The organism is Halorientalis brevis, from assembly GCF_042678165.1.
GTDB classification, from domain to species: Archaea; Halobacteriota; Halobacteria; order Halobacteriales; family Haloarculaceae; genus Halorientalis; species Halorientalis brevis.
This window is the reverse complement of record NZ_JBHUDJ010000001.1, coordinates 488,506-582,151: the sequence shown is the minus strand read 5'-3', so window position 1 is coordinate 582,151 and position 93,646 is coordinate 488,506. Positions and strand designations below refer to the sequence as shown.

The window sequence follows — 93,646 nt, the reverse complement described above, 5'->3', positions numbered from 1 at the left end:
CCCCCGTTAAAAAAGGTACTATTTGACGAGCAGTTCCGTCTTCTCGGCGACGGCGTCGGCCTCCTCGAAGTCGCCGCCACCGAGCAGGCCGCGGGCGGCGCGCTTGCCCCACTCGACTGCCGGCTGGTTGAACGTCTCGATGTCGTACAGCTCGCCGGCGAGGATGCAGGCTGCCTCCATGCCGTAGAGGAGTTCGCCCACGCTCTCGGCGTCGAGTCGGTCGAGTTCGATCCGGACGTTCGGCCGGCCGGCGGCCGCGAGGCTCGCCTCCGTCGCCTCGAACTCGGCGTCCAGGAGTTCGCCCAGCGACGACCCGCCCAGATAGGCGAGTCCGTCGATGTCCGTCTCGGGGATCTCCCGGTCGGCGCGCTCGCGAGCGCGCACCAGCGTGACCATCTTGTCTCGGGGGCCCGCGCGGTAGAGCTGGAGCTGGGAGTGCTGGTCCGTCGCACCGAGCGCCCGCGCGGGCGTCTGACCGAGCCCGTCTTTCCCCAGGCTCTCGGCCCACAGTTGGGCGAACCACTCGGCGAAGTACTCCAGGCGCTCCTCGTAGGGCATCATCGCGGTGATCGACGCGCCGCGCTGATCCAGCGCGTAGCTCACGGCCCCGTACGCGTAGGCGGGCGACTCGAACAGCGATCCCGCGAGCGAGTCGGCGCCGGCGCGACCGCCCTCGATGAGTCCCTCGATATCGTGGCCCTGGATGGCAGCGGGGACGAGCCCGACGGCCGAGAGCGCCGAGAAGCGACCGGGGACGCCCTCGGGAACGTCCAGCGCGGGCATGTCGTGGCGGTCGGCCAGTTCGCGCAGCGGGCCCTCCTCGCCGGTCGTGACGACGGTCCGCTCGGTCCAGTCGACGCCCGCCGCTTCCATCGCCTCGCGGACGACCAGAAAGTTCGACAGCGTCTCGGCGGTCGTCCCGGAGCGCGAGACGACGTTGACGGCTGTCCGGTCGAGCGGCACTTCGGCCAGGATCTCGCGAACCCGTGCGGGATCGACGTTGTCCAGCACGTACAGCGGGGCTGCGTCTGCGTTCTCGCCGTCGGCAGAGAGGCCGCCGAGCGCCTGCGAGACAGTCGCTGCGCCCAGGGCGCTGCCGCCGATGCCGACGGTGAGGATGGCCTCGGCGTCCGTGAGCGGTTCGACGGCGTCCTCGATGGCCGCGGCGTCGGTTCGCTCGGGGAGGTTCAGCGAGGCGTAGCCGAACTCGTCGTCGGCCCGGCCCCGTTCGATGCGCTCGTGGGCGCGGGCGACGGTTTCGTCGAGCTGATCGAGCGCGTCCCGGGAGACGCCGGGGGAAGCGACGCTCGCCAGTGCGTTACCGATGTCGACTCTCATACCCGACCCTGGTCACCGCCTGGAGAAAACACTTCCTCGTTGGATCGGCACCCCGGCTCCCGCGAACGGCAATCGCGTTCCTTAACGGGGCTGGGGTGCTACGGGGAGCCAATGACGGAGGCGGCGAGCGGCGAGACACCGAACGAGGAACGCACAGCCGACGAGGACGCCTACAACGGCGTGTTGGGCGCGTTCCCGTACGCGATCCGGGCCAGCGAGTCGCTGCTGTTCAAGACGTACGGCGTCATCGGTGGCCTGCTCGCGGGCCTCATCGCGTTCCTGTTTACGCTCTCGCTCGTCGGTATCGTCGCCAACACGACCGGGACCGCGGGCGGCGTGTTCTCCTTTTCCCGCGCGTTCGTCATCTTCGTGGGGTTCGTCGTCGTGTTCCCGCTGATCGCACCGGTGCTGTCGGTCGCGCGCCGACACCGCCGGACCGGGTCGACGCCACGCTACGACGCCGCGCTCGGGCTTGCGGGGTACGTGTTCGTTCTCTCGCTGTATCTGGCGTTGCTTCTCTCGATCCCGCCGGAACAGCAGGAGCCGACGTCGAACGCGGTCGTCCAGTTGTTCTACGACCTGCCGGGGATCTACGGACTGGTGCCGCCGACGCTCGCCGGGCTCGTCCTGTATCTCGTGCACCGGCGCCTGACGTGAGGGCGGATCGGTGACGAAACCGGGAAAAAGCACCAGTCCCTACCGGGTGGCAATGAAAGACGGGACGTTTCTCGTGACGCACGTCGACGAGGAGTCCGCCGTGGTCCAGGACGTGGCCGACGGGCAGGTCCACACGCTCGCTGAGTGCGACGACTTCGCCGTCGGTGAGGTCCTGGACGCGACGCTCGAACCGGAACCGCCGATGGAGGTCACCTGGCGGATCGCGGAGGAGAGCCGTCGACGGACGATCCCGGTCGAACACAGCGAGGAACCGCCGACCCAACAGGCGCGCGACCTGGCGGCCGACCAGCAGGTCGGCGATCTCACGACCCGGGAGCGGGCTGGCGAGGGCGAAGTCCACGTGCTCACCGTACCAGCCGACCAGACGGCCGACGCGGCCGAGGAAATCGTCGAGGACGAGGAGACGCGCGCTCGGGCGGCGCGGCTCGACGTCGCGCACGTCGAGGTGCGGGCCGCAGACGGCGTCGTCAGCGTGCGATACCTGCCCTGAGACGCTGTCTCTCCAGGTCGGCGCTTCCCCCTGTTCGTGTACTTAAATATAACCGGAAGCTACCGGCTGTATTCTTAATGAGATAGGGGCGTAAGCGACTGTTACGTCCGCGGGGGCGTAGGGGGAAGTAGCAAGTCGCGTGTTTGTTTCACCGTACATCCTGGCGCTCGCCGTCTCGGTGGCAGTTGCGCTCGGGTTCGCCGTCGTGACGTGGCGACGACGGCCCGAACCGGGCACGACAGCGCTGACTGTCCTTCTCGTCGTGGTCGCGCTCTGGATCGGTTGGTACGCCATCGCGCTCTCGCTCCACGACCGGCTGTTTCGGCTCCAGATCCATCGGTGGGTGTTGGTGCTGTCGGTCGGCACGCCCGTCGCGTGGTTCGTCTTCGCGCTGCAGTACACGGGCCACGGCGACGAGGTCACGCGCGGCACCGTTGGCGCGTTGTCGGTCCTTCCGGCAGTCACTGCCACGCTCGCCGTCACGAACCCGTGGCATCACCTGGTCTGGACGGACACTGATGTCGTCACCGCTGGCGGGTTGCTGCTCGTCGAACAGTCCTACGGGATGGCGTTCTGGGTCCATCTCCTCTACGCGTACACGCTGGTGCTCGCCGGCGTCGTCCTGTTGCTCAGGCTCGTGTTCACGGCTGACCACCTGTTTGCCGATCAGGCGCTCGCCCTGCTCGTCGGGGCGCTCGTCCCGCTGGTGGCGAACCTCGTCTCGATCGCCGGGCAGGCCCCCGTCCCGGGTCTGGATCTGACGCCGTTCGCTTTCACGGTCAGCGGCGTGACGTTCGGCTACGCGCTGTACAAGTCGGAGCTGCTGGATCGCATCCCGGCGACGCGTCGCATCGGCCGCACCGCCGTCGTCCGGAACATGCGTGACGGGGTGGTCGTGCTCGACGACGGCGACGTCGTCATCGACGTCAACCCCATCGCCGAGGAACAGTTCGACTGCGAGGCGGCCGACGTCATCGGTCAGCCGGTTCAGGAGATCCTCCGGGACCCGACGTTCGAGGTCCCCGAGAGCGGGACCACCGTCGTCTGGTCGGCACCGGGGCCGCTGGAGTACGAGATCAAAAGCTCGGTGCTGCGCGACCAGCACGACCGCACCGTCGGCCGCGTCCTAGTGGTTCGGGACATCACCGACCGGACGAACCGCCGCCAGCAACTCCAGGTGTTGAACCGCGTGTTGCGGCACAACTTCCGGAACGACATGAACGTCATCGACGTCTGTGCCACGCAGCTGAGCGATCAGCTACACGGGGAAAACGCCGAACTGGCGGATCGCATTCGGATGGTCGCCCGGGACCTGGCCGAGACGGGGACGAAAGCCCGCGAAGTCGAGCGCATCATGTCGCGACGCCACAACGACCCGCAACCGATCGACCTGTCGCCGCTGGTCAAACGCCAGGTCGACACCATTCGCCACGAGTACCCCGAGATCGACGTCGAGACGGCGGTCCCCGACTCGCTCGAGATCCGCTCGACGGGGATTCTGGAATCGGTACTTCACAACGTCCTGGAGAACGCCGCCGTCCACAACGACCATCCGGACCCCTGGATCGAGGTGGCCGTCGAGGAGTTCCCGACCGCCCAGGAGATCGAGATCACGGTCGCCGACAACGGGCCGGGCATCCCGGACCAGGAACGCGAGGTGCTGATCAAAGGGACGGAGACGCCGCTGGAACACGGGAGCGGACTGGGGCTCTGGCTGGTCAACTGGGGCGTGTCGATGCTCGGCGGCGAAATCGAGTTCACCGACCGGGCGGGGGAGGCGGATGCCGGTGACGGGTCCTCGGACCCCGACGACGGGCCGCGCGGCAGCGTCGTCACCATCACGATCCCGCGTCGCCAGCCTGTGGCCCCGACGGGGGCTGCTGACCAGTCGCCGGTCGACGCGAACTAGTTACTGGGTCGGGCCGCCGGCGCTCTGAACGCGCCAGCCGCCCTGGACGTCGCAGGCTTCTCGAACCTCGTACTCGATGCTCGTTTCGTTCGTCACGCGCGAGCCTCCCTCGACTCGTTCGATCTGGAGCGGGACGTCCAGGCTGTTGCCACAGCAGCCGACGCCGACGAACTCCGGCCAGGTGTCGCCGGATTCGGCGGTGTCGTGGGTTTTCCGGAGATACGCTTTGAAATGAGGCGTCGCTACCTGGTCTCTGCCCCACGCCGAGAGGTCGGCGGGGTAGGAGACGGTGACCCGACGAGCGACTGTTTCCGTCTCCTCGCCTGCCTCGTGGGTGTCTCGTTCGGATACCATACGTCCCCTACGGATTCGAGGGAGAAAGCCCTTGGTCGCGGGTGTGACGTGCCCGGGGAACTGCCGTCTCGTGCACTGACCTCGCGGAAATCCCGCGACGGCTGCCGGGTGACGTCGCTGCCAGACAGTGCGGCTCAGTTGTCTGATCCCGTCGGACTGGTATCGAGGCGAGAGTCAGCTACGTCTCGGACGGTCGCGCGCGAGTGACACCGAGATAAGAAGGCTTATTCGGGGCTGTTGCAATCCACGGCGTATGGTGGAGTTCGAGGTACCGGCAGCCGGGCGCAGGGGGTGGTCCGGATGAGCGTGAGAGACCTGCCGGACCGCTTACCCGAGATCGACTACACGAAGTACACGAACCGCCAGCTGGCGGCGATTCCGCTCGCCGTGCTGGGCGTGTCGTTGTTGATCCTCGTCGGTTGGTCGCTGTTCGTCACTGGCCAACCAGCGAGTCCCGGCTCTCCGGTTGATTTGGGAATCGCGTTCACCGGAGGCACAGAGGTACAGATCGTCGCGACCGACTCGCCGTCGGCAATCGAGAGCAATCTCGGTTTCCAGGTCGATTCGGTCCAGCCGGTTCGCGGGAGCGACCGGTACATCGTGACGACCCAGTCGACCAACACCGAGCAGATCCAGAGCGCGATCAGTTCGGCCGGGTACGAACAGATCTCGATGAGTGAGACGGCCGCGAGCTTCGGGGCCGACTCCGTCCAGTTGGCGTTGATGGGCATCGCCGTCGCGTTCGTCGGGATGAGTCTCGTCATTTTCATCCTGTTCCGGACGTTCGTCCCGTCGATCGCCGTCGTGATCTCGGCGTTCTCCGACATCGTGATTCCGATCGCGCTGATGAACGTCTTCGGCATCAAGCTCTCGCTGGGGACCGTCGCCGCGCTCCTGATGCTCATCGGTTACAGCGTGGACTCGGACGTGCTGCTCAACAACCACATTCTCCGTCGGCGCGGGGGCTTCTATGAGTCGACCTACCGCGCGATGCGAACGGGTGTGACGATGACGCTGACTTCGATTTCGGCGATGGCCGTGATGACCATCGCGGCGTACCTGATGGGCATCCCGCTGTTGCCCGAAATCGGGATCGTCCTGGTCTTCGGCCTCTCGGCTGACCTGATGAACACGTACATGCTCAATCTCAGCCTGCTTCGCTGGTACAAGTACGAGGGGGTCAAGCAATGAACCTGCGCGAGAACTGGCGCGTCGTCCTGCTGGTCGTGTTCGTCGTCGCCAGCGGGGTCGCGTTGCTCGCACCGGCCGTCAGCGGCGGTGACGGCGCCACTGGATTGCAGTACGGCTTGGAACTGTCCGGCGGGACGAGTATCCGCGCGCCGCTGGTCGGGATGACTGCCGAGAACGTCAACATCAGTCAGACCGTCGAGAACGAGAACCAGAAGCGCGCGGCGCTCGCGAATGCGCTGAACGTTTCGGAGAGCGACGTGACCTTCAGGGCGCGCGAACGCGCGGTGGAGGTGTACTCCGACAACGTCACCGAACAGGCGTTCGTCACTGCGCTCAACGACAACGGGTTCGACGTGGCCGACGACGACGTCCGTTCGGGCGTCACGCAACAGACTCGTGAAGACGCGGTCGCGATCCTCGACGAGAAGGTAAACCAGGCCGGACTGACCGGCGGCGGTGCGCGGTTGACCACGTCCGGAACCGGGCAACACTTCGTCGTCGTCGAAGTGCCCAACGCGAACCGGACCGAGGTGTTGAACCTCATCGCGGACCGCGGGCAAGTCGAGATGGTGGCGCACTTCCCGGCCGACAACGGGAGCCACCGCCAGGTGACGCTGCTGACCAACGAGGACTTCGTCAACATCGGGTCGGCACAGCCCCCGAACCAGGCACAGCCTAATCCGTACGTCTCCGTCGCGCTGACCGACGAGGCCGCGCGGAACTACTCCAACGCGATGCAGCGGTTCGGCTTCACGAGTCAGGACGGCATCGCGAACTGTCCGACACGGACTGCGCTCCAGGACCCGCAGAACGCCTCCGGCTACTGTCTGTACACCGTTCAGGACGGCAGAGCCGTCTACGCGGCGCAGATGAGCCGTGGGCTCGCGGGGTCCATGGAATCCGGCGACTTCGTGAAGGACCCGTCGTTCGTCATCACCGCGACGAACATGACCGAGGCACAGCAGCTCTCGGTCAACCTCAAGGCCGGTGCGCTGCCGACGGAACTGGCCATCGACGATGGGACGACCTACTACCTGCAGCCGAGCCTCGCCCAGGAGTTCAAGGTGTTCTCGGTGATCGCGGGCCTGGTCGCCTGGCTCGCGGTGAGCTTCGTCGTCTTCCTCCGCTACGGCAGTCCGCGGGTCGCGGTGCCGATGCTGGGGACGGCGGCCGCCGAGGTGTTCCTGCTGCTCGGCTTCGCGTCGACGGTCGGCCTGGCGCTCGATCTCTCGCACATCGCCGGGTTCATCGCCGTCATCGGGACGGGGGTGGACGACCTCATCATCATCGCCGACGAGATCTTACAGGAGGGTGACGTCGCCACCGGCAGGGTGTTCCAGAACCGCTTCAAGAAGGCGTTCTGGGTCATCGGCGCCGCCGCGGCGACGACCATCATCGCCATGAGCCCGCTGACGGTGCTGTCGCTGGGTGACCTGACCGGGTTCGCCATCGTCACCATCGTCGGCGTCCTCATCGGCGTGCTGGTCACGCGGCCGGCCTACGGTGACATCCTCCGGAACCTCATGCTCGACGAGTACGAGGAGTAACCGACGACGCTGCAGTCGTCCGATTCCGAACGGGTTTCTCGCGATTCGTCCGCTGCGTTCGCAGGTGTTTTCAAAACGAGAAAACGCTCCCTGCCTTTTGTGTAGCTGGGTGTCGTACGTTCAGGCGCGGCCAGACGCCCCCAGCGATCCTGGCCCCACCCCCCCACACCACGTGGCGTTTCCCCCCAAACGCCACATTTCCCCACTTCCAGGCACTTTTCCTGCTGCTCAGAACTCGTCGAGACCCGTCTGTGCGGCGGCCGCGAGCACGTCCTGGCTGGTTTGCCAGGACGCCCGGGCACAGGACGGGAGCTCACCGTGGTCGCTGACGTACGCACGGAGGAACTCGCGGGTGGCCGGATCGCTCGGGTAGCCGCTCCCCACGTCGTCGTAGCTGTCGTGCCGGGCGGCCAGGTTTTCGACGTGCGCGTCGCGAGCGACCTTCGCGATGATGCTCGCTGCGCCGACGAGGGCGTACGTTTCGTCGGCTCCGTGTTCGGCGACGACGTCCAGGTCGGCAGCGACGTGGTCCCCGACTCGTCGGCCGAACCGGGCGGCGTCGGTGTCGCCGGCGTCGACGGCACCACGGTCGCCGTCTCGCGCGACCGCGTCGAGGGCGTCGGCCTGGGCGGCGACGGTGAGCGTGTTCATGTCGGTCTCGGGATCGTCGATGCGGTCCGGCGGAATCTCGGCGAGGCCGACGGTCACGCGGTCGTCCGCGCGGAGCGCGCTCGCGAACTCCTCGCGACGAGCGACCGAGAGGTTCTTCGAGTCGTCGATGCCCGCGGGGAGCACCGCCGGGTCGGCACGCACCGCCGCGGCGAACATCGACCCGAGGACGGGTCCCTTGCCGGCTTCGTCGACGCCGAATTGCATGCTGTCGGCTGGTCGGCCAGCGACGGGAATAAAGACGGTGGGTTCGCGACTGTCTCGGCCGGGTCAGTCGTCCAGTTCCGGCTGCTCGATTTCGGGTTCGTCGATCTCGACCTCCCCGATCGGTGGCGCTTCGATGTCGACTTCCGGTGGCTCGTCCGCGCCCTCAGCCTCGTCGGTTTCGGCTTCGGCTTCGGCGGCTTCCCACTCGGCCTCCCAGTCGATGACTCCGTCTCCAAGATGGTGGCACATGGTATCTCTCCTCACTATCTGTGAGGTCGTTCAGGTCCCTAAACGTTGTTGCGGGAAAGAAATACGGCGCTACGATTCGGCTTCGTGCTGGAAGAACTCGGGGAGCGCGAACGGCTCCTCCTCGCCTTCGACGTCGAGGACGTCCAGTGCGGTGACGACGGCTCCGACGCCCAGCAGGCCGGACAGGCTGGGATCGGTGCGCCCCTCGTCGCCCGAGACGAGTTCCTTCACGTAGAGGCCGCCCTCCCCGTGAACTTCGAGGGTGGCGTGCGTGTCGTCTTCCAGCTCGCCGTCGATACCGTACACCTCGCGGGTCCGCGTGATGTCCGCGCGGCGATGGGACACCCGCTGGGGCGTGTCCTGATGGATTGTCGCGCCGTCGAGTTCCGCGAGGGCGGCGTCCAGTTCGTCGGCGGTGACGGCCTCGTCGAACTCGACGGCCATCCGGTAGGTCTTCGAGGCGTCGTGTTCCTTGACGCGCTCGACCATGTCGTGGGTCGCCAGCCGCAACCCCTCGACTTCGACTTTCCCCTCGGCGAACTCGTTGATCTCGTCCTCCAGCTCCTCGGGATCGACGTCACGGGTCCGGGGCTCCTTGACCTCGATGACGAACGGGCGGCCGCCGCCGAGCATCAGCGCGTCGACGTCCTCGCGGCCGGCGCCGTGGAAGACGGCCTCTTCGCCGTCCATGGCATCCAGGACGACCGGTGCCGACAGTTGCTCGACGCTCTCGTCGTAGCGAAAGCCCGACCCGCCGCAGCCCTCACAGGTCGCGCCGCGCTTGAGGCCGGTCCCGCCGCAGTCGTTGCAGGGCCACTTCGTCTGGGGGATGTCCCGTTCGAGTTTGCGGTAGCGGCCGTAGACGAACGCGGAGTTGACCTGGACGTCGAGTTCGTCGGTGGCCAGGTCGAGCAACACCAGCACGTCCGGGCGCTCGAAGTCGACCTCGGTGTCGGTGAGGCGACCGAGACGCTTGCCGACTTCGCGGTTGAACTCGCTTTTGAGGAGTTCGCCGGCGTCGGGTTCGAGGCCGACGTCCTCCCGCAGCAACTCGTCGTTCTCTTCGAGCAGCGGAGGCACTTTCGTCCCGGTCTGGTAGGTGGCGAAGTCGTAGTCCCTGACGGCGTGGGCGGCGCGGTCTGCCCACTCGTCGTAGCGCTGGCATTCGCCTTCACACACCCAGCACTCGCCGTCCGGTTCGAGGTCGTCGATCGGCTCGTCGTCGTCGAGGGCGACCGCCACCCGGAGCGAGTGGCCTCGCTCGACGTTAGTCAGTCCGAAACTCCGGTCGGCGACGAGCCGACCGAGACACGCGTCACAGAGTGGCCCGGTGTCGATCGCGCGCCGGGCCGTCTCGAGGACAGTCATTACCCCTCTCAAGGCGGGGCGGCCGTAATTCCCTTGCCCTTCGCTTCGGCGACTACGGACGCGCGGGCTCGTCCCCGTCGTCGCTCTCGGACCCGAGGAGCGCCCTGAAGTTGTACGGCTTCTGGCCGCTACACCACTCGAAGACGTGCTCGATAGCGGGGAGACTCGCCCGGACGCCGTCGTGGTCGGCCGTGATGGCGACGTTCTCCGCGCCCTCCAGCGCGGGGCTGTCCAGGCAGTTCCAGAACAGCGGGTCGTCGGTCCCCCGGAGGGTGTAGTAATCCACGTCGCCGGGCGTCTCCTCGGCGTTGAGGTCGGCGAGGGGATGCTCGGACAGGCGGTGGTAGTCCTTCCGGAGGAAGCGACTCATCTTGTACGTGCCCGTGGTGAGGCCGGCCCGGACTGCCATCGAGTTCAACACCGTGCCGTGGTTCGCACCGGCGAGGCCGACGAACGTGTCGACCCAGTCGTACCGGTCCTCGCGGTGGAGCCAGTAGCGGGTGCCCGTGACGCCGAGACTGTGCGATACGACGGCGACGGACGACGCGCCGGTGTACTCTCGAACCCGGGCGACGAACGCGTCCAGTTGGTCTGCCATCTCGTCGTGGGAGGGACTCCCGCTGCCGAACGTGATCGCCCAGAGGTCGTCGCCGCCGTACGATCGGTTCCGGAAGAACTCGGCGTGGACGTCCCAGTCACAGGCGTCGCGCTGGTTCCCGTGCACGAACACGACCGGGGTCTGCTCTGTGCCTGGGTCGGTTCCGTGATGCTCGTGCCCGCCCCACCCGCCGTAGCCCTCCGTCGCCCAAGGGAGCCGCGCGTCGCTCGTTCGGTCGTGCGCGCAGTCGCGACGACAGCCGTCGCGCCGCCGACAGCGCCGCAGTTCCATGAGGTTCGACGTGAGTTTCCCCAGCAGGCCCGGCGATCCTGCTGGCCCCCTATCAGTAGACATACGTGTCTTGTGTGAACGTGTGTCATATATACTTATGTGTTTACAACGATCGCAAAGCAGCGAAAATAACGACCTATGTCAGTCGAGAGGGTGGTTGGAGTTACCGAAAATTTGCTGAGCAACTGATTTGGTTAACGACGACTGCTAATCATCGGAGTGTTGCACCTGTCTTACTGGCGCGGACTCGGGTGGCGCGTCAGGTGCGAACGTTTTTACGCCGTTTCACGTTTAGTGTCGACTGATGGAGTCGTCAGAGGAGTCCGCAGCGATCGACGTCGGCGAGATCTCTCCCGACGCCTGGCGATTGCTGCGTACGGCCGCTGGCTACGAACAGCGGACCGTCGAGAAGGAAGTCGACGATCTGATGCAGGCCCACATCTCGATGCTAGAAAACGGGAGTCGCGGCCTGTCCGCTTCGCGCCGGCACGCGCTCTTCGAGTTGTACAGCGCCGAACTTTCCGCCGATCAGATCGAAGCGCTCGTGACGCACTTCTGAGGTCACTCGTTGCGCGGTGTGGTAACGCATCTATCAGAGAAAGCAAATGATAAATAGAGGGGTTCTTTGAGATACGTGTATCAATGATACAGCTGCAGACGGACTCGGAAAAGGGTAAATTAGCCGTTTTCGCGATGGCGTTGCTCGGTGCTGGACTGATCGCATTCGCCGCTGATCCGGCGAACCTATCGACGAAAGGACAATACGCGATCGCGACGATGTTCTTCGCTGCGGTACTGTGGGTGACAGGTGCGATCCCGCTGGCCGTGACTGCGCTGTCGATCCCGGTGCTACTGACTGCCTTCGGCGTGTACGACAACATGGACGCGGCGTTGACGGGCTTTGCCGACCACCTCATCTTCCTGTTCATCGCGGGGTTCATGATCGCGAACGCGCTCCAGAAGTACAACATCGACCGCCGGATCGCGCTGTGGATCATGACCAAGATGGGGTCGTCCCCGCGGCGGCTCATCCTCGCCGTGATGCTCGCGACGGCGTTCCTCTCGATGTGGGTCTCGAACACCGCGACGACCGCGATGATGACGCCCATCGCGCTGGGCGTCCTCGCGCAGGTCATCGGGCGCGACGAGTTACAGGAAGCGGAAGACAGCGAGGAGGCGTTCTCGAACATGCAGATCTCGATGCTGCTCGGGACCGCCTACGGGGCGAGCGTCGGTGGCGTCGGGACGCTCATCGGGACGCCGCCCAACGCGGTGCTCGCGACCCAACTCAACGCGATCCTCGGTTACGAGATCGGCTTCGTCGACTGGCTCGCGATCGGCCTGCCGGTCGTCGCCGTCACGCTCCCGCTGGTCTGGTACCTGCTCACCTTCCGCCTCTACCCGCCGGAGATCGACGACGTCAGCGACGCACGTCAGGAAGCGCGCAAGTACCTCGAGGAGGAGGGCTCGCTCTCCCCGCGCGGCCGCCGCGTCGCCTACATCTTCGCGACGACCGCCGGGCTGTGGGTGCTGGGCGGGCTCGACCTGCTCGTCGAACGGCTCGGTATCCTCCCCACCACGTGGTTCAACACGCTCTTTGGCACCTCCGAAGGGATGACGGTGCTGGGCGTCACCGGCCACCAGGGACTGCTCTACTACGTCATGGTCGGGATGTACGCCATCCCCGCGCTCGTGCTGGCCGACACCGTCGACTGGGAGGACATCGTCGACATCGACTGGGGCACCATCCTGCTGTTCGGTGGTGGGATCGCGCTGGCCGACGCGCTCGCGGCGACCGGCGCGACGAAGTGGCTCGCCGAGACCATCTTCGGCTCGCTGACCGGCGCGCCCATCATCCTCGTCGTCGGCGCGGTCGTGCTCGTGGTCGTCCTCCTCACCGAGATGACCTCGAACACGGCGACGTCGACCATCATCGTCCCCATCCTGATCGGGATCGGCGGCATCTTCGCCACCACGCTCGGCCTCTCTGAAGTCTCCGCGGCCGTCTTCCTGGCAGTCAGCGGCGCGATCGCCGCCAGCTTCGCGTTCGCGCTCCCGGTCGCGACGCCGCCGAACGCCATCGTCTTCGGCAGCGGCCACCTCAAGCAGCGCCACATGATGCGCGCCGGGATGGTCCTGAACGTCCTGATGACGCTCGTGCTCACCGGCCTCATCTGGCTGATGTTCAAGTTCGTCTGGCCGGTGATCCTCTTCTAGTCGCTGACCGCTACTGACGCTGATTTCTTTCTCCGCTGCACGCGCCATTTAAAAATGCGAGTTATTGAGGCACTACCCCTAACTCCGCTTCTGGTGAAGGGTTCTCACATCGCATGCAACGCGACTACTTCGACAAAGCACGGGTGGCCGTGGGGGACTCGATCGCGGAGAAACACGCCGACGTCGCGGCGGACGTCATCGACGAGGACGAATACGGGCACCTGATCGGCGGGGACTGGGTCGATTCGACGAGCGGCGAGACGATGGAATCGGTCGATGCGACGACCGGCGAGACGCTCGCTCGGTTCCAGGACGGGACCGCCGAGGACGTCGACGAGGCCGTCGACGCCGCCTGGGACGCCTTCGAGAAGTGGGATCAGGTGTCGCCGCAGATGCGCTCGGAGAAGCTGTTCGAGATCGCCGACCGCCTCGACGAGCGACGCGCCGAGATCGCGCGCCTCGACAGCCTCGAAGTCGGCAAGGCCAACCAGCACTCGGCGTTCGTCGACCTGGAGATCGCCATCGAGCAGTTCCGCTACTTCGGCAGTCTCTGTCGCACCGCCGACGAGGGCCGTCGGCCGCCGGCCAGCGACGACCGGTTGACCTACACGCAGAAAGAGCCCTACGGCGTCGTCGGCCTCATCAGCGCGTGGAACTTCCCGGCGATGTTCGTCGGCTGGAAGGTCGCCCCCGCTCTCGCAGCGGGCAACACCGTCGTCTACAAGCCTTCCTCGCGCGCGACGCTGTCGACCCTGGAGATGGCGCGCACCATCCAGAACGTGCTGCCCAACGGCGCGATGAACGTCGTCACCGGTTCGGGCAGCGAGGTCGGGAACGCCATCTCCCAGCACGAGGGCGTCAAGAAAGTGGGACTGACGGGCTCGACGCGGGCCGGCCAGTTCACCATGGAGAACGCCGCCACGCAGATCAAGCCCGTCTCGCTCGAACTCGGCGGGAAGTCCCCGAACATCGTCTTCCCCGACGCCGACGTCGAGAAGGCCGTCCAGGGCACCATCATCGCCTCCTGGTTCAACGTCGGTCAGCAGTGTACGATGGGCTCGCGCCTGTTCCTCCACGAGGACGTCAAAGCGGAGTTCATGGAGAAATTCATCGAGGCGACGGACGACCTCACCATCGGCGATCCCCTGTCCCCGCTGACGGACGTCGGCCCGCTCGTCGACCACGACCACCTCGAAGAGGTCCAGTCGTACGTCGACACCGCGGTCGAGGAAGGGGCGACGCTGGCCTACGGCGGCGAACAGCCCGACGACGAGGAGCTGCAGGGTGCCCCCTATCTGAAGCCGACGATCCTCACCGACGTGGAGAACGACGACACCGTCGCCTGCGAGGAAGTGTTCGGCCCCGTCCTGTCTGTCATCGAGTGGTCGGACTACGACGAGATGATGGCCCAGGCCAACGACACGATCTACGGACTCGCGTCGGGCGTCTGGACGACCGACCTGGACAACGCCAAGAAATCCGCCGACGACCTCGAAGCCGGCACTGTCTGGATCAACACCTGGAACGACATGTTCGAGCCGAGCCCCTACGGCGGCTACAAGCAGTCCGGGATGGGGCGGGAACTCTCCGAGGAGACGCTCGAGGACTACCAGCAGACGAAGTCGGTGACGATGAACTTCGGCGGCCTGCCGAAGATGGGGTGAGGTCGGTAGCGGTCTTTGTAGAGGTGTGCGTTGACATCATGTGCTCGGTGGTCTTCACAGTGTACCGGCACCCAACTCCGCTGAGCGATTCTGTTCGAGCCGAACGCTTATACTGGTCATCCTGCAACTAGAACTGAGATGGCCAGTTCGACGCGGAACGGGGAGCCACACGAAGAGGAGATCCGACTGTGGCGCGAGGACGACTGGTGGGTCGCGAAGGACGTCGAAACGGGTGTTACGAGCCAAGGTGAATCCCGAGCGGCCGCGCTCGATAACCTCGACGAGGCCGTGGCCCTTCACGAGGGCGAGATCGGGCGTGAACCCACTGACGAAGAACTGCGCGAGCTAGGCATCGACCCCGAGGACAATACGACTGACGACGGAGCGCCGCCAGACGTCCTCAACTAGTCGATGGGCCGTCGACCGTTCTCTGGCATGGAGGTCGTGAAGGTGCTGGTCAACGTCGGTGGGTTCGAGTGGCGACGCACGGCCGGTGACCACGCGCAACTGTACTACGAACACCCGACGAACGAAGACGATCGTCGGCAGGTGACGGTTCCGCTGCACGACGAACTCCGAGTGGGGACCCTCCGGAACATCGCCGAGAGCGCAGGTGCACGGGACTTCGAGGACTTTTGTAACTGGATCGACCGGAACTCGTAGCTGGCCAGTGGTGAATCCCTGAATACTGGATCGAACTTGAACGACCGAGATCTCATCCTGGAACGATCTCTTTCAGAATTCGCGATTCGATCTTGCGGAGGTGTTCGCCGACGGTGACCGGGGCGAGATCCAGTTCGGCGGCGACGTCCTCGTAGGTCGCGTTCCGCGGCACGTCGTAGTAGCCGGCGTCGATCGCAGTGACGAGAATCTCGCGCTGGCGGTCGGTCAGCCTCGAGAACAGCTGTCGGTCGTCGGGGTGGTACTCGCCCATCGTCTCCAGTTCCACGTCGATGCTGTCGGGAATGAGGTCGATCGATCGGGTGATGGTCGCCTGTTCACCGATCGACCTGACGCGGATCCCGCCGTCTTTCAGGCACTCGATGGGCGTGTCGACGACGAGGCTGTACTCCTGTGGGAGTCGGAACAGGGTGTCGACCGTCTCGTTGGGCTGGAAGTGGATGTACGCGATGAGGTCCTGGCCGTCGCCCGAGATGCTGTGCGTGAGCACGTCGGCGTGGTTCCCCATGATCTCCCGCGCTCGGTCGAGGTCGCCCTGCAACTGGTAGAGGAAGACGATGGTCCCGTCGTCGAGCTGGTTGATGTGGTGGATGGCGACTCGCTCGACCTCGGCGGCGTCGAGGAGCGCCCTGTCGGCCGGATGAAACCCCTCCCGCCCTGGCCGCAGCGCCAACTCTGCGCAGCGCATGTCAATCAAGACGGACTACCCCCTCTTGTCTTTCGGGGTTCGTTCAATTTTCCGCTATCTCGCCCGAAAACCGGGATTTTCACCGTCGAATACGCGGTGTGGGAGTGCGGGATAAAGGCCCCAACATACGTTTGCAGCACGGATAGGGCCGTTTCCGGCGTTGGTCGTGGTGTACGATGACACAGGTAGAGGACGCCAGCCGCGACATGCGGCTCGATCCGGACTCGTTCGCACAGGGCTACTTCGAGAACGCCGTGTACCGTCACTGGGACCCCTACGAGATCGAGGGGCTCGCCGAAGACAAGGAGAAGTTCCTCGAATACGAACCGACCGAGGCGGAGTTCGAGGAGTTCCGGACGGCCGTCTCGCGGTTCGGGGCGGGTGAGGAGGCGGTGACGGAGGACCTGATGCCGCTGGCCCTGGTCTTTGAGGACATCAACGATCAGATGTTCCTCTCCAGTCAGATCTACGAGGAAGCAAAGCACACCCAGTTTTTCGACCGGTACTGGCGCCAGGTCGTCGACCCCGTCGCCGAGGAACTGGGGTACGAGCAGACCAACCCGACGGCTCAGCACTACTTCAACGACGACTACGTCGCGCTGTTCGACAAGACCGAGGCCGCGATGGAACGGCTCCTGACCGAGGACACGCCCGAGAACCGCGTGACCGCCTACTGCCACTACCACCTGACGGTCGAATCCGTGCTGGCGCAGACCGGCTACTACGGCTTCCAGTCGGCGTTCTCCGACGGGGGATCCGACGAGGTGGCGCTGCGCGAGTGGCCCGACCTCGACGGCATCGTCAACGGGATCACCAAGATCCGCAGCGACGAGGGTCGCCACGTCGGCTTCGGGATGCACAAGGTTCGCAACGCGGTCCAGCGCGGCGAGGTCGACGAGCAGGTCGTCCAGGACACGCTGCAGGACCTGATGCCCCACGTCGCCGGGACGGTCAGCGACTTCGGCGACGCGATCGACCCGACGCCGCTGGTCACGTACGCGCGCGACAAACTGACGCGCCGTATCGACATCATCACCGACGCCGACGCCGAGGTCCCGCCGGTCCACGAACTCGTCGACATGGACGAGCGCGAGGCCGGCGCGACCGCCGACTGACGACCTGCGTTCGCTAACCGAATCGCCTTTCTCTCTCCGGTGTGCTCGCCCGGTATGGACGAGTGGTTGGTCGCCGTGCTCGTCGGCGTCGTGCAGGGTGCCCTGGAGTGGTTGCCGGTCTCCAGCGAGGGGACCATCGCGCTGACGCTGACGATCGTCGCGGACGCGACGCCGGACGCGGCCGTCAGCTACGCGCTCTTTCTCCACGCCGGCACCGCGATGGCCGCGACGGTCTTCTACCGGGACGAGATCGTCGACGTGCTCCGAACGCTCCCGGGACTGCGACCCCGGTCGGCGTTCGAGCGGCCGACGGCTGACCTGGCGTTTCTGGGCGTCGGGACCGCGGTCTCCGGCGTCGTGGCGATCTCCGCGTACAAACTCCTCGAACACCTGGTGTCGGACCTGACCGGCGGTGCGTTCGTCGCGCTCATCGGCGGGCTGTTGATCGTGACTGGCCTCGTCCAGCGCGTGGCCGAGTCTCGCGGTGGTGGCCTCGTCCAGCGCGTGGCCGAGTCTCGCGGTGGTGGCCCCGACAAAGAGCGACCGACGCTGTTCGACGCGGTGCTCGTCGGCGGGCTCCAGGGGCTGGCGATCCTTCCCGGCGTCTCTCGGTCGGGAACGACGGTCAGCGCGCTGCTCCTGCGGGGCTACGAGGGCGTCGACTCCCTGCGACTCTCCTTCCTGCTCTCGATTCCGGCGGCGCTCGGTGCCGGCGTGTTGGCTGTCCTCGACACGGGCGTTGCGGGCATCTCGCCTGGGGCTGCGGTCGTCGCGCTCGCCGTCAGCGGCGTCGTCGGGTATCTGACCGTCGGCGCGCTGGTCGCGCTCGCTCGTCGCGTCGCGTTCTGGGGCATCTGCATCGGGTTCGGCTCGCTGGCAGTCGTCGGGGGCGCGCTCCTGGTGTTGTAGGTCCGAACGCCGTTTCCCGAACCGTTGCGTCGACGACGGCGTCAGTGACGCCAGCGGGCGTCGGCTGCGACGTTCGTATCGAAACTGAAAACGTTCCGGCAACATTTATCTTATCGAACTGGTAGATGGAGACGACTAACGTCGCGAGAGTGCTCCCGTCGTCCCGCGCGACCCTGCTCACATGAACGAACTGCCTACTGTCCGTCGGGGTGTTCGCCAGTACGTATGAGCGACGGTGAACAGAAACTGCTGGACACGCAGGGGGATTATCTGTACGCCGTCAAGGACGGACAGGTCAACGACGGGGCGTCGTGGCGGTCCTGCCGGCTCGTGTTGACGAACAAGCGGCTCGTCCTGGCAACGAGCGGAAACAAACAGACGGTGCCGATTGCCAAAGTCGAGATCGAAGAGGACCCACCGGACATCGACGCCACCGAGTACATGGCCGACATCACGGCGGTGTCGGTCGGTGGGAACGTCATCTTCCTCTCGGTTCCCGACGGCACGCTGGACGTCGAGGTCTGTCGGGCGATCCTCCACGACGAAGTCATCCTGGTGAAACACCCGGCGGTGAAAGGCGGCGTCGTTCAGGAGGCCGACTGGGAGAAAGCGCAGTTCCGGTACGTCGACGACACGATCAAGATGGCGCTCTCGGACGGCCGCCTCTCAATCGACGTGGACAACGTCGGCAACATCGACACGACCGAGAAGACGGTCCGCGACAAGTCTCGCCTGGTCGTCTCCGTCGAACACACCGAAGACGATCTGAGCGTCGAAACCTACCTCACTGGAACGAACGCGCATACGAACGCGCTGGACTCGCTGTTTTCGACGGCAGTCGAGAAGAACGAAGCCAGCGTCGAGCAACTTGACGAACAGGAGAGTCAGGTACTCATGGCGCTGTACTCTGGCGTGTCGCCGTTCGAGATGTCCGAGTTCGTCGGCATCCCCGTCGACGAGGTCGAGGACGCCTATCAACACCTCCTGGAGATCGGTGCCGTCGACGAGGTCCGCGTGCGGACGGAGGTCGAACTAAATGCACGTGGCAGAAATATGGCGAGCGACGCAATGAGTGACCAGTAGTAGGTCACTAACCGGACAGACGTATAGTTAAACGCCGGCTACTATCGGAAGATACGGAAATCTGACTGCCACAGTCGGAACCTTGAAACGGCGCGACGGTGACCATTTCGTATGAGCGTCAGCACTGCGGTCGTCCTTGCGGCAGGTGAGGGGACTCGGTTGCGCCCGCTGACGCGCAACCGCCCGAAACCGATGCTGCCCGCTGCCAACCGCCCAATCTTGGAGCACGTCTTCGACGCCCTGGTCGACGCCGGCATGGAACGGCTGGTGTGTGTCGTCGGCTACAAACACGACCGGGTACAGGACCACTTCGGCCCGACGTACCGGTCGGTTCCCGTCCAGTACGTGCGCCAGCACAAACAGCTCGGCAGTGGTCACGCCCTCTTGCAGGCCCGGTCGGCCGTCGACGGCCCGCCGCTCGTCGTGAACGGTGACCGACTCATCGAGACGAGCATGATCGAAACCGTCGTCGACGCTTTCGAACGCAACGAGCCGTCGGCCGCCCTGGCTGTTCTCGAACATCCCGAAGCACGCCAGTACGGCGCGATCTCGCTGCAGAACGAGGAGATCACCGAACTCATCGAGAAACCGACGAGCGACGAGTACCGGCTCATCAACGCCGGCATCTACGCCTTCGGTACCGGTATCTTCGACGAGATTGCCGATACCCCCCGCACGCAGGGCGAACTCGGGTTGACCGACACCATCGCCAGGCTCATGGATCGCGACAGGGTTCGCGGCGTCCGCTGTGAGGGGATGTGGGTCGACGCGACGTATCCCTGGGACCTCCTGAAGATGGCGCGCGAGGTCCTCGCCCGCGGACGGATCGACGCCGCAGCCGAATCCCACGGCGTCTGGGTCCACGAGGACGCGCTGGTTCACGACGACGCGACGCTCCGTGCGCCAGTCGTCGTCGGCCCGGATTCGGAGATCGGACCCGGGGCCGTCGTCGGGCCCGACACCGCGCTCGGCCGGAACGTCACGATCGGTGCGAACGCGACCGTCGAACGCTCGGTCCTGGACGTCGACACGCGGGTCGACGCCGGGTCGACGCTGTTCGATACCGTCACCGGTCAGGACGTCCACGTCGGCGCCGGGACCGTCGCCCCGGGCGGCGAGGCCGACGTTCGCGTCGGCAACACGGTGTTCGAGGACCAGCGACTCGGTGCGGTGCTGGCCGACCGCGTGACCGCCGACGGCAACGCGAGCATCGATCCCGGAACGCTCGTGGGTCCCTCGGCGCACCTGCACACCGGCGTCCACGTCCACGGTCGCATCGCCGAAGCCGCGGAGGTGATGCGCTGATGTGCGGCATCATCGGCTGTGCCGGCCGGCAGGGCGAGACGCTCGACGTCCTCGTCCACGGCCTGTCGAAACTGGAGTACCGCGGCTACGACTCGGCGGGCGTCGCACTCGCAACCGACGACATCGACGTCTGCAAGACCGCCGGCGAGATCGACGACCTGCGCGATGCCCTCTCGGAGCGCGAACTCTCCGGCACTGTGGGCATCGGCCACACGCGCTGGAGCACCCACGGCCCGCCGACCGACGAGAACGCCCACCCGCACCGGGACTGTCTCGGCGAGGTCGCGGTGGTTCACAACGGCATCATCGAGAACTACCAGTCGCTCCGCGACCAGCTTTCGACGGCCGGCCACGAGTTCCGCAGCGACACCGACACGGAGGTCGTTCCGCACCTGATCGAGGACGAACTCGCCGACGGTGCCGCCCCCGAGGAGGCAGTCCGGGAGGCGATCGCCCACCTGGAAGGGAGCTACGCCGTCGCAGCCGTCATCGCCGGCGAGGACACTATCTTCGCCGCGCGCAACGACTCGCCGCTCGTCCTCGGTATCGACGACGATGCCTACTATCTCGCGAGCGACGTGCCCGCGTTCCGGGATCACACGGATCGGGTGATCTACATGGACGACGGCGAGTTCGCGGCGATCGACGCCGACGGCTGGACCGTGACGACGCTCGCCGGCGAACCGGTCGACAAGGACGTCGACACGGTCGACTGGGACCCCGAGGAGACCGGCAAGAGCGGTTACGACCACTTCATGCTCAAGGAGATCCACGAACAGCCCCGCGCGCTCCGGCAGTGCCTCCGCGGGCGCGTGGGCGAACTCACCGGCGAGGTCGACCTGGGCGATCTCGGGGATCTGACGCCGCGGGCGGTCCAGTTCGTCGCCTGCGGAACCAGCTATCACGCGGCGCTGTACGCCACGCAGTTGTTCCAGCAGGCCGGCATCCCGGCCCAGGCGTTCCTCGCGAGCGAGTACACCACGAGCACGCCGCCGATCGGCGACGCGCTCGTCGTCGGCGTCACTCAGAGCGGTGAGACTGCGGACACCCTTTCGGCGCTCCGAGAAGCCCGTCGTCGCGGTGCGCGGACGCTCGCGGTGACCAACACCGTCGGTTCGACTGCAGCGCGGGAGTGCGATCACGCGCTGTACATCCGGGCCGGCCCGGAGATCGGCGTCGCCGCGACGAAGACGTTCGCCAGCCAGCTCGCGGCGTTGAATCTTCTCACGTTAGGTATCACGTCGGTCGACGACGACCGCGAGGTCATCAGCGGGCTGCGCGATCTACCCAGCGCCGTTCAGGAGATCCTCGACGACTCGGTCGCCAGAGAGGTCGCCGAAACCTACCGGGACGCCGAGTCGTACTTCTTCATCGGCCGTGGCCTCAACTACCCCGTCGCGCTGGAGGGCGCCCTGAAGATGAAGGAGATCACCTACAAGCACGCCGAGGGCTTCGCGGCGGGCGAACTCAAACACGGGCCGCTGGCGCTGGTCACCGAGAACACGCCGGTGTTTGCTACCGTGACTGGTGACGACGAGATGGCTCGCAAGACCATCGGGAACGTCAAGGAAGTCGAAGCGCGGGACGCCCCGGTCGTCGCGGTGACCGACGGGGAGTCAGACGTGGAGCGCTACGCCGACCACGTGCTGGAAGTGCCCGACACGCACCCGCGCGTGGCGGCCGTCGTCGCGAACGTCCAGCTCCAGCTCGTCGCCTACCACACCGCGAACATGCTCGGGCGGTCGATCGACAAGCCGCGCAACCTGGCGAAAAGCGTCACAGTGGAATGATCTAATACATCATATAAATCTGGGATTTTTCTCACTGAGGTATCAATTGTCGATCCACGGCGATCACTTGCGGGTTCGCACGCTCCTCGTTGAGACAGTGGGATCCTGGCAACTCCGACTACGTGTGGCCGTTCCACTCAATATAAATTATAAGTAGTAGAGTGAACTGAAACGCCCTATGCAGAATGGTAGTTCGACAGTCGAGGACGGAGAAGAACAGCGGCTCTACCTCTGTTCAGTTTGCTGAGTGAAACCGAGATCAAACGACTGACAAGTATGGAAATCCTTCCTCCCTGATCAGCGTTAACTGGACTGGATTTTCACTTTGATCTAGGTAGTCAGCGGTCCTCGATATCTCCGACTTTCTCGGTCCCCTCGTCGGGTGGCTCCGGTGGCTCGAAGAGCGCGAGAAGCAGTGAGCCGACGCGACCGTCGCGGAGTTCGTCCCACGTCGCGTCGACCCGCGTCGCGAGCGTGGCGACCGCCAGCACCAGGAGGCGGCTGCCGAGGCCCGCGTCACTGAGACCGCCGAGGGCTACGGCTGCCAGTGTGTTGACGAAGACGGCGACGAACGCGATGGTTCCGAGGACCCGGAGCGGTGCGGATCGAACGGTCTCCGCACCTGCCTGGGCCGCTCGCGAGAGGCCCAGACGTTCGTCGGCCGTCGCGACGGCCCCCACGACTCGATCCAGCACGGCGAGAATTGGGCTGATCGTCCAGGTCTCGCGGAGGTCGATGACGACGACGTCCGGATCGGGCTCTTTCGTGAGCCACCGATAGAGCCACGAGTCGCGACCCCACCGATCCAGTGTCCGTCCCACGGCACCGGCGCGACTGGTCGCTATCGCGCGGGCGAGCAGTCGTTCGCCGTCCCCGAGAAACTGTCGAATCCGTGACTCGTTCGCTGCCGCATCGAGGCGCTCGGCGACCGCGGTGCTGGTTCTCGCGACGACGGAGGTCGACCGCGCGCGCTCCCAGTCTGTCATCGTCGAGTTCGTTTGTCACTCAGACGGTGATCGTATAGCCATTTCGACTGCGTGAACCGCTTCTGGGTCGATCTGGACTGATCAGCATCAGCTGTCGATGACACAACGTTTATCACAGTTCGGTTACTCACATTCTGAGTAACTATGACGATCATCGTCACTGGTGGTGACGGCTACATCGGGTGGCCCGCCGCCTTGCGAATCGCGACTCGAACCGACGACCGCGTCCTGGCCGTCGACAACTTCGCCCGTCGTGACTGGGTCGAAGAGGTCGGCTCGGTGAGTGCAGTGCCGGTCGGGTGGATGGACGAACGCATCGAAGCCGCAGAAGAGGTCCACGGCGTGACGAACCTCTCGTTCGTGCAGGGCGACCTGGCCGAGAAGTCCTTCGTCGAGGAACTGCTGACGGTCCACGAGCCGGACGTCATCGTGCACGCGGCCGCCCAGCCCTCGGCGCCGTACTCCCAGATCAACGGGGAACGGGCCAACTACACCCAGCACAACAACATGCAGGCCACGCGGAACCTCCTGTGGGGCCTCGAAGAGCACGACCTCAACGACACCCACTTCATCGAGACGACGACGACCGGCGTCTACGGTGCACCGGAGTTCCCGATCCCCGAGGGCGGTGCGGTCATGGAGAACCAGGGCGAGCGCGACGACGTGCCCTTCCCCGCGATGGCCGGGAGCTGGTACCACCTGACCAAGAGCCACGACGCGGCCAACATGCGTCTGGCCCACTCGCAGTTCGACATCCCGATCTCGGACGTCCGGACCGCGATCACGTACGGGACCGAGACCGAGGAAACACGCGGGGACGACCGGCTCAAGACCCGGTTCGACTTCGACTACTACTTCGGCACCGTCGGACACCGCTTCGCCGCCCAGGCCGTCGCGGGCTACCCCGTCACGGTGTACGGCAAGGGCGAACAGCGCAAGCCGTTCATCAGTCTGGAGGACGCCGTCGAAGGCCTCGCAGAGCTGGCGCTGGCCGATCCCGACGATCGGCCCGACGACCTGACGGTGTACAACCAGGTCACGCGCGCCATTTCCATCGTCGAGATCGCAGAGACAATCGCCGACGTAGGCGACGAGTTCGAACTCGACGTCGACGTCGAACACTTCGAGAACCCGCGCGACGAGGACGAGACTCACAAGATGGAGATCGAGAACGACCGGTACATGGACCTCATCGGCGAGCAGGCCCAGGACTTCGAGGGCGGCGTCCGTGACATCTTCGGGACGCTGACCCAGTACGACGACACCATCGAAGCCCACGAGGACCGGTTCCTGCCCGGCGTCCTGGAGGAGTAGGCGATGGACGTGCTCGTCACCGGCGGCTGCGGCTACATCGGGAGCGCGCTGATCCCGATGCTACGTAGCGACGACGCCGTCGATCGTATCGTCGTCCTCGACAGCTTAGAGAGTGGGTCGCCCCGCGCGCTGCTGGGGACGCTCTCCCCGGTCGACAGCGACGGCGAGGGCGACGACGCCCAGGCGCTGGACTTCCGACGCGGCGACGTTCGGGAGTACGGCGACGTCGAGAACGCCATGCGCGGGGTGGACACGGTGATCCACCTCGCGGCGATCACGGGCGCGGCGAGCACGCACGACCGACGCGACGAAACGTTCGCCGTCAACTACGACGGCACGGAGAACGTACTGAAGGCCGCGGGGAAACTCGGCGTCGGGAACGTCGTCTCGGCGTCGTCGTGTAACATCTACGGCCGGGCGCTCTCGACCGACATCGACGAGTCGGTCGACCCCGATCCGATCAATCCCTACGCGGAGGCGAAGTACCAGGCCGAGTCCCTGCTCGCGGACTACTGCGCCGACCACGAGATGCAGGGGACGGCGCTGCGGATGGCGACGAACTACGGCTACTCGCCGGGCGTTCGGTTCAATCTCGTGGTCAACTACTTCGTGTTCCGCGCGCTGACCGGGCGATCGCTGACGGTGTACGGTGACGGGTCGAACTGGCGGCCGTTCGTCCACGTCGAGGACGCCGCGCGCGCCTACAAGCACGCGGCGCTTCGGCCGGACGACTGGAACCACCGCGTGTACAACGTTGGGACCAACGCGGGCAACTTCCAGATCGCCGACATCGCCGATCTGGTTCAGGAGGAAGTCGGCCCGGTCGACATCACCTACCTGGAAGACGAACACCCCGGCCCGTCGTATCACGTCAACTTCGACCGACTGGGCGAAACCGGGTTCGAGACGACGTGGACGCTCCGCGAGGGCGTCCGTGATTTGGCAGAGCGGTTCATGGAGGCAAACAATGAGTGAACGAGACAACGAACTCTGCGTCGCCGTCACCGGCGCCGCGGGCTACATCGGCAGTCGCGTCGTTCGGGTCCTGCAAGACGAGCATCCGGACTGGGAGATCACTGCGCTGGACAACTTCTACCTCGGTCAGGTTCGACAGATCGGCGACGTCGAGGTCGACCACGTCGACATTCGGAACCGGGATCGACTGGAGAACGCGCTGTCGGGCGCGGATGTCGTGATGCACCTGGCGGCGATCTCCGGCGTGGACGACTGCGACGAGCAGCCGGATCTGGCCTACGAGGTCAACGTCCAGGGGACGAACAACGTGGCGTGGTTCTGCCGCAAGGCCGGTGCTGGGCTGATCTTCCCCTTCTCGATGGCCGTGCTGGGCGATCCCCAGGAGTTCCCGATCACGGTGGATCATCCCCGCGATCCGATGAACTGGTACGGACGCACGAAGTTGCTCAGCGAGCGCGCGATCGAGGACTTCGCCGAGGGTGCGTTCCCCGCGCACCTGTACATGATCTCGAATTTGTATGGTGAGCACGAGATCGACGGGACGACGGTGTCGAAGGGGACGGTGACGAACTTCTTCGTCAACCGAGCGCTGGCCGGGGAGACGCTGACGGTGTACGAGCCGGGCACGCAGTCCCGGAACTTCGTCCACGTGAAGGACGTCGCTCGGGCGTACGTTCGGAGCGCCGAGCGAATGGTCGAACAGTTGGATGCTGGGGAGACTGGGGTCGAGAGGTACGAGATCGCGAGTGACGAAGATCCGAGCGTGATGACGTTGGCCGAGTGGGTGGCTGAGATTGCAGCAGAAGAGCGAGATATTGAGGCCGATGTCGAACTGATCGAGAATCCGCGTGGGAACGAAACGCTCGTGGATACGTTCGAGGTCGCGACGGATAGCGCTCGAGAAGAGCTCAACTGGGAGCCACGAGAATCAGTGCGGCAGTCGATTCGTGCACTGCTCTCGGGGAGATAAATTGAACTGCGTCGTTGACGGCATCTGCCTCAACTTCCACGCTGTCCACGATCGGTAGAATTGACAGCGGGCTTGACGACACTCCAGAAACAGGAATCCGCTTCTGTAGGCGAACTAGACTGGGGCAGATCGACTCGCTTGGGGCATCGATCTTTGGCTTTCTCTCGTCACGGGTTTCCGGGAGTGTCGGATGATATCCGGATAAACGGTGAAGCGAAATCGGATGTTGTTAAATCTGCAGATGGGAAAACAAAGATTTCCACTCCCAGATTTGAAATCGAATAAATAAGCATCGGGTTCTCGACTATCACCAAACCAACGAGTATAAAATCCGAGAGAGGATCGTTTCTCTAATGAGTGACTCAGAGAATATCGGCCGGCGAGAGCAACTCCGAGCGCTGATCCGGGTCGCTAGATACCGGCCGCGTCTCACTGCGGCGATCATTCTCGGCGGCGTTTTTGCTGCCCTTCTCGAAGGTGTCGGTCTCGGCTTTATTTTGCCGATCGTCGAGATAGTCCAGTCGCCCGGCGATCCGGCACAGCAGGCCGACGGTATTATGCTAGCGTTCGTTACTATGTACGAGTTTCTGGAGATTCCCTTTACGCTGGGGTCCGTCGTCGTCGGTGTGAGTTCCGTCCTCGCCGTGCGGTGGACGCTGACGTTCTTCGTGCGGTGGATGCGGAGTGCACTGTCGATCGATTATATCCGTTATTTGCAGCGGGAATCGTTCGACCATGCACTGAACGCCCGGATCGAGTACTTCGATCAGGAAGGATCAGATGACATTCTGAACGCAATTGTTACGCAGGCGGAGTACGCAGGAAAAACGATCAGGCTTGTCATCGACTTTCTTGAACAGGGGTTCCTGACGCTAATGTACCTCGTAGTCGCGTTAGTCATCGCACCGTTTCTCACACTTTTTGCGTTGGTGTTTCTCGGTGGCTTTGCCGTGCTGTTCCGGTACGTCGTCGAGCCTGGGTACGAACTCGGTGACCAGGTTGCTGACTCGAACGAGCGCGTCCAGCAGGCTGCCCAGGCCGGGACACAGGGGATCCGAGACACGAAGCTGTTCGGGCTGAAAAACGAACTCTTCGAGGACTTTCTCGACGCGGTGAATCAGTACGCCAGTTCGAGTATCAGGCTGCGGCGCAACGAGCAGGCGATTCAGAACTTCTACAATCTCTTGACCGCTATCTCGGTGTTCGTCCTGATCTACCTCGCGCTCACCTTCGCGAACCTCTCGCTCGGTGCGCTCGGTGTGTTCCTGTTCGCGATGTTCCGCCTCGGGCCGAAAGCGAGTGCGTTGAACTCGAAACTATACAAGATCGAGAACAACCTCCCGCATCTCGTGCGGACCCAGGAGTTCATCGACGAACTCGAACGGAATACCGAGCCGACTAGCGATTCGGAGCCGGTTCCCGACGAGATTCAGACTGTCGAGTTCGACGACGTGCGCTTCTCCTACGAGGGACAGGACGACGAGGCGCTCTCAGGTGTGTCTTTCGAGTTCGAGAAAGGGGAGTTCATCGGATTCGTGGGGCAGTCCGGGGCCGGCAAATCGACGATCGTCTCGATGCTGTCTCGGATGTACGAACCGGACTCCGGAGAGATCCGGGCGAACGGTCGATCGATCCACGAAATGGACATCGACGAGTGGCGATCCCGGATCGCAGTGGTACGACAGGATCCGTTTATCTTCAACGACACGCTCCGGTACAACCTGACGATTGGGAATCGAGACATCTCTGAGGACGAACTCGATCGGGTGATTCGGATCGCTAAAGTCGACGAGTTCTTCGACGATCTGCCTGACGGATACGAGACGCAGCTCGGGGACGACGGCGTTCGGCTGTCGGGTGGACAGCGACAGCGAGTCGCGCTAGCACGGGCGCTGCTGAAAGATGCCGACGTGCTGGTACTCGACGAGGCGACGAGTGATCTCGACTCGAATCTAGAGAAGCAGGTGCAACAGTCAATCGAGAGCATGGAGCGTGATTACGCGATGGTCGGGATCGCACACCGGCTCTCGACTGTAAAGAACGCCGACCGGATTTACTCGGTGGACGCCGGAAGGATCGTCGAGACCGGTGATCACGAGACGTTGATCGAGAACGACGGGCAGTACGCCGAACTGTATGCGATTCAGTCGCGAAACGGTTAGTCCACGGTGAAGACAGATCGGTCCGGGCTATACCAATATAACGAGTGATTTAACACCACTCCTATAATTTCTCGGAGTGAGCACAGTCGCATGAAAATTAATGGGACACCGGTGGGAACCGAGGAGACACCATATTTTATCGCTGAAGCTGGCGTCAATCATAATGGCGATCTCGATCTGGCCAAGCGTCTGATCGATATTGCAGCGGACGCCGGTGCCGATGCAGTGAAATTCCAGACGTTCAGTGCAGACCGTCTCGTTACCCAGGATGCCCGGAAGGCCAAGTATCAGGGAGAGACGACTGACGAAGATGGACAGTACGAGATGTTACGCCAGTACGAGTTGGATCGGAAGGCACACGAACAATTGATAGAATACAGCACAGGGAAGGGCATCACGTTTCTCTCGACACCGTTCGATCCCGAGAGCGCGGATATGTTAGCTGATCTCGGAGTACCCGCGATCAAAGTTGGCTCAGGCGAATTGGATAATCATCCGCTCCTCGAACACATTGCTGATCTCGACTTACCCATGATCGTTAGCACAGGCATGGGAACGATGGAAGAAGTTAACGACGCCCATGGGGCGATCACAGCGGCAAATCCTGATGTTGATCTGATCTTTCTTCACTGCACGTCATCATACCCAGCAGCAATCGAAGACATCCATCTCCGCGCAATGCAAACGATGGCTGACGAACTAACGGTACCAGTCGGCTACTCGGATCACACGACGTTACCCGAAACACCGGCACTGGCTGTCGCTGCTGGTGCGTGTGTCATAGAAAAACACTTCACGATCGACTCAACTCTTCCGGGGCCTGATCATGAGGCATCGCTCGAACCGGACGAATTAGCTCGCTGTATCGAGTTAGTTGAAACTGCAGCAAGGGCCCTCGGAGACGGCGAGAAACATCCTGTAGATGCTGAGCTGGAAAATCGGGCTATCTCGCGAAAGAGCTTATACGCAGCGACTGATATCGAGTCAGGAACTGTGCTCTCTGAATCAGATATCAAGATCGTTCGACCAGCAGAAGGACTGTCACCGCGTGAATTGCAGACGGTACTAGGAAAACAGGTCATAAATCCTCGGGCTGAAGGCGACCCAATTAGACAAAATGATCTAGAATAATATTTTTGTAGAGCACCCCTGGCCTATCGTTCAGTTGCTGGTGGCTGGAACCCCTTTGTAGAAGGCCCCATCAGGAACGTCATCGCGAACCAAACTATGTGAGCCAACGAGTGCGTCACGGCCGATTTCGACACCAGGGAGAACCGTTGTATGTGAACCGATTCTTGCCCCTTCTCGGATGTGTATCGTCCCAGATTCACCATCGATTGTCGATTTACTGTGGATATCGCAATGGGGACCGATCTGGACACCGGTTTCGATTGTCACTCCGGCGTGAGCATTGATCACCGTGAACGCCCCGATATCGACATACTCCTCCAATTGTAGCCCACTTGGGTTGTTCACTAACCAGTTATACTCGGTGAGTTCGCCGTCAACGATCTCTGGTTGCTCCCATTCCTCAAATCTCTCTCGTGGATCGTTACCCATGCGGTCTCTACTAACGTGGAAACCCATCTATGTTATTGTATACCGCCGTACTACCTTTGAAGCAGTCACTGCTCGAAATCGAGACGTTTCCGGAGCAACTGTTCATTTATTTCCACCTCAGCTAGACGCTTGGAGATTTCCGTCCCAGCCCCGCCATAATCGTACGGGTTGGCAGACGTGGCAGCCTGTTCTTGGAAGGAGTCGTCAGTAAGGCATTTCGAGATAGCAGTACGGATTTTGTCTCGATCGTGCGGAACTGATAGTGTGTTCGCTGCCCGTTCGCGACCTTTCTGCCGGGGACCGACGTCAACGACGGGCAGATCGAATGAGGGGGCTTCGATAACCCCGCTTGACGAGTTTCCGACCATCACGTCAGCAGCAGCCATGAGGCCAAGATATTCGCGACGTGGGAGACTCTGAAATGTCCGGGTCTGTTCGTCTAGTGATCGTGACTCAATCTCCTGGATTATCCGATCACCACCAGCGTCTGCATTAGGATAGATCAGTACCGTCTGTGCGTCGAAGGACTTGACAGCGTCAAGTGTTGCTGCCATCTGTTCACCGGCGTTATTGGGTTGTGTCGTCACTGGATGTTGCACGACGATCAGGAGTGGCTGGTCCGGATCGAGATCGTGTTTCTCGAGCACTGACCCGGGAGTGTTGTACTCACCAGCCAGGATATCATCGAGTCCAGGCGCCCCTGAAACCGTGATTCGCCACTCCTCTTCGCCCATCTTTCGGATTCGATCGGCACTCAACTCGGAAGCCGGAAAGTGGATATGAGCAAACTTCGTAATCGCATGGCGAATGCTGTCGTCGATTGTTGCGCCATGCATGGAATCGCCACCGTGAATGTGTGCGACAGGTATGCCCATGTGGGCCGCTGCGAGTGCACCTGCCAACGCCTCGTCTCGATCTCCTAGCAACAATACGATGTCTGGATCGAGACTTTCGAACGCCTCAGTCAGACCCATCATCCCGACGCCTAGTGACTTCGCCATCGCAGTCCCGGAGTCACCGTCGAGTTGCATCAATACTTCCCTGTCAACTGAGAATCCGTCGTTCCGAATTTCCTCGACTGTCATTCCGTGTCGTGGAGAGAGGTGCATCCCCGTCGCGACCACCGAAAGCGAGAGACGATCGTCATTTCTGATGGCTTCCATCGAAGACTTCAGGAGGCCATATTCGGCTCTAGTCCCCGTGAGGACGACGATATCCCGAGTGTTAGCGACCATATCTTTTTTCATGTGAGTCCATCGTTACAATCGTGTCGTGACTCCTTCCTCATTTGATCGTCCAGCCACCATCCACCACTATGTTGTGTCCTGTCACGTACGACGCGGCGGCGCTCAGTAAGTATACTACCGCTCCAGAGACATCTTCGGGTTCTGCCATGCGACCGAGCGGAACGTTCCGTTCGTAGTTCTCGACGAACTGTTCTGGTTGTTCATCGAACACGCCGCCCGGACTGACGCTGTTAACTCGGATTCCGTCGCTGCCCAGGTATGAAGCTAAGTACCGGGTAAAGTTCAGAACACCTGCCTTGAGCACGCTGTACTCGACTGGGCTCGTCATATGTGTTCCCTCGTAGACGGTAAAGTCAGGCGCCTGCATTCCGTAGATGGAACTGAAATTCACAATAGAACCTTCACAGCCGTGCTCGAGCATCTTCAGGACGGCGGCTTTCGTCACCGCGTAGTAACCGCCAAGGTGCATAGAGACGTTCTTGATCAACTCTTCTTTGTCTACGGACTCGAAAGACTGTCCGTAGTCGTCAGTCCGAGGATAAGCCAGATTTACCAACCCATCGAGACGACCGTGCTCCGAGATTACGTACTCATAGACCGCGTCAACCGACGTGGGATTGGTGATGTCTAGTGAGACGAACTCACCGCGATCCAATTTCTCCGCGACTTTGCGTCCTCGCTCTTCGTCAAACTCTGCGACGACGACGGCGGCGCCGTGATGATCAATCGCTTGGCAGACCTCGGTGCCGATCAGTCCCCCACCACCGGTAACGAGAACGACGTCTCCCGTCAGGTCGAAGAGATTGTCCGTCATACCTCGGGCTCCCGGCGCTCAAACATGAACTCCACGAACTTGAGATCGAGTTCCGTGTCGATATCGACCGACCGTTCCGGGGGCATGACCGAAACCCGCGTATACTCGCCTTGTATGGTATCAGTCTCCATCAGGAAGTCCCGTTCGTACACGTAGACCGCCGCGTTCATCTCGTACACGGTGGGAACGTCTTGTCGACGGACAATGTCGGGGCCGATCTCTTTTGAGAGTGATGCATAGCCGTCTTCGTCAAGTTCGACCATGTTGAAGTACGGGTTTTTGTCAGCCTCACAGACGGTGTATGCGTTGGTCGTGTGGTCGTCATTCTGAACCGCCGTGAAGCAGTCCTCGATGTCCGAGGGTCGTCGGAGCGGTGTCGTCGCGTCCACATCGACGACATAGTCATACTGCTCTTTTTTGATGGCTTCCATCTGTTTGACGGCGTGATGGATTGCGGGCAGCTTTCCTGCGGTATCAGAAGCGAGTTCGGCTGGCCGGCGGAAGGGAACTCGTCCCCCGTACTCTTCGGCGACTGATGCGATCTCGTCGTCGTCGGTCGAGACCACGATGTCTGCGCTCCGATTCCATCTCCGTGCATCGGAGATGGCGTGGCCAACGAGGGGTTTCCCGCCGACTTCTCGTACGTTTTTTCCGGGGATGCCCTTCGATCCTCCACGGGCACAGATCGTACAGAGGATCTCACTCATCGTGTCCTCTTTTTATGTCGAGCGCTACTTGTAATACCTCTTTTCCCTCTCTCAGATCGTTCTCGCAGGCTGCCCGTGTGTCGATGTGTTCGAGGAAGTACGCCAGTTGTTTCCGGAACCGCTCGTCACGGTCGTAGTCGAACGTCTCAGTTTCGGTCGAGGACGGATACTTGACAGTCAGTATTCGATCTTCGAGGTCTGCGACAAGTGTTCCGTTCTCGCAGACGACTTCGAGCGTTCTCCGTGGCTGTCTCCGGCAGTAGTCGAGGTGTATACTTCCAAGGACGTCATCCGACGTTCTCACGATCGCTTCGGCGATAGCTTCTGACTCAATGTCCAGTGTGTCCGTGTATCCGAGATCAGAGGCGATACACCGCAACGGACCGAACAACCAGTGTAAGTAGTCTATCTCGTGAATCAGATCGAGGACGACACCGCCGCCACGATCGGGATCCGCACTGTAGGAGTCGCGGTAGTCCCTACCCGGACGCCAGTCGGGGAGGTACGATCCTGCAGTCGTACGAAACGAGATGACGGTACCCAGTTCTCCATCGTCGAGCCGATCTCGTGTAGCGTTCAACACAGGATCGAACCGCAACTGACAACCGACGTAGGTGACGAGGTTTCTCTCGTCAGCTATAGCGATCAGTTCGTCGATCCTATCCAGATCGTGAGAGAGTGGTTTCTCTACGAAGAGGTCACAATCTGCTTTCGCACACGAAAGAGCAGTCTCGACGTGTTTCGCTGTCGGATTAGTTATAAATGCGATATCGGGATCCGTGTCAAGTGCATCCTCTAACCGTGTGTACTCTCGAATCCCCAAATCGTTCCCCGACGTCGAGGTTCCACTCCGATACGCGATCAACTCGATATCCTTAGATGACTCTTTGAGCAACCTTGCGTGGCGCTGACCGATCGATCCGAGTCCGGTGAGTAATACCCGCATTTATAAGAGGGTGTGAGGGGACATGTGGTCATCGATTTTCTCGATGATTTCTTCTTTCGAGAGTGATGTCTCGTCAGCCGACGTGTAGGCGTTCTTGACGGGATCGGCATTGGTGTGCGCGATGTCCTGGTACGCCGAGACGTCAATCTGCGGCAATATCACGTACATACTATCGAGTTCGCGAGCCTGTCGCCGTTCGTCCTCAGAAATGAGTTTCTCGTGAATTCGTTCTCCCGGGCGGGCACCTACTATGTCGATCTCGATGTCGTCGGGATTGTAGCCTGCGGCAGGTGCGTACTTTTCGACCATCGCTTCGGCCAGGGTTCCGACTCGAAACGCCGGCATCTTCAGAACGAATATTTCGCCGCTCGTCATCCGTTCGTAGGCTTTGATAACGAGGCCGGCCGCTTCTGCGATCGGCATAATGAACCGTGTCATCTCGGGATCTGTTACGGTGACTGGACCGCCGTCTTCGATCTGGTCAAGGAACAGTGGGATCACGGATCCACTCGAACCGAGAACGTTCCCGAATCTGACACACCCGAAGCAGATGTCTTTGTCCCCTTTGTAGTTGTTCGCAGCGATTATGAGTCGCTCTGACAGGAGTTTGGTTGCACCCATCACTGATGTCGGATTCGAGGCTTTGTCCGTGCTAATCCCGACGACCGCCTCTACTTCCTCCTCGATCGCAGCACGAATGAGGTTCTGCGTCCCCTGGACGTTCGTTTGCACCGCTTCGAACGGATTGTACTCGTTGATCTCGACGTGCTTGACCGCTGCCGCATGGAACACGACATCGATTCCCTCGATCGCTAGCCTGAGTCGCTCACGATCGCGGATATCGCCAAGCAAAAATCGAAGTCGTGACTCGTCCTGATAGTTCGTCTGGAGGTCGAAGAGGGACGCTTCGTCGTTGTCGAACACTCGAACGACTTCGGGATCAGCATTCAGCACCTGTGAAACGAGTTCGGAGCCGACCGATCCACAACCGCCCGTGATGAGTACGTTCTTACCTACTAGAGAGTCCATATCTTGAGAAGAACGACGGTTGGGAAGTGTTTTTCTTTCGGCATTGATCGAACGTGGGGACGAAAAACACCTCTGCCAGCTACCGTGCTTGTCGAACTCCATCTTTGACCGCAGCAACAATTTGATCGGTCTTTCTGGGAGTGAGATCCGGATAGATGGGCAGCGACAGGATCGTGTCTGCTACATCCTGCGTCGTCGGGGTGTTCGGCGACGGGCCATCCATCGTCTCTGTATAGTAGTGAGTCTCGTGGACCGGCGTGTCCCAGTAGATTTTCGAGGAGACTCCGTGTTCGTCCAGCGTGTCAATCACGATCTGGCGATCAATCCCGGAATCGAACTCGACAGTGTACAGCTGATAGACGTGTGTACCACCGTCGATTGGGCGTGGAACCTGGACCCCGTCGATTTCGGCTAGCTGCTCGTTCATATACTTGGCTGCAGCTTGTCGGCTGCCGATCAACTCGTCGACTTTGTCCATCTGTGCGCAGCCGATTGCGGCGGTGAGGTCGGACATTCGGAGGTTCGTCCCCAGTGCGACGTACTCTCCCGAGCCGACACTCTCGAAGTAGTCTCCAGGGGCGCGTCCGTGTGATCGATAGAGACGGGCATTGGAGGCAATCTCGTCGTCGTCGGTGATTATTGCCCCTCCTTCTCCAGTGACTACGATCTTGTTCTGACAAAACGAGAGTATTCCCGCGTCGCCGAAGGTCCCGACACTCTTGCCTTCGTACGTAGATCCGAACGCTTCGGCGGCGTCTTCGACGACCGTGAGATCGTGTTGTGCAGCGATATCCTGGATCTGGTCGATCCGGCAAGGTGCGCCGTATAGGTGGACGGGAATGATGGCCGCCGTATCCTCGGTGATATTCTCACGAACGGAGTCTGGACTCAGTCCGTACGTGTCTCGGTCGATGTCGGCGAAAACCGGCTCGGCACCGACGAGTCGAACCGCGTTCGCCGTCGCGATGAAAGTCATCGACGGGACAATAACCTCGTCGCCGGGTCCGATATCACTGGCCTCCAGCGCCGTCACGAGGCCGGACGTGCCGGAGTTGACGACGATTGCGTGTTCGACGTCGAGGTACTCCTCTAGCCGAGATTCGAATTTGTCAACGAAAGGCCCTTTTGCCCAGTACCCCCCCCTTCCAATCGACTCGACGGCATTCAGGATCTCTTGCTCGTCCCAGGCGATTTCGAATAACGGAATCTGATCAGACATATTGTCATGGCTACTTTGAGCACAAGTGTATAGGTTACGTTGCTGGATGTAATGGAAGTCCCTAGGGATACCTTGACAAGGACAGATATCCTTGACATCAGAATGGTCAATACAGCAGGATATCTCTCGCGGTATCTTTCCAGATTTTATTTGTATCCAAGCTGGTCCGGCCGTTCTTTCACATTATCTTCGACAGCAACTGTTTCCAGATCTGTACTGCCTATCCCATGTTCAATGACGAACTCGGCTCTGGTGAATCGCATGACGGCGTCGCCGTTTACCGTCAGAACTAGGAAGGTGAAGCGGGAAACCGCCGATGGTTCATGTCTGCGATTTTTTGCTTCACTAGCAAAGCGATCCAATTAGCTAAAAATGCTGTTGGAGGCTAAGGCGAAGTCGCCGCCCCGAAGGGGGTGGCGGCTTCGCCGAGTATGCGGTACTGTTGCTGCGCTGTCTGCGGATTTACCTGGAGAAATCGTACCGGGAGACACTCGACCTGTTAAGTGAGATGCCACATATACTCAGGGAGATCGGCCTCGAGGTGGCCAATCTCCCGCATCACTCGACGCTAGTGAAGTGGTTTGACAGGATCAAGACAGCACTCTGGCGAGTGCTGCTGCGCCTGTCGGCGCAGCTCACGACCCGAGTGGTCACGCTGCCATCGACGCGACATTTTTCGACCGCGAGAACGCGAGCAAACACTACTGCCGCCGGACGAATTACCGCGTTCAAACGCTCAAAACAACTGCACTCGCGGATACAGAAAGTCGCGCGATTCTATACGTTCACTGTACGACCGAGAAAACGCACGACACACAGCTTGGCTGGCAGGTCGCCCGCCGCAACGCGGGCGACCTCGCCAGCCTCGCTGCCGACAAAGGCTACGACTGGATGGAGTTACGTGAAAAACTCCGCGAAGAAGGCGTGAGACCGCTGATCAAACCCCGCGTGTTCCGGCAACGAGCGCTGTGTGAAACCGTCTTCTCGACGATCAAGCGCACGCTCGGCGACGCCGTGCGCGCGAACCTGGTACGGTGAGTTTCGAGAACTCGTTCTGATGTGTGCGGTTTACAACATCAAGCAGGCAGTGAACCAGTGAAATCACGCACCATCTGGCGATTCACCACGGCCAAATTGGATATTAGGTATGGCAATTTTTCATTCACCCCAACGAAATATGTTTAATATAGTTGTCCATTTTACTGGTATACTCAATGAATTCTCGCATTCCCGCAATTCTCGACCGGGTGTCGCCAGAAGACGTGGTCCTTGATGTGGGTTGTGTTCAACACTCTGTGGAGAATGAAAATAACGAAAACTGGTTACACAAACGTCTAAGCGACATCTGTCGGGAGGTAGTTGGAATTGACGTTCTTGAGGAGGACATTCGAATTCTTCAGGAACGCGGATACACTGTAAAACATCAGAATGCAGAACAATTCGGTCTGGATAGAGATTTTGACGTGATTGTTGCCGGCGAATTGATCGAACATCTCGCGAACCCCGGAAAGTTCTTAGATTGTGCTCGGGCACATCTCAAACCGGACGGCCGTCTTCTGTTAACGACACCAAACCCATGGGCGGTGTCTCGGTTCTAGCATGCACTACGGGGTGACGTCCCGGTTAATCCAGAACATACCTGCTGGTTCGATCGGAAAACGATAGTCGAGTTACTCTCTCGAGCGGGGTTTGCAGTCTCGGAATTCACGTACATCGAACCATTCTGGGAAAAATATTCGGCTTCAAAAACAGGAAGGTGATTAGCCCGACGCGCTTCCTTTGGTCGCTTGGGTTTGAGACACTAGGGGCGCAGAACTTCTGGATTGTCGCTCAGGTTGAGTCGCGGTGATCACATGGTAACTAATTGTTGGCGCTATACCAACTGTAAAGCGCTTCCATTGTGGCAGATCGGATAGTCGTGATGACCAACATCTTGGAAACACTGTCACTAGTTGGATCAATCCAACATATTGATGCGAACCCACCATTTATTAATACTAATGCTGAACATAGGTAAAGAGATGAACATTTTCCTCTGTGAATCTAGTCTACATGTTGCAGAAGCAACTTGTATAGCTGCGGAAGATTTCGAGGATTCTCATAATATCCTGGTAGTACTCAATGCATCTCGCGTGTCTGATCTGAACGCGGTTGCCCTTAACGAGGCGTTCGACCGGCATTTTGTCGGGAACTACAAACTCAATATTAATCACAGACCCTTCCCTCTTGTTCCCGATTCGATCCAATCTAGCCTGAACAGGGTGCTGTCGTACGTATCACTTCTATTGATGAGTACTGTCCTAGCTTGCCTAAGTATATTCATATCCAAGATGAATTTATTTTTTGCTACACGGTCGCCGGTATTAAACAACGGACTGGTCTGGATACGGAACCACACTAGGGTGAGACTGTATCATTTCGAGGAGGGAATAAGCCTGTACATGAAGGAGGGACTGAAGGACAGGAGCAACCTAAGCGAATTTTTCTTCCCGTTGACGCTGGAAACCATACTCTCGAGTGGGGCCGTTGATGGTGTCTACTGTATGCGGCCAGACAATCTCAATAGTGTCTATCCGGACGCTGAAACCCGAAAGATCAAATTCTATGCTCACGTAGAATTATTAACTGCGGTCTTTGAGCCGGACATCAATTCTGATCAGATTTCGGCTGATCGTCCATTGTTCGTCCTCGTGACGCAACCACTGGTCGCAAACAATTATCTCTCCGATCATGTCTATCAAGAGAAGACCGCAGCCCTCGTGAAATCTCTCCGTGAAACGTATAATGTACTGGTGAAACCACATCCCGGTGAGGGCACAGAGCAATACGAGGACCTGTCTGACCGAGATGTGACGGTACTGACCGAGGCCAACTATCCGGTGGAACTCCTTGTTTGGCACCTGATCGGACATGAGGAAGTAGAGTGCGTGTCGGTTGGTTCGACAGGTCTCTCGACCGCTCTTTCAAACCTCGCTACGATACCCGTTGAAAAATACTCGTTCATCGAGTACTACGGATTGGACGCGATGGACGAGAAGATGCGACGGTACTTTGCGGGGTGTTCGGTCAACTACGTCAGCGATCCGGTAGTCACGTTCCGAACCAACCGGCGGTTCGATCCGGATAACGGACCGTATTCCTTATGATAGTGCAAATTTAGTGCGGGGTCTTCATATATCTCGGCCGCAGACAGATACATTACGAAACCACAACATGTCTCTCACGATCCGTTTCGTTTCAACCCACCTTGGCCACGTTCGAGGCGGCGCCGAGATCAACGATCTGACACTCGGTGAGGAGTTCTCGAAATTGGGCCATGAAGTCTCTTACGCCACGATCGGAAACGACAGCGACGATATTCCCCAAGAAACCTGGACTCTCGGTGTCGATTGTCCGTACGCATACGATCTCAGCTATTCTCTTCCGGAACCAGTGGGGAAGATCACACGTCACCTCAATGAGGAGCTATTCATTCACCGGCTCCGGCGCAGGGAACCTGAATTTCTCGCGGAGGCCGACGTCGTGTATGCGACCGGTCGTCCGGTTCTCAGCCGACTGCGCTCGCTCACGGACGCACCCTTTGTCTACGCAGTGCGCGGCCGCGTGAACCCGGTGTACGACCGATATTTGAAACGAGCGGACGGACTGGTCTTCTGGGGTGGGTGTGAGGAGGAGTATGCGGACGAATCACTTCTCTCGATTCCGAACCAGACTATCAATCCCGGTGTGGATCCTAACGTGTTTCGGCCGCGGGATCTCGGCATGTCTGATCGACCGGGGTACGCCAGTGGCGACAGAACAGTCGTGGTCTTCAGCGGACGCCTCGAACCGGTCAAGCAGGTAGACAGCATCATCGAGACCGTGAGTCAGCTGGAATCGAGATTCGATCTGACGCTGGTGATCCTCGGCGACGGCTCACAGCGGGCTGAACTCGAAAGGCTCGCGGACCTGATCCTTGAGACGACACCAGTTCACTTCCAAGGTCGTGTGGATCACGAGTTGATTCCGCGACACCTGAACGCTAGCGACGTCTTCGTCCTCGCCTCTGCGATGGAGAATCACCCGATCGCACTGAAAGAAGCCCTCGCCTGCGGCACCTATTCTGTCGCACCCGCTATCGGACGTGTCCCGCAGATTGTACCAGACGGGGCAGGCTACGTATACGAGGACAATACCACGGATGGACTTATGGCCGCATTACAAGAGGTTCTCTCAAATGGCCTGCACCGCCGTCAGTCACGACAAGATCGATCGGTTCGGTTCTCAACATGGAACGATGTGGCGGCCAAAGTCCTTGACTTGTTCCGGAGCCTCCGGTAATTCAGAAGCAACTCGGGCGGGCACTCTCCTATTTGTACCCGAGGTCCTCTAACCGCTGGTCAATGCTGTCCGGTGACTCTAATTGGGCCTCGCTATCCGATGCTCGTACAGTCTTCGAGAGGTTCTTGCTGGCGTCCCAGAGTTCACGTTCGGCTTTAAGCCTGGAGCTCCCGATCTCGTGAATGTAGTCCTGACACACGTCGCGCAGTTCCCGATAGACTGTCTCCGCGTCATCTATTTGGTTATACGATTCTTCGGGATCGGCGACAATATCAAAAAGTAATTCCTTTTCTGGGGGAGTCCCGAGCGAATCCTGTTGCCGCATGTATTTCCACTGTTTGTGGATGACGGCGGCGGAGACGCCCTCGTTGTTCTCGAAGCCGAGAAACACCTCTTCCTCGCTCGTTCGATCCCTAATGTCCATTCCGTCCCAACTGGCCGGAACGTCTGCATCGGCAAGACGGGCTATCGTCGCGGGAACGTCTATCAGACTAACGGTGGCGTTACTCTCGGCTGCTTCGAAGTCCGGCGCGTCGACGATTAGTGGTACGTGCGCCATCGACTGGTACACGGACTCCTTGTGAAACCGGTTATGGAGTCCCAGTTCCTCCCCGTGATCAGCGGTTAAAACCACCATTGGTTCATTTTCGACTTCACGGAGGAGCCGTCCAACGTGGTCGTCAGCATTCCGGACGTTCGAGTCGTACGCGTCGACTAGCTTCTTTGACGGGGGCGACCCTGGATCAACAGACGGCATTCGGACATGATCTCTGTCCGATGGAACATCAAGTGATTGCCGATGTTCAGGGAAATATCCGTATGGGTGGTGCGCGTCCATCAGGTGGACCCAGGCGAAATATGGATCGTCCCGCTCGTTGGCCTCGGCAATCCACTTGAGGGCGTGACTCACCACTGCCTCATCGTTCGAGTTCACGTTCGCGCCTCTACTCTCAACGAGTTTAATCAGTGAATCGTAGCCCCACTTGAGGACGTCATAGACGTGTCCTTTTGGGATCGATTTCCCGATCCTCTGTCGAACGATGTGGTTCAGATCATGGAGAGTAGTGCTGCTCTTCCCGTTCATCCACTGCGTGTAGTCGGCGAACTCATCGAATCCTCTGTGATAGTTAAAGTACCTCGAGACGAACGGATTGTCCGAGAACCCACCGGTCTGGTATCCCCGCTCGCTGAGTAGTTCAGCAACGGTCTTACCGGCGTGCCTCGGTAGTCCTGCTCCCTCTATTCGGAGAGGATGGACGCCGCCGTGGATCGACTTGAACCCGAACCGGGTGCCCGGTCCGTTGCTGAATGCGTGGGTGTACTTCGTCCCACCGCGGATCAGTTTGTCAACGTTCGGTGTCGTCGCCCGGTAGTATCCATACCCACTGACGTGGTCCGCCCGGAGGCAGTCGACTGTAATTAATAGGATCGAATCAGTCATAGAGAGTACTGTCTGCCACTCTTACTCTGTCAGCGTGAATAATTTTTTTTGGTTTGGTGTCATCCCTGGCTTCTCCTGAGACCTCAACTGACCGAAGTAGGACTAGTCGAATTTCGGGAATATGAATAGAAGGAAGACTAGTATGCCGAGATAGGGGGCGATGAAGTGGGAGTCGAACGTGATCCTGAACCCGAGCAGGAAGACAAGGAACGTAAGACTCGCATCTGTCCTGGCGTATTTGTATAAAAGGTAGAGGACACCGGCAGACAGTCCAATGAATCCGGCGACACCGTACACCATCAGCGCCCGCAGGAATGAGTTGTGGAACAGCATTCCTGTTTCCCGCCGCGGCCAGCCCGGGGGCCCCCCGATCAACCAACTCTTCGCGCTCAACTGACGTATGCCGGTGGACCAAGTCCGCCATCGGGGTGTTTCCAGACCTCGATTCAGCAACCGTTCAATTGACAATATATGGACGTTACTGGCAAGTATGAGACCGCTCAGTGTGGCGATGAGGGCGATAGTGCCGGCGACAGAGAGCATCGTGAAGCTGGCGCCCGTGTGGCTCAGGAAGTGGACTAAATAGATCGTCAGCAGTCCGATTCCGATCGCAACACCGGTTCTACCGCCGACCATCAAGATGGCGATGATGGTCGTTCCGCCGCTCGTTACGGCGAGCAATTCGCTCTCGATTCCGTCGCTCACCCGATACAGATGGCCCATGCTCGCGAAGAAGAACAGGATCGTAACCATGACGTTCCTGCTTCCGACCTCAATAAGGTCGTTGCTCGGAATCTCCAGCACCGTTACGCCGACGATAGCATACATAGATAGTGCGAGGGTGATCAGATCCCACAGCTGGTGTGAAAACCGGGCCCTGAGTAGGCCGAGTGCGAGAAGAAAGTTTATTAGTGTCACGTAACCCGTGTAGAAAACTAGGTCGTAGACCACGAGATGGGCCGAGTAGATTAAAGAAAGCACCACTAGTATAATGGCGACGAACGCCTCTAGATCACTGACGTATCGTATGAACAGAGGGATAGCCAGCGGCAACAGTAATGCGAGATAGTAGAGCACGCGGTGATCGTACATCCAGTATCCCAGCGACACTGGCACGTAGAGTAGCAATATCCACTGGAGGAATCGATGTCGCACTGACCCAGACTCAGTAAGTGCATCAACTGTTCGTTTTTGGTTCTGAGAGATCATTAGAAGTATAGAACCTTTCCTATTAGTCAATGCTGTACGGCGTCATCAGCTGAAGTATCCGAGCTTACTGAGGTGTTCCTTCGTATCATTGGTGATCTGTGCCGAATCGTCCATTTGCTCACCGTCGGCCGGCGAATGCCGTGGCAGTTCTGACTCGAGCACTTCTCGAAGGTCCTCCATCTTTCGTGGTGTGTCCTTCCATAGCCGCCTGTTGCTCGCATAGAAGGCTCGTTTTGAGTGAATACCTTCTTTCTCCATTCCGTGGTCCGAGACGAGGACTAGTGTATCGTCCTCGGAGAGCGTTTGCCGGACGCGGCGGACGAAGTCGTCGTAGAGTCCGTACCACCGCTGTAGCTTCGGTGGCGTGTCCGCCCACACATGCTGCACGAGATCGAGACTGAAGAAGTGGCACATAACGAAGTCGTGCCGTCGCGACGCGATAGCGTTCAGAAATCGGATTAGTCGGTTGGCGTCAGCGCTGAGAGCTTTCTGTTCAAACAATGAGATATCACCCGCCGGTTCGTATCCTGACCTTCCTTCCGAACGAGCCGACTTCGGTGCGATCATGCCTTTTAGATCGCGGTTCATGTCGTCCTCGCTGATTCCGGGAACGGAGATCAGATGCGGTGCGGCCGCGGAGTCGAGGAGGGAACCCGCTTCCGCGAGTCTGTTTTCACCGACATGTTCTTTCTCGTAGCCAAATTGTGCCAGCAGGCTCTTTAGGTAGCGCTTGGCCTTGCTTGAGGCGATATTCGAGACCTCGCGTTCTATTCTCCGTACGAGCGGATTAGACAGGACCTTTGTGTTCCAGTGTTTGGTGGACTGACTGTTGTCCTCGTAATATGACGGAAAGAGATCCCGCGGGTTTTGTCCGGCGAGCATCGAAGGCCACAGCAGCTGCGTGTTCAGCTCATCTCGATTGAGGCCGTCCGGGGTTTCCATCCGACCACCCTCGCCTTCTTCACTTATCGTATCGATGGAGGGAGTTGTATATCGCTGTAGGGTATCAGCGTCAAGACTGTCCAATCCCATCACGATCAACATAACTTACGAAATCAACTATCATCGAATAACACTTTTGATCGGCAGATTCCATTCCTTGATGAGTCCACTCCAAGTATTATAATTCATTTCCTATAATCGAATGATCACAGGACAGAATAAAAGACATCTAGTAATTCATCAACCGTTCGTTTCCAAGAGTACTTATCTGCTCGATTTTTTCCCTTTTCAATATATTCTTCCCTGATCTCCTCGTTACATAGGAAGTGTTCGATCGCATCAGCAATTTCTTTGGGATCTTCGGGATCTTCAAGAAAATACGCTGCATCGCCAACGACTTCTGGAATCGCGTACTTATCGCTCGTTATTACGGGGAGTCCCGCCTCCATTGCTTCTAAATTAGTTATTCCAAAGGTTTCATGAAGTGAGGTGTTAACGTAGAGCTTCGCTCCTTTGTACAGCGCTTTTAGCTCTTCCGCTTCTAGGTACCCTGTGAAGGTGATGCCGTCTCCCAATAATTCACGGCCAAGGTCACTAACATCGGACCCCAACCAATCACCCGCAATGACAAGATGAGGTGCATCTATACCCCGCTCTTGTAATTGATAGACTCCTCTAATAAGTGAAGAGACATTCTTTATTTTGTTAGTGGACGCGACGTCAAGAATATACCCTTCCTTTAGATTGAAAGAGTTGAGTATCTCTTCAATTTCTTTGTCGTTTATTTTGTCAAACGTCATTCCATGTGCAAGCGGTACCGTAGTAAACTTTTCATCCGAGATATCAAGCGACCTTCTTTTGCTTTGGCGAAGACTCCCGGACGGAATTACGTATTGATCTACCCTATTTGCAAGACCAGTTTTGCGATAGAAGGCCGCATAAGCGTACTTTTTCATCCGGGATTGCCATGAGACATAAGATGGGCAGGTAAACGGTAAGTCTCCGTATAACCTGACTACCTTCTTTGTATCAGTCAAAAAAAATCCCGGTCGGAGCCACGGAAATTGAGGATAGTAAATCAGATCGAGATCTAACTTCGCTACCTCTCGCAGAAACAGAATCGGTGCCCTCGGTACAATTGCTTCATCCACGTTATTATACAGATCAAGATCAGATTGGTCCGTATGGATATATACGAACTCAAGGTCGTCAATGGTACGTCGCTTTAGTTCTCGACAGATCCTCATGTTAGTCATGTTTCCTGCCATTCCGTGGTCTAATGGATTGGTCACAATCCCAACTCTCTTCGACATTTTCGGCTTACATAGTTATCAAGAGCATATATAAGCATTGTCTCTTCCAGAAAGAGCGGTTTTTTAGTGCTTCGTAGGATCGCTACACGGAGCTTGATTTCGGTGTTTTCACTCGGCCACTCAGCACGCAGAAACCGGCGACGGCGGTTAATTAACCGGGTATCTGACTGCTCAACGAAGGTTGTAAACGGCACCTTTGAGAGCCATCTCACGGCATTCCAGGTGCCAGCTCCGCGCACGCACGGCGGAGCCGAGCGTGCGCTTGATCGAGGAAAAGACGGTTTCAGCCATCCAGCGGCGATTGTACCAGAGACAGCTCATCCGGGCGTTGTGCGCGAGATCCAGCGACGAGTAGATACGGTGTTTGATCAGCGGACGAATCCCATCCTCACGAAGTTCGTCATGGAACAGTTTCCATCATAGCCGCGGTCAGCAGCCAGTAACCGCAGGTCCTCGGCGTTGCGCCGAGCGACCTGCGGGCCTATCTTGCCATCGTATTTTTTCGTTGTGGTACAGTGGACATCGAAGACGTGCAGCGTTTTCACGTCCATGAGGGCGGTGACTTTCAGCGAGCGAACGTTGTAGTGTGCTCGCTGGGCGTAATGGCGTGACGGTTGGTCGCGGTCGAAACCAGTTGCATCGATTGCGGTGGCTAGAGCGTTTCTCGGCTAATATGCCGAGAAACGCGCGGTAGGTCTCCATCGTGATGTTCTCGAACCAATCACGGAAAATCGTGTAGTGAGGAAGACGCGTAAGTCCGATTTCCTCGAGAATCCCGGACATTTCGCTCGAGTTATCGATTGTTTGGCGGTAGGATTTCCCAAGTTCGATTCGCAGTGCTTGGAGCGCGACCATCGCCCACTCGGCAGGTTCGTCTGGAATCTCGACAACTCTTTTAGCTTTCGACACCGAATCACGGGTGAAGAGAGAAAGTTTAGACATCAAAGCAATCTGTCTCTTCGCTTTTTACGAAGATAACGAGATTGTCGCAACGCCGTCTAGCGATCCTACAGAGCAGTTTTTAGTTGAATGTGAACAGTGAGGTGTGATTTCATAGCAAAAACCGCCAACCTCAGCGGTAGGAGAGAGTGGTTAATCTGGATCTTGTGGAGTCTGCACCCGAGTCGGCGCCGGCACTAGGTACTCAATCGTACGTTGCAGGACCATCTCTGTCGAATATTTTTGGACATTTGACAAATAGGTGTCAAACGTTCTCAATATGGTCCTGTAAGCTGATTTCTAGCCAAAATCTGGGAAAATTCCGAATCCGATTGTATTCGGCGAAACAGTGATCGCCGAGTTTCTGGTCAATGGAATCAAATATCCCAAACTGTACTACCACGAGCCTGGCTTCAATTCAAGGTGTAGCCACACGGAAATAAGTGTGCTGTCGTATGGTTTTTCAAGAGCTTAAACGATGAGCTTTGTTACTTTTTCGAAAATATAAAAAATTTGACTTGAATTGGCTGCGGAGTTTCGTTCGCTAGCGAAACACTCAACAATTAATTAACCTTCCAAAACAGCTGTCTACTTGTCAAACAATACTATGTCCCGATTATGCTCTTATATTTTTCTAACACAGTTTTGTTGAGATAATAGTAACTCCTGTTTTTGGCGATGTACTCCCGTCCAGCAGAGCCCATCTCTCGTCTAGCGTTTGAATCGTTTAGAAAGGCCAAGATAGTGTCGGCAAACGCTTCGGGGGTGTAATCGACAGCTTTCCCTGCTCCGTTCGACTCGACCATATCGACCTGTTCCGGCGTCCGTGTCGTCACTGCTGGTGTTCCCAGGTTTAGGTATTCGAGCACCTTCGTTGGGGAGTTCGTTCGAAATACCTTGTTCGGTGGGAGGGGGGACAGCCCCAGTGCTGCGCCCACGATTGCACGGTGTAAGTCTGTCTCATTCACCCATCCAGTGAACACGGTCGCGTCGCCAACTGCATGCGCCTCAGCTTGTGATCGTAACCGCTCCCGTTGTCGTTCGTCCCGGCCGCCGACAAGGGCGAGTTTCACTTCGGGTTTTGACTCGCGAACGATCGACAGCACCCTGAACAGAAACTCGAGATTACGGAGCGGATTCATGCTCCCCATGTATATTAGGTACTCGTCCACGGGGAGGCCGTAGCGCAAGCAGAACGGTTCAGGGTCTATTTCGTCCGCCAAGAGAGTGGTGTCTGCCCCCATGGGGACCGAATACAGCGGTGTTTCGATTCCTCGCACTTCCCGGTGATACTGCGACATTGCGTTGCTAATCGTGAATACCGCATCAACATCCGCGAGTAGTCTGTCCCGAATTGTTCTCCCAAACAACCCCTTTCCATAGTCGATTAGTCCGTATCCATCCACCCCTTCCCTGTAACCCAGAATAAGCGTCTCAGCTTTGAGATGGGAGTGTCTGAAGACCAACGGAATATCGTGGGTACTCGCCAGCTGTTGGGCAGGGGGCATCGCCGCAAGGTCGTTACGGACCTGTACGACGTCAAACCCCCCTTCAGCGTCCCATATTGACTCCAGCCACTTCGTCCCAGCCGCGGAACCGACGCCCAGAACATTGCGGTACCTGTAGACGTGGTCAGGGGCCACGTATACCGGACTCCCATGCCACGTCTCTTGGGAATTGGCGTCGTTCCCCGAGGGGCGCATAATCCAGGTCACGCGGTGTCCAGCATCCTGCCACCGCTTCGCGTAGACCTCACGCATGAACGGCTCATCACACGGGAACTCCCAGTCGGTCAGTATCAAGAGGTCCATAGTCGCTGACAGTCTGAGGCTACTTTCAATTTGTTCTGTTCGCTTATGAATCCCTATCTTTTGTCGGGAAGGCTTCGTTATACGGTTGTCGTAACGACACCAGAAAAATCAAGCCGTCCGTTTTAGTAGCGGTGAATACTTTATGGATCAGCCTGGACAACTATCTGATGTGAGGAATGTCGTGCTCATTGTGATGGACACTGCTCGGGAGAACGCCTCGCAGCAACTTGACTGTATCCTAGAGGACGCGACGCGATTCAATCGGGCATTTAGCGCGAGTCCATGGACGCTGCCATCACACGCTTCCATCTTTACTGGTCTCTATCCCTCTAAACACGGCGCACACGCGGATCACAAACAACTAGAACCAGACGTTTCGGTACTTGCCGAGGTATTCCGTGACGCGGGATACGAAACAGTTGCCGTGTCGAACAACACATGGATCAGCGAAGAATTCGGCTTCAACCAGTGCTTCGAGACGTTCTACAAGACGTGGCAGTACGTCCAATCTGATACGGATCTCGGGCGCATCGCCCGCCAAGAAGAAGGACTCGACAAGATCACCAGAGCCGCGAAAGCGCTCTTCGAAGGCAATCCCGTCTCGAATCTCGCGAACGCGATCTACGGTCAGTTCTTCAGGAAGACCGACGACGACGGCGCCGCCCGCACGAACGAGTGGATCAACGACTGGCTCGACACCAGAGACGATTCGCGGCCGTTCTTCTTGTTCGTCAACTACCTCGAACCCCATCTCGAATACCGACCCTCGAAAGAACACGCCATAGACCATCTTCCGGGCGGAGTCACGTACGAGGAGGCGATGGAGGTTTCACAGGACGCGTGGGAGTACATCGCCGGAACGAACGAGATGGCCGACGAGGACTTCGAAATCCTCCGGGCGCTCTACCGAGCCGAGATTTCCTACCTTTCCGAGCGAATACAGGAAGTCGTCGCCATACTCAAAGCTGCAGGTGAGTGGGAAGAGACCTTGTTCGTCGTCACGAGCGACCACGGCGAGAACATCGGCGAGCACGGGCTGATGGACCACCAGTACGCGCTCTACGATACGCTCCTTCACGTCCCGCTGTTCGTCCACGGCGGCCCCTTCGAGGACAAGTCCGTCGACGACCTCGTCCAGCTCATCGACCTCCCTCCCACGATCCTCGACGTTCTCGATATCGATGCCCCGGCTGCTCGCGAACAGTTCCAGGGCATCTCTTTCCACCCCGACGCTCCAGAGACCCGTGAGTACGCTATCGCGGAGTATCTGGCTCCACAGCCTTCGATGGACGCACTGAAAAAGCGTGTTGGCGAACTTCCGGACAGCGTTCGACAGTACGACCGGTCGCTCAGGGCGATCCGCACGGCGAAGTACAAGTACATTCGAGGCTCTGACGGGTCACGGGAACTCTACGACATCCGGAACGACCCGGGTGAAACGCAAGACATTGCGGACACGCACGGTGACGTCGGCGACGAACTCGACGCGCAGTTAGACGAGTGGCTCGATTCGTTCGAACACGCCGACTACTCCGACGACGTCTCGATGGACGAACAGACGAAAGCCCGACTCGAAGACCTCGGCTATCTACAGTAGACTTTCGAGCGCTCGGGTCGTGTGCTCGACGGTCTCTTGCCAGCGATACTCCTCGACGACAGTCTCCCGTCCGGCTTGTCCGAGGGATTCTCCCTTAGCCAGAACGTTCTGCAGTGCGTCGGCGTACCCGTTTACGTCTCCGACTGGGGCGGTCTGTCCACCTTTCCGGACGATCGATGCAGTGTGCTCCAGGTGGCTCGAAACGACCGGCACACCGGATGCAAACCCCTCCAGAACGGTCCGTGGCAACCCTTCTGCCCGACTCGGCAGAATGAGAACGTCGCCAGCTCGGTAGATCTCCGGCATCTCGTCGTACGGGACCTGCCCGAGGAAATCGACTGCCGGGCCAGCCAGTCCCTCGAGCTCGGCACGCATCGGGCCGTCTCCGACCATATACAACTGCACGTCCTGATCGTCTACGAGTTTCGAGACCGCCTGTATCGCGTCTTGCGGTCGCTTGCCCTCGACTAACCGTCCGACGAACAGCACCACCGCCCCGTCATGATCGATCCGATTACTCGCTGGTCCTTCAGGCGTGAATCGGTCCGTGTCCACGCCGTTCGCCACGACGTCGATCCGTGAATCCACGCCGAAATCCCGAACTCGATTTCGGTCTTCATCGGTGTAACAAAACACCACGTCAGCCTGATTGAACGTCCATTGGCCGAGCGTTCGCAGATACAAGTCGAAGACCCATTCGGGGGCATTCTGGGAATACAGCCCGTGGTTCGTGATTGCCAACGGGACGTCTCCCAACCGCCGCTGCAGCGCTGCCAGGTTCGTCGAGAAGTAGAGATGCGAGTGTGCGTGGATGACGTCAAATTCGTCGGCGTTGCGAAGATGCTTGGCGAGGCCAAGGGATATCTCGTTTCCGAGCGGTTCGACCGTTGCAGGGTACCGGACGGCTGTATACCCGTCGCGTTCTTCTGTGGCCGGCCGGTCGTCGCCTTGGTTGACCGTCAGCACAGTCACGTCGTGTCCCATCGCTGCCTGGTCGCGACTCATCGCGTGGACGTGATATGCCCCGCCTCCAGTCACGTCAGGATATGCTTTTTGGGCGACCCGAAGGATCCTCATCTATTGTTCCTCATCGGCTCCGGTAGCTGTCTTGGTAACATCACTTAAAACAATCCAAATTTGTCTGATGACGATCTTCAGGTCGAACCAGAACGATTGGCGTCGAATGTACTCCATGTCATAGCGAAGTTTCTCTTCTGGATTATAGCCCGTGGCCTCGTTAATCTGAGCGAGACCGGTGAGCCCTGGCTTCACGAACCATCGACTTCGCCATTTATCAGTTCCCGACTCCATATCACTATCAAGCTCGGGCCGCTCGGGTCGCGGTCCGACAACACTCATATCTCCGATCAGGATCGACCACAACTGGGGAATCTCATCGAGATGCGTCTGTCGAAGCAATCGGCCTGTGCGGGTTACCCGGGGATCGTAGTCCCCATCATCTTCTTCCGATAATTTGGCACCAGTTTCGGCCTCCGCTTCCGGTATCATGCTACGGAATTTGTAGACGGTGAACGTATCCCCGAATTCGGCTGTTCGCTGTTGACTGTACAGTACCGGTCCTGGACTGTCGATCTTGACTGCAACCGAAATAGCGACGACAGCAGGAGAGAGCACAAACAGCCCAATTGCTGCGAACGTGATATCGAACGCGCGTTTAGCGACGTAATCCTGCCAGTCCCACGGTTCGAGATCGACCTCAACGAGGTCACTACCAGCGAAACCCGTCGTAAGGACGTTGTCCGCATGGCCTCGATGGGCTACCGCAGTGACGCCGTGGTCATAACAGGCGTCGAGTGCGCCGAAAAACTCGGCTCGGTCGGCATTACTAAACGCTAACAATGCTGTGTCGATATTATGTTTGATAAATACTTCGTCGAGTCGTGATAGACCACCGAGACAACTCAGTTGGTCCAGCTCTGTCTCGATCGCCCCTCCGTCCGATATCTCTGGAGCGCCCATTGACATTCTTCTTGACACTTCGTAGGAGGGCGGCGGTGAAACATAACCGAGAATTGGCAGGTCTGTGCTCTCGAGAATCGCTTCCATAGCAGTGGGATCGTCACCGACGATGATCGCTCGCGATCTTGTCGTTGGTCGCTGCCTGATGGCCGCAGTCCAAGCGGGGAGCCACAGCAGTAACATCACCGTCGCGATTATCAGCGTCGACCGGGGCAGTCGATAGCTGTAGTTGAAGTATCCGAGCGCAGCGAGCCCGACCATCGAGAGAAAAACGCGCTTCTGGGTGAGAAGCAGTGTGTCGAGGATTCGACGCGGCTGTGGCTTGAACACCGGCCACATAGCCCCGAGCATCACCAGGACAGTCGTCGTGATCGCGAATCCCAGATCACCGTTGGCGAGGACTACTGGGGCTGGCCGACCGAAATACGGGACCTGACTGAAGGCCCGCTGGACGAACTGGAGATTGGCGAACCAGACTGCGAAGGCGGTAAACCCCGCACAGCCAGTGACACTAAATATTCGATACCGCAGCCCTGTCGCCATTACCCGAAACAAACCATCCTCCGAATATAATTCCTGCGACAGTTATCATTCATTATATTTTCCCCACCACGGTCATGCCGGCGGATGGACGTCGGAAGTGCAGTGACCATCACGACGACAAGACGAGCGATTCGTACCAGTCGCGGTTGTCCTGGTACCATTCGATGAACTGTTCGACGCCTTCCCGTATGGTGTACGTCGGGGCGTAGTCGAGCAAGTCGCTCGCTTTCTCGATGTCTGCGTGCGTGTGGTCGGCGTCCGCGTCGTGTCGGTCGTCGAATTCGAGTTCTAGCTCCGGTGCGAGCTGAGCCAGCACTTCCTCGGCCAGGGTTCGGATCTCGATGTTGTCCGTACTTCCGACGTTCATCACCTCGCCGTCGGCCGCGTCGGTCGTCAACAGCGTCTGGTTCGCAGCGACGATGTCGTCGATGTACGTGAAATCCCGCGTCTGAGTGCCGTCGCCGTAGACTACGGGCGAATTCCCGTTCACACATCGCGAGACGAAATTCGAGATTGCCATGTTCGGGCGCATCCGCGGGCCGTAGACCGTGAAGTATCGCAACGCGACTGCCGGGAGATCGTACACCTCGTTGTAGGCCATGGCGTAGCGTTCGGCGGCGAGTTTTGAAGCGCCGTAGGGGCTGACCGGCGTGGTGGGATGGTCTTCGTCGTACGGAAGGTACTGTGGCTTCCCGTACACTGAGGAAGAACTGGCGAGAACCACCCGATCGACGTCGGTTGACCGGGCTGCGTCGAGAACGTTCAGCGTTCCGTCGACGTTTACGTCGTCGTACTTTCGGGGATTCTCGACGCTCTGACGAACGCCAGCTTGTGCAGCCTGGTGGTACACGACGTCGGTCTCAGCAACGAGTTCAGAAACGAGTTCAGCGTCACGGATATCTCCCTTGACGAGCTGATACGTACCGTCGTCCTCGCTCGCGACATTTCGACACTGCTCGACTGTATGCTCTTTAATTCGAACGTCGTAGAACGGGTCGAAATTGTCGATCACGGTGACGTCGTGGCCCTCGACAGTGAACCGTTCGGCAAGATGTCCGCCGATAAATCCGGCTCCGCCCGTCACGAGGATTCGCATTGTCGAGTGGACTGATAGTGACGACAAAAACGTGTCGGGATTAGGTAAACTCTTAGTCTGAGCAGTGTAGAGTCGTCAATGTGGAAGTACCATCGTTCACACAGATGACCGGTCGCCACAGTGTGTGGAAACCGATTCACCGTTGGTCTCGATGGGCTGCCCGGGTCGTATTCGGTGATCGGCTCGGTACCGTTCTCTTCCTCGCGTCACTCACGTTTCTCGCCCTCTACTGGCGAGTCGGCGTGTTCATTACTGACACGTACGCGATCGGGAACGCGCTCGCAGCCGTCTCCAGCGGGCACCTGGACGTTCGCTCTCTCCAGTACTCGCTCACGTTCGGGTCACAACCTGGACTGTACGTCTCAGACGGTGCGGTGTACGGCCGGAACTATGCACACGTCTTTCTCGCGTTGCCAGTCCTCTGGCTCCTCGAAGCCGTTTCGTGGCTGTTCGACCTGCGCCTCGCACTCGCCGCCGGATTCAGTCTGCTCGTTTATTTACTGGCCGATCGACTCGGTCACCTCGTTGACTGTCATCAGTCGCTGACCGTCGGCGGAGCTGTGGCTGCATTGATCGTGTTTCTGCTGAACGTCGTGAACGCGACACCACTGGACAGCACCTGGCGTCCGTTCATGGCGCTCCAGATCACCTCGATGCTCGCAGCCGGGTTCGTCGCCGTCGGACTCTATCGACTCTTGGCTCACGTTCACGGACGGCGGAGTGGCGCAGTGATCGGACTGTTCGTCGTGGTGGCCTCGCCACTCGGGTTCTGGGCGTCCATTCCGAAGCGACACGTCCTGTCGTCGCTGGCCGTCGTCACCTTACTGGCGACCTTCTACGTCGCTCGGGCGACTGACTCGAACTGGCGGGCGCTCGGCGCTCGCTCACTGTCGTACACGACTGTCGGATTGCTCACCTGGCTACACGGCGGTGAGGCGTTGATCCTGTTCGCTGCACTCGTTCCGCTGGACTTCTTGACGGCACCGTCCAACCGTCCACGCGACCTCGCTGTCGTCGGTCTCGTGTTCCTACTGGCATTGACGCCGTTCCTATTGACGAATCTCGCGATCGCTGGCAACCCACTGGAACCACCGCGGACCCTCTCTAGTTACTCCGGACAGATTGATCCGGGGGCAAACGCCCAAAATGGGGCTACTGGCGGATCTGGTAGCGAAGGCACAGGAGAGACTGCGACACAGACCGGTACGGCCACGGGAACGACGACGCCGGCTGCTGGCTCCGCTTCGACGACCACAGGGTCGTCTAGCGCCGATAGTGCGCCGCCCAATCTCGACCGTTCGAGTGCCATACCGACGATTCCGGTCGGACTCGTCGGTGCACTCATCGCAGTGATCAGCGGGCTCGGGACTGCAGTCGTCGATCGGGCCCTATGGGCACTCGAGAAAATCTGGTCGCTTTTCGGTGGTGGGATCGAGATCGTGATCGACGAACCAGAACGACTCTATCACACGTTTATCAGGAGCGGACGAATCCCGACGTACGTCAAATACGGAGTGAACGAACAGGAGGCGATCGAACTCGCGCTCCTTGAAGCCGTCCCGCTGGCGGGCGCACTCGTCGGTGCCATCGGGGTTGCTGGACGCAAAGCCTTGGCAAATCCGTCGGTGGACGCACTGCTGTCTGATCTCCAGCGCCCCGAGCGTCAGACTGATCTCCTCGCGATCACTGTCGGGTGCTTGTTTGTTCTGGTGTACATTACCAGGCTCCCGTTGTATGCACAGATTACCGTTCGGTACCTTCTCCCAATTGTTCCGCTGGGACTGTACGGCGTCGGTCGCCTCGGGGCCGTCCACCGTGTCGCACGCGCCAACTGGCGATACCTAGCTGGATCGTATCTCGGTCTCACTCTCGTCGGAGCGGTCGTCTTCTTCGGTGCACATGGCTGGCTCGACCTCGCCTTGGGCGAGGCGATGCAGTTGTACGCGCTCGTCGGATTAGCGAGTGCGACACTGATCGCCGTCTGGTCGCTGGTGGAGGGGGTTGGATTTCGGTTGGGCGTTCGTTTCGGTGCCGTCGTGCTGGCGCTGCCGGCTGCGCTTACCACGCTCTTCCTGCTGTTCACTGGCTTCGTCTACTTCCAGTACGCCGAATATGCACTCCCGCTTGCGAGAGCGATAGGAGAACTGATTCCCGTCGTTGTCTAAACGGTTTTCTGTTTCAAATCGTCGTCGCGTCCGCGTTTTCCCCGGCGTCGCTGGTTTCACTCTCACCACGGGCGGCTTTCAGTCGCCGCTCTGCTTCCTCGCGATCCTCGGGATAGCCGACGTCGATACGCCAGCCGTCCATCCGGATGGCGTCAATCGTCCTGCCACTCTGAATCAACAGGTCGATCGCCTCGCTGATCTCGTACTCACCGCGATCGGAGGGCTGCACGAGATGGCAGGCGTGCAAAATCGCTGGCGTGAACGTGTAGAAGCCGGTCATCACCAGGTTCGACGGCGGGTCGTCGGGCTTTTCGACCACTTCGACGATTTCTCCGTACTTGTTCGTATCACAGACGCCGTAGCGGGAGGCCTCCTCTTCGGGAACTTCCTCTACCAAGAACGCCGCATCTGCACGACTCTCGTACTGGCGGTTGACTACGTCTTCGAGGTTCGCCTGGAAGACGTTGTCCCCGAGCATTAGCATGAAGTCGTCGTCGATGTGTTCCTCGACGGTCAACAACGCGTGCGCGAGTCCGTTCTGTTCACGCTGGTGGGCGTAAGTGATGGGCGTGTCCTGAAACTCGTCGCCGTAGTGACTGATGATCGTCTCTTTCATGTAGCCGACGACGACCAGCAGTTCGTCGGCCCCCAACTCGACCAGTTGCTCGAAACAGTGAGTCAGGATGGGTTTCCCGTCGACTTCGACCATCCCTTTCGGTTTGTCCTCAGTTAGCGGTCGCAGGCGCGTCCCTTCGCCCGCGGCCAGCACCACGGCTTGCATGCGTACCATCTCACTGACCCGTCAACAAAACGTTTGTCCATGATTTCGGACAAACCGAATCCTGAAGGCCCCGGCTAGCAACGTCTGGAACGATGAATCTAAGCGTCGTCGGCAGCGGCTACGTCGGCACGACGATCGCCGCCTGTTTCGCCGACCTCGGTCACGACGTCACGACGATCGACATCGACGAGGACATCGTCGCCGCCATCAATGACGGGGATGCCCCGATTCACGAACCGGGCCTGGACCCGATGGTGTCGCTGTACGGCGGCGACCGGCTCCGGGCGACGACGGACTACGACGCCATCCGCGACACCGACGTCACCTTCCTGGCGCTCCCGACGCCGGCCAACGACGACGGGAGCATCGACCTCGGTGCAATGAAAGCCGGCGCTGAATCCATCGGCGAAACACTCGCCGAGAAAGACGGCTACCACCTCGTCGTGGTCAAGAGCACCGTCGTCCCCGGAACGACCGAGGACGAACTGGAACCGCTCATCGAGGAGGCGTCGGGCAAGACCGCCGGCGAGGAGTTCGGCGTCGCCGTCAACCCAGAGTTCCAGCGGGAGGGCTCGGCCGTCGACGACTTCATGGAACCGGACAAGATCGTCTTGGGCACGGACGGCGACGCCCGAGCCCTCGACTTACTCGCCGAAGTGTACGAACCGCTGGTCGCCGACTGGGACGTGCCGGTCGTCGAAACCGGCCGTCGCGAAGGCGAGATGATCAAGTATGCCAACAATTCGTTCCTCGCGGCGAAGATCAGCCTCGTCAACGACCTCGGGAACATCTGCAAGGAGTACGACATCGACGCCTACGAGGTCGCCGAGGCGATCGGGATGGACGACCGCATCGGCGAACAATTCCTTCGGAGTGGGGTGGGATGGGGAGGTAGCTGTTTCCCGAAAGACACCGCGGCGATAATCCAGCACGCTCGCGAAGCGGGTTACGAACCTCCCGTGCTGGAGGCCGCAGTCGAACTCAACGACCAGCAACCCGAACGGCTTCTCTCCCTCTTGGACGACCACACCGAAGTCGAGGGCGAACGCGTCGCCGTCCTCGGACTGTCGTTCAAACCCGGGACCGACGACATTCGTCACTCCCGTGCGATTCCGGTCATCGAAGGTCTCCAAGAGCGTGGGGCCGAGGTCGTCGCGTACGATCCCGTTGCTACCGAGAACATGCGCGAACGGTTCCCCGAGGTGACATACGCCGAGGCGGCCGACGAGGCGCTTGACGGGGCGGCGGGTACAGTCGTCGTCACAGACTGGGACGAGTTCGCAGCGCTCGATGAGGAGTTCGACGCGATGGCCGATCCGGTCGTCGTCGACGGACGGCGGATCATTCGCCGCCGCAAGGGAATCACGTACGAAGGATTGACGTGGTAGAACTGCTCAGTCGGCTGTCACCGTCTCACCGTTGGTGACGTTCCGCTGGGAGACCGTCGCAGTCTTGTTCCATATCGTATACTCGCCCGGATATGGCATTCGCACGGCGTACGACCCAGTTCTGTCAGTCTTGACGAGCCGTCTGTAGGTGAACGACGCGCCGGATATCTCGATTTCCTTTTCTACGATCGTGGCTTGATTTGGTGCTGCCGTGCCGTTGATCCTCGCGCCGGGAACCAGTCTGAACACTTTGTACTCGTCAGACGGCGAGACGTAGACGGCTTGGTAGTGAGCCAACCCGTCATAGTTCTTGGTCTTGCTCCCGTAGACGTTGCGGAGTCGAGAGTGGAGTGTCCCTTTGTCCGTCTTCAGCGGTTCTGTGACGATGAACCCGACTCGGTCACCGTGTTTCTGATACCAGGCTTCGCCATCGGACTCCACGAACAGCGTCTCGTGGTTGTTTTGGGCGAACTGGTAGGATCGCGACTCGCCGTTCACGAAGTAGTTGAACATCCGGTTGCGGCCCCACCGGCTGGTGACGTAGTTGTCGGGATAGGTGAGGTTTTGCCCCACAGCGTACTCGTCCATCCACGCTGCAGTGCCGTAGGCTTCGTCGCTGATCGTCAACTGATCCGTCTTGATCGGGACCTGGAAGATTCCGACGCCGCCGACCAGCAGGAAGAGGACGAATATCGTCCCAGCTTCTCGGAGGGTCGGAATCCTGAGTTGCGGTGGTTCCTCGCCGCCGTCACGTGCGGTCGTCGCAGTTCCGGCCTCGAACGCCGTCGGCGCGTCTGTGAGATCGACCACGTGTGCAAGCCAGACGAAGCCGAACCCGGCGAACAGAGCGGTGAAGGTCGCGAGTTCGCCGACGAACCGGATCTGGAACGCGCCGAGGAGGATGAAGAACCACGCGTAGACGCTCGCTGCGAGCCACGACTTCGAGCCGTCAACTGCCCGACGGCTCGCCCAGACCAGCGGCGGGAGTGCCAGAAAGAGGACGAACCCAAGGAGGACGAACCACATCATGTCGCCGGTGATCAGCGCCTTCGTCTCGACGATTCCTCTGAGGCCGAAGAACCTGTCCAACCTTCTTGTAAGGTCTGCCCAGAACGTTGGCACGACGAACTGGGCGCCTATTAGACCTCCGACGGCCCCGATGATCTCGACGTTCGCGAGCACGCCCACTGACAGACCAAGGCGAGACGTCGCCTCTGCGACGGCCAGTGCCCCGGCCGCGCCGACGAACAGGAGAATCGGCGTGAACGCGACGAAATCAGTGTGCCATCCGAACTGGCTGTGAGCCAGTTGTGTGAGCGCGGCCGCAACGGCAAGCCCACCGAGAAGCGGTGCGTTCGATTCGAGCGGTGACCTGTCGGCTCTGACGTCCTGAAGAACGACGAGTCCCACGTACAGCGCGAGGGGGAAGACCAGCGCCGGCCCGTTCTCCCAGGCGAGAATCTGGCCCGCGACGCCGATGCCGAGTCCCAGGCCGACCGCCCACGTCCACGGGTCACGAAGATCTGTTTCGTCGCGACGGGCCAGCATCACGAGCGCGAGCGCGGTCAGTGCGAGCCAGGGGTAGTCGAACGCGTGGTGGTCGGCGTAGCCGAGACTGGTCCGCATAGCGTGTGCGGGCGTCGTCGCGAAGAAGACGACGCTGGCGAGTCCGACTCTCCTGTCGTCGGTGAGTTTCACTGCCAGCAGATAGACAATTAGCCCGGTGACGAAGGCGGAAACGACTGGATACCAGGCCAGCACCGTTCCGGCTGCTGACGCTCCGTCACCAATGAGACTCGACAGTGAGTACAGCGTCGCAATCATGAAGGGTTCGCCTTTTGCAGATGGCATCTCACTCAGCACTGCAAGTTCGAACCCGCCGCCAGTCCCGGCGAGCATCTGTTCCACGTAGTAGCGATACGCGTAGGGGTCGTTCCCAGAGAGGACGACGTCACCATTCCGGAACACGTCGCCGTACGAAAAGACGGTCCGGAACAGCACGACGAGTGCGAGCGCACCCGCGAGCGCTCCCGCGGCGCGCGAGTCAACGTCGAATGCTGGGAGTGACAACCCAGGCGACTGCTCCTTGTCAGTCTCCACCTCCCCGTCGAGCGCGCGTCGCGTCGTGTCGGGCAGTCTGTAGCCGTCGCCTGTCTTCTCGACCAAGCCTTCGGAGACGACTTCGCCGAACGTTCCTGAATCGATCGAGAGGTCGTCGTACGTCCACGTCTCGTGGGCGTCGTCGACGGACCGGATCGATTCGAGCGCGGATTCGAGTTCCGGCCGCTCCGCGAGCACTGTAGCGACGTCGCGCTCGTCAGTCATACTCGGGGGCACCGGCCTGAAGCGAATAAAGCCATCGACAAGTCCGTTTGCGAACACTCCGTCAGGCCAGCCGTAACAAAAACCAGTACGTTTCTGAGAGCCTCAGTAGACGGCGTCGCGGATCTCCGCGGCCAGATCCTCGAACTGCGCGAGGTACTCACGGCGCTCTTCGCGAAGCGCAGCCAGCCGCTCTTCGTGGTTCGGGAGGTTCGACGCCACGTCGAAGTCCTCGACGTCCATGTCGGGAACCTCGCTGGGCACCGTCAGGCCGGTCGCGTCGTCGCCGTCCCACTCGACGGTCTCGCGGGAGATCGCACGAAGCAGCGAGACGGTGTCCTCGACGCCGACGTCTTTCTCGCCGACCGTGCCGGTGTTCAGGACGAAGCAGTCCACGTCGAGATCGTCGATGAGGTCGCGGAAGCGGTTGCCTTCCTCGCCCTTCGAGCCCATGATGAAGGGGTTCGTACCGACGACGCGGATGGATTCGCCGGCGGCCGACGGGTCGCCCGCGCTGGTCTGGACGGACTCGCCGAGCATGAACGCGGCGGCGGCCTCGTCGGGGTCCAGTTTCGCGACCGGCGGCATCGCCGGGTTGCGCGTGATGAAGAACACCTGGTCGACGTCCGGGAGGTCGATGTCCTCGCCGGCGGAAGCGAGTTCCGAGCGCTGGATGACCGCGCGGCCGTTCGTGGTGTATCTGTCGCTGTGGAAGTCGACGGTGCCGTCGTCGGCGACGTCGACGTTCTCGATGACGGCAGACTCGTCGGTGGCGGCGTCGTAGAGGCCGGGCTGTTCCTCGCGTTCGAGGCCGATGGTCTTGATGAACAGACCCTGGCCCTCGCTGCCGGCGACGCTCCCGTCGGGGAGCAGCGCACAGACGTCGTCCTGGAGCATCGTCGCGTCCTCGGGGTCGTCGAGCCAGAGACCGTGCGCGGTCAGCGTGGACTTCCCGGTGCCCGAAAGGCCGAGGAACAGCTGGCCGACGGTCTCCATCTCGCCGTCGCGTTCGAGTTCGACGCGCTTGCTGCCGGCGTGAAGGCCGAGGCCGCCCTGCTGTTTCGCGTAGTACATGTGCAGGCGGAGGAAGGACTTCTTGGCCTCACCGGTATAATCGCTGCCCAGCACTGCGGTGAAGCCTTCGTCGGGCAAGATGCGGACAGCCGTCTCGTCCCACTCGGGGACCTGGACGGTGTAGAAGTCGGGTTCGCGGTCGGGGTCGTCGACCGGCTCGAACAGCTTCGCCCACGCGAGCGCGATGCGCCCGTACTCTTTGGGCACGTAGTACCGGCAGACGTAGGCGTGCTCGTCGTGGCGCCCCATCTGACGGTCCAGACAGACCATCTCGTTGTTTTCGACGAACGTGACGGCGTCCTCGAAGTGCGCCAGGTCGTCGTCGTCGAAGTCGTGGTCGATCGCGTTTTTCGTCTTGTCCGCGTTACGCGAGCGCTCCTCGCTCACGTAGGACGGCGAGCCGAACTCCGTGGTCGTCTCCAGGTGCTCGGAGAACGAACGAAGCTCCTCGAACGATGGGTTGTAAACGACGTTGTCGGCTGTTTCAGGATCGGGCAATACTGTCGCCGGCTCCCGGACCGCGATACCGGACTCGGACATTACGAGATACTCCACGGGACGGATAAATAAAGCCGCGTTTTTTGCCGCCAGTATGGTAATGTATGGCGTCTAGCGTGGTTCAACTGTTGTATTAGTTACCGGATACTCGTCTGACGTGGCCCTCACGAATTAAGTAGCGTCAGTGAAACAGACCCAGTATGGGAAAAGAGACGGTGCGGTATCCGGACGCGCTCGTGGCTCGCATCGAGGAGTTGGTCGCCGACTCCGACGTGTTCGAGTCCAAGTCCGAACTCCACCGTTTCGCCTCCGACTTCTTCCTCTGCGTGCTCGATTCAGACCACGATCCGTCAGTGCTGGGCTACGAGGACATCCTGGCCGACCTCGAAGACGAGAGCGGCGTATCGCTCCAGCCCGACGACGTGGCGACGAGCGACGGCGACGTCCCGTTCCTGGAGTCGTACCTCCAGGTTCGGCGTTACCTGCTCCACGGCGAGGTCGACGACGCACGCGCGTACGTCACCGAGACGTACGACATCACCGACCGCGAGGCGCTCTTGCTCGACGAACTCATCGGTCGCCACCGGCAGGACGCGACCGACGCCCGCCCGACGGAGCGAGGTTTCCAACCCCCGGTCGCCGACGGTCAGTCCCGGACCAACGGCAAGTCGCCGCCGTCGACGCAGAACGGGTCGACTCCCGACGCCGGGGCGCAGAGTGCTGATGCGATCGACGCGTCGGAGTCCGAACCGGAGGTCATCGTCCCCGACGACGCCGACGGTGACGGTGATCGGGAGTCCCCCGAAACCCGTCGCTGACTCTGTCTCCCGACGCTCGTGTCGTTCGACCAGCCGCTGCTGCGGACGTGACGCAGTGGTGTAAACGAGGCGTTCAAGAACCTCGCCACGCACCACTCGGTATGCGCCAGTTCATCGTGCTCGGCCACGACGTCCCCACGACGCCGGACTTTCCCCTCGACGCACTCCCCAGCGAAGCCGGCCGCCTCGACGTGCTCTGTCGGTGCGTCAACTCGGCGTTTTTCCTCTCCCACGACCTCCGTGACGACGTTCGCGTCTCGCTCGTCCTCCAGGACGACGTGACAATCACCTTCGAAGGCAGCGACTTGCATCGGCTCAACCCAGACGAGCGCAGCACGGCTGCACTGGTTCGCAAGGCGCTCGAACACAAAGACGAGGCCATCGGTCACATGGCGGCCGAGAGCAGTCCGGGGGTCTCAATCTCCCGGAAGGACTTCGCGACGACGCTGTCGGAGGCCGCCGACGGCGGGACCGTCGTCCAACTCCACCAGGACGGCGATCCGATCGTCGAGCGCGAACCCCCAGCGAATCCGGTGTTCGTGCTCTCGGACCACCACGACTTCACCGACGAGGAGGCTGCGCTCCTCTCCGAGCAAGCTGACGCCCGCGTCTCACTGTCGCCGCGGGCGCTCCACGCCGACCATGCGATCACGGTCGCACACAACTACCTGGATACGGACGGGTTCTCCGAGTACTGAGAGCAACGTCCAAACTCCCACAGCAAGGATTTGCCGAGCAACTGTCTCACTGGCGCTGCGTGTGCTCTTCGAGCGATTCGTTTAGTTCCTCGCGTGTCTGTCTCATGTGTTCCTCGATCCCTTCGTCCGCAAACCCTCCCATCTCGTGGACGTCCTCCTCAGTGTGGCTTACTGCGAGTCGATCGAGCAACTCGTCGAAGGTTTCGTCCTCCCGCTTGATCGCTTCGAGTTTCCGTTTCGTCTCCTCGGAGATCCGAATTGACGTACTCATGTGGACATTTCGTATGCAGCCAGTTGTTATAGCTTGCGCTGGCCGCTGACCGCGGGTTTGAGCATTTCTACAGACACTCTGGCGTATCCCGCGGCTGTTTGTTCTCCACTCGCTCACTCTCTGGCTGGCATGATCCCTGCATCAACGAGATACGCCTCGACGTACGGATGGAGGGCCAGTTCCTCGAACGGGTTCTCGAAGACGTTGAGTTCGGAGTGCTGGTCGTCGGGTTCTAACGTCTCCTCGCCGGCCGGCCGAACGTGGTAGCCGATCGGGACGTAGTGTTTGCCCTCCGCCTCTTCCACGTCGGCGACGTCGTAGAAGTGTTCGTAGACGCCCAGTTGGCGCTCGACCGTCACTGACATGCCCAACTCGTCCGCTGCGATCCGGTGGACTGCGTCGGTGAGTTGCTCGTGTTTTCGAACTGTGCCGCCGGGGACGAACCACTCGCCCTTCGCGGGTTCGTTCTCCCGTTTCCCGAGGACGACACCATTCTCGGTTTCGACGACGAGGTCGACCGACACCAGCGGGACGTTCCGGACGACGGTCTCCCACTCGTCGTCCGGGACCGGCTTGTCTTCCGCCATACTATCGCTGCGCGTGGCCGTCACTTCGAGGTTGCCATCTCCCGTGAACCGTCGACCTGTGACTAACATTAACTTCCCTGTTAATTATAGACCGTGATGTTTATGTACCCGTAGCTCATCGGATAGCGTGAAGACACAATGACCGAACGGCCTCACGAAGACACGATGGCTCCGCTCGTTCCAGAGATGCCCAAGACCCGCGTCCGCACCGACGGTGGACGCATCCTCGACGAGACGATCGGAGCCAAATTTGTAAACGACGAGGCCGACGCACCGCTCGTTCCGGACCTCTCCTGATCGGCCCCGGTTTTTCCCGACTATCTTCGCCGGTGAGCCACACAGCTGTGGCTCGTTATCTTACCGCCAAGTAGTCGCCACTCAACTCCGCATCATCTTGTAGATTGACTGTGCCACCAGTTTCATCCCGTCGGCGGTGAGTTGACCCATCGGTTCAGACTCGTCGATCGTCCCTAGCGGGATCGTGTACAGTGCCCACGGCAAGACGTAGGTCTTCTTGTGGAAATCGAGCCCCGTCTATGTACTCGTTCGCAAGGTGTGGAGTGTGGTACTCGTATCTCTCTTCGGCGTTGGAACCGAGACAGACTATCGTACTCTCCTCGTGTCCATACGGGCGATTTTCGGGTGAGAGAATTACGACAGGACGTGGGTTAGTGTGGACATCGAATGGGTCGTCAGCGAAGCCGACTGTACCGCGGGGATACCGGCTCATTCGAGATCGTCTTCGAGCCCGGCCAGCTCAGTGTCGATTTCGTTTGCTGTTCTCTCTGATTCCGTAATATTTTCGAGCCGTTCTTCACGGGATCGCGTTTGCTCAGCGTCTCCCGGACTGAGTTCGTCACCTGCATACCGCGAAGTGAGATCCTCAACCTGGACGAGCCCCGTTGCGAACCGGCGGAGATCGTCACGGGATTCGAGTGCGTGATAGTACCCGTCGGTGGTCTTCCCTATGTGATCAGATTCGCAGAGACGGAGAAGCGTCGTCGTCACGCTTCCTTTCGGGATGTCGAGATTAGTATGTATTTCAGATGGTTTATATCCGAGATGTGGGTTGCTGTAGAGCAATTTGATGATCTTGGCCTTGTTCGTCCCGGGGTCGATGTCGACGCCGTCGTCTGGGTCGTGGGTACGGAGGTCTACTGGCATCGTTTTTCCCTGTATGTAGTCGTATGTAGTCGATCGTAGTACAAAAACGATTGGGTCACATTGGCCTCTTCAATGAACGGATGATAGCTGCGGTGTGCGGGTGGACGAAGTGTGAGTTCAGCCCGTTATCTCGACGAACTCGGTTTCGTCGGTTTCGGTGTCTAACACCGCGACGCTCCGGTTTTCCGCGGGGACTGTCGGGAAGTGGGCGCCCGGGTTGACGACGGTCGTCCCGTCGACGTCGCGCTGTTCGGCGACGTGGAAGTGCCCGTAGAGTACGTAGTCGTACTCGCCGGACTCGGCGCGTGCGTTGACCGTCTCGATGCCCTGGTCGCCGTGGAGCATGTGAATCCGCTTTCCGCCGAGTTCGAGCGTCGCGTAGCGGCCGTGGAGCTGGCTCTCCGGCCCTAGCCCGTCGATCGTCGTTTCGAGGCCGTCCAGTTCGCCGTCGTTGTTGCCGAGGACCCCGTGAAACGCGAAGTCGTGCCCGTCGAACGCCGCGAGCAGCGGCGGAGCGATGAAGTCGCCGCAGTGGAGAACGGTCTCGACGCCGCGGTCGGCGAACAGTTCGGCTGCGCGCTCGGCGGCGCTGTAGTTGTCGTGCGTGTCCGAAACGATGCCGACGTGCATACGCGAGGTGTCCGGACGACGGGCCAAGAATGTATGGTCGGTTCCTGGGTTGCGACGACTTTCTGACCTCGAAAACGTGGCTCTGCGCTTTTGTATGTGTCCGGAGAACAGTATCGCAACATGCCAGCGATCGAGACGACCGCCCTGACGAAACGCTATGGCGAGACGGTCGCCGTCGACGCCCTCGATCTCGCGGTTCCCGAGGGCGTGGTGTATGGCTTTCTCGGCCCGAACGGGGCCGGCAAGACCACGACGATGCGGATGCTCACCTCGCTGACGCGGCCCACGAGCGGCACGGCCAGCGTCGCGGGCGTTTCGGTGACCGACCGCGAGCGACTCATCCAGCGCGTCGGCTACCTCCCCGAGGAACCGCCGCTGTACAACGAACTCACCGCGCGCGAGCAGTTGACCTACGTCGCCGGCCTCCGTGACCTCCCGTCCGGCCACGCCGAGGAACGCATCGAGGACCTGCTCGCGCGCCTGGACCTGGCCGACGACGCCGACCGGCGCATCGACACCTACTCGAAGGGGATGCGCCAGAAGACGGCGTTCATCCAGTCGCTGCTGCACGACCCGGACGTGCTCTTCCTCGACGAACCGACGAGCGGGCTCGACCCGCGCGCCGCACGCACGATCCGGACCATGATCGACGGCCTCGCGGACGAGGGCGCGACCATCTTCCTCTCGACGCACATCCTTCCCGTGGTCGACGAGCACGCCGACACCGTCGGCGTCCTTTCTGACGGCCGCCTCGTCGCCGAGGGGCCACCGGCCGATCTCAAACGGCAGGCCGAAGCGGGTGTGACGGAGGGGACGGGGCGGACGCTCGAAGACGTGTTCCTCGACGTGACGAGCGAGGACCCCGCGACCGAGGACGGGGCAGCGGTCGCCACCGAGGGGTCGACGGATGCCTGAACCCGGCTGGCCGACCCACGGCCTCGCGATCGGTCGCCAGGAGTTCCGGCGCACGCTCCGGGGGCTTCGGTCCGACAGGACGCGACTGCTGTTCCTGGGGATCGGCGGTGCGTTCGTCTCGCTGTTCGTGCTGTTCGGCGCGTGGCTCGTCCTCCGGTTCGCGAGCGGTCTCTCCTCGTTCCCGCTCACGAACGAGATACGGGGCACGTTCGGCCTCCAGTGGCTGTTCGCGACGTTCATCTTCGCCCAACGAGCGGGGTCGCGCCACGACCGCATCGACAACGAGTCGCTGATGCTGATGACCGTCTCTGTCCGATCGGTCCTCGTGGGGCTGCTCAGCGCCGAGTTCCTGCGTGCGGCCGCCTACGTGGCGCTCCCGGTGGCGCTGGTCGGCGGCGCGTTCGTCTACGCGACCGCCTCGCCGCTCACCGCGCCGTTCCTCCTGCTCGCGGCCGTGCTCTTCGTGCTCTCGGCGCTCGTGTTCGGCGCCGCCATCGGCCTCGCTGCGAAGTTGCTGGTCGCCCGCGTTCGATTCGTCGCTCGCTACAAGTCCGTGCTCGCCGGCGTCGCCGTCGTCGGGTTCGTCGGCGCCTACGTCGCGCTCCAGAACTTCGGCGACGGCGGGTTCACGTCGCTCCTCGGGTACCTCCCCGTGAGTTGGCTGGTCGACCTCGCAGTCGTGGGCTCGCCGATCGTGGGGTCACCGGTCCGGGCGGCCGTCGCGGGCGGTGCTGCGGTGGCCTGGATTCTCGGCTGGGGGCTCGTGCTCGACCGCATCGCGACCGCGCTCTGGTTCGGCGACACCGTCGAACACGAGGTCGCGCAGGCGAAGGCGCGGACCGACACCGGGAGCGCGGCGGATCCGCTCGCTGCTGCGGCCCGTCCCGTCGCATTCCCGTCGCTGAGCCAGCCCACCCTGCGAGTGGCTCAGCGGTCAGTGGTCGTCGCCCGCCGGAACCCGGCGCGGCTCACGTTCGTCTTCCTGCCGGTCGTCTTCCTCGGCTCGATGCTCGTCAACGTCGCCCGGTTCGGGTCGCTGTTCGCCGTCCTGCCGCCCGTGCTCGCGCTCACCGTTCCGTGGCTGGCCGGCGCGGCGTTCGGGCTCAATCCCCTCGGTGACGAGGGACCCGTGCTGCCCGCGACGCTCACCTCGCTCGCGTCCGGTCGCCAGTTCGCGCTGGGGCTGGCCCTCCCCGGATTGCTTCTCGGACTCCCGCTCGGCCTCGTCGGGACTGTGGGGTCCGGAACGTACGGCCCGTACACGCCCGTCGAGGTCGGCCTGCTGGTCGCGATCGTGACCGTGCTCTCGCTGCTGGCCGTCACGGCTGCTCCCGCCGTCGGCATGCTCTTCCCGCGGTTCGACTCGGTACGCGTCGGGAGCGACCGCGAGGTGGTCCCGCCGAGTCTGAGCGCCATCGTGATCTACTCGCTCGCGCTCGCGGGTCCCGGTGCCGTCGCGGTCGGGTCGGCGCTGGCCCCCGGCGCCACGAAGCAGGCCTTCGCGTTGCTGATCGGGGGACTGCTCGCGCTCCCGTTCGGCTTGCTGGCCAGCGAAGGAGTGGGCGTCGCTGGCGACGTGGCGACGGCGCTGCAGGGCGTCGGTGCCGACGTCGCCGGAATCCCGACCGAGTGGGTCCACTGGGGCGGGTTCGCGGTGCCGTTGCTGGTCGCGCTGGTTCTCTGTTGGTGGTCGTTTCGGGCCGTCGGCCGGCGGTACGAGCAGTACGCGATCGAGTGAGCGGCGCGGGAGCTGACTGCGACTTCGCAACGGTTAAAACTGGGCCGGCCTTTCCTTCGGTTGCTACCGTGCGGGCCGGTGGGGTAGCTTGGTATCCTTCGGCCTTCGGGTGGCCGTAACCGCAGTTCGAATCTGCGCCGGCCCATTTTTCCGCGACGACTCGACGCCGAGCGACAGCGAGGCGTCGCGGAGGAGCGTGAAAAACTGCAGCCGAAGCAGATTCGAAGTAGACCAGAGGCAAGCCCGCGCAGCGTAGCGAGCAGGTACCTCTGGGCGTGGTTCGACTATCTGCGCCGGCCCACTTCTCCCGCAACGCAACCACGAGAAGCGACAGCGACGCGTGTCCGTTGTGGGGAATGGGCCACGGAGATTCGAGCCAGTCAGTCGCGCGCAGCGAAGCGAGCACGTCTGACGCGGTTCGACTATCTGCGCCGGCCTCACACTTCCCGCGAAACGAGACAGGCGTTTGGGGGCTGTGTAACCCACTGGGGAAAGCTACTAACCGATGAATTCAGTATGAATTAATATGAGCCGAACGTCGATCCCGGTCGATTCCTCGACGAAGGAACGACTCGACGATCTGAAACGCGACGACGAGACGTGGGACGAGTTCCTGACGCGAATTACGACCGACGAGACGCCGATCAAGAAGGGCATTCTGTCCTCTGAGGAAGCCGCACAGGCGAAAGATCGAATTCGCTCGGCGCGGGAGAACTGGGAGTAGATGGTCTTTCTCGATAGCTCTGCGATCATCGACTACATGAGCGACGACACTGCGGTCGTCGAGTATCTCGACGGGCGTGAACCGTTCTTTACGTCTGCCGTCTGTGTCTACGAGGTACTCGACGGACTTCTGGGGGCCGGAAAGACTGACGTCGTCGAAGCACGCCGGGGCTTTGGCGGTGTGCAAACTCTCGATTTCACCGAACAGATTGCACTGGAAGCAGCGAGGCTCCAAGACGAGATGATGAACGACGGGATTCGGTTATCGACTGGAGATGCACTGATCGCGGCGACTGCCCGCTCCACCGGTGATGAACTCGTCGTTACGGATGCCGACTTCGAGACGGAGCACCTGCAGGACGTGTTGACAGTGACGAACCTCCGGAGAGAGTGACGGCAGTCGGGGAACGAACGAGTCCGCTGGTTCCTCTGATCGTTACTCTCTGCTCCCCGTCTCGAACTCCCACCCTTTCTGTAGCGGACTCTCGATCAGCGGCCAGCGCTTGCCGGAACTGGCGAGGTCGCGGGCGTGTTCGATGAACGTCTCCCACTCGACCGCACAGTGATGGTGCATGATCTCTTCGCGGGACCGGCCGCGTTTCGGGACGACCATGACGGGGTCGGCGGCGGACGTGATCGACTCGCCACACCACGGGCAGGTCTCGTCCGTGGCGCGAGGTAGATTCTCGGTGCTCATCTCGACTCGTCTCGATGCCCGCACTGCTCGTTGTAATACAGGGCTTATCCCTCGAAAGCCCCGGCATCGCCGGAAATCGGTTCGGCGCTGCCGAGGGGGCCGTTTCATTACCGCAGCCGACCTCGTCTCGATATGGGCTATCACGTGCTGGACCCCGAGGAACTGGCTGACTCGCCGGACCACTCCTGCGACCGCCGGTCGATTACTGAGGCCGCCGAACTCGCCCAACTCGCGGCCGCGGTGTACGACCTGGCGCCCGGCGAGCAGCTCGCGACCCAGTATCACTACCACGAACAGCGCGAAGAGATATTCTACGTTCTCGACGGCGAACTGTCGGTCGAGACGCCCGAGGAGACGTTCACCGTCCCGGCGGGCGAGGTGTTCGTGGCCGAACCCGAGAGTCCGATTCGGCCGTACAACCCCGCAGACGCGCCCGATCGAACCCGGGTGCTCGGCGTCGGCGCGCCGAAGTTCGACATCGGGCGGGCGTACGATCCCGACGGGGACGAGTAGGGGGACAAACTGCCAACAGGTCGTGCGTGCAAACGGGGCGCCGATTGTGCGGGGTTTGGGCGTGCTTTTGGGTGACGAGCGAGAGAGAACTGGTAATGACCGAGGGAACTGGCGATGCGACGGGACGGGACGAAACCGACGGTGGCGACGCCGAGCCGCTCGCCTGGGAGACGCTGTACGGGGAGACGGCGTACATGTGCCCGGGCTTCGACATCCAGCGCGAGCGCGTGCGCCTCCCCGACGGCACGGAGACCGACTACGACTACCTCTCCGAGAGCGAGAGCGTCGTGATCGTTCCCTTCACGCCCGACGGGGAGGTCGTCCTCATCGAGGAGTGGCGACAGGCGGTAAAGCGCGTCAACCGCGGGTTCCCGGCGGGCGGCGTCGAAGCGAGCGACGCGGACGACCTGGCGACGACCGCACGGCGCGAACTCGAAGAAGAGACGGGGTACGAGGCCGAGGCGGTCGACCACCTGACGACGGTCGAACCGGCCAACGGCATCGCGGACGCGGTCTTTCACTACTTCGTCGCCGAGGGCTGCGAACCGACGGGCGAGCAGGATCTGGATCACAACGAGAGCATCCGCGTGACGACGGCGGACTTCGCGGACCTCGAAGCCGCGGTGCGCGACGACGAGCTGCGCGACGGGCGAACGGCGCTCGGCGTGCTCTACTACGCCGCGTTCGGCGAGTAACCCGGAACGGAACCCTTAGGCGGGCACCCCCACTACGCCGGTGCAATGCGCGAGTGCTTCGAGGTCAGGGACTGGGACGCGGCCGGCCGCATCGGGGAACTCGAAGTTCCCCGAGCGGGCGTGACCGTCGAGACGCCGGCGTTGCTGCCGGTCATCAACCCCCACGTCCGGACCATCGAACCCAGCGTCCTCGAAGCGAAGTTCGGGGCGGAGATCCTCATCACGAACGCCTACAGCCTCTACGGCTCCGACGAACACCGCGAGGACGTTCTGGAGCGAGGCATCCACGACCTCTACGACTTCTCGGGTGCGATCATGACTGACTCGGGATCGTTTCAGCTCGCCGAGTACGGCACGATCGACGTCGACACCGAGGAGATCCTCCAGTTCCAGCGCGACATCGGCTCGGACATCGGGACGCCGGTGGACATCCCGACGCCGCCCGACGTTCCCCGCGAGCAGGCAGAAGAGGAACTGGCGACGACCCAGGAGCGCCTCGAACTCGCCGAAACCGTCGACACGGGCGACATGCTCGTCAACGGTCCCATCCAGGGGTCGACCTATCCCGATCTCAGGGAGGCGGCGGCCGACCACGCCGACGGGACGGACCTGGACGTCTTCCCGGTGGGTGCGGTCGTTCCGCTGCTGAATAACTATCGGTACGCAGACATGATCGACCTGGTCGCGGCCGCAAAGCGGGGCCTCGGCGAGGACGCGCCGGTCCACCTGTTCGGCGCGGGCCATCCCATGATGTTCGCGCTCGCGGTGGCGATGGGCTGTGACCTGTTCGACTCGGCGGCGTACGCCCTGTACGCCCGCGACGACCGCTACCTCACCGTCCGGGGAACTGAACACCTCGAAGACCTCGACTACTTCCCGTGTGAGTGTCCCGTCTGTGCGTCGACGACGCCCGACGAGCTGGAAGCCGAGAACGCCCGCGAGCGCGAGCGACTCCTGGCCGAACACAACCTCCACGTCACCTACGGCGAGATGCGCCGCATCAAGCAGGCGATCCGCCGGGGCAACCTACTGGAACTCGTCGAGACGCGCGCACGCGGGCACCCGACGATGCTCGACGGCTACCGCGCGCTCGTCGACCACGCCGCGCAACTGGAAGAAACAGACCCGGTCTCGAAGGACGCCTTTTTCTACCTCTCCTCGGAGAGCGCCGCGCGGCCGGAGGTGCTGCGCCACCACCAGCGACTGGAGCGGCTGAACGCCGAGGGGAACGTGCTGCTCAGCGAGGGCGACACGAACGAGGCCTACGACGAGACCTGGCGCGTCACCCCGCCCTTCGGCCCGTTCCCGCGGGACCTCTCGGACGTGTATCCGCTGAACGCGGAGGTACCCGAACGGCTGGACGTGCAGGCCTACGAACAGGCCGCCGAGGGCGTCAGTCGACTGGTCGCGGCCAATCCGGACGCGACGTTCACGCTGGCGTATCACGACTGGCCCGAGACGGCGCTGGCGGCGGTTCCCGACGAGGTGTCGGTCTACCAACTCGGCGTCGAGGACGGCGACTGGGACTGACCACAGGGTTTTGCTGGCTCGCGGGAACAACTTCGGACGACTGCTATGGACCGATCGACGCTGTTCAACGGATCTCTCGCGCTGTACGGCGCTGTCACCGTGGTCGATAGTGCGATAAGTGTGCGCGAGACTGGCTTGACACCCGTTACTGGCATCGCTGTGGTGGCGAGTGCACTCATCCTGATCGGCGGGCTGTACGGACTTCGACGACAGGACCAGGCGGGGGACGCGACTGATTCCTGGCTCGCCTATCTGATGGCGGGTGCGGTGCTGCTGTACGGTCTCGGTGTCGTGGTCGGGCAACTGTGATCGCTCGTCGCACGGGTTCGCCCGCACCGTTTTGCTGCTGGACGTGGAACGCCCGGTGCGGTCACTGATTCGCGTCGGCGTGCGCACCAGCTCCACACCCCAGGAGGCCATACTCATGACCGGATACCAACCCAGTTCTCAGCAGCGCGACCCGCGAAGCCACCAACAGTCCGTCCAGGGACAGCCCGGACAGCAGCCGTCCCAACGGCAGTTCAAACCCGTCCCGGGCCACCAACTGTCGGCACAACCGATCCAGCCGGTGCCACAGCAGCAGGGCGGTGGGCAGCCACAGGCCGCGCTCCCGCTCCAGCAATCCCAGCAGCCGGTGCAGGAACGACAGCCACGACAGGAACAGCAGTTCCAGCAGAGCCAGCAGCCACAGCCTCCACAGCAGCAGGGCCAGCGAATACAGCACTCACAGCAAGCGCCCCAGACACAGCCGGTCCAGCAGCACTCTCAGCAACAGCCCGTTCAACAACAGCCACAGCAACAGCCCGTTCAGCAGCACTCACAGCAACAGCCGATCCAGCAGCACCCACAGCAACTCTCGGGCCAGGCCCAGGTACAACAGCCCCAGCACCGACAGAGACCTGCGGAGACACACCAGGCCGGCGAACGCCAGGGGTTCCAGCAGCAACCGCAGTCACAGCAACAGCAACTCCCGCCGACGCAGATCCCCGGAACGCGCGCGCAGATCCGAGCCGTCGAGGACGGTGACGAGTACGTCCACGTCCGCATCAGGGACCCGGACGCGTTCGATACGATCCGGACGCCGGACTGGGCGGCCAACGCGGCCAGCTCGGTTCACGAGGACAGCGAGGTCAGGACTGGCAAGCTGAAAGGGAGCGACGAGTGGAGCATCGAGAGCGTCCTGCTCAAGAAGCCGGTCGACGCGGACACGGCCGTCGATGCGGCGATGCGCATCGTCCAGAAGATCGAGAGCTGACGGGACGCTGTGGCCCCGTCGCCGTTCTCGCGAAGGAAAGATAGTTGGCCGCGCTCCCCCGAGGGGATGGCATGACAGAGTATTTCGAGATCCACGAGCGGGACGGGGCCGCCCGCATCGGGGAACTGCGGCTCGCCGAGCCGCTCACGACGCCCGCCGTCGCCGACGACGTCGTCACCGACGCGGGCAGTCTCTGGCCCGAGGAGCGCGACCGCCCGGACGGCGACGAGACGGAACTGACGGTACTCCCCCACCGTGGCCTCCCAGCGGGGACGCCCGAGGACGTCCAGCAGGCCTTCGCCGTCGACTATCCGGACGTCGACTACCCGAACGCGGCCGTCGTCTCGCCCGAGACCGCGACCGACCACGGGAGCGACGCGTACGTGCTGTCGAACGCCGCAGGCTACGTCGGCCACGCGCGGGCGTTCGTCGACGCGATCATTCAGACCCGCGAGGCCATTCCCGCCGACAGCGCGCTGTACCTCTCCGGGGTCGCGACGGCGCGGAACGTCGCGACGCTCGCGTACGCGGGCGTCGACCTGGTCGACACCGACCGCGCCGTCGTTCGAGGCACCAGGGGCTTCTACCAGACCACCGACGACGAGTACTTCCTGGAAGACCTGGACGAACTTCCCTGTGCCTGTCCGGCCTGCCAACAGCCCCGCGAGGAGTTCACCCGTGAGGACTGCGCCGAACACAACGCCAACGCGCTCCGCGCGGAACTCCGACGCGTCCGCCGCCGGATTCGGGACGGCCGCCTCCGCGATTACGTCGAGGGCCAGGCCCGCCAGGACCAGTGGCTCACCGCCACGTTCCGGCGACTCGACCAGCAGTACGGGTACGTCGAGCAGCGCACGCCCGTCCTCCGGCGCGCGGAGATCACTGCGGCCACCGACGACTCCATCCGGCGGGTCGAGATCCAGCGGTTCGCCCAGCGCGTGACCGACCGGTATCGGAGTCGGTTTTCGAGCCCGCTCGTCCTCGTGCCGTGCTCGGCGACGAAGCCGTACAGCGAGTCCCAGAGCCACGGGCAGTACCACGACGTCATCCAGTGGCGCGCCCACGTCGCCTCGATGACCTCGCCCATCGGCGTCGTGCCCCAGGAACTCGAAACCACGTACCCCGCCCAGCACTACGATTCGGTCGTCACCGGCGAGTGGACCGCCACGGAGATCGAGTTCGTCAGCGACGTGCTCGAAGCCTACCTCCGGCGCAACGACTACCCGAAAGTGATCGCCCACGTCCCGCCGGAAGGCTACCGGGAGATCGTCGAGCGAGCGACGGCCGACCTCGACGTCGAACCGGTGTTCACCGTCGACGACCACCCGACGACGAGCGAGTCGCTCTCGAACCTCGGGACCGAACTCGAGGGCGAACTGAAGTACCCGAAACGCGAGCGCGAACACAACACCATCCGCGCCATCGCGGACTACCAGTTCGGCGAGGGCGCCGGCGAGGCGATCTTCCCGGACCTCCAGACCCGCTCGCGCTATCCGAAGCTCCGCGCACACGACGGCGACGGCGAACAACTGGCGGCGATGGTTCCCCAGTACGGGATGCTGTCGCTGACGCTGGCCGGCGGGAAGCGGTGGGTCGAGAGCGACGCGCCGGTCAAACGCGTCGAGATCGACGACTTCGTCCCTCACGGGAGCGTCCTCGCGCCGGGCGTCGTCGACGCCAGCGACGACATCCGGCCGGGCGACGAGGTCGTCATCGAGGGACCGTCGGCGTTCGGCGTCGGCCGGGCCGAGATGAGCGGGCCGGAGATGGCCGAGTCGACGCGGGGGATCGCCAGCGAGGTCCGCCACGTCGAAGAACTGTAGGCATAGAAAACTGTTCTGGCCGCCTGAAAGTCAGTACGTTTATACTTCTGCTGCCTGTGTCGGCAAGGCATGAAGCGACAACTGCTCGCCGTCGCGGTCGCGGCGATGCTCGTCCTCGCTGGTTGTAACGGCGGATCGCCGGGCGGAACGGCGACGCCGGACGCGAACAACGCCTCTGCGAACGGCTCCCAGGATTCGCTGTCGGACGTCTCTGCGCTCCCCGGCGTCAACGAGTCGGCGGGCGTCTACAACGCGACCGCTCTGTGGGCGAACCACTTCGAGTCGCTGTATTCGAACGACACGCACTTCACCGAAGAGATGCGGGTCGAGATGGGGTCCCGGGTCGCCCGCATCGAGTACACCAACGGCTCGGACGGCGACGCGTTCGTGCGGACGAACGAGACTGCCGGCACGAGTGACGAGTACTGGTCGTCCGGATCGGTCGTCGCCAAGCGCAACGCGTCGGCGACGCCGCCGGTGACGATCAGCCAGGGCTCGACCCCGATGTCGATGAGCTATAGTTTCTCCGCAGCCATTTTCCGGATAATTCCCACTGCGACCCTTTCCGGTGTGTCCCTCTCGCGCGACGGAACCACGACACTCGACGGACAAGAGATGTATCGCTTCGATATCGGCCGCTTCAACTCCTCTGTGTCCAGCTCACCGCTGAACACCGTCCAGAACGCGACCGACGCCAGCGGGACGGTCCTCGTCACCGACGACGGGATCGTCCGGCGGGCCGACATCACCGCGACGCTCGAATCCGACGGCGAGACGCAGACGGCGACGATGAACTACTCCGTCTCCGAGATCGGCACGGCGACCGCAGCCCAGCCCGACTGGGCGGCGGCCCCCCGCGCCTCGCTCTCGACGACGGCCGACGGGAACGTGCTCGCGCTCGAACTGAAGGACGGCTCGATTCCGGCCGGCACGGAGATCGAGGTCGGGAGCCGACTGACGACCTACGGGACCGTCACGCTCTCCGAGGAACTGACCGCCGGTGAGACGCTGTACGTGGTCGCCGGTGGCCAGTTCTCCGCGACGACTGCCGACGCGCAGATCGGCGAGCAGCCGCCGATTCCGGAGCAGCCCGCCTCGTTCGGCAGCTCGTCGATCACGCTGACGACCACCGTCGACGGCAAGGAACTGCAGTACGCGCTCCCGTCGAACTGAGCGCTCGCCGACCTGTTTTCTTCCTGTCTGTCACGTCGCGAGGGGCTCGTGCACGCAGGCAGTCCCGTCGCCGGGAGGCTTTAGTCGCTGCCGTGCGACCCGGTAGCCATGAACGAGGTATCTCTGTCGATTCCGCAGCCGATTCTCGACTCACTGCCCGAAGACGGCCAGGTCGCAGCTCAGGACATGCACCGTGCCGTCGAAGGGTGGGAACAACGCATCAACCGCGCCGTCGAGCAGGCGGACGACGACGGCGAGGCCGCGGGCTACGTCCTCGACGCCATCGAACTGATGGAGGAGCGCCTGGAGGCCTACGACGAGTTCGTTCCGGAGATGCGCGCGTGGGGCCAGTCGCCCATCTACGCCATCGCCTGGCGCAACCTCATGGCCGACTGCATCGGCCAGTTGTACGAACACGACGACCTGGCCGACCGCCTCGACCGCGAGCGCCACCACCGCCTCGTCGAGGACGGCATCCGGCTGCAGGACCTCTGATCCCCGACGAGATTTATACGTCCTGCGACCCTGCCATGGATATGCACCTCGAACTCCGCTTTTTCGCGACGTTTCGCGCGATCGTCGGGCAGAAGGTCGTCGATCGGGAGGTCCCCGACGACGCGACTGTCGGCGACGTGCTCTCGACGCTGCAGAAGGAGTACCCGGACATGAACGATCGCCTGCTCGACGAGGACGGCGAGGTCCGCGCACAGCTGAGCATCCTCAAGAACGGTCGGAACGTCGTCCACATGGCGGGGTCGGCGACGTCGCTGGACGACGGCGACACGCTCTCCGTGTTCCCGCCGGTCGCGGGCGGCGCCGACCCCGACCGCCGTCCCGCGGCGAGGGAGTGAGGATGGAGCGCGAGAAATCCTTCCGGGGTATCTCCAAGCGGCTCGCGGTCCACTACCTGACCAATCTCGGCGGTGAACTCGTCGACGGTGACCCGGAGGACGACGAGCCGGCGCGCGTCGCGGCCGACGACTGGACCGCCACGCTTACCGTCGGCGAAGCGTCCATCGGACCGTCGGTGACGCTGACCGAGATTACTGTTTCCTTCGAGGGCAGCGAGGAGACGCTCGACTCATTGGTCGAGCGGTTCTCCCAGAAGGCGATGCGCGCGGGTGGCTGATGGCGGGCGACCCGATCGACGGTCAGATTCTGCTGCTGACGGCGGCGAAAGCCAGCGTCGGCCCGCAGCGACTCCCCGACCTCGTCGATCTGGTACAGGCCGACCTCGGTCCCCGACTCGATACCTACGACCGGGAGTACGAGGTCGCCTACGAGACCGACGATTACACGGCTTTCTTCGTCGAGGACGGCCACTGGGAGACCATCGGCGAGCGGCTGGACTTCACGCCGCGAGAGGTCGACGCCGTCCGGCGCGCCCATCACGAACAACTCGGTCGGTACGGGCGGCGCAACGACCGCAGCGACGAGTTCGCGTCCGCGCTGGAGATTCGGGACTGCGTGCTGATCGAGCGGTGACGATCAGTCGGCGAGGAAGTCGATCAGGTCCGCGTTGACTTGCTCGGGGGCGTCACACTGCACCCAGTGGCTCGCCGCCGGATACCGCTCGACCTGGATGTCGGGCACCCACTCGTCGAGGCCCATCGAGAGGTCGACGCCGAGCGCCTCGTCCTGTTCGCCCCACAAAAGCAGCGTCTCGACGGGAATCTCCTCGCTGCCCGGCGGGTCGAAGAACTGGCCGACGACCGGCAGCGCGCTCCTGGCCATCGGTTCCGCGATGGCTCGGAAATACGACCGGTAGTAGTTGATCGCGCCGGTCGCCGCGCCGGGCTTGGTGAACGCCTCCTTGTAGCGTTCGACGTCGTCCTCGCTGAACGCGTCGGGATCGGCGGCCTGGTCGCGGAACAGGTCGCCCACGAGTTGCCCGTCGTCGGCAGTCAGGAGCCACTCGGGGAGCATCGGAATCTGGAAGAAAAGGACGTACCACGAGCGTTTCAACTGATCGAGATCGAGGTTGCGGGCGAACGCGGCCGGGTGCGGCGCGTTCATGACGACCAGTTTGTCGATGACTTCTGGCTGGGCGATACCGAGCGCCCAGGCGACCGCTCCGCCCCAGTCGTGGCTCACGACGTGGGCCGACTCCTCGCCGAGGTGGTCGATGAACCCGACGACGTCGCCGACGAGCTGTTCGATCTCGTAGCTCTCGACGTCCTGTGGTTTCTCGGACTCGTTGTACCCGCGCATGTCGAGCGCGGCGACGCGGTATCCCTCCTCGACGAGTGCGGGGATCTGGTTGCGCCAGGAGTACCAGAACTCCGGGAAGCCGTGCAGCAGGACGACAAGGTCGCCGTCCTTGGGGCCTGCAGTGACGTAGTGCAGTCGCACGCCGTTGATGAGTGCGTCGTGATGCGTGACCTGATCGTCGATGTCCCCCTCGGTCATGGCCGACAGTTCCGAGTCGTGGGTCAAAGGCGGTTCGGAGTGCAGTCGCGACGCGGTGCCGTTGCGGTGCTGTCGCTGCGCCGTTGTGGTGCTGCTGCGGTACGGTCTCACCTAAGCGGTTGTACCGCGAACGACCGACGGGAGCGAGCGGCTTTTTCGCCCACGTTTTTCGAGGAGAGGTGGCCGAGCAGCGCGAGGCCACCCGACGAAGAAAAAGGTGGTTAGTCGTCGCTCGGCGCGGCCGCGTCGCCGCTGGAGACGCCGGTCCCGGGACCGATCTCGATGTCCAGTTCGTCGAGTTTCTCGTCGGGGACGACGCCGTCGACCCAGCCGCGGACCGCGTAGTACTCGCCTTTCAGCTTGTCTAGTTCGGCCAGTTGTCCCTCGCTGGCGCCCTGGGCAGGGATCGCGTTCTCGTGGCCCTCGATGAACCGGTCCGGGAGCGTGTCGTCGTCGCCGTCGAAGCCGGCGAGGTTGTTGTAGTAGCGCTCCAGATTGTACACGCGCTCGCCGGCCTGCATGAGTTCGTCTTCGGTCACGTCCAGTCCGGTCATGCCGTTGTACTGGAGGACGTACTCCTCGATGCCTTCGGCGAAGGCGTTGAACTTGCAGATGTCGAACGAGTCGCTGATGGCGTGCATGTCCTGGAAGAGGGCGCACAACTCGCCTTTGCCCTCCCACTCGCCGGGGTCGACTTTCTCCGGGAGGCCTAGAATCTCGGCGGACGGGGTGTAGCCGCGCAGGTGGCAGGCCCCCCGGTTCGAGGTGGCGTAGCCGATGGCCATGCCCTTCATGCAGCGCGGGTCGTAGGCGGCCATCGTCTGGCCCTTCACCGCCAGCGAGTTCTCGTGGGCGTCGAATTCTTCGGCCATGTGGTTCGGCCCTTCGGCGAGGTGGTCGGCGAGGTCCGAGTCGCGGTGGGCGATGCGCTCGATGAGCGAGATCATCTCGTCGGCGTCGCCCCACTCGATGGTGTCCTCGAAGTCGAGTTTGCCTTCCTCGATCATCTCCATGGCCATCGCGATGGTGTTGCCCGTGTCGATGGTGTCGATGCCCAGGTCGTTACAGCGGTCGAGCATCACCGCGATGCGGTCGCGGTCGTGGTGGCCGGAGTTCGGCCCGAGCGCCCAGGCGGACTCGTACTCGTAGGACTCCATCCGGACGTTCATCTCCTCGCCCTTGTGCATCGCCGTCACCTCGACTTCCTTCTTGCAGGCGACCGGGCAGGAGTGACAGGTGGGTTCGTCCACGAGGATGTTCTCGCGGACGTTCTCCCCGGAGACCTTCTCCGAGTCGATAATGCGCTCGCCGTCGCCCTCCGCGTCGGACATCGATTCCGTCGAGGAGTAGCGCCCGTTTTTGGTGGGCAGGCCGTCCATCTCTTCGGTGAGGTTCATCAGGACGTTCGTCCCGTACAGCGAGAGACCGCCCTCGTTCGGGGCGGTGACGTCGGACTCCTGAATGACCTGCATCGCCTGTTTGTGGCCTTTCTTGAACGTCTCCTGGTCGGCGGGCTGGGGCATGTCCGTCGTGGACTTGACGACGACGGCTTTCAGGTTCTTGTTGCCCATCACGCAGCCCGTGCCGCCGCGACCCGAGGCGCGGTCGTCCTCGTTGATGATGCAGGCGTACTTCACCTCGTTCTCGCCGCCCTGACCGATGGCCATCATCGAGAGGTTCTTGCCGTACTGGCCGTCGACCTCTTCTTCCAGGGTGTCGCGCGTCTCGTGGACGCCCTTGCCCCAGAGGTGCGAGGCGTCACGGAGTTCGACCTCGCCGTCTTCGACGTAGGCGTACACTGGCTCGTCGGCCTGTCCCTCGAACAGGAGGCCGTCGAAGCCCGCCCACTTCAGCCGGGCGCCGGACCAGCCGCCGTGGTGGGAATCAGTGACGGTGCCCGTCAGCGGCGACTTCGTACAGACGGCGATGCGCCCGCTCATCGTCACTTGCGTTCCGGTGAGCGGTCCGTTCATGAACGCCAAGAGGTTGTCCGGTCCCAGCGGATCGACGTCCGGCCCCTGGTCGAACACGTACTTGACGCCCAGGCCGCGGGCACCGATATATTTCCGGGCGTCCGCCTCGTCGATGCCCTCGTACTGTACGTCGCCCGCGCTCAGGTCTACCCGAGCGACCGTGTCGTGGAACCCACCGAGTGTTGTCATGAGTTAACGTACCGTAATTAATTACGGCTTGTAACATGTTAGTCGTTGCCAGTTGGTGGTAACCAGATGTAGTTACGCGAAACCGCAGTCGTAGAACCCGAGGGGTCTTGAGGATGAGCGGCCGAGTGTCGCACGTGCAATCGCCCTGGCGCTCACTCACGGCCTGGCCCGGCCGCACTGGTCCGGCCGTCCTGTATGCGGTCATCGTCTTCGGCGGGTCCGTCGTGCCGCCGCCGTCGAGCGGGATCTCCCCCGCTGGCCCGTTCGGACTCGTCGGCGCGGACAAGTGGCTTCACGCCGCTACCTACGCAGCGTTCGTCGTGCTCGTCGTCTACGCGCTGTGGACGGTCACGCCCAGACTGCTCGTGGTCGCGGTCGTCGTCGCCAGCGCCTACGGCGCGGGCCTGGAAGTCGTCCAGTCGTTCCTCCCGCTCCGGTCGTTCGATCTGCTGGACATGCTGGCGAACGTGCTCGGCGCGCTGCTGGCCGGCGTCGTCCTCTGGGTGCTGTCGCGTCGGTCGGCCCTGCCGTGGGAAAAGAGGATTCGATCGGACTAGAGTCCGAGGTACACTTCCATCAGTTCGCTCTCGTCGGAGAGCTCGTCCGGCGAGCCGTCGAAGGCGAGTTCGCCCGCGACGAGGATGTTGACGTGATCGGCCAGCCGCAGCGCGGCCTTCACGTTCTGCTCGATGAGGATGACGCGTGCGCCGCGATCGACGAGTCGCTCGACGAGTTCGAAGGCGTCCTCGACCAGCGCGGGCGAGAGACCGGCGCTGGGTTCGTCGAGCAGGAAGGTGTCCGCGCCGGTCATCATCGCCCGGCCGAGGCTCACCATCATCTGCTGCCCGCCGGACAGCGAGTCCGCCCGGTCGCCCAGTTTGTCTTCGAGCGCCGGGAACGCGTCGAGGACTTCCTCGCGGCGACGGGCGTACGCGTCCTGGTCGGAGACGGTGAAGCCGCCGACGCGGAGGTTCTCTTCGACGGTGAGCGTCCCGAAGACGCCGCCGCCCTGGGGCACCGTCGCGATGCCCTCCTTGACGATCTCGTCGGGCTTTGCGTTCGAGAGGTCGACGTCGCCGTACGTAATCGTCCCGTCCCAGATGGGGACGATGCCGTTGAGGGTCTTCAGCAGCGTCGACTTCCCGCTGCCGTTCGGCCCGAACAGGCACGTGATCCCTTCGTGGGACTGAATGGTGACGTCGTGGATGACCTCGTGGTCGCCGTAACCCGTGACGATGCCCTCCGCGCGGAGGACCGGCGGATCGGATCGGGTCTGCTGTTGGCCGCTCATATCGGTACCTCCTCGTCGTCGGCCGAGCCGAGGTACGCCTCGCGGACGCGGTCGTCCGTACTGACCTCGTCGAAGGTGCCCTGGACGATGTGCTTGCCCTGATCGAGCACGGAGACGGTGTCGACGATCTGTTTGAGGACGTCCATGTCGTGTTCGATGATCATGAACGTCGTCCCCTGGTCGTTGAGTTCCCGCAGGTGATCGAGGATGCGGTCGGCCAGCGCCGGGTTGACGCCGGCCGTCGGCTCGTCCAGCAGGATACACGCCGGGTCGAGCATCAGCACTCGACCGAGTCCGAGCAGTTTCTTCTGCCCGCCGCTCATCCCGCTGGCGTCGTCGTCGGCGATGTGGTCGATCTCGAGGAACTCGAGGATTTCCTGTGCACGCTCGTGTTCGTCGACGTCTTTCGGCGTCTGGACCGCCAGCATGTTCTGCCGGACGGTCATGTTCTCGAACGGCGCGGCGATCTGGAACGTGCGGCCGACTCCCTGGCGGGCGATCTTGTGGGGTTCCCAGCCGGTGATGTCGGTGCCCTCGAAGGTAATCGTCCCGCCGTCGGGCGTGTAGAAGCCCGTCAGCGAGTTGAAAAACGTCGTCTTCCCGCTGCCGTTCGGACCGATGATGCCGCGGATCTCTCCGCGGTCGACGCTGAGCGTGATGTCGTCGTTCGCAGTCAGTGCCCCGAACGTCTTCGTGAGGCCGTCGGTCTGGAGTAGTGTCTCGGACATGGCTATAAGATGTTGAACTTCTCCCCGAGTTCGCGCAGGTTGCGTTTGACGTCCTCGCGGCCGACTTCGCCGCGGAGGATGCCGACGACGCCGCTCGGTGCGAACAGGACGATCACCATGATGAGCAGACCGATCAGCGGCAGGTAGAGCGTCGTGCTCCCGAGGAACAGCGAGCTCATGCGGTTGAGCAGGAAGATCAACACGCCGCCGATGATGGGACCGCCGATGGTCCCGAGGCCGCCCAGCAGCGCCATGATGATCATCTGGTCGGTGATGATCGGCGCGAGCACGTCGTTCGGGTGGATGAACGTGATGTAGTACGCGTTCGCTCCGCCGAACAGCGCGGCGATGACACACGAGAGGACGTACACGCGGCGCTTGATCTTCGTGGCGTTGATGCCCAGCGACTGGGCGGCGTCCTCGTGGTCCCGGATGGCTTTCACCCGGAAGCCGAACTCGCTGTGCTCGAAGAGCCAGTACGCCAGCACGATAGTGCCGAGCGTCAGCGCCATCATCAGGTAGTAGAAGAACATCTCGTCGGGCCAGCCGACGAACGGGATGCCCGAGGAGTCGGCCCCCGTCGGAATGGTCATCCCGTACGTGCCGCCGGTGATCTCGACGATGAGCGCGAGCTCTTTCATCGCTTCGGCGAACGCCCACGTCGCGATGGCGAAGTACGCCCCGGAGAGTCGGAGCGTCGGAACGCCGACCGCGTATGCCAACACCGCACAGAAGGCGCCCGCTATTACGAGCCCGGCGATGAACGGCAGTTCAAGTTCTGCCATGGCGATGCCGGTGACGAACGCGCCCACGCCGAAGTACGCGCCGTGGCCGAAGTCCAGGTAGCCGGCGTAGCCGCCGATCATGTTCCAGGACTGGGCCAGGCCGACCCACAGCAGGACGCCCAGCGCGATGCGCGTCCAGAAGGTGTTGAGCGCGAGCGGCAGGAGTGCGAGGACGACCGTTCCGATGCCGAACAGCCAGAGGTGGGAGTCGTCACGGTCGAGCAGGCCCTGGAGGCGGTCGCGGACCGTCAGGTCGTTTTCTGCGCCCACGTCACGCCACCTCCCCTTTGCCGAGCAGTCCCTCGGGCCGGACCAGCAGGAGCAGGTAGATCATCCCGAACAGGACGAAAAACACCAGATCGCCGCCGATGTAGATGGCCGTCAGTGACTGTGCGAGTCCGAGGACGAGTCCGCTGACGATGATGCCGGGCAGGTAGCCCAGGCCCGCGAGCACGATCATGAAGAACGCGAACGCGGTGTACTGCAGCCCCATGCCGGGGCCGGCGGAGTAGATGAGGCCGATGAACACCCCGCCCGTCGCCGTCAGGCCGGCGTAGACGCCGTAGGCGATGGACTGGTAGCGGTTGATGTTCACGCCCATCAGGCGGGCGATGTCGCGGTCCTCGGCGATGGCCCGGATGGCCGTCCCGCCGGTCGTCCGGTAGAGGTAGTACATGAACCCGACGAGTGCGAGCACGCCGACGACGGCGGTGACGACGCGGACTTCCGGGAAGGTCCCGATGCCCGTGACGTCGATGCCGCCCTCCAGCGTCTTCGTCGGCACGGCCCGCGTGTTCGGGCCGAAGATCGTCAACACCGACCCGCGCATGAAGATCGCGAGGCCGAACGTGAACACGAGCCCCATCAACAGCGGCATCGGTCGGTCGCCGGTCGTGACGTGGTGCAGGAACGGCTGGATGACCATGCCCACGAGGAAGAAGGCGATGAACGCGAGGGGAACGACGAGCAGTCCCTCGCCGCCGACCATCGGCGCGACGATGGCGCCCATGAACGCGCCCAACATCACGTACTCACCGACGGCGAAGTCGATGATCTCCAGGACGCCGAACACGAGCGCGAAGCCCACGCCGACGGTGACGTAGATGCCACCGAGCAGCAGGCCGTTCACGATCGACTGTGCGAGGAGATCTGTGCTGACCATCCTCGCTCACTTCCCGACTGGGTAGTCAGCCTCGGACGCCGACGCCGACGATCCGACGACCACTGCCTCGTTCTCGTCCTGCAACTGGATCGGCAGCGGGCTGGTGGACGTGTTGTTGTGGTAGAAGTCGCCCTCCTTGTCGAACGAGACGTCCCCGTAGAACGTCTTGACCTCGATGTCCTCGATGATGCTGACGAGCTTGCTCTTCTGGGAGTCCGAGAGCGGCGGGGCCGCGCCCAGCTCTTCGAGCGCCTGCTGGTAGACGATACCCGCAGCACTGGAGCCGGCCTGCGTGTAGTCCGGGGCCTCGCCGAACTCGGCCTGTGACGCTTCGGCGTAGTCCGCGGCGGAGCCGAACAGTTTGCCGCCCGTGCGCTCGACGCCCGGCAGCCACACCGTCGCACCGAACGTCCCCGCGGCGTTCGCGCCGAGGCCGTCCTTGAAGCTGGACGTGTTCACACCGTAGTGGCAGAAGAAGCCGTTCGGATCGTAGTTCAGCTGGTCTGCTGCCTTCAGGAGGCTCACGTGGCTGCCGATGTGACCACCGTGGAAGTGCAGGTCCGGGTCCGCGTCCTTCGCGCTGCTGACCACGCTCGTCCAGTCGGTGTCGGACGGGTTCAGGTCGTAGGCCAGCACCTCGACGTCTTTGTTCTGGGCCGCGTTCCGCATCGCACTCGCCGTCGCCTTCGAGAACGGTCCGTTGACACCGCTGACGTAGACGGACTCGGCGGCGGGGTCGAGTGACAGGATCTCCTCTGCGGCCTGCCGCGCGATGAGCGTCACCGTCGGGACGGTCCCGAACGTGTGCTTGTACTGCTCTTCCCAGATGCGCGGTGACTCGGCGCTGCCGGTGATGTGCGGCGTCTGGTTTTTCTCCATGATCGGAGACACCGCCAGCGTCACGTTGCTGGAGTACGGACCCAGGACGGCGTCGACGCTCTCGTTTGAAATCATGTTCGAGGCCGCGTCGGCACCGGTACTCGGGTCCGACTTCGCGTCCGCGTAGGAGAGTTCGACTTCGTACTTGCTGCCGTCGATCTCGATGCCACCGTTCTCGTTGACCGTCTTCTTCCAGAGGTCGTACCCGCGCCGGGTGACCTCACCGCCGAATCGCAGGTCGCCCGAGAGCGACGTCACGACACCGAACTTGAACTTGTCTCCGCCACGGTCCGACCCGCCCCCCATACAGCCGGCCACGCCGGCCACGCCCAGGGTGCTCGCCAGCCCCGCTGCTTTCACGAACTGTCTTCTATCTGTTGTGTTCATGTTGTTATCTCGCATGTCTGCCAGTCTCTTTTGCATCTCTCTATATAATACTTTTGTAAATTTGGACTCTATTCAGCATTTGATGCCAATATAGGACTACAAACGATTTTTGTGACCGCTCCAGTATCTCCTTAATTATGAAAATAGGGGGGTAAGTTGGACAGTCGTATAGCGGCGGGCGGCTCGACCACCACGGGTGAGATTCTACACTCTCCGTCCTCGCGGGGGACTGTTCGAAATATTTGGACTGTATACGAGATTATTTTGAAAATATGGATCACCTCCGAAAAACTATTGTTACTGGAGTCTTTTGTCCAACTCAATGCTCGACTACGTGCAACTCGAGGCGGACCTGTCGGACGAAGAGCGGCTCATCCAGCAGAGCGCTCGCGACTTCGTCGAAAACGAGGTCAAGCCGGACATCGCCGAACACTACATCGAGGGAACGTTCCCGAAAGAGCTCATCCCGGAGATGGGCGAGATGGGCTTTTACGCGCCCAATCTGGAGGGCTACGGGCTGCCCAACGTCAGCGAGAAGGCCTACGGTCTCCTGATGCAGGAACTGGAAGCCGGCGACTCGGGCCTGCGTTCGATGGCCTCGGTCCAGGGCGCGCTCGTGATGTACCCGATCCACGCCTACGGCAGCGAGGAACAGAAAGACGAGTGGCTGCCCAAACTCGGGACCGGCGAGGCCGTCGGCTGTTTCGGGCTGACCGAACCGGAACACGGCTCGAACCCCTCCGCGATGGAGACCCACGCCGAGAGAGACGGCGACGAGTACGTTCTCAACGGCGCGAAGACCTGGATCACGAACTCCCCCATCAGCGACGTCGCCGTCGTCTGGGGCCGTGACCGGTCGGCCGAGGACAACCCCGTGCGAGGGTTCCTCGTCGAGACCGACCGCGACGGCGTCACCACCAACAAGCTCGACGAGAAACTCTCGCTCCGCGCGTCGATCACCGGCGAGATCGGACTCAACGACGTCCGCGTCCCCGAGGAGAACGTTCTCCCGGGCGTCGAAGGCATGAAAGGCCCGCTGTCCTGTCTCACGCAGGCGCGCTACGGCATCGCCTGGGGCGCGCTCGGTGCAGCCCGCGACGCCTTCGAGGAGGCTCGCCAGTACTCGAAGGACCGCGACCAGTTCGGCGGGCCCATCGCTCGCTTCCAGCTCCAGCAGGGCAAACTCGCGGAGATGGCGACCCAGTTCACGCTCGGCCAGCTGCTCGTCCACCGACTCGCCGACCTCAAAGAGCGCGGTGACCTCCGTCCCCAGCACGTCTCGATGGCAAAGCGCAACAACGTCGACGTCGCTCGCGACATCGCCCGGACGTCCCGCGGCATGCTCGGCGGCAACGGCATCACGGCCGACTACTCGCCGATGCGCCACATGGCCAACCTGGAGACGGTGTACACCTACGAGGGGACCCACGACATCCACTCGCTCATCCTCGGCCAGGACCTCACCGGCATCGCGGCCTTCGAGTAATCCATGACCGGCGAAGCACAAACCCCAGACAGCGACGAACAGCCCCTCGACGGACTGACCGTCCTCGACGCCTCGCGCGTCCTCGTCGGGCCGTTCTGTACGATGCAACTGGGCGATCTCGGCGCGGAGGTCATCAAGATCGAACGCCCCGACGGCGGCGACCAGACCCGCGGCTGGCACCCGCCGACCTACGGCGACGAGAGCGCCTACTACGTCAGCGTCAACCGCAACAAGCGTTCGCTGACGCTGAACCTCGCCAGCGAGGAGGGTCGCGACGTGTTCCGCGACCTCGCCAGCGAGGCCGACGTCCTCGTCGAGAACTTCCGCGTCGGGAAGATGGAAGACTGGAACCTCGACTACGAGACCCTCAGCGAGGAGAACCCGGAACTGGTCTACTGCTCGCTGTCGGGCTACGGCGAGTGGGGCCCGCACAAGGACCGCCCGGCCTACGACATCATGATGCAGGCCGAAGGCGGGCTGATGAGCATCACCGGCGAGGAAGACGGGCCGCCCGTCAGGGTGGGCGTCGCCATCGCCGACATCGGTGCCGGCATGTACGCCACCCAGGCCATCCTCGCGGCGCTGTTCTACCGCGAGTTCGGCGACGGCACCGGCCAGAAGATCGACGTCAGCCTGCTCGACGGCCAGGTCGCCTGGATGACCTACATGGCGTCGTACTACTTCGCGACCGACGACCCGCCGGGGCGCATGGGGAGCAAACACCCCACCATCGCGCCGTACCAGGCGTTCGAGACCAGCGACGGCTACGTCGTCGTCGCGACGGCCTCCGAGAACCTCTGGCCGAAGTTCTGCCGGGGCCTCGACCGCGAGGACCTCATCGACGATGAGCGCTTCGCGGTCAACGCCGATCGCGTCGAGAACCGGTCGGAACTCGATCGGATTCTCGACGAGGAGTTCGCACAGTATTCGACCGCCGAGGCCGTCGCACGGATGGAGGAGGCCGGCGTCCCGGCCAGCCGCGTCCGCGACATGGAGGACGTCTTCGAGAACCCCCAGGTCCAGGCCCGGAACATGCACCAGGAAGTCGACCACCCGACCATCGGGACCGTCGAGATGGCGGGCAGTCCGATGCACTTCTCGCGGACGCCCACTGCCATCGACCGCCACCCGCCGCTGCTCGGCGAGCACACCGAAGAAGTCCTCCGTGAGTTCGGGTACGACTACGGCACGATCGACGAACTGGACGAGAACGACATCATCTGACCGGGGCGGTTCGGATCAGATTCGAGAGAAGCGCGTTTTTCTCATTCTGCCAGCGCGTCGACGAGCGTCTCGACCTCGAAGTCGTTGAGCGGGTTCTGTTCGTCTTTGACTGTGGTGATGACGAACTTCGAGGAGGTGCGTTCGATCTCTTCGATGGCTTCGTAGTCTTCGACGAGCTCCTCGACCATCTCGCGGTTGGCGACGTGGGCGATGGCGACGAAGTCCGTGTCGCCCATGGTGAAGTATACCTGGTTGACCCCCTCGACGGCGGCGAGTTTCTCGCCGACGGTGTCGTGATAGCCCTCCTCGAACTCCGCCCAGATCTCCGAGATGAGCGTGATCGAGAGGCCGACCTTGTCCAGATCGATGTCGTAGAGGTCGTTTTTGATGACGCCGGACTCGCGAAGTTGGTTGAGCCGGTAGTGCACCGTCGATTTCGGGATACCGGTCGCGTCTTCGATCTTATCCGGACTCGCTGTGCCGTCTCTGGCGATGGTGGTCAGAATCCGAATGTCTTTCTCGTCCATGGGCGACTTCTGAATACTGTCCAATGATAGTGGGGGCATATAAATGTATGCTGGTCGGGATGTCTACACCGCGGTGAGGCGGGGACGTGACGACGGTCAGGGCGCGTGCTGTTCGATGGACTCGCAGATGATATCCATCCCTGCGGCGGCCTGCTCCTGGGTGAGAACGAGCGGCGGGATCAGGCGGAGCACGTTGCCGCGGCGGCCGGCCGACCAGACGAGCACGCCCTGCTCGTAGCAGTCCTGGCGGATTTCCTTGACGAGTTCCTTGCCGGTCTGGTCCTCGCCGTCGGCGAACTCGGCACCGGTGAACTGCCCTTTTCCGCGGACGTCGACGAGACGGTCGTTGACGCCAGCGGACTCACGCAGGCGGTCGCGGATGTAGCTGCCGACCTCGCGCGAGTGCGCGAGCAGGTCGTTGTCCCGGATGTACTCGATGGCGCGGACGCCGGCGACCATCGCCGGGGCGTTGCCGCGGTAGGTGCCGACGTGGCCGCCGGCCTCCCACGTGTCCAGGTCCTCGTGGTACATCGTCCCCGAGAGCGGGAGCCCGATGCCGCCGATCGCTTTCGCCATCGGCATGGCGTCGGGCGTCACGTCGTAGTGGTCACTCGCGAACCACTCGCCGGTCCGGCCGAAGCCGGTCTGGATCTCGTCGACGATCAGCGGGATGTCGTTGTTCTCGGCGATCTCCTTCAGACCGGGGAGGAAGCCCTCCGGCGGGGTGACGATGCCACCCTCGCCCTGGATCGGCTCGACCCAGATCCCCGCCGGGTTCGCGAACCCGCTGTAGGGGTCTTCGAGGAGTTCTCGGACGTTCTCGAGGGCGCGGTCCTTGGCTTCCTGGGGGTCCAGTCCCTGTTTGTGCGCGTAGGGATACGGCACGTGGTGGACGTTCGGGAGCATCGGCGCGTAGTCCTCCTTGTACTTCTTGCCAGCCGTGAGGCTGAGCGCGCCGGCGCTGCCGCCGTGATACGCGCCGCGGAAGGCGATGAGGCCGTCGCCGCCCGTGTTGTACTTGGCGAGTTTGATGGTGGCCTCGATGGCGTCACTGCCGGTCGGGCCGCCGAAGACGACGCGGTTGTTGTCCGGGAGCGCTCCCGGCGCGATGTCGTTGAGCGCGTCGATCAGGTCGAGCCGTGCTTCGGTCGGGAAGTCGATGGTGTGAGTGACCTTCTCGGTCTGCTCCTGGACTGCCTCCAGCACGTAGGGGTTCGAGTGGCCCACGTTCAGGACGCCGATGCCGGCGAAGAAGTCGAGGAAGGTGTTCCCGTCGGCGTCGCGGATCGTCGCACCCTTCGCCTCGTCGATGGCGATGGGGACGGCCTTCGGGTAGGCGACGGCGCTGCTGTCGATCTCGCGCTGTCGCTCGAGGAGTTTCTTCGACTCCGGTCCGGGAATCGCCGTTTCGACACTCGGCTCCTGTGCGAAGTGGAGCTCGTCGAACGCCTGTTCTACAGCCATGGTAGAACACAATTCTACTAGATACTAAATCTTTGTATTGAGTACGATATATGGCCATATTACTGAACATCTCCCGCAGCAAACCGGCGGTTCGGGTGGCAAACGAACGCCGCTCCCCGGCAGTCACTGGCTTCGGATGATGTTTCAGTATCGAGCTAAAAGTCGGATTTAGTTCTACTGATGGCGTGGATTTAATATCCAGCACTCTCATACCCTGCGTAATGCTGCACACTGTGGGCGACCTTCTGTCGATAGATCTGACCGCCCAGCGAACAGACACCGAGTCCATCGACGGCGTCCTCGAGTCGTTCATCGGGGGCCGGGGCGTAGCCACCAAACTCGCCCACGAGCGGATCCCGTTCGACGTCGACCCCCTCTCGCCGGAGAACCGCCTGTATTTCACCACCGGGCCGATGCAGGCGTCGACCATGAGTTTCACCGGCCGGACGAACTGCACCGGCGTCTCGCCGCTGACCGACGGCTTGCTCTCCTCGAACGCCGGCGGGTTCCTCTCGCGCAACCTCGCCGCGACGGGCTACGGCGCCGTCGAGTTCCACGGTGCGAGCGACGAGTTAGTCGCCGTCCACGTTACGGACGACGGCGTCGAGTTCGAACCGGTCCCGGAACTGGAAGGCGCAGAGGTGCCCGAGACCGTCGCCGCGCTCACCGAGCGGCCGGAGATCGACGTGGACAACACGGCGGTCATCGGGCCGGCCGGCGAGAACGAGGTCCGTTTCGCCTGCATTATGACCTCGGAGACGCGCGCGTTCGGTCGCGGCGGCCTCGGCGCCGTCATGGGTGCGAAAAACGTCAAGGCGATCACGTTCAGCGGCGACTCCGCACCCGAGATCGAGATCCCGCCGTTGCAAATGGACGTTCACCGCGAAGCCGCGACGGAAGACCACATCATGAAGCGCCAGGGGACCACCAGCGTCACGGAGTACGCCAACGAGATCGAGGCGCTGCCGAGCTACTACTTCGAGGAGACGTCCTTCGAGAGCGCCGGCGCGATCGGCGGCGACGCCGTCGAGGAGAAGAAGTACAAGAAGGGAACCTGTTCGGCCTGCGCGTTCGCGTGCAAGCTCCCGACGAAAGACGAGGACGCCGGCATCGAAACCGAAGGTCCGGAGTACGAGACGGTGATGGCGTTCGGCTCGAACGCGGGCGTCGACGACGTGGTCGACGTGATGCGCTCGAACGAGCAGTGCGACCGCTACGGCCTCGACACGATCAGCGCCGGCGACGTGGTGTCGGCGTACCTCGCAGCCAACGACGAGTTCGGGAACACGGACCTCATCGAGGACCTGGTCGAGAAGATCGCCCACCGCGAAGAGGAGGGCGACCTGCTCGCGGAAGGAATCGACCGGTTCCACGACGAACTCGGCGTGAAAAACTGGACCGTCAAGGGCATGGAGTTCCCCGCCCACGACGGCCGCACGCTCAACGGCCAGGGGCTCTCCTACGCCACGGCCAACCGCGGCGCGGACCACATGTTCTCGGTGATCTACTCCTACGAGTACCCGCTCGTCTCAGACGAGGACGCCGTCAGCCGCGACGGACTGGACGGCAAACCCGAACTGCTCGTCCAGCAGGAGAACCAGCGTGCCCTGGAGGACTGTGGCATCATCTGCCGGTTCTCGCGTGACTTCATGACCCACGACCGGCTGGAGGGCCTGTTCGGGCGGGACATCGGCGAGCTGCTGTCGATCGGCGCCGAGGTCGTCACCCTCGAACGCCACTTCAACAACCAGCGCGGCTTCGACCGCGGCGACGACCGCCTCCCATACGAGCTCCCCGGCTTCGAGGACGCACTCGACGAGTACTACGACATCCGCGGCTGGCGGGACGACGGCACGGTTCCGGAAGAACCCGTCGTCGCCGGGGACTGAATGGCCGACTCGCCCGACGTCCTCGTGTTGCGCGAGGGCACCGAGGGGCTCTCGACGCGCGCGTACGCCGACGAACTCGCCGACCGACTCCCGGCGTGGACGGTCGCGCGTGCGTCGACGCCCGCTGCCGAACGCGACCTCGTCCGCCACGCGACGGTCGTGACCGGCAACGCCATCGACCGCGACCTGCTGGACCGCGCCGCGGCCCTGGAACTGTTCGCCTGTACGTTCGCCGGGACCGACCACCTGCCGCGCGACGCGCTCGCCGACCGGGGCGTGACGGTGACCAACGCCAGCGGCATCCACGCGCCGGGGATCGCCGAACAGGTCCTGG

At 61.8% G+C, this 93,646-nt stretch carries 89 protein-coding genes, 1 tRNA gene and 2 pseudogenes (1 of these 92 cut by a window edge); 51 read left to right on the top strand and 41 right to left on the bottom strand.

The window, feature by feature from the left end; all coding sequences use genetic code 11:
* Nucleotides 1–18: 18 nt before the first annotated feature.
* Nucleotides 19–1,338 (bottom strand): glucose-6-phosphate isomerase, encoded by a 1,320-nt coding sequence (locus ACFR9U_RS02970; RefSeq protein ID WP_247376852.1) that lies wholly within the window; start codon nt 1,336–1,338, stop codon nt 19–21.
* A 111-nt stretch (nt 1,339–1,449) separates the two neighbouring features.
* Between ACFR9U_RS02970 and ACFR9U_RS02965 the strand changes: the two genes are divergently transcribed.
* From ACFR9U_RS02965 to ACFR9U_RS02955, 3 genes are all read left to right on the top strand, one after another.
* Complete coding sequence (locus ACFR9U_RS02965; protein WP_247376854.1) at nt 1,450–1,995, top strand: hypothetical protein; 546 nt, start codon at nt 1,450–1,452, stop codon at nt 1,993–1,995.
* Nucleotides 1,996–2,041: 46 nt separating this feature from the next.
* Entirely contained in the window at nt 2,042–2,506 is a 465-nt protein-coding gene (locus ACFR9U_RS02960; RefSeq protein WP_247377559.1) for a DUF5812 family protein, read from the top strand.
* A 139-nt stretch (nt 2,507–2,645) separates the two neighbouring features.
* Nucleotides 2,646–4,415: a histidine kinase N-terminal 7TM domain-containing protein gene (locus ACFR9U_RS02955; RefSeq protein WP_247376857.1), complete on the top strand. Its 1,770-nt coding sequence runs from the start codon at nt 2,646–2,648 to the stop codon at nt 4,413–4,415.
* On the opposite strand, the gene ACFR9U_RS02950 is transcribed toward ACFR9U_RS02955, so the two are convergent.
* Nucleotides 4,416–4,769 (bottom strand): hypothetical protein, encoded by a 354-nt coding sequence (locus ACFR9U_RS02950; protein ID WP_247376859.1) that lies wholly within the window; start codon nt 4,767–4,769, stop codon nt 4,416–4,418. It lies immediately after the preceding gene.
* A 300-nt stretch (nt 4,770–5,069) separates the two neighbouring features.
* Between ACFR9U_RS02950 and secF the strand changes: the two genes are divergently transcribed.
* Together secF and ACFR9U_RS02940 are read left to right on the top strand one after the other, a co-directional pair.
* Entirely contained in the window at nt 5,070–5,960 is an 891-nt protein-coding gene (gene secF / locus ACFR9U_RS02945; protein WP_247376860.1) for a protein translocase subunit SecF, read from the top strand.
* Nucleotides 5,957–7,507 carry a preprotein translocase subunit SecD gene (locus ACFR9U_RS02940; protein ID WP_247376862.1) on the top strand — a complete coding sequence of 517 codons (1,551 nt, stop codon included), beginning with the start codon at nt 5,957–5,959 and terminating at the stop codon, nt 7,505–7,507. The genes secF and ACFR9U_RS02940 overlap by 4 nt, the downstream gene beginning before the upstream one ends.
* Before the next feature lie 228 nt (nt 7,508–7,735).
* Here the strand turns inward: ACFR9U_RS02940 and rnhB are convergent, their stop codons facing one another.
* The 4 genes from rnhB to ACFR9U_RS02920 form a co-directional block, all read right to left on the bottom strand.
* Nucleotides 7,736–8,383 (bottom strand): ribonuclease HII, encoded by a 648-nt coding sequence (gene rnhB, locus ACFR9U_RS02935; RefSeq protein WP_247376864.1) that lies wholly within the window; start codon nt 8,381–8,383, stop codon nt 7,736–7,738.
* Nucleotides 8,384–8,446: 63 nt separating this feature from the next.
* Nucleotides 8,447–8,632 carry a hypothetical protein gene (locus tag ACFR9U_RS02930; protein WP_247376866.1) on the bottom strand — a complete coding sequence of 62 codons (186 nt, stop codon included), beginning with the start codon at nt 8,630–8,632 and terminating at the stop codon, nt 8,447–8,449.
* A gap of 69 nt (nt 8,633–8,701) precedes the next feature.
* Nucleotides 8,702–10,000 (bottom strand): tRNA pseudouridine(54/55) synthase Pus10, encoded by a 1,299-nt coding sequence (locus ACFR9U_RS02925; RefSeq protein WP_247376867.1) that lies wholly within the window; start codon nt 9,998–10,000, stop codon nt 8,702–8,704.
* A gap of 52 nt (nt 10,001–10,052) precedes the next feature.
* Entirely contained in the window at nt 10,053–10,952 is a 900-nt protein-coding gene (locus tag ACFR9U_RS02920; protein WP_247376869.1) for an esterase/lipase family protein, read from the bottom strand.
* 241 nt (nt 10,953–11,193) lie between these two features.
* Here ACFR9U_RS02920 and ACFR9U_RS02915 point away from each other — a divergent pair, with 241 nt between their 5' ends.
* The 5 genes from ACFR9U_RS02915 to ACFR9U_RS02895 all read left to right on the top strand — a co-directional run bounded on the left by ACFR9U_RS02915 (nt 11,194) and on the right by ACFR9U_RS02895 (nt 15,433).
* Nucleotides 11,194–11,448 carry a hypothetical protein gene (locus tag ACFR9U_RS02915; RefSeq protein WP_247376871.1) on the top strand — a complete coding sequence of 85 codons (255 nt, stop codon included), beginning with the start codon at nt 11,194–11,196 and terminating at the stop codon, nt 11,446–11,448.
* 83 nt (nt 11,449–11,531) lie between these two features.
* Complete coding sequence (locus ACFR9U_RS02910) at nt 11,532–13,106, top strand: SLC13 family permease (protein ID WP_247376873.1); 1,575 nt, start codon at nt 11,532–11,534, stop codon at nt 13,104–13,106.
* A 113-nt stretch (nt 13,107–13,219) separates the two neighbouring features.
* Nucleotides 13,220–14,770 carry an aldehyde dehydrogenase family protein gene (locus ACFR9U_RS02905; protein ID WP_247376875.1) on the top strand — a complete coding sequence of 517 codons (1,551 nt, stop codon included), beginning with the start codon at nt 13,220–13,222 and terminating at the stop codon, nt 14,768–14,770.
* A gap of 138 nt (nt 14,771–14,908) precedes the next feature.
* Nucleotides 14,909–15,178 (top strand): type II toxin-antitoxin system HicB family antitoxin, encoded by a 270-nt coding sequence (locus ACFR9U_RS02900; RefSeq protein WP_247376878.1) that lies wholly within the window; start codon nt 14,909–14,911, stop codon nt 15,176–15,178.
* A 3-nt stretch (nt 15,179–15,181) separates the two neighbouring features.
* Complete coding sequence (locus ACFR9U_RS02895) at nt 15,182–15,433, top strand: type II toxin-antitoxin system HicA family toxin (protein WP_247376879.1); 252 nt, start codon at nt 15,182–15,184, stop codon at nt 15,431–15,433.
* Nucleotides 15,434–15,485: 52 nt separating this feature from the next.
* On the opposite strand, the gene ACFR9U_RS02890 is transcribed toward ACFR9U_RS02895, so the two are convergent.
* A complete protein-coding gene (locus ACFR9U_RS02890; RefSeq protein WP_247376881.1) occupies nt 15,486–16,139 on the bottom strand; it encodes a helix-turn-helix domain-containing protein in 654 nt (217 codons plus the stop codon).
* Nucleotides 16,140–16,315: 176 nt separating this feature from the next.
* On the opposite strand from ACFR9U_RS02890, the gene ACFR9U_RS02885 reads away from it, so the two are divergent.
* The 5 genes from ACFR9U_RS02885 (at nt 16,316) to glmS (ending at nt 22,341) form a co-directional block, all read left to right on the top strand.
* Nucleotides 16,316–17,254 carry a ferritin family protein gene (locus tag ACFR9U_RS02885; RefSeq protein ID WP_247376884.1) on the top strand — a complete coding sequence of 313 codons (939 nt, stop codon included), beginning with the start codon at nt 16,316–16,318 and terminating at the stop codon, nt 17,252–17,254.
* Between the two features lie 54 nt (nt 17,255–17,308).
* Nucleotides 17,309–18,163: an undecaprenyl-diphosphate phosphatase gene (locus ACFR9U_RS02880; RefSeq protein WP_247378074.1), complete on the top strand. Its 855-nt coding sequence runs from the start codon at nt 17,309–17,311 to the stop codon at nt 18,161–18,163.
* 225 nt (nt 18,164–18,388) lie between these two features.
* Nucleotides 18,389–19,246: a CheF family chemotaxis protein gene (locus ACFR9U_RS02875; protein ID WP_247376888.1), complete on the top strand. Its 858-nt coding sequence runs from the start codon at nt 18,389–18,391 to the stop codon at nt 19,244–19,246.
* 111 nt (nt 19,247–19,357) lie between these two features.
* Nucleotides 19,358–20,551 carry a bifunctional sugar-1-phosphate nucleotidylyltransferase/acetyltransferase gene (glmU, locus tag ACFR9U_RS02870; RefSeq protein WP_247376890.1) on the top strand — a complete coding sequence of 398 codons (1,194 nt, stop codon included), beginning with the start codon at nt 19,358–19,360 and terminating at the stop codon, nt 20,549–20,551.
* Complete coding sequence (gene glmS / locus ACFR9U_RS02865) at nt 20,551–22,341, top strand: glutamine--fructose-6-phosphate transaminase (isomerizing) (protein ID WP_247376892.1); 1,791 nt, start codon at nt 20,551–20,553, stop codon at nt 22,339–22,341. Before glmU ends, glmS begins: the two co-directional genes overlap by 1 nt.
* Before the next feature lie 338 nt (nt 22,342–22,679).
* Here glmS and ACFR9U_RS02860 read toward each other — a convergent pair whose 3' ends face one another.
* Complete coding sequence (locus ACFR9U_RS02860; RefSeq protein ID WP_247376894.1) at nt 22,680–23,327, bottom strand: hypothetical protein; 648 nt, start codon at nt 23,325–23,327, stop codon at nt 22,680–22,682.
* Nucleotides 23,328–23,471: 144 nt separating this feature from the next.
* Here ACFR9U_RS02860 and ACFR9U_RS02855 point away from each other — a divergent pair, with 144 nt between their 5' ends.
* The 5 genes from ACFR9U_RS02855 to neuB all read left to right on the top strand — a co-directional run bounded on the left by ACFR9U_RS02855 (nt 23,472) and on the right by neuB (nt 29,879).
* Complete coding sequence (locus ACFR9U_RS02855; protein ID WP_247376896.1) at nt 23,472–24,641, top strand: NAD-dependent epimerase/dehydratase family protein; 1,170 nt, start codon at nt 23,472–23,474, stop codon at nt 24,639–24,641.
* 3 nt (nt 24,642–24,644) lie between these two features.
* Nucleotides 24,645–25,616 (top strand): NAD-dependent epimerase/dehydratase family protein, encoded by a 972-nt coding sequence (locus ACFR9U_RS02850; RefSeq protein ID WP_247376897.1) that lies wholly within the window; start codon nt 24,645–24,647, stop codon nt 25,614–25,616.
* Complete coding sequence (locus ACFR9U_RS02845; protein WP_247376898.1) at nt 25,609–26,586, top strand: NAD-dependent epimerase/dehydratase family protein; 978 nt, start codon at nt 25,609–25,611, stop codon at nt 26,584–26,586. The genes ACFR9U_RS02850 and ACFR9U_RS02845 overlap by 8 nt, the downstream gene beginning before the upstream one ends.
* A 353-nt stretch (nt 26,587–26,939) precedes the next feature.
* Complete coding sequence (locus tag ACFR9U_RS02840; protein ID WP_247376900.1) at nt 26,940–28,748, top strand: ABC transporter ATP-binding protein; 1,809 nt, start codon at nt 26,940–26,942, stop codon at nt 28,746–28,748.
* A gap of 90 nt (nt 28,749–28,838) precedes the next feature.
* Nucleotides 28,839–29,879, top strand: a complete 1,041-nt coding sequence (gene neuB / locus ACFR9U_RS02835; protein WP_247376902.1) for an N-acetylneuraminate synthase — start codon at nt 28,839–28,841, stop codon at nt 29,877–29,879.
* A gap of 30 nt (nt 29,880–29,909) precedes the next feature.
* On the opposite strand, the gene ACFR9U_RS02830 is transcribed toward neuB, so the two are convergent.
* The 7 genes from ACFR9U_RS02830 to ACFR9U_RS02800 form a co-directional block, all read right to left on the bottom strand.
* Entirely contained in the window at nt 29,910–30,308 is a 399-nt protein-coding gene (locus ACFR9U_RS02830; RefSeq protein WP_282594221.1) for an acyltransferase, read from the bottom strand.
* 65 nt (nt 30,309–30,373) lie between these two features.
* Nucleotides 30,374–31,543, bottom strand: a complete 1,170-nt coding sequence (gene neuC / locus ACFR9U_RS02825) for a UDP-N-acetylglucosamine 2-epimerase (RefSeq protein WP_247376904.1) — start codon at nt 31,541–31,543, stop codon at nt 30,374–30,376.
* A gap of 49 nt (nt 31,544–31,592) precedes the next feature.
* A complete protein-coding gene (locus ACFR9U_RS02820; protein ID WP_247376906.1) occupies nt 31,593–32,369 on the bottom strand; it encodes an oxidoreductase in 777 nt (258 codons plus the stop codon).
* A complete protein-coding gene (locus tag ACFR9U_RS02815) occupies nt 32,366–33,076 on the bottom strand; it encodes an acylneuraminate cytidylyltransferase family protein (protein WP_247376908.1) in 711 nt (236 codons plus the stop codon). Before ACFR9U_RS02815 ends, ACFR9U_RS02820 begins: the two co-directional genes overlap by 4 nt.
* On the bottom strand, nt 33,069–34,022 hold the full coding sequence (locus tag ACFR9U_RS02810; protein WP_247376910.1) for a Gfo/Idh/MocA family protein: 954 nt from the start codon (nt 34,020–34,022) through the stop codon (nt 33,069–33,071). The genes ACFR9U_RS02815 and ACFR9U_RS02810 overlap by 8 nt, the downstream gene beginning before the upstream one ends.
* Nucleotides 34,023–35,153, bottom strand: a complete 1,131-nt coding sequence (locus ACFR9U_RS02805) for a UDP-N-acetylglucosamine 4,6-dehydratase family protein (protein ID WP_247376912.1) — start codon at nt 35,151–35,153, stop codon at nt 34,023–34,025.
* Nucleotides 35,131–36,270, bottom strand: coding sequence for a DegT/DnrJ/EryC1/StrS family aminotransferase (locus ACFR9U_RS02800; protein WP_247376914.1), 1,140 nt, complete (start codon nt 36,268–36,270; stop codon nt 35,131–35,133). Before ACFR9U_RS02800 ends, ACFR9U_RS02805 begins: the two co-directional genes overlap by 23 nt.
* Before the next feature lie 323 nt (nt 36,271–36,593).
* Here ACFR9U_RS02800 and ACFR9U_RS02795 point away from each other — a divergent pair.
* The 4 genes and pseudogenes from ACFR9U_RS02795 to ACFR9U_RS02780 all read left to right on the top strand — a co-directional run bounded on the left by ACFR9U_RS02795 (nt 36,594) and on the right by ACFR9U_RS02780 (nt 40,590).
* Nucleotides 36,594–37,369: pseudogene (locus ACFR9U_RS02795) on the top strand (IS5 family transposase).
* A gap of 115 nt (nt 37,370–37,484) precedes the next feature.
* A complete protein-coding gene (locus ACFR9U_RS02790) occupies nt 37,485–37,868 on the top strand; it encodes a class I SAM-dependent methyltransferase (RefSeq protein ID WP_247376916.1) in 384 nt (127 codons plus the stop codon).
* 375 nt (nt 37,869–38,243) lie between these two features.
* Nucleotides 38,244–39,416, top strand: a complete 1,173-nt coding sequence (locus ACFR9U_RS02785; protein WP_345893369.1) for a polysialyltransferase family glycosyltransferase — start codon at nt 38,244–38,246, stop codon at nt 39,414–39,416.
* Nucleotides 39,417–39,483: 67 nt separating this feature from the next.
* Entirely contained in the window at nt 39,484–40,590 is a 1,107-nt protein-coding gene (locus tag ACFR9U_RS02780) for a glycosyltransferase family 4 protein (RefSeq protein ID WP_247376918.1), read from the top strand.
* 28 nt (nt 40,591–40,618) lie between these two features.
* On the opposite strand, the gene ACFR9U_RS02775 is transcribed toward ACFR9U_RS02780, so the two are convergent.
* The 6 genes and pseudogenes from ACFR9U_RS02775 to ACFR9U_RS02750 form a co-directional block, all read right to left on the bottom strand.
* Nucleotides 40,619–42,031, bottom strand: a complete 1,413-nt coding sequence (locus tag ACFR9U_RS02775; protein ID WP_247376919.1) for a sulfatase — start codon at nt 42,029–42,031, stop codon at nt 40,619–40,621.
* 102 nt (nt 42,032–42,133) lie between these two features.
* The gene (locus tag ACFR9U_RS02770) at nt 42,134–43,147 is read right to left on the bottom strand and encodes a hypothetical protein (protein ID WP_379813721.1); all 1,014 of its coding nucleotides are present in this window, start codon (nt 43,145–43,147) and stop codon (nt 42,134–42,136) included.
* Between the two features lie 138 nt (nt 43,148–43,285).
* Nucleotides 43,286–44,284, bottom strand: a complete 999-nt coding sequence (locus ACFR9U_RS02765; protein ID WP_247376923.1) for an alkaline phosphatase family protein — start codon at nt 44,282–44,284, stop codon at nt 43,286–43,288.
* Nucleotides 44,285–44,388: 104 nt separating this feature from the next.
* Nucleotides 44,389–45,495, bottom strand: coding sequence for a glycosyltransferase family 4 protein (locus ACFR9U_RS02760; RefSeq protein ID WP_247376924.1), 1,107 nt, complete (start codon nt 45,493–45,495; stop codon nt 44,389–44,391).
* A 171-nt stretch (nt 45,496–45,666) separates the two neighbouring features.
* Nucleotides 45,667–46,437, bottom strand: a pseudogene (locus ACFR9U_RS02755) (IS5 family transposase).
* 602 nt (nt 46,438–47,039) lie between these two features.
* The gene (locus ACFR9U_RS02750; protein ID WP_247376926.1) at nt 47,040–48,245 is read right to left on the bottom strand and encodes a glycosyltransferase; all 1,206 of its coding nucleotides are present in this window, start codon (nt 48,243–48,245) and stop codon (nt 47,040–47,042) included.
* A gap of 142 nt (nt 48,246–48,387) precedes the next feature.
* Here ACFR9U_RS02750 and ACFR9U_RS02745 point away from each other — a divergent pair, with 142 nt between their 5' ends.
* Nucleotides 48,388–49,842, top strand: coding sequence for a sulfatase (locus ACFR9U_RS02745; RefSeq protein ID WP_282594222.1), 1,455 nt, complete (start codon nt 48,388–48,390; stop codon nt 49,840–49,842).
* Here the strand turns inward: ACFR9U_RS02745 and ACFR9U_RS02740 are convergent.
* The 3 genes from ACFR9U_RS02740 to ACFR9U_RS02730 form a co-directional block, all read right to left on the bottom strand.
* On the bottom strand, nt 49,834–50,919 hold the full coding sequence (locus tag ACFR9U_RS02740) for a glycosyltransferase family 4 protein (protein WP_247376929.1): 1,086 nt from the start codon (nt 50,917–50,919) through the stop codon (nt 49,834–49,836). The genes ACFR9U_RS02745 and ACFR9U_RS02740 overlap by 9 nt on opposite strands.
* Nucleotides 50,920–52,365, bottom strand: coding sequence for a sugar transferase (locus ACFR9U_RS02735; RefSeq protein ID WP_247376931.1), 1,446 nt, complete (start codon nt 52,363–52,365; stop codon nt 50,920–50,922). It lies immediately after the preceding gene.
* A 109-nt stretch (nt 52,366–52,474) separates the two neighbouring features.
* Nucleotides 52,475–53,461: a GDP-mannose 4,6-dehydratase gene (locus tag ACFR9U_RS02730; RefSeq protein ID WP_247376933.1), complete on the bottom strand. Its 987-nt coding sequence runs from the start codon at nt 53,459–53,461 to the stop codon at nt 52,475–52,477.
* 242 nt (nt 53,462–53,703) lie between these two features.
* On the opposite strand from ACFR9U_RS02730, the gene ACFR9U_RS02725 reads away from it, so the two are divergent.
* Nucleotides 53,704–55,626 (top strand): hypothetical protein, encoded by a 1,923-nt coding sequence (locus ACFR9U_RS02725; RefSeq protein ID WP_247376936.1) that lies wholly within the window; start codon nt 53,704–53,706, stop codon nt 55,624–55,626.
* Nucleotides 55,627–55,639: 13 nt separating this feature from the next.
* Here ACFR9U_RS02725 and aglF read toward each other — a convergent pair whose 3' ends face one another.
* Complete coding sequence (gene aglF, locus ACFR9U_RS02720; protein ID WP_247376938.1) at nt 55,640–56,407, bottom strand: UTP--glucose-1-phosphate uridylyltransferase AglF; 768 nt, start codon at nt 56,405–56,407, stop codon at nt 55,640–55,642.
* A gap of 92 nt (nt 56,408–56,499) precedes the next feature.
* Here aglF and aglM point away from each other — a divergent pair, with 92 nt between their 5' ends.
* Entirely contained in the window at nt 56,500–57,795 is a 1,296-nt protein-coding gene (aglM, locus tag ACFR9U_RS02715; RefSeq protein WP_247376939.1) for a UDP-glucose 6-dehydrogenase AglM, read from the top strand.
* A 6-nt stretch (nt 57,796–57,801) separates the two neighbouring features.
* Here the strand turns inward: aglM and ACFR9U_RS02710 are convergent, their stop codons facing one another.
* Nucleotides 57,802–60,120 (bottom strand): STT3 domain-containing protein, encoded by a 2,319-nt coding sequence (locus tag ACFR9U_RS02710; protein WP_247376942.1) that lies wholly within the window; start codon nt 60,118–60,120, stop codon nt 57,802–57,804.
* Between the two features lie 102 nt (nt 60,121–60,222).
* The gene (locus ACFR9U_RS02705) at nt 60,223–61,731 is read right to left on the bottom strand and encodes a phosphoenolpyruvate carboxykinase (ATP) (RefSeq protein WP_247376944.1); all 1,509 of its coding nucleotides are present in this window, start codon (nt 61,729–61,731) and stop codon (nt 60,223–60,225) included.
* Between the two features lie 158 nt (nt 61,732–61,889).
* On the opposite strand from ACFR9U_RS02705, the gene ACFR9U_RS02700 reads away from it, so the two are divergent.
* Together ACFR9U_RS02700 and trmY are read left to right on the top strand one after the other, a co-directional pair.
* The gene (locus ACFR9U_RS02700) at nt 61,890–62,507 is read left to right on the top strand and encodes a hypothetical protein (RefSeq protein ID WP_247376947.1); all 618 of its coding nucleotides are present in this window, start codon (nt 61,890–61,892) and stop codon (nt 62,505–62,507) included.
* Nucleotides 62,508–62,608: 101 nt separating this feature from the next.
* The gene (trmY, locus tag ACFR9U_RS02695) at nt 62,609–63,205 is read left to right on the top strand and encodes a tRNA (pseudouridine(54)-N(1))-methyltransferase TrmY (protein WP_247376949.1); all 597 of its coding nucleotides are present in this window, start codon (nt 62,609–62,611) and stop codon (nt 63,203–63,205) included.
* Between the two features lie 46 nt (nt 63,206–63,251).
* On the opposite strand, the gene ACFR9U_RS02690 is transcribed toward trmY, so the two are convergent.
* Together ACFR9U_RS02690 and ACFR9U_RS02685 are read right to left on the bottom strand one after the other, a co-directional pair.
* A complete protein-coding gene (locus tag ACFR9U_RS02690) occupies nt 63,252–63,476 on the bottom strand; it encodes an antitoxin VapB family protein (protein ID WP_247376950.1) in 225 nt (74 codons plus the stop codon).
* 113 nt (nt 63,477–63,589) lie between these two features.
* Nucleotides 63,590–64,063: a GDP-mannose mannosyl hydrolase gene (locus tag ACFR9U_RS02685; protein ID WP_247376952.1), complete on the bottom strand. Its 474-nt coding sequence runs from the start codon at nt 64,061–64,063 to the stop codon at nt 63,590–63,592.
* 138 nt (nt 64,064–64,201) lie between these two features.
* Here ACFR9U_RS02685 and ACFR9U_RS02680 point away from each other — a divergent pair, with 138 nt between their 5' ends.
* Nucleotides 64,202–64,360 (top strand): hypothetical protein, encoded by a 159-nt coding sequence (locus tag ACFR9U_RS02680; protein WP_247376954.1) that lies wholly within the window; start codon nt 64,202–64,204, stop codon nt 64,358–64,360.
* Between the two features lie 429 nt (nt 64,361–64,789).
* Here ACFR9U_RS02680 and ACFR9U_RS02675 read toward each other — a convergent pair whose 3' ends face one another.
* Together ACFR9U_RS02675 and ACFR9U_RS02670 are read right to left on the bottom strand one after the other, a co-directional pair.
* Nucleotides 64,790–65,227: a BlaI/MecI/CopY family transcriptional regulator gene (locus ACFR9U_RS02675; protein ID WP_247376956.1), complete on the bottom strand. Its 438-nt coding sequence runs from the start codon at nt 65,225–65,227 to the stop codon at nt 64,790–64,792.
* Between the two features lie 117 nt (nt 65,228–65,344).
* A complete protein-coding gene (locus ACFR9U_RS02670) occupies nt 65,345–65,857 on the bottom strand; it encodes a metallophosphoesterase (protein ID WP_247376958.1) in 513 nt (170 codons plus the stop codon).
* A gap of 120 nt (nt 65,858–65,977) precedes the next feature.
* Here ACFR9U_RS02670 and ACFR9U_RS02665 point away from each other — a divergent pair, with 120 nt between their 5' ends.
* The 5 genes from ACFR9U_RS02665 (at nt 65,978) to ACFR9U_RS02645 (ending at nt 69,627) form a co-directional block, all read left to right on the top strand.
* A complete protein-coding gene (locus tag ACFR9U_RS02665) occupies nt 65,978–66,772 on the top strand; it encodes an ABC transporter ATP-binding protein (protein ID WP_247376960.1) in 795 nt (264 codons plus the stop codon).
* Nucleotides 66,765–68,510, top strand: coding sequence for a hypothetical protein (locus ACFR9U_RS02660; protein WP_247376962.1), 1,746 nt, complete (start codon nt 66,765–66,767; stop codon nt 68,508–68,510). The genes ACFR9U_RS02665 and ACFR9U_RS02660 overlap by 8 nt, the downstream gene beginning before the upstream one ends.
* A gap of 72 nt (nt 68,511–68,582) precedes the next feature.
* Nucleotides 68,583–68,655: transfer RNA gene (locus ACFR9U_RS02655), tRNA-Pro, on the top strand.
* Between the two features lie 381 nt (nt 68,656–69,036).
* A complete protein-coding gene (locus ACFR9U_RS02650) occupies nt 69,037–69,234 on the top strand; it encodes a DUF7557 family protein (RefSeq protein WP_247376965.1) in 198 nt (65 codons plus the stop codon).
* Entirely contained in the window at nt 69,235–69,627 is a 393-nt protein-coding gene (locus tag ACFR9U_RS02645) for a PIN domain-containing protein (protein ID WP_247376966.1), read from the top strand.
* Between the two features lie 42 nt (nt 69,628–69,669).
* On the opposite strand, the gene ACFR9U_RS02640 is transcribed toward ACFR9U_RS02645, so the two are convergent.
* Entirely contained in the window at nt 69,670–69,930 is a 261-nt protein-coding gene (locus ACFR9U_RS02640) for a hypothetical protein (protein WP_247376968.1), read from the bottom strand.
* 132 nt (nt 69,931–70,062) lie between these two features.
* Between ACFR9U_RS02640 and ACFR9U_RS02635 the strand changes: the two genes are divergently transcribed.
* From ACFR9U_RS02635 to ACFR9U_RS02585, 11 genes are all read left to right on the top strand, one after another.
* Nucleotides 70,063–70,443: a cupin domain-containing protein gene (locus ACFR9U_RS02635; RefSeq protein ID WP_247376970.1), complete on the top strand. Its 381-nt coding sequence runs from the start codon at nt 70,063–70,065 to the stop codon at nt 70,441–70,443.
* A gap of 95 nt (nt 70,444–70,538) precedes the next feature.
* Nucleotides 70,539–71,138 carry an NUDIX hydrolase gene (locus tag ACFR9U_RS02630; protein WP_247376972.1) on the top strand — a complete coding sequence of 200 codons (600 nt, stop codon included), beginning with the start codon at nt 70,539–70,541 and terminating at the stop codon, nt 71,136–71,138.
* A gap of 45 nt (nt 71,139–71,183) precedes the next feature.
* Nucleotides 71,184–72,668, top strand: a complete 1,485-nt coding sequence (gene tgtA, locus ACFR9U_RS02625; protein WP_247376974.1) for a tRNA guanosine(15) transglycosylase TgtA — start codon at nt 71,184–71,186, stop codon at nt 72,666–72,668.
* Between the two features lie 45 nt (nt 72,669–72,713).
* A complete protein-coding gene (locus ACFR9U_RS02620; RefSeq protein WP_247376975.1) occupies nt 72,714–72,977 on the top strand; it encodes a hypothetical protein in 264 nt (87 codons plus the stop codon).
* Nucleotides 72,978–73,092: 115 nt separating this feature from the next.
* Complete coding sequence (locus tag ACFR9U_RS02615) at nt 73,093–73,923, top strand: hypothetical protein (protein ID WP_247376977.1); 831 nt, start codon at nt 73,093–73,095, stop codon at nt 73,921–73,923.
* Nucleotides 73,924–73,994: 71 nt separating this feature from the next.
* Nucleotides 73,995–75,746, top strand: coding sequence for an archaeosine synthase subunit alpha (gene arcS, locus ACFR9U_RS02610; protein WP_247376979.1), 1,752 nt, complete (start codon nt 73,995–73,997; stop codon nt 75,744–75,746).
* Nucleotides 75,747–75,815: 69 nt separating this feature from the next.
* Complete coding sequence (locus tag ACFR9U_RS02605) at nt 75,816–76,919, top strand: DUF7537 family lipoprotein (RefSeq protein WP_247376981.1); 1,104 nt, start codon at nt 75,816–75,818, stop codon at nt 76,917–76,919.
* A gap of 108 nt (nt 76,920–77,027) precedes the next feature.
* The gene (locus ACFR9U_RS02600) at nt 77,028–77,414 is read left to right on the top strand and encodes a hypothetical protein (protein WP_247376983.1); all 387 of its coding nucleotides are present in this window, start codon (nt 77,028–77,030) and stop codon (nt 77,412–77,414) included.
* A 41-nt stretch (nt 77,415–77,455) separates the two neighbouring features.
* On the top strand, nt 77,456–77,770 hold the full coding sequence (locus ACFR9U_RS02595; protein ID WP_247376985.1) for a ubiquitin-like small modifier protein 1: 315 nt from the start codon (nt 77,456–77,458) through the stop codon (nt 77,768–77,770).
* Between the two features lie 2 nt (nt 77,771–77,772).
* The gene (locus ACFR9U_RS02590; protein ID WP_247376986.1) at nt 77,773–78,048 is read left to right on the top strand and encodes a MoaD-like domain-containing protein; all 276 of its coding nucleotides are present in this window, start codon (nt 77,773–77,775) and stop codon (nt 78,046–78,048) included.
* Nucleotides 78,048–78,404 carry a DUF8048 family protein gene (locus ACFR9U_RS02585; RefSeq protein ID WP_247376988.1) on the top strand — a complete coding sequence of 119 codons (357 nt, stop codon included), beginning with the start codon at nt 78,048–78,050 and terminating at the stop codon, nt 78,402–78,404. The genes ACFR9U_RS02590 and ACFR9U_RS02585 overlap by 1 nt, the downstream gene beginning before the upstream one ends.
* A 3-nt stretch (nt 78,405–78,407) precedes the next feature.
* Here the strand turns inward: ACFR9U_RS02585 and ACFR9U_RS02580 are convergent, their stop codons facing one another.
* Together ACFR9U_RS02580 and ACFR9U_RS02575 are read right to left on the bottom strand one after the other, a co-directional pair.
* Entirely contained in the window at nt 78,408–79,328 is a 921-nt protein-coding gene (locus ACFR9U_RS02580; protein ID WP_247376990.1) for an alpha/beta fold hydrolase, read from the bottom strand.
* A gap of 221 nt (nt 79,329–79,549) precedes the next feature.
* The gene (locus ACFR9U_RS02575; protein WP_247376992.1) at nt 79,550–81,490 is read right to left on the bottom strand and encodes an aldehyde ferredoxin oxidoreductase family protein; all 1,941 of its coding nucleotides are present in this window, start codon (nt 81,488–81,490) and stop codon (nt 79,550–79,552) included.
* Nucleotides 81,491–81,624: 134 nt separating this feature from the next.
* On the opposite strand from ACFR9U_RS02575, the gene ACFR9U_RS02570 reads away from it, so the two are divergent.
* Complete coding sequence (locus ACFR9U_RS02570; protein WP_379813707.1) at nt 81,625–82,047, top strand: VanZ family protein; 423 nt, start codon at nt 81,625–81,627, stop codon at nt 82,045–82,047.
* Here ACFR9U_RS02570 and ACFR9U_RS02565 read toward each other — a convergent pair.
* From ACFR9U_RS02565 to ACFR9U_RS02545, 5 genes are read right to left on the bottom strand one after another with little or no spacing between them, the layout of a single operon-like run.
* Nucleotides 82,044–82,781, bottom strand: a complete 738-nt coding sequence (locus ACFR9U_RS02565; RefSeq protein ID WP_247376995.1) for an ABC transporter ATP-binding protein — start codon at nt 82,779–82,781, stop codon at nt 82,044–82,046. The genes ACFR9U_RS02570 and ACFR9U_RS02565 overlap by 4 nt on opposite strands.
* The gene (locus ACFR9U_RS02560; RefSeq protein WP_247376997.1) at nt 82,778–83,509 is read right to left on the bottom strand and encodes an ABC transporter ATP-binding protein; all 732 of its coding nucleotides are present in this window, start codon (nt 83,507–83,509) and stop codon (nt 82,778–82,780) included. Before ACFR9U_RS02560 ends, ACFR9U_RS02565 begins: the two co-directional genes overlap by 4 nt.
* Nucleotides 83,510–83,511: 2 nt before the next feature.
* Nucleotides 83,512–84,564 (bottom strand): branched-chain amino acid ABC transporter permease, encoded by a 1,053-nt coding sequence (locus ACFR9U_RS02555; RefSeq protein ID WP_247376999.1) that lies wholly within the window; start codon nt 84,562–84,564, stop codon nt 83,512–83,514.
* 1 nt (nt 84,565) lies between these two features.
* The gene (locus ACFR9U_RS02550; RefSeq protein ID WP_247377001.1) at nt 84,566–85,456 is read right to left on the bottom strand and encodes a branched-chain amino acid ABC transporter permease; all 891 of its coding nucleotides are present in this window, start codon (nt 85,454–85,456) and stop codon (nt 84,566–84,568) included.
* 6 nt (nt 85,457–85,462) lie between these two features.
* Nucleotides 85,463–86,722 carry an amino acid ABC transporter substrate-binding protein gene (locus tag ACFR9U_RS02545; RefSeq protein ID WP_379813704.1) on the bottom strand — a complete coding sequence of 420 codons (1,260 nt, stop codon included), beginning with the start codon at nt 86,720–86,722 and terminating at the stop codon, nt 85,463–85,465.
* A gap of 322 nt (nt 86,723–87,044) precedes the next feature.
* On the opposite strand from ACFR9U_RS02545, the gene ACFR9U_RS02540 reads away from it, so the two are divergent.
* Together ACFR9U_RS02540 and ACFR9U_RS02535 are read left to right on the top strand one after the other, a co-directional pair.
* Entirely contained in the window at nt 87,045–88,208 is a 1,164-nt protein-coding gene (locus ACFR9U_RS02540) for an acyl-CoA dehydrogenase family protein (RefSeq protein WP_247377005.1), read from the top strand.
* 3 nt (nt 88,209–88,211) lie between these two features.
* The gene (locus ACFR9U_RS02535) at nt 88,212–89,432 is read left to right on the top strand and encodes a CaiB/BaiF CoA transferase family protein (RefSeq protein WP_247377008.1); all 1,221 of its coding nucleotides are present in this window, start codon (nt 88,212–88,214) and stop codon (nt 89,430–89,432) included.
* Nucleotides 89,433–89,473: 41 nt separating this feature from the next.
* On the opposite strand, the gene ACFR9U_RS02530 is transcribed toward ACFR9U_RS02535, so the two are convergent.
* Nucleotides 89,474–89,959, bottom strand: coding sequence for an Lrp/AsnC family transcriptional regulator (locus tag ACFR9U_RS02530; protein WP_247377010.1), 486 nt, complete (start codon nt 89,957–89,959; stop codon nt 89,474–89,476).
* A 96-nt stretch (nt 89,960–90,055) separates the two neighbouring features.
* Nucleotides 90,056–91,423 (bottom strand): aspartate aminotransferase family protein, encoded by a 1,368-nt coding sequence (locus tag ACFR9U_RS02525; protein WP_247377012.1) that lies wholly within the window; start codon nt 91,421–91,423, stop codon nt 90,056–90,058.
* Nucleotides 91,424–91,644: 221 nt separating this feature from the next.
* On the opposite strand from ACFR9U_RS02525, the gene ACFR9U_RS02520 reads away from it, so the two are divergent.
* Complete coding sequence (locus ACFR9U_RS02520; RefSeq protein ID WP_247377014.1) at nt 91,645–93,312, top strand: aldehyde ferredoxin oxidoreductase family protein; 1,668 nt, start codon at nt 91,645–91,647, stop codon at nt 93,310–93,312.
* Nucleotides 93,313–93,646, top strand: partial view of a D-2-hydroxyacid dehydrogenase gene (locus ACFR9U_RS02515; RefSeq protein WP_247377016.1) — the 5' end (the start) only. Its footprint extends 626 nt past the window's final position; 334 of the gene's 960 nt are visible here — the first part of the coding sequence; the start codon lies at nt 93,313–93,315; its stop codon lies off the right edge, out of view.

Coding starts and splice junctions, on each gene's coding strand:
- glmS (WP_247376892.1), top strand. CDS start 20,551: ATGTGCGGCATCATCGGCTGTGCCGGCCGGCAGGGCGAGACGCTCGAC.
- ACFR9U_RS02710 (WP_247376942.1), bottom strand. CDS start 60,120: ATGACTGACGAGCGCGACGTCGCTACAGTGCTCGCGGAGCGGCCGGAA.
- ACFR9U_RS02635 (WP_247376970.1), top strand. CDS start 70,063: ATGGGCTATCACGTGCTGGACCCCGAGGAACTGGCTGACTCGCCGGAC.
- ACFR9U_RS02730 (WP_247376933.1), bottom strand. CDS start 53,461: ATGCGAATCCTCGTGACGGGCGGAGCCGGATTTATCGGCGGACATCTT.
- ACFR9U_RS02640 (WP_247376968.1), bottom strand. CDS start 69,930: ATGAGCACCGAGAATCTACCTCGCGCCACGGACGAGACCTGCCCGTGG.
- ACFR9U_RS02925 (WP_247376867.1), bottom strand. CDS start 10,000: ATGACTGTCCTCGAGACGGCCCGGCGCGCGATCGACACCGGGCCACTC.
- ACFR9U_RS02855 (WP_247376896.1), top strand. CDS start 23,472: ATGACGATCATCGTCACTGGTGGTGACGGCTACATCGGGTGGCCCGCC.
- ACFR9U_RS02910 (WP_247376873.1), top strand. CDS start 11,532: ATGATACAGCTGCAGACGGACTCGGAAAAGGGTAAATTAGCCGTTTTC.
- aglF (WP_247376938.1), bottom strand. CDS start 56,407: ATGCAAGCCGTGGTGCTGGCCGCGGGCGAAGGGACGCGCCTGCGACCG.
- ACFR9U_RS02920 (WP_247376869.1), bottom strand. CDS start 10,952: ATGTCTACTGATAGGGGGCCAGCAGGATCGCCGGGCCTGCTGGGGAAA.
- ACFR9U_RS02700 (WP_247376947.1), top strand. CDS start 61,890: ATGGGAAAAGAGACGGTGCGGTATCCGGACGCGCTCGTGGCTCGCATC.
- ACFR9U_RS02850 (WP_247376897.1), top strand. CDS start 24,645: ATGGACGTGCTCGTCACCGGCGGCTGCGGCTACATCGGGAGCGCGCTG.
- ACFR9U_RS02530 (WP_247377010.1), bottom strand. CDS start 89,959: ATGGACGAGAAAGACATTCGGATTCTGACCACCATCGCCAGAGACGGC.
- ACFR9U_RS02965 (WP_247376854.1), top strand. CDS start 1,450: ATGACGGAGGCGGCGAGCGGCGAGACACCGAACGAGGAACGCACAGCC.
- ACFR9U_RS02535 (WP_247377008.1), top strand. CDS start 88,212: ATGACCGGCGAAGCACAAACCCCAGACAGCGACGAACAGCCCCTCGAC.
- ACFR9U_RS02830 (WP_282594221.1), bottom strand. CDS start 30,308: ATGGGTAACGATCCACGAGAGAGATTTGAGGAATGGGAGCAACCAGAG.
- ACFR9U_RS02740 (WP_247376929.1), bottom strand. CDS start 50,919: ATGAGGATCCTTCGGGTCGCCCAAAAAGCATATCCTGACGTGACTGGA.
- ACFR9U_RS02565 (WP_247376995.1), bottom strand. CDS start 82,781: ATGAGCGGCCAACAGCAGACCCGATCCGATCCGCCGGTCCTCCGCGCG.
- ACFR9U_RS02615 (WP_247376977.1), top strand. CDS start 73,093: ATGACCGGATACCAACCCAGTTCTCAGCAGCGCGACCCGCGAAGCCAC.
- ACFR9U_RS02600 (WP_247376983.1), top strand. CDS start 77,028: ATGAACGAGGTATCTCTGTCGATTCCGCAGCCGATTCTCGACTCACTG.
- ACFR9U_RS02790 (WP_247376916.1), top strand. CDS start 37,485: ATGAATTCTCGCATTCCCGCAATTCTCGACCGGGTGTCGCCAGAAGAC.
- ACFR9U_RS02970 (WP_247376852.1), bottom strand. CDS start 1,338: ATGAGAGTCGACATCGGTAACGCACTGGCGAGCGTCGCTTCCCCCGGC.
- tgtA (WP_247376974.1), top strand. CDS start 71,184: ATGCGCGAGTGCTTCGAGGTCAGGGACTGGGACGCGGCCGGCCGCATC.
- ACFR9U_RS02845 (WP_247376898.1), top strand. CDS start 25,609: ATGAGTGAACGAGACAACGAACTCTGCGTCGCCGTCACCGGCGCCGCG.
- ACFR9U_RS02705 (WP_247376944.1), bottom strand. CDS start 61,731: ATGTCCGAGTCCGGTATCGCGGTCCGGGAGCCGGCGACAGTATTGCCC.
- ACFR9U_RS02520 (WP_247377014.1), top strand. CDS start 91,645: ATGCTGCACACTGTGGGCGACCTTCTGTCGATAGATCTGACCGCCCAG.
- ACFR9U_RS02560 (WP_247376997.1), bottom strand. CDS start 83,509: ATGTCCGAGACACTACTCCAGACCGACGGCCTCACGAAGACGTTCGGG.
- ACFR9U_RS02540 (WP_247377005.1), top strand. CDS start 87,045: ATGCTCGACTACGTGCAACTCGAGGCGGACCTGTCGGACGAAGAGCGG.
- ACFR9U_RS02765 (WP_247376923.1), bottom strand. CDS start 44,284: ATGTTGATCGTGATGGGATTGGACAGTCTTGACGCTGATACCCTACAG.
- ACFR9U_RS02670 (WP_247376958.1), bottom strand. CDS start 65,857: ATGCACGTCGGCATCGTTTCGGACACGCACGACAACTACAGCGCCGCC.
- rnhB (WP_247376864.1), bottom strand. CDS start 8,383: ATGCAATTCGGCGTCGACGAAGCCGGCAAGGGACCCGTCCTCGGGTCG.
- ACFR9U_RS02900 (WP_247376878.1), top strand. CDS start 14,909: ATGGCCAGTTCGACGCGGAACGGGGAGCCACACGAAGAGGAGATCCGA.
- ACFR9U_RS02595 (WP_247376985.1), top strand. CDS start 77,456: ATGCACCTCGAACTCCGCTTTTTCGCGACGTTTCGCGCGATCGTCGGG.
- ACFR9U_RS02750 (WP_247376926.1), bottom strand. CDS start 48,245: ATGGACCTCTTGATACTGACCGACTGGGAGTTCCCGTGTGATGAGCCG.
- neuB (WP_247376902.1), top strand. CDS start 28,839: ATGAAAATTAATGGGACACCGGTGGGAACCGAGGAGACACCATATTTT.
- ACFR9U_RS02860 (WP_247376894.1), bottom strand. CDS start 23,327: ATGACAGACTGGGAGCGCGCGCGGTCGACCTCCGTCGTCGCGAGAACC.
- ACFR9U_RS02690 (WP_247376950.1), bottom strand. CDS start 63,476: ATGAGTACGTCAATTCGGATCTCCGAGGAGACGAAACGGAAACTCGAA.
- ACFR9U_RS02895 (WP_247376879.1), top strand. CDS start 15,182: ATGGGCCGTCGACCGTTCTCTGGCATGGAGGTCGTGAAGGTGCTGGTC.
- ACFR9U_RS02890 (WP_247376881.1), bottom strand. CDS start 16,139: ATGCGCTGCGCAGAGTTGGCGCTGCGGCCAGGGCGGGAGGGGTTTCAT.
- ACFR9U_RS02650 (WP_247376965.1), top strand. CDS start 69,037: ATGAGCCGAACGTCGATCCCGGTCGATTCCTCGACGAAGGAACGACTC.
- ACFR9U_RS02775 (WP_247376919.1), bottom strand. CDS start 42,031: ATGACTGATTCGATCCTATTAATTACAGTCGACTGCCTCCGGGCGGAC.
- ACFR9U_RS02660 (WP_247376962.1), top strand. CDS start 66,765: ATGCCTGAACCCGGCTGGCCGACCCACGGCCTCGCGATCGGTCGCCAG.
- trmY (WP_247376949.1), top strand. CDS start 62,609: ATGCGCCAGTTCATCGTGCTCGGCCACGACGTCCCCACGACGCCGGAC.
- ACFR9U_RS02675 (WP_247376956.1), bottom strand. CDS start 65,227: ATGCCAGTAGACCTCCGTACCCACGACCCAGACGACGGCGTCGACATC.
- glmU (WP_247376890.1), top strand. CDS start 19,358: ATGAGCGTCAGCACTGCGGTCGTCCTTGCGGCAGGTGAGGGGACTCGG.
- ACFR9U_RS02915 (WP_247376871.1), top strand. CDS start 11,194: ATGGAGTCGTCAGAGGAGTCCGCAGCGATCGACGTCGGCGAGATCTCT.
- ACFR9U_RS02630 (WP_247376972.1), top strand. CDS start 70,539: ATGACCGAGGGAACTGGCGATGCGACGGGACGGGACGAAACCGACGGT.
- ACFR9U_RS02605 (WP_247376981.1), top strand. CDS start 75,816: ATGAAGCGACAACTGCTCGCCGTCGCGGTCGCGGCGATGCTCGTCCTC.
- ACFR9U_RS02545 (WP_379813704.1), bottom strand. CDS start 86,722: ATGAACACAACAGATAGAAGACAGTTCGTGAAAGCAGCGGGGCTGGCG.
- ACFR9U_RS02880 (WP_247378074.1), top strand. CDS start 17,309: ATGGACGAGTGGTTGGTCGCCGTGCTCGTCGGCGTCGTGCAGGGTGCC.
- ACFR9U_RS02680 (WP_247376954.1), top strand. CDS start 64,202: ATGACCGAACGGCCTCACGAAGACACGATGGCTCCGCTCGTTCCAGAG.
- ACFR9U_RS02575 (WP_247376992.1), bottom strand. CDS start 81,490: ATGACAACACTCGGTGGGTTCCACGACACGGTCGCTCGGGTAGACCTG.
- ACFR9U_RS02760 (WP_247376924.1), bottom strand. CDS start 45,495: ATGTCGAAGAGAGTTGGGATTGTGACCAATCCATTAGACCACGGAATG.
- secF (WP_247376860.1), top strand. CDS start 5,070: ATGAGCGTGAGAGACCTGCCGGACCGCTTACCCGAGATCGACTACACG.
- ACFR9U_RS02810 (WP_247376910.1), bottom strand. CDS start 34,022: ATGCGGGTATTACTCACCGGACTCGGATCGATCGGTCAGCGCCACGCA.
- neuC (WP_247376904.1), bottom strand. CDS start 31,543: ATGGTCGCTAACACTCGGGATATCGTCGTCCTCACGGGGACTAGAGCC.
- ACFR9U_RS02585 (WP_247376988.1), top strand. CDS start 78,048: ATGGCGGGCGACCCGATCGACGGTCAGATTCTGCTGCTGACGGCGGCG.
- ACFR9U_RS02950 (WP_247376859.1), bottom strand. CDS start 4,769: ATGGTATCCGAACGAGACACCCACGAGGCAGGCGAGGAGACGGAAACA.
- ACFR9U_RS02840 (WP_247376900.1), top strand. CDS start 26,940: ATGAGTGACTCAGAGAATATCGGCCGGCGAGAGCAACTCCGAGCGCTG.
- ACFR9U_RS02785 (WP_345893369.1), top strand. CDS start 38,244: ATGCGAACCCACCATTTATTAATACTAATGCTGAACATAGGTAAAGAG.
- ACFR9U_RS02885 (WP_247376884.1), top strand. CDS start 16,316: ATGACACAGGTAGAGGACGCCAGCCGCGACATGCGGCTCGATCCGGAC.
- ACFR9U_RS02940 (WP_247376862.1), top strand. CDS start 5,957: ATGAACCTGCGCGAGAACTGGCGCGTCGTCCTGCTGGTCGTGTTCGTC.
- ACFR9U_RS02735 (WP_247376931.1), bottom strand. CDS start 52,365: ATGGCGACAGGGCTGCGGTATCGAATATTTAGTGTCACTGGCTGTGCG.
- ACFR9U_RS02590 (WP_247376986.1), top strand. CDS start 77,773: ATGGAGCGCGAGAAATCCTTCCGGGGTATCTCCAAGCGGCTCGCGGTC.
- ACFR9U_RS02875 (WP_247376888.1), top strand. CDS start 18,389: ATGAGCGACGGTGAACAGAAACTGCTGGACACGCAGGGGGATTATCTG.
- ACFR9U_RS02905 (WP_247376875.1), top strand. CDS start 13,220: ATGCAACGCGACTACTTCGACAAAGCACGGGTGGCCGTGGGGGACTCG.
- ACFR9U_RS02745 (WP_282594222.1), top strand. CDS start 48,388: ATGGATCAGCCTGGACAACTATCTGATGTGAGGAATGTCGTGCTCATT.
- arcS (WP_247376979.1), top strand. CDS start 73,995: ATGACAGAGTATTTCGAGATCCACGAGCGGGACGGGGCCGCCCGCATC.
- aglM (WP_247376939.1), top strand. CDS start 56,500: ATGAATCTAAGCGTCGTCGGCAGCGGCTACGTCGGCACGACGATCGCC.
- ACFR9U_RS02815 (WP_247376908.1), bottom strand. CDS start 33,076: ATGAGTGAGATCCTCTGTACGATCTGTGCCCGTGGAGGATCGAAGGGC.
- ACFR9U_RS02645 (WP_247376966.1), top strand. CDS start 69,235: ATGGTCTTTCTCGATAGCTCTGCGATCATCGACTACATGAGCGACGAC.
- ACFR9U_RS02930 (WP_247376866.1), bottom strand. CDS start 8,632: ATGTGCCACCATCTTGGAGACGGAGTCATCGACTGGGAGGCCGAGTGG.
- ACFR9U_RS02620 (WP_247376975.1), top strand. CDS start 72,714: ATGGACCGATCGACGCTGTTCAACGGATCTCTCGCGCTGTACGGCGCT.
- ACFR9U_RS02665 (WP_247376960.1), top strand. CDS start 65,978: ATGCCAGCGATCGAGACGACCGCCCTGACGAAACGCTATGGCGAGACG.
- ACFR9U_RS02580 (WP_247376990.1), bottom strand. CDS start 79,328: ATGACCGAGGGGGACATCGACGATCAGGTCACGCATCACGACGCACTC.
- ACFR9U_RS02525 (WP_247377012.1), bottom strand. CDS start 91,423: ATGGCTGTAGAACAGGCGTTCGACGAGCTCCACTTCGCACAGGAGCCG.
- ACFR9U_RS02805 (WP_247376912.1), bottom strand. CDS start 35,153: ATGGAGTTCGACAAGCACGGTAGCTGGCAGAGGTGTTTTTCGTCCCCA.
- ACFR9U_RS02800 (WP_247376914.1), bottom strand. CDS start 36,270: ATGTCTGATCAGATTCCGTTATTCGAAATCGCCTGGGACGAGCAAGAG.
- ACFR9U_RS02820 (WP_247376906.1), bottom strand. CDS start 32,369: ATGACGGACAATCTCTTCGACCTGACGGGAGACGTCGTTCTCGTTACC.
- ACFR9U_RS02780 (WP_247376918.1), top strand. CDS start 39,484: ATGTCTCTCACGATCCGTTTCGTTTCAACCCACCTTGGCCACGTTCGA.
- ACFR9U_RS02685 (WP_247376952.1), bottom strand. CDS start 64,063: ATGGCGGAAGACAAGCCGGTCCCGGACGACGAGTGGGAGACCGTCGTC.
- ACFR9U_RS02550 (WP_247377001.1), bottom strand. CDS start 85,456: ATGGTCAGCACAGATCTCCTCGCACAGTCGATCGTGAACGGCCTGCTG.